Here is a 115343-nt window from a genome sequence, read left to right as displayed (position 1 = left end):
TTCTCGCCCGACTGGCAAGTACACGCCCAAAAAGCCGTAGAGATGGAAACCGCCTTATTTGCTAAATGGGTAGATAATTTGGCGGTGGAGATAGGGTAGGGTTTGTTTAATTATTTTGACATGCTTAGCCTAAAGTTTGCCTACATTGCTGTATGTAATGCTAAGTTTCTGACTTTGTAAATTTACCGCTTATTAGAAGTTGTTGATTAAACCAAGTATATTAAAAATGCTCAACCTTCTTAAGCAAAATATTGCCAAACATGTTGCTCTTTCCGACGGCGAATTGGATGAGTTTTGCCATTTGTTTCATATCAAAACCGTTAAAAAGAAAGAGTTTTTATTGAGGGAGGGTGAAGTTTGCAAATTCGAAGGATTTGTTGCAAAAGGCCTTTTTCGCTTATATCACGTCGACCAAAACGGCTTAGAGCAAGTACTTTATTTCGCTATGGAAAATTGGTGGATCACGGATATTGATAGTTTTACCAATGAAAAACCGTCGCAACTTTTTATAGAGGCGCTGGAAGATAGCGAAGTGCTTCTCATCTCCAAAAAGGATAAAGAGTTTGCCTATACAAACTTACCGAAAATAGAAAAGCTATTCAGGGTGATGACCCAAAAAACCCACGTTGCTTTACAGCGAAGAATGATAGATAATTTGGGTAAAACCGCAGACCAGCGCTACCTGGACTTTATCGGAAAATATCCCGAACTATACCAGCGTCTCTCTAATCTCCAGATAGCCGCTTATTTAGGTATCAGCCATGAATTCTTAAGTAAGATCAGGAAAAAAATAGTGGGTCACCAATAAAGTCTCCCGCATTTATTGAACTTGTTCAATCTTTTTGTGCATCGAACCTGAGCATCTTTGTCTCATCATTTATCTTAATAAAGATGAGGCAAATTATTTCGACCGTATTATTAACAACTTTAATTTTATTCAAAATGGATGTACAGGCACAAAGCTTCAAAGTTATTGAAGCAAACAATCTCAAGCTGGAAGTTTACAACGCAGCAGAAACCAGTTTTGGTGTTGCTTCGGTAATTGTATCCGGAAAAAACGATGCAGTTCTGATCGACGCGCAATTTACCCTCGCAGATGCTGAAAAAGTAGCCCGGGAAATTAAGAACTCCGGAAAAAAATTGACGGCAATTTATGTTTCTTACGGCGACCCCGATTTTTACTTCGGATTGGAGGTTTTTAAAAAGTACTTCCCGGAAGTTACTGCTTACGCCTCGCCCGCAACTGTAGAACATATTAAGGTAACGGCCCAAAAGAAATTAGATGTTTGGGGTGGGCAATTGGGTAATAAGGTCACCTCAAACGTTATATTACCACAGGTGTTAAAAGGTAACACTATTGAACTGGAAGGCCAGAAATTAGAAATCGTAGGTTTGGAGGAATTTCCGGCTAAAACTTTTGTTTGGATACCTTCCATTAAAGCAGTGGTAGGAGGCATCAGCGTATTTGGAACCACCTTCAACCTTTGGATGGCAGATGCGCAAACACCGGAGGCCCGTAAACAATGGATAGCGGTATTAGACAAAATCGAATCTCTGCAACCAACAATTGTAGTACCGGCTCATGCCAATTCGGTAAGCCCGTTTGACCTCAGTGCGGTAAAACATACAAAAAGCTACATTCAGTTCTATGAAGAAGCTTTGAAAACAAACAAAACTTCGGAAGCTCTTATTGCCGCTTTAAAAGCAAAATACCCTGCCCTTACTTTTGAGACTGCCTTACAAATTGGCGCTAAAGTAAACACAGGCGAAATGAAATGGTAAAATTGAATTTCTGTTAAACCAAGGCGATGCTGCTTGCGTTGCCTGCTTGTTCTTTAAATCAAAAGAAAGATGACGAATTTAGAAATTGTTAGAAGCACTTACGAAGGTAAGACCTCGGAAGAAAACGGTAAAAACCTTGCCAAATACGTAGCTGAAGATATCAGTTGGACTGAAGCTAAAGGCTTCCCGTACGGCGGGACTTATATCGGCCTGGATAGTATTACCAAAAATGTGTTCAGCCGCTTGGGTAGCGAATGGATCTATTACAAATTTACGCCGGAAGATTATGTGGCCAGCGATGATAAAGTAGTGGCCTATGGCACCTACACGGGCACCTATAAAATCACCGGCAAACCGTTTGAAGCAAGGGTAGCCCACCTGTGGAAGTTAAATGATGGAAAAATTATAAGTTTTGAACAATTTGTAGATAGCCAACCTGTAATTAACGCCATGTAATACCAAGTATGGCCGTAAGCAAAGATCTTAAAACCCAATCCCGGTGGGAATACAGATTTAAGATGGCCCAGCTTTTTCGCGCCGCCAGATTTCAAAGCATAGGGCTATAAAAAACAAAACCCCGGTAGCGCATCGCATTACCGGGGTTCTTTATTCATAACAACGGATTACATACCGCCGCCGCTCATGGCTTTCAGGTCGTCCATGGTGATCCTTTCGAAATCGCCGGGGATACCAAATGTGCCTGCTGGAGCTTTTTGCTCAACAATGCTTTTGATAGTAACCTCGCTTGACTGGCCATCCTGGAAACTGGTGTACTGGATAGGCACGCCACCCGCGCCCTGGTAATACTTAGCGATAGCGGTTGTTGGTAAAGAGATATCGTTAGTTATCCAGATGTCGTAAGTTTTGCTTGTTTTAGTATCAGTAGCAACTACTTTTTTGCAGTTAAAGCCATTGATCACCTTGGTTTCGGTACCTGGTGCAAATGTTAGCACAGGCATTTTAGCCTTGGCTTCTTCAATTTCGGCCGGAGATAAAACAGCTGCTTTTTTGATAGACGCGATAGAAACATCAACCAAAATGGCCATAAAGGTGGCTTTAGCATCAGATATTACTTTGATACTTGCGGGGCCGGCTGTGAAAGCCAACGCGGCAGAATCTGGCCTGAAGTAGCTTTTAGCCTCGGTAGCCTGGCCCATCATGCTGGTGCTAATGGTTGCAACACCCTCTGTGTAGGCTTTTTGAGCGTTCGCGTTAATGGCTGTTGCAGTAAGGGCAAGGCCCATGGCAACCGTAAATAGTTTAATCTTCATAGTGTTAGTTTAATGAATACAATTTAGTGTGTAATTAACTGAGATGCAAATTATTTATAAAATATAGAAATTATTATGGTTTAGATGCGATAATGATGGATTTGTTACGCTTTAATATTTTACAATGTACAGTAATATTTTTTAGTTTATCAATATACTTATCAGAATTGCTTCCGTCTACAATCAGCGTATGGTCGTTTACTGTACCGGTATCTATAAAAGCATTTCCGCTAATGTACAGGTAATCTATATCCAATTGCCGGGGGATAGACTGTGCCGGCGCCGTTTGGTTTAACAGCAACACCCGTTTATCAAAAAACTGCAGCAGGTTTTGCTGCTTGATGAGGTAGGGCAAGCGGATGTTATCTGCTAAATGAATAACCTTATAATTTATTACGCGCATACTATCCAGCCCCGGCTGGATGGTGTACTGATAGGTTTTATCGGTATCGCTCAGGTCGGTAAGTACCACGCCGCTACCACCGTTCTTGAACACGATGCCGGTATGTTTACGCAGGCTAAGAAAAGTGATGGACCGCGCTTCATCGCTGTTGAATTTCTTATAACTGATGCTGATGCAAAAAAGCAGCGTGGCTATCAGCGATGTTTTGAGTAGCCATGTCTTCTTTTTATCATAAATAAAATAGAAAAGGCCTATAATAATAATGTATAGCAGCAAATGCTCCGCGTGGGTTAACCAGATCTTACTGATGCTTGCATATGGGGCCTGCTCTATATAAGCAAGCGCTTTGTTCATCAGCAGGATGCTGTGTTCCAAAATATGACCTAACCATTGGGATAGGTATGGTATCTGTGGCAGCACAAGCAATAATAAACCGGTGTACATAATTACGGCTGCCGGCACAATGATGAGCAGGTTGCTTATTAAAAAATAAAGCGGGAACTGGTGGAAATAAAACGCGCTCAGCGGAAAGGTGATTACCTGCGCAGAGATGGACACAGAGCAGGCCGTCCATAAATAATTAGCCGCGCGATTTTTAAATTCCACCCACTCGTATACTATCGGTTGAAAAACAATCAATCCGGCAACGGCGAGGTAGGAGAGCTGGAAACCAACATCCATAAGCAAAAAAGGGTCGTAAAGCAGTAGCACAAAGGCCGAGAACGCCAGCAGGTTGAGGCTGTTGATATACCTTACAAAAGCCTGCCCGCAGATCACCATACTGATCATTAAAGCCGCCCTGTTTACCGCAGGCGAGAAACCCGTGAGGAGGGCATAACTCCATATAAGCACAATAATAACAAGCACTTTGATCACCTTCCCTTTGGAGCGCCCCTTGCGGAAACTCAGTGCCCAACCCAGCAACACAAAAATAATAGCCACATGCCCGCCCGAAACCGACAGGATATGAATGGTGCCTGTTTTAGAGTAAGCCTGCAATACATCGTTACTCAAATCGGCCTTGTACCCCAATATTAGGGTGGATGCTACCGCGATGGCGGTGGTATCCTGCATATTGGCCTTTAACTTCTTCACCAGGTTTTGGCGCGTTTGCAGGGCGTAGGCTATCACCGGGTTGCCCTGTCCGGCTTTAATGATATGGTATTGCCTTGGGTACAAAAACACCTGGTGGTATACATTTTTATTAGCCAGGTAGCGCTTGTAATTAAACTCGCCGGGGTTATACGGCGGTTCAACCGGGGAATAGCTGGCGGGTATCAGTAATTCTTCACCGTAGAATAAGTTGGTGGCCAGCTCATCTTTTATCGCGATGAGCAGGGTACCGCTGGCGCTCGTTGCCTTGCCCTTTTGGATGGTTTGTACCACATCCGCGGTGAACCTCACGATATCCCCCTTAACCTTTGGTTCGGAATTGATATGCACCACCAGGTATTTGGCAGATGTTTTAGAAAAATGGTCGGTATTGTTTAACTGGTAATGCTGCACGGTCACCAGCCAGCCGGCAAGTAAAAGGATAGGGGCGATAAGCAACCCGCCCAGCCAGCTTTTTTTATAAATGCCCAGTTTAGCGTAACCAATATTTAACGCGATAAATAACAGGCTTAACGCAAGTAAAGGGATAATTAAAGCTACTGCGCCCGTGCCAGGATAATTAAGCCCCAGCCCAATGCCCGCCATAAACGGAAGTAATAAAACTACAATGGTAATTTCGCCTTTGTGCGTAGCTATCATACAGGTTTTCCCGGCTCTGCATCAAACAGAACAATAAGGTTTAAGGAAATAAAAGTAGCTTATCTGCGGCAGATTTTTATATCTCGTCGCGCACTTCCAGCAGGAATTTTTTGAGGTTCTCCAGCGAATCTATCACGCGCTGGTTGTCGCGACTATCGCCAATGTTGCTTTTCAGGTAGTCCTTAGCGCCTTGCAGGGTATAGCCCTTATCGCGGATGAGGTTAAAAATGATCTTAAAGTTCTCCAGGTCCTCCGGTGTAAAGTAACGGTTGCCCTTTTTATTCTTTTTGGGCTGCAGTACATCAAACTCCTTCTCGTAAAACCGTATCAGCGACTGATTAACATCAAACATGGCCGACACCTCGCCCATGGTATAGTACATTTTGCTGATCTCGCGTTCTTTGTAAGGCATACGCAAAGGTAGGTTTTTAGTCGGAAAGTCCGCAAGTTCGGAAAGTCGGATTTGGGTTATTTTTTAAGTTTTAATAGTGATTTTGTGTCTTCATAATACTTCTTTATCTCATCCCAAGGGCGGGCCGAAACGAACTTACGCATTTGTTATCAACTATAAAACTTGGGCATTGCCTTCGGCCCGGGCTGTCTGCTCATACTGCACAGGCATTAGCCACAGGCCGGTATCCGCGCCCATCCCTAATGCAGGCCTATTCCACTTAAAAAATGCATCACCCGCTCAATTCTTTCTTCCACCGTGGTATCGCCCCGTATCTCCAGTACTTTTGCATCAACCCGGCTTAGCCAATCCTCGTGGGCTTTAATATTGCGCCCGCTGAAGGTAACGTCGTCGTATTTCTCGGCCCAGGCTACAAACTCCCGGTGCTGTTGTGCGCGTGCAGGGTTGGTATAAATAATGTCGCCATAGCGTTCCAGTTCCCGGGCTGTCAGGCGCCTCATGCGCAGATCATGCGGGATGTAGAGGAACACTACTACATCAAACATTTCTTCCCAGTCGGCACCCCATTTAATTACCGAGCCGGCCTGTACCCAGCTATTGTGCTTAGCCATATCAGCTTTGATGCTTGCGTTACGTAGTTCCGGCTCCCGCTTGGTGGTATAAGGCGGGTCGGTAAGCACCCAAAAGTATTCGTCGGTATCAAAAAAAGGGATGTGGAGACGTTCTGCCAGCGCGCGGCCCAGGGTAGTGGAGCCCGCGCAGGACGCGCCCATGATCTGTATTTTCATAAAGGATTTGAAAGGGGCGAATTTAGCAATTTACCTAATTGTCTGAACCATGATGCGCCTGATTTAAGGATTGCTTGATTTGAAAAGGTTTTCCCTACCGTCAGCAGAGGAGCTTCGGGCGAAAAGGGGCAGAACGCGGTGGGCCGTGGGCGGGAGGGGCATAGTGAATGTTTGCTGAAGCGTGGGCAAGAGCGGCGAAGCGCAGGGCAAATTTTCACAGCCCGTGGTTCTGTGCGTTTTGCAGGGCAAAGGCCCGTGCGGCAAAGAAGCCTTTCTGCTGAAAGCATTTTTGCTTCTTTTGATGCTTCAAAAGAAGTAGCCCCTGCGGCAATGAGCAGACGATGATTTCATTTAAGCATAATGCATCAGCAAATGGGGGGTATAGATGCATCGCTATCGCACAGCATAACAAAGGGCTATATAATCAAATTCGAGTTCCGACAAATTCGGAGTAATTTCTACCTTTGTCCCCATTATGACAGCTACCCAAATCCGCCAGGCATTTCTTGATTTTTTTGCCTCCAAGGGGCACGTTATTGTGCCCAGCGCGCCTATTGTAATCAAAAACGACCCCACCCTCATGTTCACCAACGCGGGGATGAACCAGTTTAAAGATATATTTTTGGGCGAAGCACCTGCTAAAGCGCCGCGCGTAACTGATACCCAGCGCTGCCTGCGCGTAAGCGGCAAGCATAACGATTTGGAGGAAGTAGGGATTGATACCTATCACCATACCATGTTCGAGATGCTGGGCAACTGGAGCTTTGGCGACTACTTCAAAAAAGACGCCATTGCCTGGAGCTGGGAACTGCTTACCGAAGTTTACAAACTGGACAAGGACCGACTGTACGTAACCTACTTTGAAGGCGACGAAAAGGAAGGCCTGGAAAAAGATACCGAAACCTACGAACTGTGGAAACAATATGTAGATGAAAGCCACATCCTCCCCGGCAACAAAAAGGATAACTTTTGGGAAATGGGCGAAACCGGCCCCTGCGGCCCCTGCTCGGAAGTGCACTTCGACAGTCGCCCGGATAACGAGCGTGCCGAAGTAAGCGGTGCAGCCCTTGTTAACGCCGATCACGACCAGGTGATCGAGATCTGGAACAACGTTTTCATGCAGTTCAATCGCGTAAAAGATGGTTCGCTGCATCCGCTGCCTAACAAACATGTGGACACCGGGATGGGCTTTGAGCGTTTGGTGCGGGTGCTGCAAGGCAAAACAAGTAACTACGATACCGACGTTTTCCAGCCGATGATCCAGTTCATTGCGGAGAAATCGAACAAGACATATAACAGCGCCGCCAAACCCGGCGATACTGATTGGGCCGATGCCGTAGCCATGCGCGTACTGGCCGACCATATCCGCGCCATTAGCTTTGCTATTGCCGATGGGCAACTACCTGCAAGCAATAAAGCAGGTTATGTTATCCGCAGGATCTTACGCCGTGCGGTGCGTTACAGTTATCAGACTTTGGGCTTTAAAGAGCCATTCTTTAACGAGTTGGTGCCTTTGTTGGCAGAGCAATTTAAAGGTGTATTTGACGAATTGTACTCACAAAAGAATTTTGTGCAGAAAGTTATTTTGGAGGAAGAGGTAGCGTTTTTACGGACGCTGGCCGCCGGAATAAGAATATTTAATGAGTACACCGTAAAATTGGTTGAAACCGACGGAACCGATAATATTGCTGCAATTAATGGTGACAATAAAATCAGCCCTTTAACCAATAAGCAACTTCAAAATATTAATTCGATTGGAAACAGGCAGATAACAGGAGAGATAGCTTTCGAACTTTCAGATACCTATGGCTTCCCAATCGATTTAACTGAGTTGATGGCCAGAGAAAAAGGATGGACAGTAGATACAGAAGGATTTAACGTTGCACTTCAACTTCAAAAAGAACGTTCCCGCGCAGCGACAACAGTGGACACAGGTGATTGGATTTTCGTTTTTCGATCTGATCAAGAAGAAAACGAAGAGCCGGAAATAATAGAGTTTACAGGTTACGATGACACCAAAACTATTGCCCATGTGGTCAAATACCGTAATGTTAACACTAAGGGTAAGGAGCAATTTCAAATCGTTTTAGATAGAACACCTTTTTATGCCGAAAGCGGCGGCCAGGTAGGTGATAAGGGCGAATTGGTTTTTCCCAATGGGGAGATTATCGAAGTTACGGATACTAAAAAAGAGAACGGTTTGATTGTGCATTTCGTCGATAAATTACCGGCCACGCTGGGAGATGCCTTAACTGCCATGGTTGACCCGGAGAAACGCAACAGCACAAACAATAACCATAGCGCCACGCACCTGCTGCATGCCGCCATGAAACAGGTATTGGGTACACACGTAAACCAAAAAGGCTCTTTAGTTAATGCCGATTACCTGCGTTTCGATTTTTCGCACTTCGCTAAAGTGACGGAAGAGGAACTGGCACGCATAGAAGCTATTGTAAACGAAAAGATTCGCCAGAATATCTATTTGCAGGAAGAACGCAGTGTACCTTATCAACAAGCCATCAGCAGCGGCGTAACCGCCCTGTTCGGCGAAAAGTATGGTGATTTTGTACGGGTGATCACCTTTGATGCATCGTTCAGTAAAGAGCTTTGCGGTGGCACGCACGTAAAAGCAACCGGGCAGATCGGCTACTTTAAAATTGTATCAGAAAGTGCCGTAGCAGCTGGTGTTCGCCGTATCGAGGCCATTACCGGCATCGCGGCAGAAAACTACATCAACGAGCAAACCAAACTGGTACAGCAGGTAAAAGAACTGCTGAAGAACCCTAAGGATATCGGGAAAAGCATCGAAAGCCTGCTGGAGGAAAACAATCGACTCAAAAAAGAGATCGAGAAATCGGTATTGGAGAAATCATCCGGCTTAAAAGATGAATTGGCAAAAAAGGCAGAGAATATCAACGGTATCAATTTCATCGCCCAAAGGGTGGAGCTGCCTAATGCTGATGCGGTGAAGAACCTGGCCTATAACTTAAAGGATATCGTTTCCGACCTGTTCCTGGTGCTGGCTGCCGAAATAAACGGCAAACCCAACATCACCGTAATGATAGCGGAGAATTTGGTAAAAGATAAAGGCCTGCATGCGGGTAACATTGTAAAAGAATTGGCCAAAGAAGTAAAAGGCGGCGGCGGTGGCCAGCCCTTCTACGCCACAGCCGGCGGCAGCGATGTTAGCGGGATAGATAATGCACTGGCGAAGGCGAAAACGTTTATTGTATAGGTGAACGCTTTTCTAATCCGTTTTGTCATTTCGATGAGCAGCGGGGAGAAAAGAGCGGGGCGCGAAGAGAAAACTTGTTAGATGAACAGTAGCGACATTACATAGTCATCACTTAGCATGCCTAACAAGATTTCTCGTCGCTGCGCTTCCCTCGAAAAGACAAAATAATAACAGTAAAAAAAGAGAGCCCTTCGAGTGATCGAAGGGCTCTCTTTTTGTATGTAGTATTGCTACTTAGTGTTTGCCGTGACCTTTGCCATTTCCACCACCATGGCCCTTGCCTTTGCCACCACCACCGCCATTTCCATGGCCGGGGTTACCCTTGTTAACGTACACATTTTTGCGTACATAGTTTTTGTTATGCGCGGCGTAAGAATTACCACGAACAATCACCTGTTTGTTAGAACCTTTGTATTTGGCGTAACGGGTACGGTCGGTAGTAAAGTAGCGGTAAGCCTGGGGGCGGTTCACAACTACTTTGTAGCCGTTATTAATATTGTAGCTGCTGTATCGTGGTGGCAAAGCGTTTCTAAAAACCCATTGGCCGCCATCCATATAAACGTACTGGTGTTTAGGCACGTAGTAATAGCTTTCTACATCGGGCAAATAAACGTATTGCGCGGTAGCATATTCGGCCGGTGGTGTCCAGGTGCCAATATTTACATTAAGGCTTACCTGTGCTTTGGTTTGGGTAACAGATGCGGCAAGGAAAAAACAACTTGCCAGCATCCCTAAAATAATTTTTTTCATGATATCGTAAAGTGTAAGTGTCCGTATATTTAGATACGTTATGATACAGACAGAATAAAAGGCAAATGGTTTAAGAAATTTATGATATTCCCAATTAAAGGCTGGCTTTATTGTTAAAGTAAAAATATTATCTTCAATAGATAATCATTGCTATTTTTAGCATTTTAGCATGGTTTATTACGATACAGGTAATACATTTGAAAAAATACCCCAAAAAATATAAATAACATTATATTTGGAAGGTTCAAACCAATGCTGTACAGCAGCTGAATTATAATATGGCAGTTCTAACAGGCGGCGTGAGTGATAAATATGAGTTAGTTGTAGGATTAGAGATACACGCGCAATTATCCACTTTAAGTAAGGCATTCTCTTCGGATTCGGCGGCTTTTGGCGCCGGGCCAAATGAGCATGTGAGTCCGGTTTCGCTTGGGCACCCGGGCACATTACCGCGCATCAACAAAAAAATGGTGGAATACGCCGTTAAAATGGGCTTGGCATGTAATTGCAGTATCAACCTTACAAATACCTTTGCGCGTAAAAACTATTTCTACGCCGATCTGCCCAAAGGTTTCCAAACCACGCAGGATCAGCGTCCCATTTGCATAGGCGGGCACGTTACCGTAAAACTTGCGAATCATACTACCAAAGATATCGCCATCCATCATATCCACATGGAAGATGATGCCGGCAAAAGCTCGCACGATCAGCACGACGAGTATTCCCTTATCGACCTGAACAGGGCAGGGGTACCGCTGATAGAAATAGTTTCGCAGCCCGATCTGCGCAGCGCTGAAGAAGCGGGCCAGTTTTTAACAGAAGTACGCCGCCTTTTACGTTACCTGGAGATCTGCGATGGCAATATGGAAGAGGGCAGTATGCGCTGCGATGCCAATATCTCGGTACGCTTACACGGTGCGGCCGAATACGGCAACCGCTGCGAGGTGAAGAACTTAAATTCCATCCGCAATGTGCAGCGCGCTATCGAGCATGAATTTGCGCGGCAGGTGGAAGTGATAGAAGCCGGCGGCCATATAGATCAAAATACACTAAACTTTAATGCTGATACTGGCGAAACATCGGTTCTTCGTTCCAAAGAAATGGCTAATGATTACCGCTATTTCCCGGAGCCCGACCTGCTCCCCGTGCAACTTACCGATACCTATTTAGAGGATATCCGCAAGCAAATGCCGGCCTTACCTAAAGAGCTGTTTGCCAAATACACTACCGAATTTGGATTGTCGGATTACGATGCCGGCGTTATCACAGCCGATAAGCAATTTGCCGCCTACTTTGAAGAGATCGTTAAACATACCAGCCACTATAAATCTGCCGCCAACTGGCTGATGGGTGCGGTTAGTTCTTATATTAACGATCATAGCGTCCACATTACAGATCTTGCGCTAAAACCTGCTACGCTTGCCGGGCTCATCAAATTGGTGGATGATGGCAAGGTGAACAACTCGGTAGCATCACATAAAATATTTCCTGAAATGCTGAAAGGAAATGATAAAACTGCCGACCAAATAGCCAAAGAGCTTAATTTGCTTATCAGCGATGATTCTTCCCAGCTGGATGAATTTATACACGCAGCACTGGCCAAATTCCCGGATAAGGTGATAGAATACCAAAAGGGAAAAAAGGGCGTTTTAGGCTTGTTTATGGGCGAGATAATGAAAATTTCCAAAGGGAAGATCGACCCTAAAAAAACCAATCAGCTTTTAATAAAAGAATTAGAATCTAAATAGAAAAATGAAGATCCGTCTGCTTACCTGTATTATTTTTTCGTTAGCTGTTTTTTTTACTTCCTGTAAGGATAGCGATAGTTTCACTATCTCGGGCACCCTGGCCAATACCGGTAAAATAGGCAAAGTTACCCTGCTGCTTGCAGATAGCACCGGCGCAAGCCCTATAGATTCGGTTGAGGTAAGCGGCGGCAAATTTACATTTAAACACAAGGCGCCTTATGCAAGCCTGTACAAACTGAGGATAGCCGGCCGCGTATTTGATTTTGTGGCGCAAAATGGCGACGATATTAAGTTTAACACCGACCTGAACGATGTGGCGCATAACTACGAGATCTCAGGTTCTGAGCCATCTGAACGTATAAAGGAGTTTAACAGGATCAGTAATATTTATGGCGAGAAGAACGGCAAGCTTTCTGACGAGTACATCGCTAAATCTGAAGCGCTCGGCCACGAGTCTGATTCGCTGCTAAAAGTTTACATGCCCGTTTTTCAGAAAAACCTTGCTGATTATAGCCAGGAAGTGCTGAAATTTATGGATAAGAACAAACATTCCTTAGCCGGTTTTTACGCTGCTACTTCGCTCGATCCGATAAAGTATGAGCAACAGCTGGTTGCTTACTCGGATGAAATTAAGGATGATTTTAAAGATAACCCGGATGTGGCCAGGTTTAAACATCAGATGGAAATAGCCAAACCTGTATCGGTAGGGCACAAAGCTCCTGAGTTTGCCATAGCCTCGATAGACGGCAAAGAGGTGAAATTATCTGATTATAAAGGTAAATACGTGATGCTTGATTTTTGGGCGTCGTGGTGTATGCCTTGCCGTAAGGAAAACCCAAATGTGGTGAAGCAATACGCTAAATTCCGTAACAAAGGGTTTAATATCCTTGGGATATCGTTGGATGTGGAGAAGAAAGCCTGGGCTTCGGCCATAAAAAGCGACAACCTTACGTGGGCGCATGTATCTGATCTTCAGAATTTTGAAGGGACAACAGAGCGCCTGTACCGCGTGCAAGCTATCCCCTCAAACTTTATTATCGACCCACAAGGAAACATCGCCGCCAAGAACATAACCGGCGCCGATTTGGAAGCTTTTTTAAACAAGACATTTAATTAGCCTAAACAATACGTTAAATTTTTACAGTAGTTAACAATTTGTTAATATGTATTTAACCGTATGCTTGCATTAACAGCATACATTTATACAAAAATTTAACCTGCCCATGAGCACCGTAAAACAAAAGATCTTAATTGTTGACGACGAACCCGATATTTTAGAGCTGATAGAATATAACCTCAAAAAAGAAGGTTACCAGGTTTACTCCGCCCGCAACGGACAGGAAGCCGTAGCCGAAGCCAAAAAAACACTTCCCGATCTTATTGTACTGGATATTATGATGCCAAAGATGGACGGCATCGAAGCATGCCGTATTATGCGCACCATGCCCGAGTTTAAAAATACCTTTATGGTTTTTTTAACTGCCCGGAGCGAAGAATATTCGGAAATCGCCGGTTTTAACGTAGGTGCTGATGATTACATAGCAAAACCTATTAAGCCGCGGGCGCTGGTGAGCCGCATTAACGCTATCCTGCGCCGTAATGCACCACCCGAAGAAGTTACCGATAACAAATTAGAAATTGGCGACCTGGTGATCGATCGCGAAGCCTACCTGGTTTATCAAAAAGGCGTAAAAGTAATATTGGCCAAAAAGGAATTTGAACTGCTTTACCTGCTGGCCTCAAAACCCGGCAAGGTTTACACCCGCGAAGTGATCCTGAAAAATATCTGGGAAGATTCGGTGGTGGTAACCAACCGTACCATTGATGTACACATCCGCAAACTGCGCGAAAAACTTGGTGATGAAGTTGTAGCCACCGTAAAAGGCGTAGGTTACAAGTTTGAAGCCAGGTAGATGAAATAAAAACAGGCCCCGAAATTTCGGGGCCTGTTTTGTTATTACACTTGCCAATGCTCAAATTCGGCAGATATTAACAATAAGCTTAGGCTTTTGCCGCGGCTTTTTTGCGGGTAGCGGTAGTTGCTGCCTTCTTAACCGATGCAGCACCTGTTTTTGCAGCGCTTGTTGTGGCTTTAGCTTTATAAGTTGCACTGGTTTTGGTAGCCGCTACCGACTTTTTAGCATCTGCAACGGTTGCTTTCGCTTTGTTAGCGATGGTTTTGACTTTATCATCCGCTTTCGCTTTAATTTCAGCGGCGGTTTCTTTGGCTGTTGCTGTTACCGCTTTTGCTTTATCGGTCGCTTTAGCTTTTACTTCGGCTGTTTCTTTTTTGGCTTTTGCGGCGGTATCGTTCACTTTTTTGCTTATCACTGCTTTAGTTTCGGTTGCTTTTTTAGCAACCGTGCTTTTTGCTGCAGACGCTTTTTTGGTGGCGTTTGCCTTTTTTGCGGTAACAGATTCTTTAATATCATCTATCTTGTCTTCCGCTTTTTCTTTCAGGTCTTCGGCGGTGTCTTTGGTGCCTTCCCAAAATTCTTCAATCGTTTCTTTTATTTTTTCAAAAAAACCCTTTTCCTCGGGCTGCGTGCTTTCTGTGCTCATGGTATTTTTAATTTAGGTACATGGTTAATGTTGTTTTTCAAGGGTAATAACAGCAGCAGATATAATTTGTTTTTAGCCCGGATATTCTGTTCTCAGATACATAGGCCGGATTAAATTAATAAACCGTATTTTTGCCGGCTATATTAAAATATGAAATTTCCAAAATTTGCCGACCTGATCCTGTTTGAGAACGATGATATAATTGTGGTGAACAAACCGCCGTTTATCAGTTCGCTGGATGAGCGCGAGGGCGGCGAGATAAATATGCTTCGCCTGGCAAGGCAATATACCGATGATGCCCAGATATGTCACCGCCTTGATAAAGAGACCTCCGGGGCACTTATTATAGCTAAAAACCCGGAAGCATACCGCGCGGTAAGTATGCAATTTGAAAGGCGGAAAGTAAAAAAAGTTTACCACGCTGTAATAGATGGTACACATGTGTTTGAGGAGTTGTTTATAGATCTGCCTATCCTCAATGTGGGTAAAGGTACCGTAACCATCAGCCGCCAGGAAGGCAAGCGCGCCGAAACCTGGTTTCAATCATTAAAATACTATAAACACTATACTTTGGTAGAGTGCCGCCCGGTAACGGGCCGTATGCACCAGATCCGTATCCATTTGGCCACGCAACGGGCATCCATAGCCGGCGACGAGATGTACAAAGGCCAGCCGGTTTTCCTCTCTAAACTTAAACGCAAATACCAGTTAGGTAAGGATCAGGAAGAACTGCCTATAATGAAGCGTTTTGCCCTGCATGCTTACGAGGTAACCTTTAAACTGGTGAACGAAGAAGAAGTAACCATCCACGCGCCTTATCCAAAAGATTTTGAAACGCTTTTGAAACTGCTGGATAAGTTTGATAGCTAATAAGCTAACTGATATAATACGTCAGTTTTGAACAGGATGCCTTCTGTTTAAAAAAAGACAATAATTAACGCACAAAAAAAGCCGATACATTAATTTAATGTATCGGCTTTAATATTATTAAAGCTAAAATTTAGCTGATTATTTGCTTGGTGGAGTTGTATCTCTCAGGAATGTTGCGCTTGCAGGCGGAGTTGTATCCTTAAACGTTTTGAAAGACGGCGGAGTAGTGTCTTTTTTCGATTTTGAAATAGCACCAATTGTACCTTTTGGTTTAACAGAATGGTCTTTTTGGCAAGAGTAGATGCTCATAGCAACAACGGCCATAGCAACAAAAGGTATAATTTTTTTCATGTGTATATTTAGTAGGTTTTTATATTGTTCCTTTAAAAATTATGTAAAGATATAAAATATTTTTATAACCAAGTATTAATACGTGGTTTTTAAAAAAAAGTTTCAAAAAAAAGTTTTTTTTGAAAACGGTCAAGTATAATTTTCTATAATTTGTTTTTATCAAAGGCAACCGTAAATTTATAGAAAATATACTTCATGCGTAGAACGCTTATTATTCTTATAAGTTTTACATTTTCATTTTTTTTAACTCTGCAGGCACAAGTGCCTAAAAGTGCTGTTGTGCCCTTTCGCCAGTCAAAAATAAATCAAGATACATTAGCCAATATCCTGGAGCAGAAAGACGATTTTACAAGGCAAAAGAGGTTGGTTGTTTTTATAAAAAATTATATACAAGCCTCTGCAGAGGATAAGCTTTTGGCTGTGCAAGATACTTTTAACCAGGTGTTTACAAAATATAGCATGGTTGATAGAGACGCATTCTCTAATTTTATGGCAAGTTTTGCGTTGTACAAAAAGCACAATTTAAAAGATGCCGAAGTATACATGAACAAGGCCATTCAGTTGGCCGAAAAAAAGAACGACGCCTATCTTTTGTTTCAGTTTTACACGCATTTGGGCTTCATTCAAACCGACCAGGGCAACTTTATCGGGGCTGTTTTTAACTACCGCCTCGCCAAAAAAGAAGTGGCAAAACTGAAGGATAAGCTGCCGGATAATCGCCCGCAGGCATCTTTAAACATTAACATTTCTGATCTTTATTACAAATCGGGCTTTTATATCCAGTCTTTAAACTACCTCGACAAGGCTTTGGCTCTGATAAGTAATGACGAAAAGAACATGAATTTGCTCTCGAGCGTTATATATTATAATAAATCTGAAAATTATTTCAGGCAAAATAATATTGATTCGCTGAAAGCTTATCATGCAAAACTGAACGATCCGCGAAACAAGAATTACAAAATATTCAATTACAGGCAGCGCACCGCTTATTATATTACGCTGCTGAAGCACGATTACCCATTGGCCATTAAACAAATAATTGCCATGGAAAAAAGCCCTAAATACATTTACAACGACCTGGAGGAGCAGCGCCTTGCCGATGCTTATTTTATGAACGGGCAGCTGGACTCTGCAAAAAAGAAGATAGATGCGCAGTTAACCATTGCCGCAGCAAATAACCACCCCGAAATTAAGTACCACTTTTACGATGTGCTGGCACAAATAGCGCAGCAAAAGGGCGATAACAAACTGGCATCATATAATTATATGCTGGCACTAAAGGAGTCGCAGGAGAATAACCTGCGCTTAACCCAGGTAGGGGATATCTCCTCGCAAATAAAAATAGACGAGGCCGAAAACTCTTATACACAACGCACAGCCATTTACGAAAAAGAGCGGCTTTGGCTAATATTTATGGTGATAGTAGCCGCTTTAATAATTGTGGCTATCGCGCTGATCTATCGTAACGTAAAGCAAAAACGCCATTACGAGCAGCTTTTATTTGCTACCAAAAAGGCCGAGCTTGCTTTTATCAATTCGCACGAGGTACGCAAACACCTTACCAACATCCTGGGTATTATGGATATAATACAGCATAGTGATAATAACAAAGAGGAATATAAGCAATGCGAAGAGTACCTGCTTAGTTCTGCCAAACGCCTTGATGAGGCTATTAAGAACATTTCCGAAAAAATTAACGAATAGCTTTAATCCCTCTGGTAAACCAGGAAATGCTGTATCGGCATAAATTCGCGGCGCTGCACCAGTGGAAACCGTTTGCTTTCATTTCTTTATTTACCTGGGCTACGCTCATTTTATGCAGTACTTTTATTGGTACCCCGGGGTCTTCGGCGCGGTACTCCAGTAACAATAGCTTTCCTTTTGGTTTTAGCGATAGGCGTATAGCCTGTAGCATCTCCTGCGGGTAAAGCAACTCATGGTATACATCTACCATTATAGCCAGGTCGATAGCATTGGCAGGTAAGTTTGTGGAGCGTTCTCCGCCCTTTATAACAGTAACATTATTTTGTTGTAGTTGCCGGCTCTTGTTTATCAGGTATTTAATGGCGTCATCCTGTATCTCTACGGCGTAGATCTTTCCCTGGGCCAATTTAGGCGCTATCCTGAAGGTATAATAACCCGTGCCTGCGCCTATATCGGCAACTATGCTATTTTTGCTAATGGGTAGCTTAGATATAGCAAGCTCAGCGTTCTCTTCCCGTTGTCGGCTATCGCGCTCCAGCCCTGCGGCGCCGTCAAAACTCATTACCTGCGCAATCTCCCGGCCAAGATAAAATTTACCCTCACCGCCCGCAGAGGCCGATTTATAAGTGTAAACCTTACCTGTTTGCTGCGCGGATAATTTAAAGCATACTGCTAAGGCATAAAGTAATAACCAGGCATGTTTTACATTGAGCATATTTACTTAACGTAAAACAGCCCTGCTAAGTTTTATTGTACAGGTGGATGATGGAAAGGTTGTCGGCTTAAGATTTAGGTTGTGCGTTTGCTTACAGGTTTATCAAATTGGTCTCCCTTGCAATAATATCGGCTATGCTGGTTTCTGATAGTATTTTTAGCGAAGCATCGCGTACTTCAATAAAAACATCACGGATACCGCAGGTAGTTTCCTGGTGGCATTCGTCGCAACGGTGGTAAAAGTTTAAGCTGGCGCAAGGCACCATAGCTATTGGTCCATCGGTAATACGCATAATGCTTACCAAAAATATCTCCTTTGGATCCTTATTTAAGCTGTAACCACCGCCTGCGCCCTTTTTACTGTATAAAAAACCCGCGTTGCGAAGGTCTAAAAGGATCTGTTCCAGAAATTTCTTCGGAATTTTCTCTACTTCGGCAATTTTAGATATCTGCATAGGCGGTTTATCCATGTTTTTGCCCATGGCTACCAGCGCTTTTATAGCGTATTTAGTTTTTTTGGATAGCATTTTAAAAATTAAGCTGCAAAGTTACGTAAACAAAATTTGTTAAGCTAACAGGCGAAAATTAAGTAAAAAATTATGATTTATCTGAGTGGCCCAAATTTTTCCCGGGACTGACTGTATCCCTCACCAATTGTTTCAATTCTTTTATCTCCGGGAAACGCCCCTGTTGTTTTCTGTCAAAGATCTCGGCATCGTTTACTCTTATCGTATAACGCCCGCTGGTTTCGCTTGGTTGCAGCGTTACACCATAAAGTTCATCACTAAATGTTGTAAGCAGTTCCTGGGCCATGTATGCGGCGCGCAGCAGCCAGTTGCATTTGGGGCAATATTCTATAATAACCGTAGGTTTCATCGGTTATAAAAGTAACAACTTATTTATAAACAAAGCGATATAAATAAGGTGCTTTATGTGCACCGCCGCTATATTTTTTTGCAACCCGCTCCAGTATACCCAGGCCAAGCATTTTCCGCTGAAATGCGGGCCGAAGCAAACTTTTGCCTAATATAGTTTCGTAGAGGCTTTGCAGATCGCCCATGGTAAAATCCTCGGGCAGTAGGTTAAAGCCGATCAGTTTATCATCCAGCATTATCCTTAGCGAATCAAGCGCTTTGTTTACAATGGCGGTATGATCTTGTATCAGTGGCGGCAAGGCATTAAGGTGATACCAGCCGCAGCTGTCAAATATTTTATCGGGGGTGGGTGTAACCTTAGTAAAATCTACCAGCGCAAAATAGCCCACGCTGATAAAGCGCTGCAGCAGCCAGTGGTCGGCATCGGGTTCGGTTCCGTTTGCAGCCATAAAGGAGGCGAATGGGGTAGGGTCGTGCCGGGCCAGGTCGCCAAATACATGGAATTGCTCTAAAAAAATATCGGTTAAACCTGTTCGCTCGGATGCTACGCGTTTTGCAGCATCGTTAAGGTTCTCGTTTTGGCGGATAAAACCACCGGGCAGCGCATAAAGCCCGGTTTTACTGTATTGCATCAGCAGCACCTTCAGTTGTTTATCGTGAAAGCCGAATATTACCGCGTCCACGGCGAGGTGAGGAATAAATCCTTCTCCCGTCGGGTGGTCTTCTTTTGATGTGGGTTGATCGCTCATTATTTTGCCCGCCGTAAACAAATAAATTTGATAATGCCAATATTACAAATTATTATTGTAACATAATGATACAATAGTCAACTGCTTAAAAATGATGCTTATTGTTCATGTAAATCCAACCAAAATAAACCAAATTCGAATGAAAAAATTAACACTTTTTGTGCTTGTACAAATGGCCGTTACCGTGGCTGTGGCACAAACACTAATTAAAACCGACAAAGGGCAGGTTGAAGGCGTTACCGAAAAATCTGGTGTTATCAGCTTTAAAGGTATCCCGTTTGCGCAACCACCGATAGGTGATCTGCGCTGGAAAGATCCGCAGCCGGCAAACAGCTGGGGCGGCATACGCAAATGCGATGCCTTTGGCTATAACCCTATGCAAAAAAAGGTGTTTGGCGATATGGGCTTCCGTTCGCCGGGCATGAGCGAAGATTGCCTGTACCTTAATGTATGGGTGCCTGCCAAAAAAACGAAGGAAAAAATGCCGGTGTTGGTTTATTTCTATGGCGGCGGCTTTGTGGCCGGCGATGGCTCAGAAGCGCGGTACGATGGTGAGAGTATGGCTAAGCGTGGTATTATAGCACTTACGGTTAATTACCGCCTGGGGGTATTCGGCTTTATGGCGCACCCGGAATTGAGTAAAGAATCTCCGCACAAATCATCAGGTAATTATGCGCTGATGGATCAGAACGCGGCGTTGCGCTGGGTGCAAGCCAATATAGCTGCTTTTGGCGGCGACCCAAAACGGGTTACCATTGCCGGCGAATCGGCAGGTTCTATAGCGGTATCGGCACAAATGGTTTCGCCACTATCAAAAGGATTAATAGCCGGCGCAATAGGAGAGAGCGGTGCCATGATAAAACCAACACTTGCCGCCATCCCACTGGCCGAGGCTGAAGGCAACGGCACAAAATTCGCCGAAAAGGTTGGTGCGGCCAATTTAGCTGCTTTACGCGCTATACCTGCCGGCGAACTATTGGAGCAGGCATCCAAACAAGGTATGCCGCCACTATCATCAGGTAATATCGACGGATATTTTCTCACCAAAAAGCCTGCCGATGTTTTTGCTGCCGGCGAGCAGGCAAAAGTGCCGCTGCTGGTTGGCTGGAACTCTGCCGAGATACCCTTCCAGGCGGTGATGTACGGGCTGCCGCCAACGCCCGAGAATTATGCTAAACAACTGAAAATGTTTTATGCCGATAAAGCCGACGAAGTACTTAAACTGTACCCCGGTGCAACACAGGAAGAGGTGCTGAAATCGGCCACGGAATTGGCCAGCGACCGGTTTATATCCTACAGTACCTGGAAATGGGCCGACCTGCACACCCAAACCAGCGGCAAACCGGTTTATCGTTACCTGTTCTCGAAACCAAGGCCGGCCATGACGGCCAAAATGGGTAACGCCAGGGCGGGCCTTGCAGGTGGTATTATTAAAGACGATGGCACCAAGCCCGCCGCAAAAGCACCCGAAGTATATGTTGGGGCTGCGCACGCGTCAGAAATTGAATATGCAATGGGCAACCTTGCTACCAACCTAACCTACGCCTGGACACCTAAGGACTACAAAGTATCCGCCACCATGGAAGCTTACTTTGCCAACTTTATTAAAACCGGCAACCCTAATGGTGCAGCTGTGCCAAAATGGACCGGCAATACAAAGGGCAGCCCGGTATCGTTCATCAACATCAATGTGAAAACGGTGTTAGAAAAAGAAAGCCCACAGCTTAGGGGCCGGTACCTGTTCCTTGATAAGGAGTACACCAAGTAATTAGTGTAAATATATGGTGGAAGCCGCTCTTACTTTGGTAGGAGCGGCTCACTGTTTTATAGAATGGTCACCTTTTGCAGATCGGTGCGTGGCGGGCCTGTAAGTACTTTGCCATCAATATCAAACCTGCCGCCATGGCAAGGGCAATCCCAACTGGTTTCGGCAGGGTTAAAGCACACGATACATTTGGCATGGGTGCAAACCGGGTTTAGAGCGGTTACCTTACCTTCGGCATCTTTGTAAACAGCCAGTTTTTCACCCTGGTACTTTACAATACTGCCGGTACCTGCTTCTATCTCCTTTAGGGAGTCGATACTGTCCGCGGTTAACCTGTCGGCAATAAACCGATAGGCCACATCGGCGTTCTCTTTCACAAACTCCATAAAGCCTGCTACAGGTTTTATCCGCGACGGGCTAAATAATGCAAAATATTCGTTTTCCTTACCAAGGATAGCATCACTAATCATCTTACCGGAGATGGTACCAAACGTCATTCCATTACCATTGAATCCCGTTGCAATGTACATATTATCGTACCCGGCAGGCAATTTCCCAATGTAAGGCAGGCCATCAGCGGGTACATAATATTGCGACGACCATTTAAAGCTAACTTCGGCCACATCATAATACTGGCGGACGTATTGCTCCAGGGTTTCATAAGCGGCCTCTGGGTCATCGTGTCCGGTTTTGTGGTCTTCGCCGCCTACGATCATATATTTTTTACCGTCGATGATATGCGAACGGAAATAATGATAGGGGTCTTTACTGTCGTAAGAAAGCGCATCAGTGTAGGCGTTTTCATTGCCGAGCCTAAGTCCTAAAACATAACTACGGTAGGGCGCACATTTAAAGTTTAATACATTGATACCCGGAGGCAGGTGCGTAGCATATACCAGGTTTTTTGCTTTGATTTTTATCGTATCACCCTGCGCAGAATGCACACCATCTTCGTAGGAACTGTCACGGATAAAGGTGTTTTCCAATATTACACCGCCGGCTCCCACAAAGGCTTCCGCAAGTTTAAATATATATTTAAGCGGATGGAACTGCCCTTGTTCTTTAAATACGATTGATTTTATAAAAGGAACATTTAAGCCATTCTTTGTAGCTTCTTCAACTTTTATACCTGCACGTTGAGATGCTGACATGATCTCGCCCAGCATTTTTACCTCTTCGTCAGTTTCGGCATACAGGTAGCCGTCTTTATACTCCAGGTCGCAGTCTATATTATACTGCTTAACGTTGTCGGTAATTAATGCAAACGCCTCTTTACCGCATTTTGCTAATAGTTTCGCGCCGTCTTCGCCGAAATCGCTGTCTACTTCGGCGTAGGTGGCATCAAAAAACGTATTAAGATGGGCGGATGTGCCGCCGGTGGTGCCGTAGCCAATGGTATATGCCTCGGCAAGTACACACTGTTTGCCTTGTTTTTGCAACATTAGCGCTGTAGTTAAGCCGGTTATGCCGCCGCCAACTATTAAGGCATCGTAAATATTGGCCTCTTCAAAAATATCGGCTGCATTATTCAATGTGTACGGCCCTTTTTGCCAAGGACTTAGTAATTGGCTGTCGCGAAGGGTTTGGTTACGGGGTAGGGCGTTGTTTTTTTCCATAGCTGTATCAGGTTAATAAAAAAGCCTTCCCAATAATGTTGAGAAGGCCTTATATCAGGCATCAATTGTTAAACAAATGTGATGCCACCCTGATAACTAAGGGTTAAAATATTTATTTAATAGGATTACAAGTGGATCACTTCGCCGTAAGCATCAGCGGCTGCTTCCATTACAGCCTCGCTCATGGTAGGGTGAGGGTGTACCGATTTGATGATCTCGTGACCGGTACTTTCCAACTTGCGTGCGGTAACTACCTCGGCTATCATTTCGGTAACGTTGGCACCCAGCATGTGCGCGCCTAAAAACTCGCCGTATTTGGCATCGAAGATGAGTTTTACAAAACCATCTTTAGCGCCGGCGGCACTTGCCTTGCCCGATGCCGAGAATGGGAACTTACCCACTTTAATTTCGTAACCGGCTTCCTTGGCTGCTTTCTCGGTATAACCAACCGAAGCAACTTCCGGCCAGCAATAGGTACAACCCGGTATGTTGTTATAGTTTAATGGCTCTGGGTGCTGGCCTGCAATTTTTTCAACGCAGATGATACCCTCGGCAGATGCTACGTGAGCCAATGCCTGGCCTTTAACAATATCGCCGATAGCGTAAACGCCTTCTACATTGGTTTGGTAGTAGTCGTCAACCAGTACCTTGCCTTTATCAGTTTTTACACCATTCTCTTCCAGGCCGATGCCTTCTATATTGGTAGAGATACCTATGGCAGATAATACAACATCAGCCTCTAATACGATGTTGCCTGATGCGGTTTTAACATTTACCCTGCAGCCTTCGCCGTTGGTATCAACAGATTCAACGGTAGAGCTGGTCATGATGTTGATGCCTTGTTTTTTCAGGATCCTGAACAGGCCTTTTGAGATTTCTTCATCCTCCAGTGGGACGATGTTATCTAAAAACTCCACTACGGTAACCTTGGTGCCGATAGCGTTGTAAAAGTAAGCAAACTCGATACCGATAGCACCCGAACCTACTACAACCATTGATTTTGGCTGTTGGGGCAATATCATGGCCTGGCGGTAGCCAATAACCTTTTTGCCATCCTGTTTAAGGTTTGGTAACTCGCGCGAGCGGCCGCCTGTTGCTATAATAATATGTTTCGCGGTAAAATCTTTTGTGCTGCCGTCTGCTATCTTAACTGCAACGGTACCTTTGCTTTTAAGCGAACCGTAACCTATAATAACGTCGATCTTGTTTTTCTTCATTAAAAACTGTACGCCTTTGCTCATGCCATCGGCAACGCCGCGGCTGCGTTTTATTACAGCTTCAAAATCAACCTCGCCACCGCTGGTTTTTATGCCATAATCTGCAGCGTGGTTTAAATAATCAAAAACCTGCGCGCTTTTTAGCAGCGCTTTGGTAGGGATACACCCCCAGTTAAGGCAAATACCACCTAATGATTCTTTCTCAACTATGGCAGTTTTTAAACCCAGCTGTGATGCACGTATCGCGGCCACATAGCCGCCCGGCCCCGAACCAATTACAATTAAATCGTAGTCCATATAGTTATATATCTTTTTTGATTTTGAATGCCAAAGCTAAATAAAAAGCGGGGAATTGAAAAAAAACGGCGTTTTTAGGATTTTATAATGATAAAGGACATCCACACCCTAAAAACCAATTCCCAAAAGTTGTGCAACGGTCTGAATAATGTAAATATTATAGCAAAAATTCACCAATTTTTCATTATTAGCTGCTTAGCGTGTAAAATGTTGAAAAATATATAATTATTGTTAACACTAACTTAACATTGGCAATGAGTCTATTACCTATCTTTGTCCCAAATTTAAATCACTTAACAGTTAAAATTAAAAAAACAAGCGTATGAGGAAGCATTTACTTCTATTAATTATCGGCCTGTTTACTGCAGTTGTAGGCTTTGCACAGCAAACAACAAGTAGTATATCAGGAACCGTAGTTGACGAGAAGGGTTTATCGTTGCCGGGTGTTACAATCACCGCGGTACATACCCCAACCGGTACCAACTACTCAACAGTATCCCGCGTGGATGGCCGTTACAACTTGCCCAACTTACGTATTGGCGGGCCATACACGGTAACCTTTTCTTTCATTGGTTTTACTTCTAAGGTTGAAAATGATGTTACCTTATCATTGGGCCAGGAGTTTAGAATTGATACCAAATTGTTGCCAACCAGCACTTCGTTAAGCGAAGTAAGGATCACAAGCACACAAAACAAGGTTATCAACAATTCACGTACAGGTTCACAGGAGATCATCACCCGTAACCAGATCGACCGTTTACCAACTATCAACAGGTCTATCCAGGATTACACCAAGTTAACTCCATCTGCAAACGGTAGCAGCTTTGGCGGCCGTAACGGTAACGGTAACAACGTAACCGTGGATGGTGCTTTGTTTAACAACTCATTTGGTTTATCTGGTACATTAGGTGGCCAGGCCAACTCACAGCCTATATCTTTAGATGCGATAGAGCAGATACAGGTAGCTGTGAATCCGTTTGATGTTACCCAGGGCCGTTTCGCAGGTTCGAGTGTTAACACCGTAACCAAATCTGGTACAAACGAATTTAAAGGTACCGTTTACCTTTACAAACGTACTGCCGGTTTAGTAGGTTTACACACCCTTACTTCCGATGTTGCTAAACCAACTGTAAATTACACACAGCGCGGTATCAGCTTAGGTGGCCCTATCGTTAAAAATAAATTATTCTTATTTGTTTCGGGCGAACAAGAGCGCATCAGCGACCCTGCAACTGCTTACACTGCATTACGTACAGGCCAAACTGCAGGCGGTACTATTTCACAGGCAACTTACGATCAATTGAACGATTTGAAGAGCTTCCTGCAAACTACCTACGGTTATAATGCAGGAGAGTTTGAAAACTATCAGCTGCGTACACGCTCTGATAAAGTTACAGCAAAATTAGACTGGAACATCAACAAGAACAACACCTTATCGTTAAAGTATTTCTACCTGAAATCTTTACGTGACGTACCTCCAAGCAGCTCTGGTGCTCAAGGCACACGTACCGCTGGCTTTGCTGGTTTGCCGTTCTTCTCATCTTACTATACCATCAACAACAACTTTAACATTGGTATTGCCGAGTTAAATACCCGTATCAGCAGCAAATTCGCTAACAAATTAACTGTTGGTTACCAGGCGCTGCGCGATTTTCGTTCTTCACCGGGTGGTGGTTCTTTCCCGCTTGTTGATATCCTGAACGCAGCGGGTACAGGTACTTTAACCTCATTTGGTTACGAGCCTTTTACTGCCAACAACGTGCTTAACACTAATACTTTCCAGGCAAGCGATAACTTTACCTGGTTTGCCGGTAAACACGAGGTTAATATTGGTGTAACCACCGAATTTAACAGCTACACAAACGGTTTTGCGCCTAACTACAATGGTTTGTACCGTTTTAACAGCATAGACGATTTTAAAACAGGTAAACCTGCTGTTCGTTATGCTTTACAATACTCTGCATTGCCTGATGGTTCTTTCCCGTTTGCTGTTACTAAAGCTTACACCATTGGCTTCTACTTACAGGATAAATGGCAAGCAACAGACAACTTTAAGTTGACTTACGGCGTACGTTTGGATATGCCGGGTTACAACACCGACAGCCAGTTTAACGCAAGCGCTGCTGCTTTAACCGGTTTCCGCGATGGTTACAAAGTTAACACTGCGCAATTCCCTAAAGCAGCTTTGCAGATATCTCCACGCGTTGGTTTCAACTGGAATGTTAACGGCGAAGGCTTAACACAGGTACGTGGTGGTGCAGGTATATTCCAGGGCCCGGTTCCTTACGTATATATATCTAACCAGGCAAGTAACAATGGTGTGCAATTTGGTTCGTACACATTGGTGCCTGGCGCTGGTGGTGTATTGCCAACCGACCCACGTTTGATCTTCAAACCGGATGTTAATGCAAACAGACCTACAACTGCTGCTGCTAATGTTAATTACAACTTAGCTATCACCGACAAAAATTTCAAATTCCCATCGAACTTTAGGATCAATATTGGTGTTGACCAGAAATTGCCATTGGGTATTTTGGGTACCATCGAAGGTAGCTATTCTAAAGATATCAACGCTATCCTTTATCAAAACATTGCATTGCCAACTACAGGTACTGCATTTGCAGGCAGCGATAACCGTACGCGTTACAGTAATACTACTGTTTATCCATCTATTACAGTAGGTGGTGTAAGTGGTAATACAGCTGCATTGCCAAACATTACCGATGCGATATTGTTGAAAAACACCAGCAAAGGTTATGCTTACACTATCACCGGCCAATTACAGCGTACTTTTAAAGACCTGTACTTCATGGTAGCTTATACTTACTCTGATTCCCGTTCGGTTAACGATGGTGGTTCTATTGCTCAATCAACATGGAGGGACCGTTCAGTATCCGGCGACCCGAATGCTGATGTTGCTTCTTACACCAATTTCCGCCAGCCAAACCGTGTTATTGCTGCATTCTCTTACAAGAAAGCATACTTAGGCCACTTATCTACTTCAGTAGGTTTAACTTACGAAGCTGCTAACGCTGGTTCTACATCTTATGCATATAGTGGTGACGTAAACGGTGACGGACAGACAAGCAACGATTTATTGTACGTACCTAAAGATGCAAGCGACATTATATTAGTTGCTGATAACGCTGCAGATTTACGTACAGGTACTAAAACACTCCTTAACCCGGGTGGTTCTGTTACCGGTGGTGCATTATTCGCACAGTTAAATAACTACATTAACCAGGATCCTTACCTAAGCAAACGTAAAGGTAAATATGCCGAACGTAACGGTTTGGTATTGCCATACTTCCACTTAGTGAACTTTAACTTTACCCAGGACCTATACCAAACTACAGGTAAAATCAAAAATACCTTACAGTTTGAATTTAACATCATCAACTTAGGTAACTTCCTTTACCGCAATTGGGGTAACTATAAATTTGCTAACAGGACATTGTTATTATCATATAAAGGTGTTTACAACAATACTGCGAATGCGGCCGACCCTAACAACGGTAAACCAACTTATTCGTTCCCTTACCTTGATAATACTAATCAAGTGCCGCTTACCTCTACATGGGGTAACGGTGTGTCACAAGCTTCACGCTGGCAAGCTCAGTTTGGTTTAAGATACATCTTCAACTAAGCGACGCTTAACTATAACAATAAAACCCCCGGTAGCAATACCGGGGGTTTTTTGTTTATAATATTTTGGTGCTCATTTGTTACTATTGCCATAAAACACAAAGCCCCGATATTGTTAATACCGGGGGCTCTGTTATTAGCAAAGGGCGTGTGCCTTAGTTATAAATAAACTCGCCGTATGGCGACGAAACCGTAACCTGTTTTTTATCCGCAGCTTCCACACGCCCTACTATTTGCGCAGGCACGCCAAAGCTTTCGGATATTTTAATGATATCGGCGGCAAGTTCCTCTGGCACGTAAAGTTCCATGCGGTGGCCCATGTTAAATACCTTGTACATTTCCTGCCAGCTGGTGTTGCTTTCCTCTTGTATCAGTTTAAACAGCGGTGGAATAGGGAACAGGTTATCTTTAATAATATGCAGGTTATCTACAAAGTGCAGCACCTTGGTTTGCGCGCCGCCGCTGCAATGCACCATGCCGTTGATCTGGCTGCGGTAGCTATCTAATATGGTTTTGATGATAGGGGCGTAGGTGCGGGTAGCAGAAAGTACCAGCTTACCGGCGGTAATGGTTTTGCCGTTGCCTATTTCAATCTCGTCGGTTAGTTTTTTACTGCCCGAGAACACCAGGTCGTACGGTACGGCCGGGTCAAAGCTTTCCGGGAATTTATCGGCTATAGTTTTGTTGAATACATCGTGGCGGGCAGATGTTAAGCCGTTGGAGCCCATGCCGCCATTGTATTCCTTTTCGTAAGTTGCTTGCCCGTATGACGCCAGGCCCACGATAACGTCGCCGGGTTGGATGCGGTGGTTGGAAATTACATCCTCGCGTTTCATACGGCAGGTAACGGTGCTGTCTACTATGATGGTACGCACCAGGTCGCCCACATCGGCTGTTTCGCCACCGGTAGAGTAAATGCCTATACCGGCATCGCGCAGTTCGGCTAAAATTTCTTCGGTGCCATTAATAATAGCGGCGATAACTTCGCCCGGTATCAAATTTTTATTGCGGCCGATGGTTGATGACAGCAGGATATTATCTACCGCGCCCACGCAAAGCAGGTCGTCGAGGTTCATGATGATGGCATCCTGGGCAATACCGCGCCATACCGAGATGTCCCCGGTTTCTTTCCAATAAGTATACGCTAATGACGATTTAGTACCCGCGCCATCTGCATGCATAATATTGCAGTACTCAGCGTCGTTGGTTAATATATCAGGAACAATTTTGCAGAATGCTTTCGGGAAAATGCCCTTATCAATGTTTTTAATGGCATTATGTACATCATCTTTTGATGCAGACACGCCCCGTTGATCATATCTTTGCGGAGAAATCATGGGCAAATATACTGCTTAATACCCTTTTGCGGGGTAAAATTGTTAATTTGCTACATCTGCCATATCTATGTTAAAATCCTTAGTGCTCAAACTCAACCGCCTGCGCTTAACGCTCAACGGGCAACGTAATTTTTTAATTTATTGCAGCGTAGCCGTGGGGCTGTTTGGCGGTTTGGCTGCTGTTGCCTTAAAGTTCCTGGTGCATTTTATGGAGGAGTTGAGTCGTAAAATATCATCCCACCTGCCATACCATATTATATATGTGTTTTTGCCGGCCCTGGGCATATTGCTCACGGTATCGTGGCAGCACTTGATCAACCGCGATAAAATGCAAAAGGGGATAGGCAGCATCCTTGCCAACATTAAACGGAACCGATCTAACATCAGGGTAAATAATATTTATTCGAATTTAATAACCAGTTCGCTCACGGTTGGCTTTGGTGGCTCATCAGGTTTAGAGGCACCTATTGTTTGTACAGGCGCGGCCCTTGGCTCCAACCTGGGCCGTTTTTTTAAGCTGAGCCCTTACGAAAAAAACGTACTGATAGCTGCCGGCTCATCGGCTGGTATTGCGGCAGTGTTTAACAGCCCCATAGCGGGGGTGCTTTTCTCGCTGGAGATACTGATAGGAGAGATCACCATACCAACGTTTATACCGTTGCTTATTGCTTCGGCTACGGGCGTGGTAGTTTCCAAGGTGCTATACTCCGGCCAGCTTTTTCATTTGGTTACCGAGGGATGGGTGATAACCGCATTGCCTTTTTATATTGTTTTAGGGCTACTTTGCGGTTGGGTATCTATCTATATTGCCAAAGTTGGCGGTGCGCTGGAAAAAGGCATTTTTGTAAAGCAGAACCGATACGTACGCGCATTGAGCGGCGGCCTACTGCTCGGGCTCATCATTATGGTGTTCCCGGCACTGTTTGGCGAAGGGTATCATCATTTGCAGGAGATCCTTAACGGCAACGTCTCTGTATTAAAAGAAGAAACCTTTTTTGGTGCCTGGTTATCCGAGCCCCTGGTGATGCTGTTATTCATTGCCTCCCTGGTGCTGATGAAAATAGTTGCCGCGGGGATCACTATCGGCAGTGGTGGCAATGGCGGTACTTTTGCACCCACTATGTTCACCGGCGCATTTTTGGGGCTGTTTGTGGCATTTGGCGTAAACCAAACCGGGCTGATCCACTTAAATACCAGCAATTTTATAGCGGTAGGTATGGCCGGGGCCTTAGCCGGTGTGCTGCATGCGCCGCTCACCGCCATATTTTTGATAGCCGAAATAACGGGCGGCTATGTGCTGTTTATCCCGCTCATGATCGTTTCAGCTATATCTTATTTGATCGCCAAGCTATCCAACCCACATAACATGTATTGGCACCACCTGGTGCACGAGAGTAATATTCATCCCGGGCAGGATCAAACGATGCTTAATAACATTACGCTGGACAGTATCGTCAACAAAAAATTTATAGCAATTGACAGCCACACCCCGCTGACCCAACTTTACAAGATATTAGCTACTACCGATGCAAATATTTTCCCGGTAATAACCGCTGCGGGCGAGCTGGAAGGTGTGATATGGATAGATGAGATACGCCGGCAAATATATGGCGGCGACACCGACGATGTTACCGTAGCCGATATTATGGTAACGCCGCCGGCTATAATTCAAAGCAGCGATACGGTAAGCAGGGTGATGGATCTGTTTGATAAGCTCGACGTTTGGCAGCTGCCTGTGGTAGATGCCGGAAGATTTACCGGTTTTGTATCCAAATCGGCCTTACTGGCCAAATACCGGCAAATTATTATTAAGCAGCACAGCGACACGGATTTATTTGCGCGCGATTAATTGTTTATTAATACCCATGCGCTATCTTAGGGCATTAAATGAAAATAGGATTCCGGATCTTTTTGATACTCACCTTGCTGTTTAGCTTTGTGATAGGTATGCCTAAACCTGCTGTTGAAGTAGAGACCGCGCTGGCACTAAACTTTACAAATGGCGCTGCCGATGCTTTAAGCAGTGTATTGATATTTCTACTGCTGGTGTCGCATGTACTGATGCTTTTCCTGTTGTTTATGAGGCAATCTGTTCAGTACCGTTATTTTCTTATCTGTTTCCCTATCGTGTTCTGGCTGTTCTACATAGCAAATACAATTACCGAGCATTTGGCCCAGCCGGATATGTTCCTCTCGCACATTCCTTATCTATTGTGTTACGTATTATGTGTGGTACAATACCATTCCATTTTAAAAGTAGATCCGGCGTTTGCCCTCGGCCTGCCACCAGAAAAAGAGCCAGAAGAGTCCTTGCCGCGCCAGCGTTTTGATACCAACGAGCCTATGTAATAAAAAAGCCCTAAACCCCGGTTTATAACCAAAAGCTTAGGGCTTGTCATTTATGTATCGCTACTGCTACTTGGTAAACAGCAACTCCCTGAATTTCGGCAACGGCCATAAGGCATCATCAACCACCTGCTCCAGCTTATCTACGTGGTAGCGTATAGGTGCAAAGTAGCTTTTTACCTTTTCGTCATAGCTAATGGCGCGGTCGCGGATATCTTCAATCGCGTTTGCTTTTTTACGCTCGGCTATCATTTCATCTACATTGGTTTTGATGAAATTAACGTGCTCGGCTATTTTGTTGATGATATCCAGTTGCGCAGCATAAGTGCTTTTATCCAGGCCAATCTCTTTTAGTCCCTGAACGTTACTTACGAGTTTGCTTTGGTAGGTAATAGCAGCCGGGATAATGGTGTTCATCACCAGTTCGCCAATTACACGCGCCTCTATCTGTAGTTTCTTATAAAAGCTGTCTAATAGTATCTCATGGCGGGCATGTGCTTCGCGACGGCTAAAAACACCGGTTTCGGCAAATAGCTCGGCTGCCTTTTCTGTTAACAAGGCATCCAATGCCTTTGGCGTGGTTTTAATATTAGCCAAACCACGCATAGCAGCCTCCTTTTCCCACTCTTCGCTGTAGCCGTTGCCTTCGAAGCGGATATTGCGCGATTCTTTGATGTATTTTTTGATGATCATCATCAGTGCTACATCTTTTTTCTCGCCTTTTTTGATCAGCTTATCTACATCAACCTTAAATTTCTTCAGCTGGTCTGCTACGATGAGGTTAAGGATGGTCATCGGGCTTGCCGAATTGGCCGACGAGCCCACCGCGCGCAGTTCAAACTTATTACCGGTGAAGGCAAAAGGAGAGGTACGGTTACGGTCGGTATTGTCCTTTAATATCTGTGGTATTTTGGGTATACCCTGCCATAGCGAATTTTCATCCTTTATTTTCTTGCTGAGGCGCGAAGTATCTATCTCATCCAGCACCTCGTTGAGCTGGCTGCCCAAAAATATAGAGATGATGGCCGGTGGCGCTTCATTCGCTCCCAAACGGTGATCGTTGTTTACCGATGCGATGGATGCTCTCAGCAGGTCGGCATGTTCGTGAACCGCTTTAATGGTGTTCACAAAGAAAGCCAGGAACTGCAGGTTGTTTTTTGGTGTTTTGCCTGGCGATAGCAGGTTTTTACCTGTATTGGTGATCAGGCTCCAGTTATTGTGCTTGCCCGAGCCGTTGATACCGGCGTAGGGTTTCTCGTGCAGCAGTACCTTAAAATTATGGCGGCCTGCAACGCGGTCCATAATATCCATTAATAATTGGTTATGATCTATGGCGAGGTTTATTTCCTCGTAAACCGGCGCGCATTCAAACTGCGACGGAGCAACCTCGTTATGGCGCGTTTTCAAAGGAATCCCTAATTGCAGGGCCTCGGTCTCCATATCCTGCATAAAAGCATATACCCGGCTCGGTATCGAACCAAAGTAATGATCTTCAAGCTGCTGGTTTTTTGCCGATATGTGGCCAAACAGGGTGCGGCCTGTTAAAAACAGATCGGGGCGGGCATTAAATAAGGCGGTATCTACCAAAAAATATTCCTGCTCTATCCCCAGGGATGCATTTACCTTCTCAATACTCTTATCAAAATAATGGCATACATCTACGGCTGCCTTATCTAAAACGCTCAGCGCTTTTAACAAGGGTACTTTATAATCCAGCGCCTCGCCGGTGTACGATACAAATACAGTAGGAATACACAAGGTACGGCCGATAACAAAGGCAGGGGAGGATGGGTCCCAGGCCGTATAGCCACGCGCCTCGAAAGTGTTGCGGATGCCGCCGCTCGGGAAGCTTGAGGCATCGGGCTCCTGTTGCGCAAGCGCGTCGCCGCTGAAGCGTTCTATAGCGCCCCCATCAGCGGTGGGTTCAAAAAACGCGTCGTGTTTTTCGGCCGTGCTGCCGGTTAGTGGCTGAAACCAGTGGGTGTAATGTGTGGCGCCTTTACCCATTGCCCAACTGCGCATGGCAGCGGCAACCTGCTCGGCCAGGTCGCGCGGAATGGTTTCGCCGTTATCTATAGAATTAACAATACCTGTATAAGCTTCTGAAGAAAGATACTCCTTCATTTTATGTTTATCAAAAACATTGGCCCCAAAATAATCGGATATTTTGTTAGACGGTGTTTTTACTTCGGGTATTTCCCGGTTAAGCACTACCCTGAGGGCCTGGAAACGAATATTGGGCATAACGTTATATTATTGGTTACCCCAAAAATAGAAAATCATTTAAAATAACAGCTATAATGCCTGCCTAATATCAGCATCAAAAGCCCGGGTACAATAGTATAGCGCAGGCGTTATTTAATGCTAATTCATTAATAGAATATGTAATTTATTAATAATTATGCATGCATAGCATACGTTTTGGATTAAATTATGTTTAAATCTTTGTAAATATTACGAAAACTTTAAAATAAGTATCTCTATTAAAGTCGTAATTGCAATATTTATAAATATTGACTGTTTATTTTTGGTTTTGAAAATAAAAACAACAATTATTTATGTTAATAATTGAAAATTCTGCCATTATTATTGAAATTATATCATTTATAATTTGTTTTTATTAAAATTCATTCATATTTTCATAAAAAATTAGTAATTAATACAAATTCTATAGAGATTATTATAATTAAGTAACAAGATGGAATTTTTATTGAGAAAAGGTTTTTAATTGCCCTAATTATAGATGCAGAAGCTTTACATACTCAAGATATTTAAGAACAACACAACAACAATTAACAAAAACAATTAATTTAATTCCTTATCATGAAAAAAAAACTTTTACTCTTATCATTTTTCGCAGCAGCAGCTACTTTTACCGCCAGCGCGCAGGACGCTCCTAAAGCAGATCCGCCTTTAGTGATCTTCGGTTCGGTAGATACTTACTACAAAAACGATTTCTCGGGCTTTAAATCACAAACTGGTAGCTCAAATATCGGTACCAGTTTTGCAAGCGATCAAAACTCGATCTCTATCGGTATGATCGACCTGGGCCTGAAGAAAAAAGTGGGTAAGGCAGCATTTGTTGGTGAGATGAGCTTTGGCCCCCGCGGACAGGCACAATCTATCCCTAACGGTTCAAGCGGCGATTCGTACCACATCCAAAACTTATACGTATCGTACGATCTGAGCGATAAGTTTACAGTTACAGGTGGTTACATGGCAACTTTTGTGGGTTACGAAGTAATATCTCCGGTAGGTAACTTTAACTACTCAACTTCTTACCTGTTCACCAACGGCCCATTCCAAAATGCAGGTTTAAAAGGTACTTACACCTTTTCTGATAAAGCAAGCTTAATGGTTGGCGTTTTCAACGATGGCTGGAATGCTTACTCATCAACAAAAGATGTTTCAACTTTAGGCGCACAGCTTTTTGTAAGCCCTGCAAAAGGCTGGACAGCTTACATCAACCTGGTTAGCGGTAAATTCTCTGGTACCGAAATTGATCTGACAACTGCTTACCAAATTACCGATGCCTTTAAATTAGGTTTGAACGCTGCAGACTTTAATGCTCCAAATGGTCCGGGTGGCTTTACAGGTGTTGCATTGTATCCGCAAATAGCCGCAAGCTCAACCGTATCATTCGGTTTAAGAGGCGAATATTTTAAATGGAAAGATACCGGTGCCGGCACCTCAAGTGTTAAAGCATTCACTTTAACTTCAAACATCAAAGCAGGCCCGTTAACTATCATCCCGGAAGTAAGGCTTGACAGCTGGAAAGATGAGGTGTTTGTTGACAGCAACATGTTGCCAACTAAAAAAGCCTCTCAGTTTGTTTTAGCAGCTGTGTACTCTTTCTAAAAAATCAATAATTAATTTCTTGTAAGCCATCCATATTTGTTTATGGATGGCTTATCTTTATTATATGAAAAAATTATTCTTCAGTATCGTTTGTATCCTATTGATAAATACGGCCCGTGCGCAAAAAGATGTGTTGCAGTTTGACGAGGATAACAAATATGTTTATTATCAGGTGGTTGATAAAAAAGGCTTTAGTGCCGATACCCTGTACAACCGGGGGCTTGTTTTTATGAAAAGCCAGGGCCTAAAGGGAGATGGCGACGCAAAAGCAGGCATCATTACTGCAAAACCTAAATTGGTGCTTTATGCCAATTCGTTGGTTTCAAAAAAAGAAGCGGGAGAGGTAAGTTATATTTTAAATGTTGAGACCAAAGACCAAAAGTACCGCTACAAATTTGCCGGCTTTGTATTTAAACCGTACAAAATAAACCGCTACGGCAGTATGGCCACACAACCCGGCGTGGAAATACCGTTGGAAAAACTGTGGACCAAATACAGCGCCAAAGAAACCGATGCTTTACTTGACCAGGTAGGGGCCTTTTGCAAAACCACCGCAGCAAGGCTGCTGCAACAAATGGATAAGGTACCTGTGTTACGCAGCGAGGACGCCGTAAAGAAGGTAGCTACTGATAAATGGTAGGAGCAAGGCGCTTGTTTTTGGCGAAATATAATTCTTAATAATACCTACCGGGCGGTATAAAATTCGTAATTAACAATATAATCGAATGATTATTTCGTAATAATTGCAAATTGTACAACATTTTGTATTGCAATAACGTTATATAGACAAATTTAATTCTAAACGTTATGCTAAACACAAAATTTGATTTGTACAAGACCGAGTGGCTCGACCTTGTATTCGATGACCGCAACAAGGCTTACGGCGCTTACGACCTGCGGGCACATTACGCCGGTACACTTAATAAGGCAATGGCTATTGCTTTTACGGTGGTAATTACCGGGGCGGTGGCTTTAAGCTTTGCTTTTAAGACTGAGCCCAAGGAATATGTAGATAAAATAGTAGATGTCTATGTCCCTCCAATAAAAGTTGAGCCTGTAAAACCCAGTAAGCCGGAACAGCAGAAAGCCGCTGCCCCGGATAAGCCTCAACCGCAAGTGAACACAATTAAGGATTTACCACCCGTTGTAACGCCTGATGATAAGCCTACGGAAGAACCTCCAACAATTGCCCAGTTGCAAACTGCAGCGGCAGGTACTGAAACTGTTAAAGGTGTTGATCCCGGGGAGGGTGGCAATATACCTGAGCCGAAAGGCGGTGGTGGAGGCGGAACTGCCCCAAAAGCTAATGGCGATGAAATTATAGATTTTAGGGGAGTGGAAGTAAACCCCGAGCCTTATGGAGGGATGGCCGCATTCGGAAAATTTTTAGGTAAAGCTTTAAGGTTCCCGCCACAAGCGCAGGATGCAGGTGTATCAGGCCGGGTGTTGATGAGTTTTGTGATCGAGAAGAATGGCGAGATCTCCAATATAACAGTAGATAAAGGTGCTGGTTACGGTTTCGATCAGGAGGCTGTGCGCGTTCTAAAACTGGCCAAAGCCTGGAAACCGGGTATGCAAAACGGCCAGCCGGTTAGGGTAAGGTACAGTATCCCTATCAACTTTCAATTGCCTGCAGAGTAGTTTTTGAGATAAAAGGTTAAAGGTAGAGGAGGCCCGCAGGAAATATTGAATTTCTCTGCGGGCTTTTGTTTTATATTTATCTCGCAGGCAAAGTGTAAATCAACCACAGGATTAACAATCAAAAGTTAAACATTTTTCTGGACGATACAGCGGGTTAAGTGTCCCAAGCTGTTCCAAAAAAGTGTCCCACCTCTTTCCATAAGATTTTAGTATTTTTCATTAATTGATTGTTAATGAGGCAAATATTGGTTTTACTTAAAGAAGAGGGATGTCCCAAAGTGTTTCACTTATTTTGATTAAATAATTGATAATCAGGTATTAATAAAAACGGGCTGTCCCACAAATGAATTGGGACAGTTTGGGGGAACCTTTTACCTTTCTCCTTTACGCTTTCAGCTCTTTTTGTTAATTTCGCGCATCCTTTCAACATAAACAATTAAACATTGGAGAACCAGGAATTAACTACCGTTGAGACCGCCAAAGACCTTGGCCTTTTACCCGAAGAATTTGCAAGAATAAACGAAATAATGGGCCGCGTACCCAACTTTACCGAGCTGTCTATCTTCGCGGTAATGTGGAGCGAGCATTGCTCTTACAAAAACTCTATCACCTGGCTAAAAACATTGCCAAAGGATAGCCCGCGTATGCTGGCCAAAGCAGGCGAAGAAAACGCAGGTTTGGTAGATCTTGGTGACGGCATCGGCTGTGCCTTTAAAATAGAATCACATAACCACCCGTCGGCATTGGAACCCTACCAGGGCGCTGCAACAGGCGTGGGCGGTATCAACCGCGATATATTTACAATGGGTGCAAGGCCAATTGCTCAAATGAACTCTTTACGTTTTGGCGACCTGAGCCTGGATAAAACCAAATGGCTGGTAAAAGGCGTGGTAAAAGGTATCAGCCACTACGGTAACGCCTTTGGTATCCCAACCGTTGGCGGTGAGCTTTTCTTTGATGAGTGTTATAACATCAACCCCTTGGTGAATGCTTTCTCGGCAGGTATTGTAAAGGCGGGTGAAACCGTTTCTGCAACATCTTACGGTGTGGGCAACCCGGTTTATATTGTGGGTTCTGCTACAGGTAAAGACGGCATCCACGGCGCGGCGTTCGCGTCAAAAGATATTACCGAAGATTCGGTAAACGATTTACCGGCTGTACAGGTAGGCGACCCTTTCCAGGAAAAGTTACTGCTGGAAGCTACTTTAGAAGTTATAAAGACCGGTGCCGTTGTGGGTATGCAGGATATGGGCGCGGCAGGTATTATCTGCTCCAACTCAGAAATGAGCGCCAAAGGCGAGCATGGCATGATCATCCACCTGGATCGCGTACCTATGCGCCAGGAAAATATGAAACCATACGAGATCCTGCTGTCCGAGTCACAGGAGCGGATGCTTATTGTGGTTGAAAAAGGCAAAGAAGCGCTTGTAGAAGCTGTTTTTGATAAATGGGACCTCAACTGCGCCATCATTGGCGAGGTTACCGACACCCAGCGCCTGGAGTATTTTATGAACGGTGAAAAAGTGGCCGATGTACCTGCGGATGATTTAGTACTTGGCGGCGGTGCACCCATCTACGAACGCGAATACCGTGAACCTGCTTACTTTGCCGAGAACCAGAAATTTAAAATAGAAGACGTTGCCGAGCCTGAAAATTTGGTTGATGTTGCCGAGCATTTGATAGCTCACCCGAACATTGCCTCTAAGCGTTGGGTAACCGACCAGTACGATTCGATGATCGGCACCGCTACCATGACCACCAATCGCCCAAGCGATGCGGCAGTTGTGGCTGTTAAAGAAACCGGTAAGGCCATTGTGCTTACCTGCGATTGCAACTCGCGCTATGTATACGCCGACCCGCAGAAAGGTACCGCCATTGCTGTTGCCGAAGCTGCACGTAACATTACCTGCGCTGGCGGCGAGCCGGTTGCTATTACCAACTGCTTAAACTTTGGTAACCCCTACAAGCCCGAAGTTTACTGGCAGTTTGTAGGCGCTATAAAAGGTATGGGCGAAGCCTGCCGCAAATTTGAAACCCCGGTAACCGGCGGTAACGTAAGCTTTTACAACCAATCATCAGATGAAGGCCCGGTATTCCCGACGCCAACTATTGGTATGCTTGGCGTAATGGACGATCAGAGCAACCTGATGACCCTCGATTTTAAACAACCCGGCGACCTGATCTACCTGATAGGCGAATCGCAAAACGATATTGCATCATCACAATACCTGGCATCTTATCATAAAATATCTAAAGCACCTGCACCATATTTTGATATCGATAAAGAATACGACATGCACCAGGTGGTTAAGGAACTGATCAAACATAAAGTAGTTCAGTCTGCTCATGACGTGGCTGATGGCGGCCTTTATGTTGCCTTGGTTGAATCTTGTTTACCAAACGGTTTAGGCTTTGATATCGAAACCGATAGCAGTATCCGCAAAGATGCCTTTTTATTCGGCGAGGCACAGGGCAGGGTAGTGGTAAGTATTGCGCCTGACGATCAGGAACGCTTTATAGAAATGATGGCCACCAGCGAAGTAGAGTTTAGCTTGCTGGGTACCGTTAACGGCATTGGCAACACCACAATTGATGACGAGCTGTTCGGCAATATCACCGATATTAAAATGGTACACAGCAATGTACTGCATGTAAGCCTTGGAGAAGCATAATGCTGAAGCTGAATAAGATTCATCACGTTGCCATTATCTGCTCGGACTACGAAAAATCGAAGCACTTCTACACCGAAGTGCTCGGCTTAAAAGTCGCACTGGAAACTTACCGCGAGGAACGCCGCTCTTACAAGCTCGACCTGGAAGTAGGGGGGCAATACCAGATAGAATTGTTCTCCTTTCCAGGCCCCCCGGGGAGGCCATCGCGCCCTGAAGCAGCAGGCCTAAGGCATTTGGCTTTCGAGGTAGATAATATTGAGGAGGCGGTGTTCCATATCAATGAATATGGTGTGGTAACCGAGCCTATCCGTATAGATGAAACAACAGGAAAGCGCTTTACCTTTTTTGCAGATCCGGATGGCTTGCCGCTGGAGTTGTACGAACGATAAGGAATTATCCAAATAGATTTTGTAGAGACGCGATACTTCGCGTCTCTTTTTGTTTTAGACGAAGCCTATTACCACCGCGTTATTGACGATATGGTAAAGCAGGAGACAGGTAAACCATCTGGTCATTCCCCCTCCCTTTTCTTTATAACCACAAAACCCAACAACAATAATAATTTAATCAATATTTATTTCTCCACCTCAATATTTATTCAATAAAAGTTATTTAAATTCATAGGAAAATAACACACCTATTCCATGAACTACATTACCAGCCTTTTCCGTTCGCGAAGAGGCCCTGCCGTTGTTGCAGCTTCACTTTTACTTGTAGCTTTAACCATTTATTTAGTCCGCGCGCGCGGCCACAAAAATAACGGGCCCGATTTTAGCCGTTATATCGAGTCGTACACCACCGGGGTTATCTCCAAACAAAGCACCATTCGTATAAAACTTGCCGGCGAGGTGGAGGTTACCCATGCGCAGGGAGAGGAACTGGGCGACAAAATATTTGATTTCTCCCCTTCTATAAAAGGAAAGGCATATTGGCTGGATGAGCGCACGATAGAGTTCCGCCCCGAGGGCAAGCTGGACCCGGATAAAAAGTACGATGTCGATTTTAACCTTGGCAAAGTAATAAAAGTGGACGGCGAGTTCGAGCATTTTAAGTTCGATCTCCAAACCATTAAGCCCGATTTCAGCGTAACGTTTGCCGGCCTCACCAGCGCTACCAACAGCTCTGCCGATTTGATGAAACTGGCCGGCTGTGTACAAACCGCCGATGCCGAGAACCAGGAAAAAATAGAGAAGATCCTGACGGCTAATTATGATAGCCCGGTAATTGTAACCTGGCAACACAACCCGGTTACCAAACTACACCGGTTTACCATCACCGGCATAAAGCGTGCGGCTATCTCGGCTCCCATTAAGGTAAACTGGGACGGCAGCGGGCTTGATATAGAGAAAAGCGGCAACCAAAGCTTTGATGTGCCTGCCATTGGCGATTTTAAAGTACTGGATATTAAAGCAGTTCAGGATAACGACCAGTATGTGGCAGTTCAATTTTCGGACCCGATAATGGTTGGGCAGGAGCTGAATGGACTGATAACCGTGGGCAGCCTTACCGATGCCGCTTACACTATAGAAGGCAGCGTGGTAAAGGTTTACGCGCCCGAAAGGCTGGAGGGCAACTTTGGCGTGGTAGTGAACGAGGGCGTGGAAAGCGTGTTCCATAAAAAAATAAACAAAGCCTATACCGCCAATGTGTTCTTTGAGAACCGCCTGCCTGCGGTAACTATTCCGGGCAAAGGCGTTATTCTTCCCGACTCGGGCAAACTAATGATGCCCTTCGAGGCCGTGAACCTGAAGGCGGTAGACGTGAGGATCATAAAAATTTATGCTAACAACGTGCCCCAGTACTTCCAGGGCAATGGTTTTGATGGTGGCAATGAGCTGAGGCAGGTGGGTAAACCTGTGTTAGAGAAAACGATAAACCTGGCAACCGATAAAGGCCTCAACCTGCATAAAAAGAACCGCTTTATGCTGGATGTGGATAAACTTTTCCGTGCCGAGCCGGGTGCTATTTACCGGGTGGTTATCGGTTTCAGGCAGGAATATTCGCTGTACAATTGTACCACCGGTGGCGGCGTTGTAAAAAGCGGCGACGACGAAGACAACGATTATTACGGCGACGAGTACGGCGGCGGCAACACCGGCGGTGTAAGTGATGAAGACGACGATTTTTGGTCGAGATATGATAATTACTATCCCGAAGGATATGAATGGAGTAAGCGCGAAGATCCTTGCAACAACTCCTATTTTAGTAAAGACCGCTGGGCCACGCGTAATATCATTGCATCAAATATTGGTTTAATCGTAAAACGCGGGAACGATAACCACATCACCATCGCGGTGACCAATATCTTAACCGCCGAACCGATGAAAGGCGTTGACCTGGAACTGTTGGATTACCAGAAACAGGTGATATGCAAAGTAACATCCGATGGCGACGGTATGGCCAAACTGGATATGAAGCGCAAGCCTTACCTGCTGGTTGCCAAACACGGTAAAGAGCGCGGGTATTTAAAACTGGACGATGGTAGTTCGCTACCTCTCTCCCGCTTCAACGTAGGCGGCGAGCAGGTACAGAACGGGCTGAAAGGCTTCCTATACGGCGAGCGCGGCGTATGGCGCCCCGGCGATTCTATCTTCACCACCTTTATTTTAGAGGACAAACTAAAAACTCTTCCTGCCGATCACCCGGTAGAGTTTGAGTTGTATAACCCTAACGGCCAACTGTATAAAAAGCTTACCCGCACCAGCTCGGTAGATGGCTTTTACAGCTTTCATACTGCTACCGAGACCTCCTCGCCTACAGGCAACTGGTCGGCTAAGATCAAGGTTGGCGGCGCAACGTTTGAGAAGAAGATCAAGGTGGAAACCATTATGCCTAACAGGCTGAAGTTGAAGCTTGATTTCGGCGCTGCGACAGAACTTACCAAAGGTAGTGGCGCAAATGGCAAACTGAGCGCGCAATGGCTCTTTGGCGGTGCGGCGCAGAATTTAAAAGCTAAGGTAGATGCATTTCTATCCTCGAAAAAAACAAGCTTCGAAGGTTTTGAGGGGTATGAATTTGACGATCCTATCCTCGCCTTCAACACTCAAACCCAAACCGTTTTTGATGGACGATTGAATGAGAACGGCGTAGCCGATGTAAACACAGATATCAACGTAGAAAAACAAGCGCCAGGGCAACTCCGCGCCAACTTCGTAGTAAAAGTGTTTGAGCCCGGTGGTAACTTCAGCTTGCAACAGGCCGCTATGGATTATAACGTTTACCCGGGCTATGTGGGCCTTAAAACGCCAAAAGGCAGCGAACTATCGGGCATGCTGGTGACGGATAAGGACCAGGTGATAGACATTGCCGCTGTAGACACCAAAGGAAAACTCTTCAGCGGTACACGCACCGTGGAATTGGAGCTTTATAAGATCCAATGGCGCTGGTGGTGGGACGAAAGCGGCGACGAGATGAGCAACTTTACCCAGGACAAGTACAACAAGCTGATAAAAACCGGTAGGGTTACGCTGAATAACGGACGCGGCAAATATACCCTCCGTATACCAAAGGCAGATTGGGGCCGTTACCTCATCCGCATAAAAGACCCGGAGACAGGGCACTCCACCGGCAAGATCATGTATGTGGATTGGCCAAACTGGTCGGAACGCTTGCAGAACACCGCGCCTACTGAGGCAGCGATGCTTTCCTTTACATCCGACAAAACCAACTACAAAGTTGGCGAGGATGCTACCCTTACGATCCCAACCGGTGGCGACGGGCACGCACTCATCAGTTTTGAAAATGGCAGCAAGGTGTTAAAAACCACCTGGATAGATACAAAAAAGGGCGAAACCCGTTACACGTTTAAGGTTGACGAAACCATGGCCCCCAACGTGTTTGTGAACGTAACGCTGTTGCAGCGCCATTCGCAAACTAAAAACGACCTGCCGATACGCATGTACGGCGCCATCCCAATTAATGTAGATAACCCTGAAACCATCCTGAAACCGGTGATCACGATGCCGGATAAGATCCGCCCCGAAACGCAATCGGCCATAACAGTTTCCGAGGCGAATGGTAAGGCCATGACCTATACCATCGCCATTGTAGACGAGGGCTTGCTCGATATCACCAACTATAAAACCCCGGATCCGCACGAAGCGTTCTACGCACACGAGGCGCTGGGGGTGAAAACCTGGGATCTGTTCGATTACGTGATCGGCGCATTCGGCGGCGGTTTGGAACGCATCCTCAGCATTGGTGGCGACGGTACCGGCGGCGTTAACAAGAACGTAACCGTAAACCGTTTTAAACCGGTAGTAAAATTCCTGGGTCCATTCCGCTTGGAGAAAGGTGCAAGCCAGACCACCAAATTCACCTTACCACAGTATGTAGGTTCGGTAAAAGCTATGGTTATAGCCGGGCACGACGGTGCGTATGGTACCGCAGAAAAAGCAGTTGCAGTTAAAAAGCCACTGATGATACTGGCCACTTTGCCGAGGGTTTTAGGGCCATCAGAAAAAGTGCAGCTGCCGGTAACAGTCTTCGCGATGGAGAACAATATCAAATCGGTAACGGTGCAGGTGCAATCAAACGCGTTCAGCAACCTTGGCGGTAACAATACCCGCACAGTTACATTCAGCAAACCGGGCGACCAGCTGGTTACCTTCGATCTGGATGTTAAGGATTTTGTTGGCGTTGGCAAAGTGAAGATCACCGCGAAATCGGGCGGCGAAAGCACGGCTTATGATGTAGAGCTGAACGTACGCAACCCTAATCCACCGGTAAGCCGGGTTACCGAAAAGGAACTAAAGCCGGGTGAAACCTGGGTTGCGCCATATGCAGCCGTTGGAATAAATGGTACCAATAAAGCCAGCCTTGAGGTGGCCAGCATCCCGCCGCTCAACCTTGGCAAACGCCTGGATTACCTCATCAGCTATCCACACGGCTGCGTGGAGCAAACCACTTCATCGGGCTTCCCGCAGCTGTATTTGAGCCAATTGCTCGACCTTTCTTCGCGCCAAAAGGCAGAAAGCGACCGTAATATTAAACTGACCATCAACCGTCTGAACGGTTTCCGGGCACCGGGCGGCGGCTTAACCTACTGGCCGGGCCAGGGCGATGCCGACGAATGGGGAACCAATTACGCAGGGCATTTCCTGTTGGCAGCACAGGCAAAAGGCTACAGCCTGCCCGCCGGCTTAATAAACGAGTGGAAACGTTACCAAAAACAAAAGGCAGTGAACTGGTCGCCCGACCCGCGCACCAATATTCACGGTTACTATTACTATACGGATCTGGTGCAGGCTTACCGCCTGTTCCTGCTGGCCCTCTCCGGCTCGCCTGAATTAGGCGCTATGAACAGGTTAAAAGAGTACCAGTACCTGAGCGTAGAAGCCCGCTGGCGACTGGCCGCCGCTTACAAACTGGCCGGGCAGCCCGAAGTTGGCTTGCGGATGATCAGCGGTCTGCCTACCGATATTGCTCCTTATAACGCCATGTACGGCACTTACGGCTCTGATATGCGCGATGAGGCCATGATACTGGAAACGCTCACCCTGTTAAACCAGCGCCAGAAAGCTGCAGGGGTATTGCGCTCGGTGGCGTCGAGGCTTTCGGTGGATAGCTGGTATAGCACGCAGACCACCGCCTATTCACTTGTCGCGATAGCGGAATATTGCGGCACCAATAAATCGGGCAGTAAGCTGTTGTTCAACTTCCAGGCCAATAACGATAAAGGGAACATTAACTCCGCTTCGTATATCTGGGCTTCGCCAATAGCCGCAAATGGTGGCAAGGTTACCATGAAAAATACAGGTACCAACCAACTTTATGTAAGGTTGATTCAGCAAGGGCAGCCATCATCGGGCCAGGATGTTAAAACCTATGTTAACCCTGATATCTTACAGATGCGCGTAGGCTATTTCAGTCTCGGTGGCAAACCTATCGACCCGACAAAACTGAAACAGGGAAGCGATTTTGTTGCACAGGTAAACATTAAAAACCCGGGCAAACGAGGCCGGTACGATAACATGGCGCTTACGCAGATCTTCCCATCGGGATGGGAGATCCTGAATACCCGTATGTTGAATAACGACGAGGCCTTTAAATCCTCCGCATCCGACTACCGCGACATCCGCGATGATAGGGTGAACACCTACTTCAGCCTAAGCGAAAACACCGAGGTTACTTATTACGTGATGCTCAACGCGGCCTACGCCGGTAAATATTACCTGCCCGCCGCCTACTGCGAAGCCATGTATAACCACGATATAAACGCACTGATAAAAGGCCAATGGGTTGAGGTGGTAAAGTAAATAAAAACGCAATGTCATTCCGAGGGAAGCGCAGCGACGAGGAATCTTGTTAGATAAGCAAAGCGGCATGCAAGGTGTCGAGCTTTGCATCAACAACAAGATTTCTCTCTCGCTGTCGCTCGGTCGAAATGACAACGGGTAAATTTATGGCTTGCCGCAAATCACCCATAACAATGGCGTAATAGCCCATTTGTTGCGATGCAGTCACGCCATATATTTGCAATAAACTGCATCTGATGATGATTTTAAAAGACAACGCCCTAAGCGCCACCGTTGAAATAAGCGCACCGATTGAAAAAGTGTGGGAGATATGGCATAACCCTGCCGATATCCTGCATTGGAACAGTTTTTCTCCCGATTGGCATACCTCGCATGCGGAAAATGATCCGCGGCCCGGCGGCAGGTTTTTGTTTGTGATGGGTTTAAAGGATGGTAGCTTCAGCTTTAATTTCGAAGGCACTTATGATGAAGTTATTCCGCAGCAACTCCTCGCCTATACGCTGGATGATGGGCGCAGGTCTATCATAAAATTCAGTGGCAGCAACCCGGTAACCATTACCGAAAGCTTCGAACCACAGGGATCTGACCCGATCGAAAACCAGCAAATCGCCTGCCAGGCGGTATTGAATAATTTGAAGGCATACGTAGAAGGAAAATGAAATTTTCATTCACAAAAGAAGCGGCACAATTAATTGCGCCGCTTCTTTTGTGAATTGCAGGTTCTTATTTCGCAGGCGTAATCACAATATTCCTGTAGTCAATCGGCCCGTGGTCGCCTTGTATCATTAATGGTCCGGGTTCACCTTCGCGGCTGTTGATGGCGCCACCGGTAATGCCCGGTATCTCTGCCCTGCTTATTACTTCGGTGCCGTTAGCCACAATGGTAACCAGGCGGCCAACCAGCGTAATATCGTAAGACTGCCATTCGCCGGGATTTTTTGCCATCATTTTTGTTGGAGGTAAAAAGCCATAAACAGAACTGAACTGGTTGTTGATAGGCTCGGGCTCGCCGCTTTTGGTATCAATAACCTGTACTTCGTAGCGGCCACGTAAGTAAACGCCGCTGTTGCTGCCTTGTTTGTAACGGAACTCGATATGGAGTTTAAAATCGCCAAAGGTTTTGTCGGTAAGCAAGTTGGCGCCCGACTTAAGGCTGCGTAAAACGCCTTTTTCAACGATCCACTGGTTTGGCCTTCCGTCTGTGTGCCAGCCCTTTGTATCTTTGCCGTTGAAAAGGACAATAGGTTTGCCCCAAACCGGTGCTTTGGTAGGCAACATACGCGGTGCGCGTACGCCGGTAAAGCTGTAGCTTTTGCCATCGGTATACACCATGGTGCCTTTTATTACATCGCCACCAACTTCAAATTCAAAATCCATATTGCGGTTGCCCTCTTCCCATTGCGGGGGGATAGAGAAGCTAAATTTGCCGTCTTTAGGTTTCACTTCAGATATAGGGCGTGCACTACCGAATGCATATGTAAAACGCCCGATGAGGGTGTGCGTGCCCGATTTTTGCACCTCCAGCCACGATGGCTGGGTTTTGCCGTCCTTCTCCATTGTCAGGTCCCAGCGGCCAATTACATCAGGGTCTTTTTTCAATTCGTGATCCTGTGCCGAAACCTTTAAAGTTGAACAAAGCAGCAGCGCCAAAACAGCCTGTGCGCCTAAAAATCGAAGAATACGTTGGGGTGAGATTTTCATATTGGTTTATAATTAGATGGCTAAAGCTACAAAGTTAATTGAGAATAAGAAAGAACTGATAGTCTCCTCTCTCAACATTATCTTTGGTACAAAGCAATCTCCCGGCAAACAGAGCCACCTTGCAAATCCGCTTGTCCCACGTAGAGATTGCTTCGTTCCTTACAGCAATGACGAGGGAAACTGTAGAGACGCAAAATATTGCGTCTCTACAGTTTCTATTCGTGAAATTCGTTTTTGTTTATTTTACTGCTTTATCCAGGCATTCCTGCAAAACCCTGGCAAATTGCTTATCATTCGGAGGGGCGAAGATGGTATTATGCTCGCCGGGGATATCATGCACGTTAACGCCTTTAAGGGCAAATGGGAGCCAGCCTAAATTTTTAAAATCATCCATATAGAATGTCTTTTTCTTAGCACGGAAGAGTTCTATCTTGATATCAACAGGCGTTAACAAATAGTTGCGTTGCGCCATTTCGCTTTTTTCGTGGATATCATCGGTGTAAGCGGCAAAACCTTCTTTCTTCTTTACTTTATTTGGGAATGCTTTTTTGTAAACTTTCGCTATCCGCCTACCAATTTCGCGGCTTTTATATTCAATGGTACGTTTAGGATCTTCAATGAAAAGGATGGGCGTATAAGCCACCTGTTTTACAAAGAACCAGGCGTCTTTTATAGTGCGTTTTAATGGCGGCGTATGCACCTTGGTTTGGTCGGCATAGGTATCAAACATGGCCAGCATTTTTACATCCTTACCCAAAGCCAGCATTTGTTTGGCCATTTCGTAAGCTATCATTCCACCTAAGGAGTATCCGGCAATGGCGTAAGGGCCAACCGGGTCGTGGTTAATGATCTCTTCCACGTAATTTGCGGCAATTTCTTCCATTACGTCCAAAGGTTCATCTATACCGTTAATGCCTTTTGCCTGCAGGCCGTAAACCGGTTGCTCATCATCCATATTCATGGCCAGTGCGTTGAAGAGCAATACGTTTAAGCCGGCGCCATGTACTATATATAAAGGCATTTTGCTGCCTTTAGGTTTGATAGGAACCAGCGAATCCCAGGTGATCAATTCGGAATTAACATCCAGCCTTGCAGCCAGCTTTTCTACCGTAGAGTGCTCAAATAAAGTTGCCAGCGGCAGGCGTTTACCCGTTTTTTCTTCCAGTTTGGCCATTATTTTAACCGCTACCAGCGAGCGGCCACCAAGTTGGAAGAAGTTATCTACCATGCTGATCTTATCCAGCCCCATCATTTCCTGCCAGATATCGGCTACCAGTTTTTCATTACTGGTACGGGGGGCAACGTAAGCGTCGGAACGGATGATGTGGCTATAATCCGGCTTTGGGAGGGCCTTGCGGTCTATTTTACCGTTGGGGGTAGACGGAATTACATCCAGCAGCACAAAGTCATCCGGTACCATATATTCGGGTAATTCGGCAAGCAAGGCGTTTTGCCAGGCATCAAGCTGTTGCGCTGAAGCGTACCCGGTTTCGCCTGATTTTAACAGCAGGTAGGCTACCAGTCGCGGGTAACCGGGAGTATCCTCACGGGCTATTACCACGGCTTCTTTTATATCTTCCTGTTTACCCAGGTGAAATTCAATCTCGCCCAGTTCTATACGGTAGCCGCGCACTTTTACCTGGTGATCTATACGGCCGAGGCAAACCACTTCGCCATCGGGCCTTAGTTTACCTAAGTCGCCGGTGCGGTATATCTTATCACCCGGGATATTTGAGAACGGGTTATCTATAAATTTTTCGGCGGTGAGTTCTTCGCGGTTCAAATAACCCCAGGATACACCGTCGCCTCCGATCAGTATCTCGCCAATATCGCCATTGGTTAAGCTATTCATGGCTTCGTCAACAATGTAAATCTGGGTATTATCTACCGGCCAGCCAATGGTTACGTCTTCGGCATCGGTTACACGCTTTATTATCGAGTAAATGGTTGTTTCGGTTGGGCCGTACAAGTTCCAAACTTCGCTGCTGCGTGCTATCAGTTTCGCTGCGAGGTCCTTTGCTAAAGCTTCGCCGCCGGTGAATACTTTTAACGGTAGTTTTTCATCCCAATCTACCTCCAGCATCATGCGCCAGGTGTAAGGGGTGGCCTGCAATATGGTGATGCCCTGGTTACGTACAATATCCAGCACTGCGCGGCCGTCCTTCGCGGTTAACGAATCGGCCAGCACCAGCTCCGCACCAACGCTTAGCGGCAGGTAAATATCTAACCCGGCTATATCAAACGATATGGTTGCTACGGCCAGTGTTTTATCGGCAGATGTAATGCCCGGTTTTTTTTGGCAGCTCAATATAAAATTCACCAGGCTGTGGTGCGCAATTTGCACGCCTTTGGGTTTACCGGTAGAGCCTGATGTATAGAGTATGTAAGCAAGGTTGGCACCGGTAACGCCCGTATTCGGTTGTTCGGGTACGAGTTCTGCCGACTCTGCAAGCGCCTGCTCAATTAGCACTTCGGTGGTATTTGCCGCGTAATGCCCGGCGTATTTTGCCGATGTGATCAATATTTTTGCGCTGGAATCTTCCAGCATAAATTCTATACGGTCTTTCGGGTATTCAGGATCGAGCGGGACGTAAGCCGCGCCCGATTTCATGATGGCCAGCAACGAAATGATCATTTCGGGCGTGCGATCTAATGCAAGCCCAATAATGTCGCCCTTTTTTATCCCTTTCTGAACCAATAGAGCAGCTATCCTGTTGGCAGTATTGGCCACCTCGGTGTAGGTTAAAGAACGATCATGAAAGCTAATGGCAATTTTATCGGGATATGCCTGCGCGCTCTCATTAAAAAGATCGAACAAAGCCTTCTCTTTTGGGTAATCTACCTTGGTGTTGTTAAGTATTGTTGCTTCCATATATTCAATTAGCTAAGCAGGGGGACCTTTGCTAAAACCTATTTTTTATTTGTTATTATTCAAAGTGTGTTAGATACACAAGTATATACGTGTTAATTGCTGGTTGGATTATGCGGTGTGTGAATAAATTTCTTATTCGCGCCCTTCAATTTAAACAACAATGCCAGCATTGCGAAAAATATGAGAGGTAACTTTAATACCGCCCCTAATAGTTTGCTGTTGAAAAACTGGCCAGGTACAGCTACCAATATCCCAATATAGCAAAGCGCGGTTGCTGTAAGCCACATTTGCCACGATGGGCCAATTCCCGGCGTTAGCAGTGATATGAACAGCATGAAAGGCATCAGGCCCAGCATCAGTATCCTTGGCAGTATGGCTGTTTGATAGATCTCGTTAAAGTAATCAAAGTTACCACGTGCAAACAATTCGGTAAAGCCCGTCATCCCATAGGTTTTCAGCAGGCTAAACTGCGCCGAAAGCCAGCGGCGGCGTTGTTTTTTAAATACTTCGGGGTTGCTTACTTTTTCATCATATATCAAAGCCGCATCGGCATACGCAACGTGGATGTTTTGGCGGGTAAGCACCAGGCCCATCTCTTTATCAAAACCACCTACCGCATCTATCTGAGCCATTGTATCCTTAAATAACTTGTACTCAAGCGCCATGCCAGAACCAATTATAGCTGCCGACAGGTTAAAAACCTGCTGTGCCTTGCGGAAAATGTGATTGTTTACCTCCTCACTTATGGCATCCAGTATTGCAACCGGGGTTTCGGTGTTTTTAGCAACGCGATGGCCCTGTATCACCCTTTTGCCGGCGTGCAGGTAATTATTTATATGGCGCAGGTAATCGGGGGCGGCAATGTTGTCAATATCAAACACTACGGCTGCGTCAAAATCTTCGAACGTATTGGCGATTGCGGCGTGCAGCGCCTTTGATTTAGTACTGCTTTCAAACACTACCTCAACTACCTGTAAAGGCATTTCTTTTAGCTTTACGATAGTCTCCGGCTGCATCGAATCGGCTATTACGCACACGTGGAATTTATCCTTAGGATAATCTATGGTAAGGGCCTGCGCGGCCGAATCAAGAATGATAGCATCTTCTTTATACGAGCAAATGTAGATCACAAATTTGCTGTAGGCGGAAGCAACAGGCGGGGCCTTTTTAACAATAAGCTTGCCCACTACCGAAAATACAAACAGGTACAGGCTATAAACGCCCAGGTATATAAATACAAGGGTAAAAATGATAGAGAAGATAAGTTTTATGATGTCCATTTTTAAGCCTGTTTAATTATCTGTAAATTTAAGTAACCGTTTTGCCTTTTTCGGCCAATGCCCCGGTTAATAGTTCTTTAATATCGGCAATTCTGTGTTCCCAGGTGTTATTGGCTGCAATACTTATACGTTGCTTTACTTTTTCGGTTGCTTGTGCATCCACTAAAGCTGCATTTAATGCTGCGGAAAATTCTTCGGCAGTGTTGCAATAGGGCACAAGCCCGGCTGTGAAGTTTTGCAGATCGTCGTTAAAATCGGTAGACACCACCGGCTTGCCGGCACCCAGGTATTCAAATAGCTTCAGCGGGAAGATATTGTTGCTCACATCGTCTTTTTTAAAGGGGATGATACAAACATCAAAGCCTTTTAACACTGCCGGCATTTGCACGTAAGCAACCGGGCCGGGCAGGTGCAGGTTAGGCGCGGTAAAGTCGCCCTCGCGGATATAATCTTTGTCTACCGGGCCTACAAATACAAAGCTTTTATCCGGGTTATCGGCAATTACCCTTTTTATCAGCGCATAATCTATGCGGCGTTCTATGGCGCCAAAATAACCTACCACAGGTTTTTTTATTCCTGCTAAGATATCTGCTAACGGCAGGGCAGGGTCAAGTGCTTTTTGGCTATGTGTAAGATTAGCCGCATTGGCCACAAAGTAGGAGTTGCGGTTGAGGAATGATTTTTTGTTACGCAGTTCGCGACTGGTGCAGATGATCATATCTAGGCTTTTTGCCAGGATCTCCTCGTTGTGCACGCCATGTTTAAGCTGGTACTCTTCAATTATCGGGTCTACGCAATGGTAAACGCTTAAGGCAGGTTTAGGTTCCAGCACCTGGTGCAGTTGCGGGTACGAAAAATTGTACGAATTGATATAGATATAATCTTTGATACCCTGCTGCTTAAATACCTTTTTTAAGCGGGATGCCACCATCCACTCGTTAAACCTTACGGCAAGTCGATAGGCTTTACCTTCGGGCAGCATATTGATGGAAGGTACCGGCGGACAAATAACGATCTTAAAATTCGGCAGGTCCGACTGTATGAAGCTGTTTTTGGAATTGAAAAAATGCGGCTTACGCACTTGGTAGGCTTTGGTATCCTTAAACTTAAAGTAATCTTTCCAGGTGAAGGGCCTGTCTACAAAGTACACATAGTTATCCTTTGCCAACAGCCGCGCCATGGTGTATATGGTAGATTCCAAACGCCCGTCGAACTGCATCTGCGAAAAAACAACGATATGTTTGCCGGTTAAACTCACGTGCTTTGCGATCTCCTTTTTGCTAACAGGTTACTTACCATTTCTTTAAGCTGGCCATAGCCGAGGCTGAACAGATCGTTGAGGGTAAAATCAAGGTGTTTCTTCAGCATGAAATAACCAAACAAAACCCCCGAGTAATAAGTGAATAACGATGCAATAGCCACCCCATACAGATTATGGAAAATGGCTATCCCGGCAAAGTCGGCCACAATATTGATGGTTAGCATTAAAAACACCTTCGTCATGTTAAGGTGCGGCTTGTTCAAAATATCCAGCGTGATCCCAAAAAACCTGTCGATCGGCATAATGATCACATAACACATAAAAATGCGGAAGATGTTAAAGGCGTCGGAATCGACGTATTTATTACCGAACAGCAGGTGGATAACCAGCCCGCCCAAAATGCAACCGCCCACGGCCACGGGTAAAAGCAATACAGTTAAAAGCCCGCCATAGCGCTTCATTATTTCGGCTACCGCGGGTTTATCGTTTCGTTGCGCTGCAGCTGATAATTCAGGCAGGGCGGTAGAAACAAAGCTGCGCATAGGGATCTCAAAGATCTCCATCAAACGCTGGGGGATATAATAGATCCCTACATAAGCCGTAGGGAACATTATTTTGATAATAAAAGTATCTGAGCTGCGCAAAAGGGTAGAGCCCAGCGAAGTGCCCACGCTATACTTGCCAAAGTGTGCCAGCTCTTTCATAGAGGCTATACTTTTGTGCTTTATGGTATGCATTTTAGACCAGCCCATAAGCAGGCAGACCAGGCTTGTGAAAATATTGGTGCCCAGGTAACTGTAAATTACAGTTTCGAAGTTGATGTTTTTTAAATAAATTGCTATTAACACCAATACCAGGAAGCCACCCTGGTTAATGATCTGAATGATGAACATCTTATCAAAACGTTCCTCGGCCTGCAATATCCAGCCGGCGATAGCGGATGGGAGGGTACATATGTAGATGATGCCGAACCATTTAAGCGTATCCTCCAAATCGTTATTGCCGCTTTTTACAAAAAAGTAAAGCAAAAGATCGATAAAAGCCAGCCCGAAAGTCAGTATAAAGCCAACTGACCATGCCGAGCCTGCAACGTTTTTTGCGCGATCGGCGGGTGCACCGGCGTAAAATTTCACCAGTGAAGTTTGCAGGAAACCCGTGCGAAACATATCTGCCAGCAGAAAGGTTTGCAGGAAAAAGATGTAGTTACCAAAATCAACCTCGGGCAGCTGGTGCGCAAGGATAGATAGCACCAGCATGCCAATCAAAGGCATTGCTGCGCTGCTTGCCAAATTGATGGTATGCTTGTTTATGATCTTTTTAAAAAACGACATAAAGACTGATCGGCTTAAACTTTTTCCCAGTTCCCGGTTTCGAAATTGTATTTTTTTATCACTTTGGCGGGGTTACCTACCGCCACACTATATTCGGGGATATCTTTTGTTACCACGCTACCTGCGCCAATTACTGCATGTTTGCCAATGGTAACGCCCGCTGTAATTACGCTGTTTGCGCCTATCCACACGTTATCCATCACGGTAATTTGTTTGGTAATAACCTTCTGCACACGCGGTGGTAGTGTAATATCCTCGTATCCATGATTCAGGCCGGATAGTACGATGTTTTGCGCCATCATTACGTAGTTGCCCAGCGTTACCGGGCCAATAATAGTATTTGATATGCCCACCCCAACATGGTGGCCTATAATGATATCGCCTACGCCATTGTTTAGCGCGGCAAAATCCTCAATAATACTGTACTCGCCTATGGCAAAGTTATTAAACGGGAAAACATCCATCCGGGCGTAAAAACCAATAATGCTGCGCTTACCGTGTTTATGGTAAAATGGGTTTAAAAACCATCGCACCCAAAGCCTTGGCCTGGAATGGCCCGACCTAACAATAAGCCAATGCACAAATTTTTTTATACGGGGGTGAGATTTTATTACGGTAAGTAACGACATCTTATAAAAAAAACTAATTATGCTTTCAATCCTTCAATACTGGTATCGCCTTGTGCTTTCCTTTCTGCAATATCCAACCGCAGCGTTACATTAAGTAATGCACTTGCAAGATAGAACAAAATGTTGGAAGGGTACTGCACCAGCGCCTGTTGCGGGTAATTACCAATATTATAAATAAATATGGCCAATACCATTGCTAAACAGTATGTTTTTAATTCGGGGTTCTTGATCAGGAAATAATGGTTGATCCCCGTGTATAAAATTACAAACATTAACGTGCAAAACAATAGCAGCCCTATCCAGCCCATTTCTACCGCTACACGTACATAACCGCTATCGGGCGGGAACTTAGCAAGCATAGAGTTTGGCGCAAACCTGCGCCCCCAAATACCTACGGAACCCAGGCCGCCACCAATAGGGTGCGACAATATATACGGTTTTATACGTTTCTGGTTTTCGGCCCTTACATTAAAAGATGCATCTGCGCCGGGGTTAAAGGCCGATTGAAAACGTTTTATAGTTGGGTTTGAGGTTGGCATGAATATTAAGATGACCAACACAAATCCTGCCGCAAGCACAGCAGCAATTATTTTTTTATTGAACTTGAGTATGGCAAGCAAAGCCAACGCGGCCGGCAGCAGTACATAAGCACCCCTGGTGCCGCTGTAGAGCATGGTAAGCAGGTAAAATGGTATCAAACAGCCCAAAATAATTTTTTTTGTTTTGCTGATATTGAGCATAAAAAAACAAATGCACATAGTTGCTGCCACAACCATATTGTAGGAAAAAGTAACCGGATCGGGGAAAATTGCCACCTTACGCAAATGCCCGTTGATGTATAAAAAGCTTAAACGCAGCGGATCTGAGTAATACCACTTGCGCTCAAACTCCATTAAACCAAAGTTTTCCTGCTGAAAACCCGACATGGCCGCGAGTAAACATAAAAATAGCCATAGCTTAAACAAAAACCTGATGTACGCAATGTTATTTATCTGGTACAAAAACACAAAGTACATCAGCATAATAAAGCCCACGGTGCGCACCGTGTACACCCAGGCCAGTATAGAAGGGGAGGCAGGGTTTACGGCTTCCAGGAAGTTGTAGCCAAGCCAGGTAATTACCAGGTAGGTGATGGGGTTTTTAAAATAATCCCAGTTGCTGTCAAATTTCTTTTTAACAAAAAAACCAAAGATTAGCATATAGGTAATACCATCCAGCACAATACCGGTAGGGGTATCGTTGGGTAAAAACTCCGAGGCATAATTAAGCATGAACGCTACGATCATCAGCACCGCTATGCCAAATTGCGGGTAGGCTATAATGCCATAAACAACCGGTATGCCTATGATAACCGCTAACAGCCCGGCAACGCCTATAATCCCCATTTTTGCAACTACTACGCTGATAAATACAGCAACAGGCAGCAACAGCCAGATCATAGTTGTTGTGGTTAAATTGCTGGGTTGCAATTTTCTGCGTAGATAGCCTTTTAGCCCGTTATTTTGTACCTGGTTATCAAGCATATGTTGCCCGGTTATGCGAGGATCAATATTTTTACCGCCCAAAAAAATACGCCCGCAAATACAAATGCTATCGCTGCTTTACGTGTTTTTTTTTCGAGCGGGGAGAGCCCTTCGTAAGGGTCGGCTTTGCTTTTTGTGTTTGGGGTTATTTTCATATCAGCAAGGCTAATGTGTACGTAAATAAAAAGCAATTAGGCAAAAATCGCCTAACCTTCTGGTATGCTGGCTTTGTTTAATATCCAGCCGGCAAATTTTTCATTAAGGTTGCGCAAATAATTTAAATCATTTCTTTGCGATTTTTTTACGCCTTTATTGGCTTCAAAAACAGCTATGGTTTTATTGGCAAACAAGATCCATTCCTTTGATTTATTTAAGCTTGAAAGGGCAGGGGTTTCAATAATAATAATGTCGTATTTGGTTTTCAGCTCGTTAAAACGGCTGCGGATAAATTTCTCGTCGCTTACTTCAAGCAGGGTTACATCCCCGCCGTGGTTGCCCAAAACAGTTGTGGCGCCCGAAAAAGCCTCATAATTATCCGGATTGTTCTTAAAATAATCCTCAATATAAAGGCGTGGCTGCGTGGTGTTGGTGATGGTTGGGTTGCCAAAGTTGCCGTCAATAAGCAGCACTTTTTTATTGATCATGGCGTACGAATAGGCCAGGCTTATAGCCAGTACTGTTTTACCCTCGTGGTGCGCGAGGCTGGTAATGGCCAGCACTTTCTCGCCCTTTAGTTCCTGGTCAACCTCAAACCTTATCGATCTGATGAGCTCTTTAAAGTGCTTCATCTTTTCGCGGTGTTCCACATCCCATAGCTTTTTAAGGTCGAGCGTGCCACCCGTTACCGCGTTTAGGTATCCAAGCGAAGGCAGGTTAGTTTGGTTTACCAGTTCGGCAGGCTGTTTAACGGTATCATCAAAAAAGTAAATAACAAATAACGTGATAATGCAAAACGCAAAGGCCGCAAAACCGCTGAGTATGATCAGCAGCATTTTCTTGGATGGCTCGGCTGCATCCGGGGTAGCGTAATCAACCTGCCTGAGTTTTATCGAGAAGGTGGACTTCAGGTTGGTTTCGTTGTACTTATTCAACACATCCAGGTATTCTTTACTGGCTATATCCAGTTCAAAATTGTAGGTTTTAACGGTTGCATCAAACGGTACCAGGCGGTTAAACTTGGCGTTGAGTTGGTTTAAAGCCGAATTGATGGCCACAATACTGTATTTAGCCAGGTCGCGCGATACCTCGAGCGTTAATTTCTGGGTAACCAATGCATCCTTGCCCGTAAGCGGGTTGGTGATGTATTTATCAGACGTGAGGTTTATCTGTTGAGTTAACTGCTTGGTCAGCGAGTCTATCTGTGCCTTGTACTGGGGCGCAAAATTGCTGCGTACGTATTTATCGGTAAGCAGGTGCAGTTGCTCCTGTGTGCCCACTACGGCTGTATTATACTTATTTAAAGTAGCCTCGATGTAATTGCGATCTTTTGGGTCGAATTTATTATCGATATTATTTAACGCGCCGTTGTAAGAAGCCACATCTTTTTCGGCTTGCTGCTTACGGTCGTTATAAATCATTATCTGGTCGAATATGCCCTTTGATTGCTCTTCCAGGTTTAATACCCCGTTGGCAATTTTGTATTGCTGCAATTGGGCTGTTTTACGGTTCAGCGCTTCGCGTTTTTCATCCATCAGGTTCGCCAGGAAGGTAACCGCGTCGGTTTCGTTTTGCTTGATGGTATGAGTATAATAGTTGATAAATTCGCGACACAGCACATTTACCACAAATGCAGATAGCTGAGGATTTGGCGACTCACAACTTACCGAGATAAAATCACTATCCTCATCACGTACGATCAGCAGGTCTTCGCGCAGGCTCCGCTCATCGTACTTCATGGAGCGCATTAACTCGTTCAGTCCATTTTCATCCTTGTTATAATAGTCCAAAGGCTCCATGCGCTGAAACTTGCCCTTAAATAATTCAATGGCATGTTTCTTTGCGCCGGCATTCATGCTGAGGAACAGTTTGCTGTAGGGCTTAAATGGAGTAGGGCTGGTAAGATCGTGCAGTATTAGCTGGTATGATACCTGGTTAATGAGCTTTTTCAGCTTCATTATCTCAATCAGGTTGCTAAAGCTTTGGTTTATTTGCTGCGCCTGGGCAGCGCTGTTGCTCTCTTTATCAAGCAAATGCCGCGATTCGTCAATTATACCCGTTGCTATCTGCGATTTTGAAACATATTTATCAGCCAGATTTTTTACAAGGAAATAGGAGATGATGATAGTAACCAGCGGAATAATGATCAGCAGATTTTTATGTTTCCATAAAACTTTCAAAAAACTTACAAGCTCCATTTTTTATTTAACCTCTTCTAATTTAACGCCCAAAACCTCCTCAAGGTTGGTTTTTGCTGTTAACATCGCCAACTCGGCCGTTACTTTAAACCCACCCTGCTGATAAAGGCTTGTTAGTGCCTCGTTATAAATCTGAAACGTTGTTTCGCCTTTTTGAAACGAATACTTTAGCTGTTTAACTGCAGTTTGGCCATCAATGATAGCGCCGGAGCGTAAACGCAGGTCGGCCTGCGCGGCCAGGTATTGAAAATATAAACGTTTTACATTGGCTTCGATACTTAGGTTGTATTCCTGCTGCTGAAACTCGGCTATTCTAACGCTTTCCTTTGCACCGCGCGAGGCAAAGGGCTTTGCCAGAAACTGGCCCAGATTTACAGAAATGCTTAACTGATACCCATTAAAAATAGTAGGCTGTATTAAGTTAAGCGAGCTTTTTGGGCTGTAGATGTAAGATGCAGTAAAAGCATCCAGCCACGATACATTTGCCTGGTGGTATGCAGCTTTTGCAAGGTTAACCTGCGCCTGGCGTAGTTTTATCTCGGGGTAGTTCTTTTTTGCTGTGGCAATAAGTTTTTCTAAGAAGGGGTAGGATATATCCGGTATCAATGATTCTTGAGCGCGCAAACTATTGGTAAGCAGAAAGCTAACCAGTAAAAGGCCCAACAGTTTAAACTTGATATTCATAAATTAAACTTTCTCTTTTTGAAATAAAGCAGGAACGGTGCCTATTATAATTTTAACATCCAGCCAAAAGGAGTACTTCTGCGCGTAAAAGTTGTCTAATTTTTTTCTTTCCCGTTCGCTCATGTCTTCTTTGCCGCGTTTGCTTATTTGCCACAAACCGGTTAGGCCGGCAGGGCCCAAAAAGCGCATCGACCACTCGTTGGAAGTAAGCATCTCGGCTTCGTAAACAGGTAAGGGCCTGTTGCCGACTACAGACATATCGCCTCTTAAAATATTAAACAGCTGCGGTAACTCATCCAGGCTGCTGTTACGTAAAAAATTACCGAGCTTGGTAACACGCGGGTCGTTCTTTATTTTAACAAAGGCCGATTTGGTAGTACCCTCTTCCTCTGCGGCATATTGGTTGTTGGTAACGGCCATTTGCGCTAATAACTGGTCGGCATCGGTACGCATCGAACGGAATTTATAAAAATCAAATACCTTATAGCCGGTACCTACGCGCTTGCTCTTATAAAATATAGGCCCCTTCGAATCAAACTTAATGGCTATGGCAACCACCAGCATTACCGGTGAAAGACAGATAAGCATCATACCGGCGATGAAAAGATCCAGAAAACGCTTGCCCGGCGGCATTTTATAAGTGGTATCAACCTCTTTAGAAAGTTCCAGCAGGCGTGGTTTTATCAGTTTAAACCTTACTAAAAAGTTAAGGCGCTCGCGCAGGTCGGATGTGGAAAACGGGTAAGTATAAAAATCATGAAGCTTTAGCTTCATGGCTGTTTTAACCAGGTTTTTATCATTGCGCGTAGATAGCATTACAATGATAAGCCCGTTCATTAAAAAGTTTTGGCGTAATTTTCCTACCAGCTCAAAGCATTTTTCCTCTTTATCAACTTCTACCAAAATAATATCCGGGATAGTTAGGATAGATTGGTTACCGAGGTAGTTTTCCAGGTCGTTAAGGGTATCATTAAAGGCGATCCGGAAGTTGTCGCCCAGATCATTGGCGATCAGATCCTTAAGTTCAAGTCCTGAATATGCGATCCTGATTTGGGAGCCCGAATTTTCGTTCCAATCAGTTGCTGTCTGATGCGTCATAAACTAATAGGGCTTGGTTAATGGCTGATTTTAAGGTTGTTGGATTGAAGGGCTTGTGGATGTATGCCTCCACTTTAAACGGCATGTTGGCTACTTGCTCTTCCAGATCGTATGCTGCCGATAACATGATAACAGGTATATTGCGGTAAAAGCCGCTTATTTTTACATTTTTAATAAACGATTGACCATCAAAATAAGGCATTTGCAGGTCGGAGATGATCAATTTAGGTAAATTTCCGTCTTCCAGCCAGCTAAAGGCCTCAATACCATTGTTTTTAACAACGATCTCATAGTCTTTACTTAATATAAAGCTGAGTAGTTTTAATATACTCAAATCGTCATCAACAATTAGTAGTGTTTTCTTCATGCCGATATATCGTTGTTTATGCTATAAATATGGTGCTTTTAAATCAAAAAACGCTAAAAAAATTATCTTAATAATGAACTTTAAGTATTAAATTCATTATCAAATATTTATAAACAACCGGTAGTTGTGACTGCCGAACCTGATGATTTTATTAAAAGTAGAGTAAATTATTCATTACTGAATTTTATTTCAACCGTTAAACTTCAAAATGTTGACAAATAATACCGATGTTAATTACTTAATGCAATAACTTAGCCAGTATTCACACGCAGCCGGTTTTATGCCATTACCATATACGCTAAACTACTTTATAGGGATTGATCTAGGTACAGGAAGTACAAAAGCCGTAGCCGTTGATGAGGCTGGAAATACGCTTTGCACTGCGCAATACCACTACAAAACGCAAAGCCCGCAGCCTGGTTTTAGCGAACAGGATGCCGATTTGATATGGAATGCCTTTAAAAAATGCGTAAATGATATTACCGGCTGCTTTGACCGTGCCCCACTGGCAATAAGCTTTAGCTCTGCCATGCACAGCATTATGCCTGTGAATGAACAAGGAGTCGCTTTATCCAATGCTATGCTTTGGGCCGATTCGAGAAGTGGGGATATTGCCCGGGCGTTACGTGCTTCCGCCGAAGGCGAGCATATTTACCACAATACGGGGACTGCTGTCTACGCTATGTCGCCCCTGTGCAAAATTATCTGGCTACGGCAAAATGCCCCTGCGTTGTTTCAAAGCGCGTATAAATTTATTTCAATTAAAGAATACGTATGGTATAAACTATTCGGCGTGTTTGAGGTTGACCATTCCATAGCCTCTGCTACCGGGTTGTTTGATATTTTGCAATTGGAATGGTTCGATGGCTCGTTAAGCTTAGCCGGTATAACCCCCGGAAAATTATCCAGCCCTGTAAATACCGGCCATACCCGTTTCATTGAAAATGAAAACTCTTTATTGCCCGGCGTTACAGCGCAAACCGCCTTTGTGATCGGCGCAAGTGATGGCTGCTGCGCAAACCTTGGCGGCAACGCTATCCGCCCGGGTATAGCTGCGCTTACCATTGGCACCAGCGGAGCCGTTAGGGTCGGGAGCAAGCAACCTGCTTATAATTATCGCGCCATGACGTTTAATTACAGGCTAAACCGCGATACCTTCATCTGTGGAGGCGCGGTAAACAACGGAGGTGCGGCGGCAGATTGGCTTATTAAAGACTTTTTAAAACTCAATATCGATAGTGAAAGTTACGGGGCTGTGTTCCGCCAGATAGATACCGTTAGTGCAGGAAGTGATGGCTTGATATTTTTACCCTATTTGTATGCCGAACGCGCCCCGGTTTGGGATGCCAAAAGTTCGGGTGCTTTTTTAGGGATCACGTTTAAACACCAGCAGCAGCATTTTTTAAGGGCCGCGCTTGAAGGGATCTGCTTTGCACTTTACAACGTGCTTAATGCCGTTGAAGAATCATCCGCTGTGCCTGTTGAAGAAATTGTTGTGAGCGGAGGGTTTATATCATCGCCTGTTTGGGTACAGATGCTGGCTGATATTACCGGCAAGAGGCTGGTTTTATTACAGGGAGGCGATTCATCGGCCATGGGGGCCATTTATTTGGCGATGGAAACTTTAGGGATGAACGTACAGGAAATGTTAGACAGGGAAACTGCAAAAAGTACCGTTGTGCAGCCTGATACAGTACGCCATCAAACTTATAGCCGCATATTTCCTATCTACAAAAAGCTTTATACCGATCTGCAGGAAAGTATGCACCAGATGCATGCGCTTAACTTATAATATCATTACCCCGGGCTTGTTCACTACCGGGAGTTTGATAAAGTTGCCATCTACTATACTTTCGGGCAAAAAGATGAATTTTTTATCGAAGATGTCCTTACCGATATAATAGCTGAGCCAGTATTCGTTATTCAACCCAAACGTAGCTTCATCTATCGGCTCTATCAGCTTAAACGATTTTGGAGGGATTACCGGGAACGCATGCCGCAATACTGAAGTTTTTACCTGCTCGCCGTCCTTTTCTCCGTAGCCTTTTGAGGTGATGAGCACAGTTTCCAGCGGCACATCCTTCAGGTTGATGAGGTAAACATACCATATTTTGCTTTCTACGGTCTCGCTTTCTAAAGCAACCGCAACGGCTATGTCTTTTACAACATTAGGGTGGAGGTCTTTTATCATTGTTTTTTGTTGTAAAGTTGGAACGTTGTAAGGTTGAAATGTTGCTTTTCGTTATATAACCTTTCAACTTTCCAACCCTAAAACCTTTCAACAAATTACTTCTTCTTCGCCACGGCTTTCTTTTTCGCCGGTGCTTTCTTAGCAGGCGCAGCAGCTTTTGCCGGTGCCGATTTGCCAAAACGACCTTTTTTAGCATCCTTTGGCATGGCATCAGCCAGGGCCTTGCATTGCTCGTAAGTTAGCGTAAGCGGGTCGGTAATATCTTTTGGTATCTTAACGTTAAGCTTGCCAAATTCAATATAAGGCCCCCAGCGACCGTTTAAAACTTTTACGGTTTCGTCTTCGGGGAAACTCTTTATCAGGCGCTCGGCGTCTTTTTTACGCTTAGCTTCAATTAGCTCAATCGCCTGCTCCTCGGTAACATCCAGCGGGTCAATTTCTTTCGGTAACGATACAAAAGCGCTGTTGTGGCTAATGTACGGGCCAAAACGACCGATGGCCACTTTCATTATTTTGCCTTCGTATTCGCCAACTACCTTTGGCAGTTTAAAAAGTTCCAGCGCTTCTTCCAGCGAGATGGTCTCGATGCTTTGACCAGTACGGAGGCTTGCATACAATGGCTTTTCTTCGCCCTCTTCGGTAGCTGTTTCGCCAACCTGTACAAAAGGGCCGTAGCGGCCAATACGTACCGACATTTTTTTACCGCTCTCCGGGTGTACCCCCAGTTCGCGCTCGCCGGTAGCTTTATCGGCGGTTTCTATGGTGCTTTGTACGTCTTTATGGAACGGGTCGTAAAAGGTGCGGATCATTTTGGTCCAGTCCTGCAGGCCCTGGGCAATCTCGTCGAACTGTTTTTCAACGCTTGCGGTAAAGTTGAAATCAACAATGCCCTGGAAATGCTGCACCAAAAAGTCGTTAACCACGGCACCAATATCGGTTGGGAACAGCTTGCCGCGTTCGGCACCGGTGTTCTCGCTTTTTTCTTCTTTGGTAATGTTTTCGTTCTTCAAGGTCATTACCCTAAAGTTGCGCACACGGCCTTCACGCTCTTCCTTAACCACGTAACCGCGGTTTTGGATGGTAGAAATAGTAGGGGCGTAGGTAGACGGGCGACCGATACCCAACTCTTCCAGCTTCTTCACTAAACTTGCCTCAGTATAACGGGCAGGCGGGCGGCTGAAACGTTCGGTGGCGGTCATCTCCTGCAGATCTAAAAGCTGGCCTTTGGTTAATGGCGGGAGGATAGCGTTCTCGCCGTCGGCAGTTTGGTTATCTTCTTCATCGTCGTTACTTTCCAGGTATACTTTTAAAAAGCCGTCGAACTTCATTACCTCGCCGTTAGCGGTTAGGTCTTCTTTACGTGTTGATATACTGATCTTTGCAACGGTTTTCTCAAACTGTGCTTCACTCATTTGCGAAGCGATGGCACGTTTCCAGATCAGCTCATACAGGCGTTTCTCATTCGATTCGCCGTTGATGGTATGGTTATTAAAATACGTAGGGCGGATAGCTTCGTGAGCCTCCTGCGCGCTTGCATTCTTGGTTTTGTATTTGCGGCTTTGGTGATATTTATCGCCCCATGCCGATACGATCTCGCTTGCTGCTGCTGCAATAGCGGTGTCCGACAGATTCACGGAGTCGGTACGCATATAGGTGATATGCCCCGATTCGTACAGGCGCTGTGCTACCTGCATAGTACGCGCAACCGAATAGCCCAGCTTACGACTGGCTTCCTGCTGCAGGGTAGAGGTGGTGAACGGCGCAGCAGGCGAACGTTTGGTTGGCCGGGTATCAAGCGATTTTATCTCGAAGATAGCTTTTACGCAATCCTGTAAAAACTTCTCGGCATCGTCCTGTTTGGCAAAGCGCTCGGCAAGCTCGGCTTTAAAGGCATTTCTGCCTTTATCAAAAATGGCAACTATTTTAAATGCAGCATCCGATTTAAACTTGTTTACCTCGCGTTCTCTATCAACAATTAAACGTACGGCAACAGATTGTACACGCCCTGCAGAAAGGGATGGTTTTACCTTTTTCCACAACACGGGCGATAGTTCGAAACCCACCAGCCTGTCTAAAACGCGGCGGGCCTGCTGGGCGTTCACCAAATTATAGTCTATTTTACGCGGATTTTCGATAGCACGTAAAATAGCGGGTTTGGTTATCTCGTGGAAAACAATGCGTTTGGTAGTGGCATCCTTAAGGTTTAATGTATCAAATAAGTGCCAGGAAATAGCTTCCCCCTCACGGTCCTCATCGGACGCGAGCCACACCATATCTGCTTCTTTAGCTAATTTCTTTAATTCGCTCACTACCTGTTTCTTATCGGCAGGTACTTCGTATTTTTGTTCGAAGTTATTGTTGATATCAATGGCATCTTCAGACTTCACCAGGTCGCGGATATGGCCGTAACTGGATTTTACGGTAAAATCCTTTCCCAGGTATCCTTCGATGGTTTTGGCTTTCGCCGGTGATTCAACTATGAGTAAATTTTTAGCCATTTAATTAGGGTTGTTTTTGCAAAGAAAACATAAAATGCGGTAGAAACGCAAATTGTTTTTATAAGTGTGTTGTTGAATCTTAGATATTAAGATTATGTTTTGGATATTTTAGGCAGCGTAGCCAGCCTGATTTTGGATAGGAAGCCAAGTGCTTTTTTATATAATTGTTTGCTTTTTTTTAAGCGGGACAGGAAGTAATGCTTAAGTTAAAATAAGAAAGAGCACATCAATATTTAACTCATTTTGGGCGTTCCCTTCGGGCCGGGCTATGCGTTTCAACTCCTCATTCCGTCCCCACTGATAGAAGTGGGGACTTCATTCCGGGGTTTCCACTTCTATCCCTAACGCAAGCTGCAGCTCTTCCTATAACAAGAATCCGCCGCCTAATAGGTCGTTTCCTTCGTAAAAAACCGCCGACTGGCCCGGGGCAATGCCTGATACCATGTGATCGAACGATACTTTCATGTGGTCGCCTATCTGTACGATCTTGCTTTCGGTACCCGCGTCCTTATAACGGATCTTGGTAACGGCTTCAATAGGCTCTGGGATGCTTTCGTACTTCACCAGGTTAAGGTTGCGTACCCATGCTTCTTTCTTTTCAAGTTCTTCTATCGTGCCTAAAACTACGGTATTGGTGGTCGGCTCTATTTTGGTTACAAACATAGGTTTCCCCAAAGCAATGCCCAGGCCTTTACGCTGGCCAATAGTATAAAAAGGATAGCCCTGGTGTTTGCCTACAATAGTGCCGTCTGTCAGCACAAAATTGCCCGGGCCAACACGTTCGTCCAGGTCCTCCACTTTATGCCTTAAAAACGAGCGATAGTCGTTATCGGGCACAAAACAGATCTCGTAGCTCTCGCTTTTGCCGGCAAGTTCCAATTGCCCCATGTCAACGGCCATCTGGCGGATCTCGGGTTTAGAAAAACTACCTAAAGGAAATTGCGTACGTGCCAGGTTTTTTTGAGAAACGCCCCAAAGTACGTAACTCTGATCTTTATTTTCGTCTTTACCTTTTGATATCACGTAACGGCCGCTATCCTGCTGGCGGATGTTGGCGTAGTGCCCGGTGGCGATGAATTCGCAATCGAGTTTATCGGCACGCTTTAACAAGGCTTCCCATTTAATGTGGGTGTTGCACAGCACGCAGGGGTTTGGGGTGCGGCCGGCCAGGTACTCGTCCACAAAGTTATCGATCACAAAATCGCCAAACTCGTTGCGGATATCCAGTATATAATGGGGGAAACCATAGCCAACAGCCAGGGCGCGTGCATCGTTAATGCTATCCAGGCTGCAGCAGCCTGTTTCTTTTGAACTACCGCCCGATGAAGCATAATCCCATGTTTTCATGGTAAGGCCTATTACTTCGTAGCCCTGTTCGTGCAGCATCACTGCCGCTACCGAACTATCGACCCCGCCGCTCATGGCCACTAATATTCTTCCGTGCTTGCTCATATTGGGCGCAAAGATAAGGGTTTACAGCAGATTATGGGTCAGGGGAGGGTAAAATGGTGAGTTGTAAATGGTAAATGGGGACAAAGAGTGGTGAACTCCGCGCTTACCACAATTATAGCCGCCTCGGCCCTCTAATTAACTAACCTCGAACTTCTGGTGAGCACTTAGGCCGTTACCGGCTCCTCCTTACGATGCTTCACTATGCGTTCGCGGTGTTGCTCGCCCCATTCTTTCAATGCTTCGATGATAGGGCTTACCGAGCTGCTGTAGGGCGTCAGCTCGTAAATTACGGTTACAGGTACCGTGTGGTACACTTTGCGCACCACAAACTCGTTCAGCTCCAGTTCTCGCAGTTCTTTAGATAATACCTTGGGCGTAATATCCACCAGCTCTTTCTGGATCTCGTTAAAGCGGCGGGGGCCTTCGCGCAGGGCTATGATGAGCGGCAGCTTCCATTTGCCATTTAAAACATACAACGCATCCTTAACCGAACTCATGGCCGATTTACATGCTTCTGTGCCGTTTCTTTTAGTTTGTTGCATACTACAAAGGTGCTAACTATCCCAAAGGATACCGCTATCCTTTGGGATAGTAGTATCTTTTTCATAGCTAATGTACATAGGTTTGCCTAACATTTAAAACATAAGCAAATGAAAATATTACATCTTATTTCGAGCCCCCGCGGCGCCGAATCCATCAGTACCAAACTGGGAAATGCCATAGCCGGGAAATTGCAGGCTGCCAACCCAGGCAATACTATCGTAACGCATAACCTGGCCACCACGCCTTTCCCACACCTCGAAGAAGTGCAAATTACCTCGTTTTTCACGCCGGCAGAAAAGCAAACGCCCGAGTTGGCCGAAGCCATCAAACATTCTGACGAGGCTATTGCCGAATTGATGGATGCCGATGCCATCGTTATCGATGCGCCGGTGTACAACTTCCAGATCCCATCTACCCTTAAAACATGGATAGACCATATCTGCCGCGCCAACAAAACTTTCAGTTATTCTGAAAACGGCCCGCAAGGACTGGTGAAAGGCAAAAAAGTTTACGTGGCCATATCTTCCGGCGGCATCTATTCAGATGGCCCGATGAAAGCGTTCGACTTTATTGAACCCTACCTTCGTGGCCTGCTGGGTTTCCTGGGCATGACAGACCTCACCGTTTACCGCGCCGAGGGCCTCAAAGTACCCGGTATAGGAGAGCACGCGCTCGAGAACGCGATCGATAGTATTGCGGTGTAAGTAAACTACACAAAGCAGAAAAACGTCATGTTGAACTTGTATCAACACCCCGCACGGCAGGTTACAAACTATGCAATCGCAAACTTTTATGATGGGGTGCTGAAAAGATTTCAGCATGACGTGTTTATTATTGGAAAATCCCCGGCGGTGTTGTCTCAACACCGCCTATTTATACTTATCAAATATCGGCGAATCCGCAGGCGTCCATAAACAGGCTTTTTGGCCGCAGCTTTTGAGTGCGTTGTTTGCCCATGTGTTACAGGTATAAAACAGGTTGTATTTGCGGTTGGCTTCGTAAAAAGCGTCGGCGGTGCCATAGTTGGCATTGGTTTTTATATTGATAAAATGCCCGGCGCTGTCGGTTTTAAAGCTTTTGGTGATGAAGGTGATGAGGCGGGCATATTGCTCTTTACTGATAGTGATCTTTTTACACGAGGAGCTTTCTTTCAGTTCTTTATGATAAGTGGCATGTATAGCCGAAGTGCTTAAAGCAAAGGCTGCTTTAAAAGCCACGCTGAATTTTAGCTCGGCCCAGGTTGGTGTGTTGAGATAGAAGCCTTTATCGCCCCAGCCCATGCCCACAAAGCTGGCTGCGGTATCTTTACCAACGGTGTTCTCAAATTTGAGTTCCTTGCTCCAATCCATCTGCTCGTTTTTTACGGGCACCACAATATCGGTATGCACGCCATTGGTTAAAATATAGATAGTTACGTCCTTGCTGGTTCCCGGTTCTGCCGAAACGGTAATTTTTGATAAGCCCCATGCAGCTAAAAGATATAAGGCCACAAAGGCTATAAAGCCTAATACTACGCGAAGGGTTATTTTCAGGAATTTTTTCATGACGAACTGTGATGCCAGGGTTAACGGTTGGCACAATATGCATAAATAATATTACAAGTTAATCCTATCTTTATGTTCCAATTTTAAACACCCGTTACCAAGTAATTAATATGGCCGCCAACGAAAACAGCATCACCCTGCATATCACCCTCGAAAAACCACCCCTGAACCTCACGTATTCCTTACAAAAAGGGTCGGGTTCGCATTACGAACCCGTGCAGGTGCAGCCATCCAAAGGAGATGACCTTCAGTTTAATTTAGCCGTTGAAATTAAAGGAACCCCCGAAACTCATGATATGCCCGATTTTCGCGGCCCGTTTGTACAGGGGCCTGTCGGTGGCAGGTTTATATATTTGGATATAGGCTCCTACGCAGGTGGCGGCGGCTGGAGTGGCCGACTTAAAATACCACTAACGGGGATAACATGGGCACAAGTGGCAACTGGAATGGAATTGCAAACTACGGTACCCGGCACTGGGAAAAATGGGCTGCCGAATTGTGCTACGGTGAAGCCGTTTGTTGGGTGGAGATTGAAATAAGCGACTTGAAAAAGTCCTCGGACCTTTTTCGTATAAATGGCAAAAAATCTTTATGAGTTATGAAATCTTTAAACTCAGGATTATTGAATCGTTGGATTACATCCTTCATAAATTCCTCAATATTTGGTTCAGAATTTTTCTTTCTATAATTGCCATTTACTCCAGACAATTTACCGTTGACAGTATCTTTAAAGCTCTTAACTCCCTGCGATGGAGAAATTTCAATCGAAATTTTTTCTAATATGCTTCGCCAATCTCTGTTATCAAATGGAACTACAAAATTAGTGTGGAGTACCCACCAATGGGTATTTATATTATTAAGTGTATATAAATAATAATTGCTGTAATATGGATAAGGGTCTTTTAAAAACTCGTGACCATCAAATTGGTGATAAGAATGTGCGTCGTGAGTACTTCCAGACCTTATTACAGTTCCTTCATCTTCCACACAAAACGAGATGCTTCCAGGTAAATTTAGCGTCATGTAGCTTGCTACTTTTACAGGATCTAATTTAGTTTTTTCGACAATTATTTTTTGTAGTACTGCCAAATTACTATTTTCTGTAAAAAGCTCTTGAACCCAATCCTTTGGCATTAAAATCGATTCAATTTCAAAAATAGCCGTGCTTAATCTGATACTAGCGGCTATATCAGAAACACCACATCTTTCACAGATTTGCGAAATCAAATAGTTACAATCGGAATTCTTTTTGTAGAGCGAATATATCCAATCGAATGGCATTAGTAACTCCGAAGCAAATCTATTGGCTTCTCTTTCTAATTCCCAATACTGATTATCAAGTTGATTTGGATTTTCGTCAATATCATCGACGAAATTTCCCAAATGCCAAGGGATGACGATGTGCCCCAGTTCATGTGCCAATGTGAATTTTTGCCTTCTTGTTGTAGAGTTTACATTAACAATGACTGAGGGAGTTTTATTCGGTGTTTTTAAATATAGGCAGATACCGTCTACACCTTCGACAGGAATTGAAATATATGTGATTTTGGCATATTGCTTTACTAACTCTTCTAAATCAAATGGTACGGAAAGAGAATGTTTTTTGATTATTCTTCGAGCCATTTTAACTTCCGGAGACAACACTAAACCCATAGCCCTTGGTTTTCAAGCCATTTTTGTACTTCTTTGGTTTTTTTCGGATCGTCTGAACGTGCTGCCATGCTCATTTGATCTTTTACGATAGATACTATGTTTTTACCAAATTTATGAGCGGTAATAATGCTAGCTAAGTAAGTTTCATCTTGAACAAATAAAGCGTACTCATTTTTTTTCATGCCAAGGTATTCATGTAACGTAATATTAAAATCGCCATCATGCCACGTGTCGATATAATCGTTAACGTCTGATGTCAATGCATCACCGTTAATACAATCTATAATAAAATTAGACATCTATTTTCCTCCCTTTTACTGCGTCTTTGATTAGTACCCCATATGCATTCAATACGCCCAAGTGTCGCCCTCTGTTGTTGTATATTTCAATTTCTCCGTGAAAAGAGTCCCATTCGTACAGTCTCGTGTTATCCTGGGATTTCCATCGCTTCCTTCCGTATCCGGCTCCGATAGGAATACATTCATCTAAAAAAGACGGTTTGGGAATAGGTTTACCTGCCACAGTACTATTTTTTAAAAATACAAATTACTTTTTTTTCTCGTGATATACAAAATTATTTCCTCACCTGCCCATTCCCCTTCACAATCCATTTATAACTCGTCAATTCTTCCAAACCCATCGGGCCGCGGGCATGTAGTTTTTGCGTGCTGATGCCAATTTCGGCACCAAGACCGAATTGGGCACCGTCGGTAAAGGCGGTGGAGGTGTTTACGTATACTGCTGCGGCATCTACCCGGTTCAGGAACGTTGCGATATTAGCCTCGTTCTCAGATATAATGGCTTCGCTGTGTTTGGAACTGTTGACGGCGATATGCTCCAAAGCCTCCTGCAATGTATCAACGGTTTTAACAGACATCTTCATCGATAGAAATTCGGTACCAAAATGTTCCGGCTGCGCAACGTGTAAGAGGTTGGCAGGGTAGGTGTCTTTCAATACTGCGTACGATGGTTCATCGGCAAAAACTTCCACTTCCTTTTCGGCAAGCGGTTTGGCTAATGCAGGGAGATCAGCGAGGCGGGTGGAGTTGATGATCAAGCAATCCAGCGCGTTGCAAACGCTTACGCGGCGTGTTTTGGCGTTATCAACAATTGCGGTGGCTTTCTCCAGGTCGCCGCTTTCATCTAAATAAGTGTGTACAATGCCTGCACCGGTCTCTATCACGGGCACTTTGCTGCTGTTACGCACATAGTTTATTAACGACTGGCTACCTCTTGGTATCAGTACATCTACGTAGCCTACAGCGTTTAAAAGTGCCTCGGTAGCCTCACGTTCTACAGGCAGCAAGGTAGCGGCATTTATATCAATATTATGCGCCGTAAGTACGCTGTGGATAACGCTAATAATGGCACGGTTTGAAAAATCGGCATCGCTGCCGCCTTTTAAGATACTGATGTTGCCGGTTTTAAAGCACAGCGCAAATACATCAAAGGTAACATTTGGGCGGGCCTCATAAATAACGCCTACCACACCAAGCGGTACGCGCAATTTGGTGATGTGCAGCCCGTTGGGCAGAATCTTATCAGATAACACAGTGCCAAGGGGGCTTGCAAGCCCGGCTACGTTCTTGATATCGTTGGCAATATCCTGAATGCGGGCGGCAGTTAGGGTAAGGCGGTCGTATTTTGGGTCGGCGGGGTCCATGCGGTCCAGGTCCTTTTTGTTTTCCTGTAGCAGGTACGCGGTTTGTTCTACGGCGGCTTTGGCCACATCCAGCAAAACGGCATCAATGGCAGCAGGGGCGAGGCTGAGGTTTCGGCCGGCCTGTACGGCGTTTTCAAAATATCGTGTGTATCCCATGGTTATCCCTGTAAGTAAAGATAGTCGTAATGTACCAGCGCGCGCTGGTTTTTTTTGCCGGTGAATTCGCGGGCCTTCTCAGAGCCGTATTCGGCCAGGCCGAGTCCTATCAGTTTGTTGTTCTCATCTACTATTTTAATGATCTCGCCCTTCTTAAAATCCGACAGTACCTTAATAATACCCACCGGTAACAGGCTGGATGCCTTGCTGGAAACCAGCACCGTTTTAGCCCCCTCGTTCACCTGCACCATACCCGTAGCGGCGGTTTCAGAATGGGCTATCCATTTCTTTTTGCCCGATGCTTTTTTGGTTGGCACAAAGCGGGTGTGTACGGCCTTGTTATCCAATACATCAAGCAGGATATTATCTGTAGTGCCATTGGCAATGTGCACGGCAATACCCAATTGTGCCGTTTTTTGTGCGATGGTTGATTTGGTGATCATCCCGCCGCGTCCAAATTGCGAGCGGCCGGTGCTTACGAAGGACGAAAAATCAATACCCTCGCCGGTAACGTCCTCAATAACCGAGGAGCCGGGTAGTTTTGGGTCGCCGTTGTAGATGCCATTTACATTACTGAGTACGATGAGGGCCTCTGCATTTAGCATGGAAGCGATGAGCCCGGCCAGTTCGTCGTTATCGGTAAACATCAGTTCGGTTACTGATACCACGTCGTTCTCGTTAATAACCGGGATCACCTGGTGCTGCAGCAAGATCTCCAGGCAGTTGCGCATGTTAAGATAGTGCAGCCTGTCGCGGAAATCTTCCTTGGTAACCAAAACCTGCGAGCAAAGGATATCGAATTTTTCGAATAAATGAGAGTAGGTGTTGATGAGCTTCACCTGCCCTATAGAGGCCAGTAACTGGCGGGTGGCAACGGCATCGTACTTATCGGTAACGCTGATAAGGCTGCGGCCTGATGCAACAGCACCCGAGGAAACAAGGATAACCTCCTTGCCCTGTTTTTTAATGGCGGCTATCTGGTCAACCAAATGGGCTATCCGTTCGGTATCCGGCAGCCCGTTTGGCCTGGTAATAACGTTGGAACCTATCTTGATAATAACCCGCCGGTAATTGAATGACATTAATGTAGATTAAATTAGTCGTCAATAATAGGGAATTGCTGTGTAAAAGCGGCGTTTTTGAGGATTATTTTGAAAATAATACGTTTTTTTTTGGATGCTATAAAAGTTTTAATATTTTTGTCGACATATTCTATAGACAATGTATTACTTAGTTAAATCTTCGTCAGCTCAAGCCTTTCAAATGCAGTGCCTAACTGTATGCTGTTGTTGTTAATTATCTGACAAGCAACCTATCACAATCCATTTTTTAATTTCTTTCAACCTAATTACATGAAAATTTCTACAAATTTTATAAAACTTATTGTGCTTTTTTTAGTGCTGGTGCCCACGGTGGGGCTGGCGCAATTAAACGGCAGCTACATTTTAAGCGGTAAAGTAAATGATGACCACGGGCTACCGCTGGTGGGCACAACCGTTACCATTAAAGGCACTACAAATGCCGCAGTGACCGATAGCACCGGTAAATTTAGCTTAACTACCAGTGCTAAGTTGCCGTTTACATTGGTTTTTAGCGCCGTTGGCTACCAGCCGCAGGAATTTTATATTAAAAATGCCAACAGCGCGGTTAATATCCAGCTTACATCGCAATCGTTACTGATAAACGAAGTTGTAGTTACTGCATCCCGCAGGGAAGAAAAACTGTTGCGCTCGCCGGTGGCTATTGAAAAGCTAAGCATCAACGCTTTGAAACAGTCGCCCGGCCCAAGCTTTTACGATGCGCTGGAGAACGTAAAAGGTGTACAGATGACCACTACCAGTATTACCTTAAAAGTGCCTAACACACGCGGTTTCAATAGTCCCAATAACTTCAGGTTTATGCAACTGGCAGATGGCGTGGATATGCAATCGGCTACATTGGGCGTACCGCTTGGTAATGCCATTGGGCCAACCGAACTGGATATTGCCAGCATAGAAATCACCCCGGGTGCCGCCGCTGCTTTGTACGGTACCAATGCTATTAACGGGTTATCTAACCTGTTCACTAAAGACCCGTTTAAATACCAGGGCCTCAGTTTTTATCACCGCAGCGGTATTAACCACGTAGGCGATAACCTTGGTTCGAGCGCGCTAACCGAAGATGCCTTCAGGTTTGCAAAAGCTTTCAATAATAAATTTGCGTTTAAACTAAACGCGAGTTATTTAAAAGGTAAGGACTGGCAATCGAACACCCGCCTGGATCAAAACCCTACCAACCTGAAAACGGCTAACCCGGCTTACCCCGAACTCACCGGCACCAGTAATGCTGCTTACGATGGCTGGAATAAATATGGCGATGATGCTCTTGCCGGCAGTAATACAGTATCTATAAAAGGCATTGTGGTTGATGGTGTTGCCCGCCCTAACTTAACCGTTGCACGTACCGGTTATAACGAAATTGACTTGGTGAAACCGGATGTAACCAACTTAAAACTGGATGGTACACTGGCCTATAAGCTTACTCCTAACACTACTTTATCCTACACTTACCGTTATGGTAAAATGGACGGCGTTTTCCAGCGAGGTAACAAAATATCTTTGAATGGCGCCACAGTACAAAACCACAAAGTGGAATTGAAAGGCAAGGATTTCCTGGTGCGCGCTTACGAGTCGATAGAAAATACCGGCAATTCTTTTAATGTAAAACCACTTGCCGATAACCTAGACCTGAACCATGCCAGCAATTCTGCCTGGGGTACTACTTATAAAAACGCGCTTACCGCTTATGCTAACGCCAATGGGGGGCTTAAATCCACCAATTTGGCCGCCGCTGAGCAAGCCGCACGTACCGCCGCGGATGCAGGCAGGGTAGAGCCCGGTACGCCGGAGTTTGATGCCCTGCGTAAAACTATCATCGGTATCAATAACTGGGATTTTAAATCGAGCCTGATACCTAATGCCCCGGCTACCGGTGGTGCAGCTTTGGTACAAAAGAGCAATATGTTCAACGGGGAGGCCCAATGGGATCTGACCAGCAAAGTTAAGTTTGTAGATCTGTTGGTTGGCGGCGATGTGCGTGTATACCAGATCATTCCGGATGGTAACAATTTTGTGGATTTTAGCCGCAGTATAGCCGATCGGAATACGCCTTTAGCTGATGGTAGTTTTGGCGAAAACGTTATCTACAAAAAATACGGTGCTTTCACCCAGGTTACCAAAACCTTTTTCGATGAGAAGTTAAAACTGTTCGGTTCGGTACGCTGGGATTATAACCCGTATTTCGATCCTAAGTTCACGCCACGATTGGCAGCGGTTTATTCGCCTAATCAGAATCATAACTTCAGGTTTACCTTTCAGAATGGCTACCGTTTCCCTTCATTATTTGAGGCGTTATCATACGTAAACAATGGCCGCGTGAAACGTGTAGGCAGTTTGCCATTCATCAACGAAGGTTTGGGTTATTTGAATAACAGCTACACACAGCAATCGGTTACTGCTTTTAACGCTGCGGTAAAAGCTGCATCTACCACGGGCGATGACGCTACGGCTTTGGCCAACCGCAACTTATTGCAAGTAGCCGACTTGCCAAAGGCACGCCCCGAGCAAATTACATCATTTGAGGTAGGCTACAAAGGCATATTACTTGATAACAAGGTTTTCCTTGATGTAGATGCCTACGCTAATCGTTACAACGGCTTTTTAGGCCAGGTGCAGGTGTTTGTGCCCAATGGTACTACAGTAGGCTCAGACGCAGCCGTGCTGGCCATGCTGGATATTAACCGCGATCCTACAACGGCTACCGCTACTAATGCTGCCAGCCAGGGACAAGCCCGTTACCGCGTTTACACCAACGCCAAGAATATCTACAACAACTACGGGTCATCTTTAGGGCTAACCTATAATTTTTACAAACGCTACACTGTATCGGGTAACGCCAGCTTTAACAAATTGAAAGCACAGCAAACGTCAGATATTTTTGTTACGGGTTTTAACACGCCAAAATGGTCGGGGAACTTTTCCTTCGGTAACCGCGAGGTAGTGAAGAATGTAGGTTTCAATATCGTTTACAAATGGCAGCAGGCCTTCCTGTGGGAGAGCCCGCTGGTAACCGGAACCGTGCCTTCTATCCACACGTTTGATGCACAGGTTACGTTACGCGTTCCTGAGTATTATGCTACGTTCAAAATTGGTGCAACTGATATTTTCAACAAGCGCTATATCCAATACGCAGGTGGCCCAACTATTGGCGGCATTTATTATGCCTCAGTTACCCTGGATGGTTTGCTGAGCGGAAGCGGAAAGAATTAGCTTATGGTTCATGGATGATAGTTCATGGACGAAGAGCAAATACAGTGTTTTTTTAGGTTTAATTTAGTTTTTAAAAAGCGGGCAAGCGAGTTGCCCGCTTTTTTTAATCCCAACCGTCGTTTCTGCTTGTTCCCGTTGCCTTTGGTGCCGGGATCTCTTTGAGTTTAATTATAGATCCGTTCTGATGATCTATCTTCATCTCATAAGTACCTTCGTCTCCCACACTTACTGCTAATGCCCCTAAAAGACCAAAAGCAGCGCTGGCTACCATCACGCTGGTAGGGTTGGGTGGTGTTTTGGCCATACCGGTAAAAATAAACTCATCGTTTACTTTAGCAAGAGGATAAAAACCATATGCGGTAGCGATGTAAGGCGCTCCTTTGTAAACAATTGCATACGTCTTTTTCAGCTTAACATCTCTCAGTTTGCCCTTGTCGTCGGGCGCTTTTACGTTGCCTTCAAAAAGATAATCATTTGCAACGGTCACTCCTCCTTTATCCGGTACCTGTTTTTTAAATGAATTGTAAGTTAAATACAAGCCATCGGCATAAGTGGTGGTGTTATATACCTTCAAAGCCCTTTTTTCGACGCTGTCGATATGGGCAATATCGTTGTAATTGTACATCACAACGTCATTTGCCGGAGCAATCACAAGGCTCGATTGTATGAATGCAGTTAACTGCTGGCTCCCGGCACGCAAAGTTTTATTGGTAACATCTATCGATGACCGTAAATGGATAAGCGTATCGATAGCGTTTATTTTTTGATAAGCAGTTCCTTTTTTGGCATACATCTCGGCTTTTATGGCGCAGTAACCGTGTTCGCCTAAGGCTCCTGTTGTTTCGGCAAAATTGAATTGCCTTACCTGGAGCAGTAACTCGCCATTGCTTGCGGCAGAGTCAACCAGTGAACCCAGGATCCGTTTAAGCTCCGCCGCAAAGGGGGCTTGCAAAACAACTTTTCCATTGCGGTTAAAGGCACCCGTTTGTACAAAACCAAAACTGTTGGTATCTGTCCGCGTATCTGCGAGATCTATAGAATTGTATAAGCTATGGCTTGTTTTAGTTTCCGATAAAGTGATTTCGAAATTAACCTTGTTTTGAGCGTATGTGTTTACGCAAAAAAACACAAGGAAGGTGGGGAGGAGTTTTCTTCTATACATTGTGATAGTGTTCAGGCAAATTTAAATGTTCAAATTAATATAAACTATTAAAAACAACAAACCCCGTACGAGTTGCACCTCGCACAGGGTTTTTCTGCTCACTTAAACAGAATATAATTGGTCAATTATATTTAATCTACGGCCTGCCTTAGCATCAGGGCGCCTACGGTTACGTTGGTGCGGCTATCAATAATGATAGCGCCACCGTTGGCTTTGTTGAGCTGGTAAGGGTCGAAGGCTAATGGCTCGGCGGTTTTGATTACGATGCGGCCGATGTCGTTCAGTTTAAAATCCTCGATGTAATCTTTCTCGAGCGTATTGATATTCACTTTATAAAGCACCTCGCTGATCTTGCAGCGGATAGTTTTAGTGTTGTGCTGCACCAGGTAGGTGAGCGAAGGATCCAGCGGGCGGGTATCCATCCAGCACAGGTCGGCCTCTATCAGGTTTGATAGCTGCGGCTGACCGGCGCTGTTCACGATGATGTCACCACGGCTGATATCGATATTATCCGCCAAATGCACCGTTACGGACATGCCGGCTATGGCCTCCTGCGGCGCCTTATCGTAAAATTCAATTTTGGAGATGGTAGAGCTAAACCCGGAAGGCAGTATCGTTACCTTATCATTCACCCTGAACGAACCGCTGGAAACACGACCGGCATAGCCGCGGTAATCGTGCAGTTCATCGGTTTGTGGGCGCACTACCCATTGTACCGGCAGGCGGGCATGGGCAGAGGTATCATCTACCTCCAGTTCTACATTTTCTAAATGTGTCAGCAGGCTGTCGCCGGTGTACCAGCTTATTTTTGCGGACGGGTAAACAATGTTATCGCCCTTTAAGGCGCTCACCGGGATATAGGTAACATTTTTTAGACCCACTTTGCCCGCTAATACTTTGTAATCAGCTACGATTCTGTTGAAAACATCTTCGCTGTAATCCACCATATCCATCTTGTTCACAGCAACCACTACCTGTTGGATCTGTAATAGCGACACTAAAAAAGAATGACGGGTGGTTTGCTCGATAACACCTTTGCGGGCATCTATCAGGATGATGGCCAGGCCAGCGTTGCTGGCACCAGTAACCATGTTGCGGGTGTACTGAATGTGCCCCGGAGCATCGGCAATGATGAATTTGCGTTTATCTGTTTCAAAGTATTTGTAGGCCACATCAATGGTGATGCCCTGTTCGCGCTCAGCCTTAAGTCCATCGGTTAGGATGGCGAGGTCGATGCTGCCATCGTCGTTTTTGCGGTTGGATGCGTGGAGAGCTTCCAACTGATCTACCAGTATCGCTTCGCTATCGTACAGCAGGCGCCCTATTAATGTGCTTTTGCCATCATCAACGCTGCCTGCAGTTATAAATTTTAGTATATCCATTTTCTATATTTCGGATGTCGGATTTTCAATTTCGGATTTTTGTTTGCTGGCGGTGGGGACACCGCCAGTAGGGGTAAAGAATAAAAAACACTTCCCCCAAGGCGGTGTCCCCACCGCCGACTGTTAATCCTTAAAAATATCCCCCTTTTTTCCTGTCCTCCATGGCGGCTTCGCTTACCTTATCGTCCATGCGGGCACCGCGTTCGCTTATTTTGGATGATGCTATCTCGTGGATAATATCGTCTATCTCGAAAGCGTATGATTCTACAGCCGCGGTACAGGTCATGTCGCCAACGGTACGGAAACGTACGTTCTTGTTCTCTATCTTATCATCTGCATCCATATTTAAGAACGGGGATGCGGCCATCAGTTGCCCGTTACGGGTGATACAATCGCGCTGATGCGCAAAGTAGATGGTCGGCAGGGCGATGTTTTCGCGGCGGATGTAGTTCCACACGTCAAGCTCCGTCCAGTTGCTTATCGGGAACACGCGCACGTTCTCACCTTTGTGGATCTTGCCGTTGTAAATGTTCCACAGCTCGGGGCGCTGGCGTTTCGGGTCCCATTGGCCAAATTCATCACGTACGGAAAAGATGCGTTCTTTGGCGCGGGCTTTTTCCTCATCACGGCGGGCACCGCCAATACAGGCATCAAACTGGTGTTTGGCAATGGTATCCAACAAGGTAACGGTTTGCAGGGCGTTACGACTGGCGTTTTTGCCTTTCTGCTCTATCACTTTACCTTCATCAATACTATCCTGCACATGGCCTACAATGAGTTTTTCGCCAATGCGGGCAATCATATCATCGCGGTAGGTGATGGTTTCTTCAAAATTATGCCCGGTATCTATATGCACCAGCGGAAAAGGGAATTTTCCCGGGCGAAATGCTTTCAACGCCAAATGCACCAGGGTAATAGAATCCTTCCCACCCGAAAATAACAGCGCGGGTTTTTCAAACTGCCCGGCTACTTCGCGCAAAATATATATGGCCTCTGCCTCTAACTCGTCCAGGTAATCTAACCGGTATTTGCTCATTCTTTTAAATCATTTAGTTCAACTGCATGTAAGCCACATTCTTTTTTGCTTTGGTCCTCCCACCACCAGCGCCCGGCCCTGAAATCTTCGCCGGGTTGTACGGCGCGGGTACATGGTGCGCAGCCAATGCTGGGGAAACCTCTGTCGTGCAGTGTATTGTACGGTATATTGTATTGTTTGATGTATGCTTTTACGTCATCGAGCGTCCAGCCGAAAATAGGGTGGTACTTAAACAAGTTATTGCCGTTATCCCATTCCACATCACTCATATCCTCACGATTGGCGGATTGATCGGCACGGATGCCGGTTACCCATAGCTTGTTACCCGCAACGGCACGGTGCAATGGTTCTATCTTACGGATACCGCAGCACTGTTTGCGGTTCTCTACCGATTCGTAGAAGCTGTTGGGACCCTTGGCATTCACCATAGCTTCCAAAGCGGTATGCTCGGGATAGTAAGCGTGAATGGGTTTGCCGTAGATCTCCATGGTGCGGTTCCAAACATAATACGTTTCGGGGAACAAACGGCCGGTCTCCAGCGTGAAAACTTTGATGGGGATATCATTGGCAAAGATCATATGCGTGATCACCTGGTCTTCCCAGCCAAAACTGGTAGAAAAAACGATCTCGCCCGGGAACTCCGCCGCCAAAGCCTGTAAAGCTTCCACAGGTTGGTTGCCCGCTATTAATTGCGATATGTAAAAAGTATCTGCCACTATATTAATTTGAGTGCAAAATTGATGATGCTTCTGAAGCTTATGAGGATAACGATAACAGCTACCGAGAACATAATGGCTTTTGCAGATATTTTATTAGAAATACGCGCAGCTATAGGCGATGCTAAAGCGCTGCCGATAACCAGACCCGCTACGGCTTCCCAATGCTTGCCATTAAGCATGGTAATAAATGTTAATGAACTGGTAAGTGCAATAAAGAAACGGGATAGTTTTACAGTACCCAATGAGAAACGGGGATGGCGGCCACCGGCTATCAGCGTTGATAATACGATTGAACCCCAGCCGCCACCACCAACTGCATCAATAAAACCGCCACCAAGGCCCAAAAGGCTGATGTTTTTTATTTTGCCGGAAGTACGCTTACGGTTAAGATTAATGGCTTTTGTTAAAATTACAAAACCCAATATTAGTGTGTATAACGATACGAGTGGTTTGGTGTATTGCGCGTAGTGCTCTAAAGACGATAACAGATATGCCCCGGTTACCGCACCAATTATACCTGGAACAAGCAATAACTTAAACAGTTTCCAGTTTACGTTGCCCATGCGGTAGTGCATCCAGCCGGCTATACCATTGCTCATAATTTCCGATAAGTGAACACCCATACTTGCCGAAGCAGGAGGGATGCCCATGGATAAGGAAAATGTAGTAGAGGTAACTCCGTACGACATGCCGATTGCACCGTCTATCATTGCAAAAACAAACCCAGCGGCTAAAAAGTAATAGAAAACCGGGTTGATATTTGCCACAAAGGCCTGGAAGCCTGGTTCTTTTGACCACAAGGCTGTGATGGTAATAGCAAGGAAGGCAACAAACGTACCCCAAACAGCCAGCTTTAAATTGTTGTTGCTTGGTGGTTTTTCTCCGCCTATTAACACTGCGGTAACCCTGTTTAGTTCCTGAACTTTATAAGCAAAATCGCCCGAGAGGCTATTCCTGATCTCGCTCATTTGCTGCAAAGTGGTATCCAGTTCGGCAGGTAAGGCCTCGTTTAAAACTTCTTTTAACCGTTTAGCAACCGTAGGCGATTTACCATTTGTGGAGATCCCTATCTTCAGATCGCCTTTTTGTACGATGGAGCCGAGGTAAAAATCGCAAAGATCGGGTTTATCCGCTACGTTAACCAGCAGCTTACGGTCATGTGCCGACTGGCGGATATACCTGTTTAGTTCGGCATCGTTTGTTGCCGCCATGGCCAGGTCTGCGCCATCAAGGTCGGTATCTGCAAATGCTTTTTGGATGATGGTAAGCTTTGGGTTACCTGCAGCCAGCTCTTCTATTTGGGGGAGAAATGTTTTAGAAATAACGGTTATAGCTGCATTGGGGCTGTTCTGCAGCATAGCCGTTAGCTTTTCCAAGCCAACATTACCGCCGCCAACCAGCACCGTATGCAGGTTCTCCAGCTTCAAAAATACCGGGAACAATTGGTTGCCCTGTGGTTTTGGAGGTGGCACCTCTGTTAAATTCTTATTCCTGGGCAACAATGTCATAAAACTCCCTGATAGGCTGAAACTTCGGATGTAAAGATACTACCTCGCCAAATACAATTAAAGCCGGAGAAGTAATTCCATTCTCTTCGGCAACTTCGGCAATGGTGCTTACCACGCCAACCACAACTTTTTCGTTATCGGTGCTGCCACTTTGTATTACGGCAACAGGCAGCCTGTGTTTGCCTTCGCTTTTAAATATTTCTGCAATTTCGGCCAGTTTGTGTATACCCATCAGCACTACAACGGTAGCTTTGGTCTTAGCAGCTTCGTACAGGTCGGCAGAAACCTTACCATCGCTGGTGGTGCCGGTAACTACCCAAAAACTCTCGCTTAAACCGCGGTGAGTAACCGGGATGCCCTGTAAACCGGGCACGCCTATAGAGCTGGAAATGCCAGGGATAACCTGCGCCGGGATACTGTAATCGGCAGCATGGTCCAATTCCTCGTAACCACGACCGAATACAAACGGATCGCCGCCTTTTAAACGTACCACGTGGCCGTAATTCAGCGCGTAATCAATCATTAATTTGTTGATGTTCTCCTGCGAGAAGGAATGGTCGCCGCTGCGCTTGCCAACATACACTTTGGTAGCGTGTTCCGGGGCAAATTCTAATAATTCTTCGTTCACTAAAGCATCGTACAAAACCACATCGGCGGTTTGTAAGGCTTTGATGCCTTTTATGGTGATGAGTTCGGCATCGCCGGGGCCCGCACCAACAAGGGTAATGCGTGGTTCTTTAACTGCAGTTCTGGTTTGAGTTTGTATCATGATTGTAACACCGCCTCTCTTTTATCTTTAACCGTTTGCAAAAATGCTGTGGCCTGTTGTTTATAGGCCGTTGCAAATGCTTGGGATGGTTCGTTTTTATTTATCTGTAGTACCAGGTCGTTAAATGTGCCGTCGAAGGCTATTTCGCCCGTCGCTATATAGTTGTTATCAAATTCTTTTATTACGCCCGATTGGGTACTGCTGTTTACACCTTTATCAAGCAATAAAGCCTTGGCCGCGCTGATCATGGTGTTATAGGAGTGATAGATGGCATCGCTCCACAAACCTTTTGCGTAAGCGCCGTTTGCCCAGCCCAATTTTTCTTCGCTTTCGAATAGGAGCGTAGCAACCAGATCGATGATCACCCCCGCGCACTCACCCACGCCAATAGCGCTTACGTAAGTTTCCTGGTGGCCCCAGTCTACAAACTCATCGTCAGTTAGGGTTGTCAGATCCGCAAGCGGTTTCAACATCCGGTAGAAGTAGTCCTTTCCTTGCCTGTCGTAATAGGCGTGGTAGGTTTCATCCTGTAGCGACAAGTTCTTGTAATCATTCAATATCAGCCTTAAAACGTCGGTAGCTCTTTTTGATGGTACTTTTATCACGCGCTCGGCAGCACGGCCTACGCCGTTGCCTACAGTGCCGCCGCCGAGCATAACCTGTACAGATGGTAATACTTTTGCACCCGCTTTTAGCGAACTGCCATGAAAGCCAATGTGTGCCAAACCATGCTGACCGCAGCTATTCATACAGCCACTTATTTTTATCTTGATCTCGCGGTTGTAAATCAGGTCCTCATATTCATTATAGATCACATCTTCCAGCACCTTGGCCATCGTCATGCTGTTGCTGATGCCCAGGTTGCAAGTATCGGTACCCGGGCAGGTAGTTACATCGGCTATGCTATCAAAACCCGGCGCTGCAAAGTCTAAAACATTTAAGCCTTCGTATAATGCGGGTAAAGCTTCCTTGCGGATGAATTTTAAAAGTAAACCCTGGTTTTGCGTGATGCGGATCTCATCGCCAACGTAAGGGCGGATGGCCGCAACAAGTTTACGCGCAACATCGGTAGGGATATCGCCAACCGGTACTTTAATAAACACGCCAAAGAAACCTTCTTGTTTCTGTTCGAAAACATTTGTGGCCAACCACTGCTCATAGCGGAATGGGTTGGTAATATCTATCGCCGGATACTCAGTTACCTCCGGCAAAGCGGGAGTGGGAACAGTATCGCGGTTGATAGGATAGGTTTTTACTTTGATGGCCGTGCGCTCTTCTTTAGCAAGGCGAAGCACTTCCGCTAAACCTATCTTCTGGATCAAATATTTTAGGCGGGCTTTGTTGCGGTTGTTGCGCTCGCCATAACGGTCGAACACGCGGATGATAGCCTCGGTATATGGTATCAACTGATCTTCCGGCAGGAAATCTTCAACCTGGCTGGCTAATAGTGGCTGTGCGCCAAGTCCGCCGCCAAGCATTACTTTAAAGCCGCGTTCGCCATTTTCATTTAGTTTAGGGATAAAACCCAGATCGTGAATATAAGAGAAAGCGGTATCCTCATCGCTTGAGGAGAAGGAGATCTTAAACTTACGGCCCATTTCCTGGCAGATGGGATTCCTTAAAAAATACTCAAACGTAGCCTGCGCGTAAGGTGAAACATCAAAAGGCTCCTTAGGGTCGATGCCCGAAGTAGGGGATGAGGTTACGTTCCTAACGGTATTACCGCATGCTTCGCGAAGCGTGATATCGTCGCGCTCCAATTCGGCCCAAAGCTGTGGGGTGCGGTCAAGACTTACGTAATGGATCTGGATATCCTGGCGGGTGGTGAGGTGCAGGTTGCCGCTTCCGTATTCATCGGAGATATCGGCTATCTTTAATAATTGCTTAAAAGTAACCTTACCAAAGGGCAATTTAATACGCACCATCTGCACGCCGGGCTGCCTTTGGCCGTAAACACCACGTGCTAAACGCAAGCTGCGGAACTTTTCATCATGTATCTTACCCTCACGGAACGCGCGGATCTTCCTTTCCAGGTCGATAATGTCTTGTTCAACTATCGGGTTCTCCAGTTCGGTCCTGAAGCTCTGCATATCAGTATCTAATTTAGTTAAGTATAAAAAAGCCCCTTCGCTGTGGCTGAAGAGGCATATATTTCTATTCTACATACTTACAACCACGGCCTATCGCTTCGCATACAGCAATACATCAGGGTGGTTTTGTGTGTAAAATTTGTTTTCATTTATTATTATACCCCAAATATATACATACTATAGGGGAATAGTAGAATTTATTTTAAAAAAATATGGATGCGATGTTTGGATGACGCGGCAGTAGAGGATAGAAACAAAAAAAGCACCGCCTTTCGGCAGTGCTTTCAACATATCTCAGGCAAAGTTTAAGTAGTATAGCCCAGTATTTTCAATACCTGCTTACTGTTCTGCTCTTCGCCAAATACTTCAAAGTTGAAGGTTTCATCCCTGTTTCTGCGGATGATAACATGCTTAGGGGATGGTAACAGACAATGGTGGATACCACCGTAACCGCTCAAAACTTCCTGGTAAGCGCCTGTATTGAAGAAACCGAGGTATTGCACCTTACGGGTCTTCGGCATAAACACGCTGTTCATGTGGGCCTCCTGGTTGTAGTAATCCTGCCCGTCGCAGGTGATGCCGCCAAGGTTTACGCGCTCGTATTCGTTGTCCCAGTTGTTTATCGGCAGCAGGATGTATTTTTGGTTCAATGCCCAAACATCCGGCAAATTGGTAATAAAGCTGCCATCCAGCATCAGCCAGCGCTCGCGGTCATTTTGTTGCTTACGGCCGAGGACCTTATATAATATGCCCGAAGCTTCGGCCACGGTGTATTTGCCAAATTCGGTAATGATATCCGGCTCCATGGTATCATGCTCGGCGCAGATCTCTTTAATACGGCTCACGATCTCGTTGATCATGTACTCGTAATCAAAATCAAACACCAGTGAATCTTTAAAAGGCATACCGCCACCGATATCCAGCGTATCCAGCGCAGGGTTCACCTTTTTAAATTTGCAGTAAAGCGTAACGTATTTCTCCAGTTCATTCCAGTAATACGGTGTATCAGAGATACCCGAGTTGATGAAGAAATGCAGCAGTTTTACCTGGAAGTTAGGGTTATCCTCTATCTTATTATGATAAAAGTCAATCACATCCTCCATACGCACACCAAGGCGCGAAGTATAGAACTGCGAATCGGGCTGCTCTTCTGCCGCTATACGGATGCCGAGGTTGCACGGGGTTTCCATTTCTATCTCATCGTCGTACAGGTTAAATTCTTCCTTATTATCCAATACCGGGATGATATTTTTAAACCCATCGTGAAGCATATCAATGATATACGTTTTGTACTGGAAGGTTTTAAAGCCATTACAGATCACGGTAACATCTTTGTTCAATGCACCTTTTTTCTCCAGGGCATCTATCATCGGCATGTCAAAGGCCGAGGATGTTTCCAGGTGGATCTCATTCTTCAGCGCTTCCTCTACAATGTGTCTGAAGTGCGAACTTTTGGTGCAATAGCAATATTTATAGCTGCCGCGATAATTATTTTTGATAATGGCCTGCTGAAATAACAGCTTTGCCTGCTGTATCTTTTTGGTGATCATGGGCAGATAAGTGAAGCGTAGGGGGGTGCCATACGTTTCTATCATCTCCATTAAATTAAGGTCCTGAAAGTAAAGTTCATCGTCGATGATCTCGAAACCATCCTGCGGGAACCCAACGCTTAAGTCAAGAAATTCCTGGTAACTCTGCATTTATTAAAATTTTGGCAAAAATGTAATTTTTAAACGGATTTTTTGCGAAAATGTTGGGGTAATTTATAGGCGGATTGTAATTTGTTTGTGTAGGTTAAGTTAAGGTTAAGCCAATATTGCCCCACCTATCAGGGTGTCCAGTTTTTGTTTTATGGACGGATTGGACACACATAGACACCCCTGAACGCACCTGGACACCCTTGTTTTAGGCTCACAAAAATGTACGAAAACTTCCGTGTTTTTACGAAAAAAAGGAAGAAAGACATAAGTCAAAGGAAGCGTGTGCAGTGATAAGTATATCTATCAAAAATTATATTATGCTAACCGAAGAAGAGAAAAATAGCATCCTGAATACTTATAAATGGATAAAGGTACCAAAGTTTGCAGATGATGATACTTTATCATGGGAAGAACGGTATAAGCGCTTAAATGAGCATCATATTGCAGAAACCACGTTCCTGGTAAACAAAATAAGAGCGCTTATTACAGAGATGTAAAGTGATTCTGTTTCCCCGGTGTCGGCGGGCTTAATGACAATGTTAAACATGTACATAGAGCTAAAAGGCACCTTAACACGGTTTACGATATACATACCAAACGGAATTTTCCCTTCGCTGTGCTTTGCGCAAAGCTGTTTGTGCCAAAAAACAATAGTGCCACGGAAAATACCAATGCTGAAAATTTTGTTGCTGTTTTCATAACATGTGTAAGTTTTGATTTTACTTGAAACGATAAAATTTCTTATGAATATTGGCGTGAGGGGTATTTAACAAAGTTTAACAGAAGAGGGTGAGAATACGGATGGATAACGTGATAGTTAAGCTGAAAGCTTAACTTATTATAGGTCGACGTTGGAAACTTCGACCAGTAGTAGATGCTGTAATGGTTAAGCTGAAAGCTTAACTCATTTTAGGTCGAAGTTAGAAACTTCGACCAGTAGGGGGGTGAAGGCTTGTGTGTATTTAAAGAAAAAGTGCATCAATTATAATATTTAACGTACTTTTAAATTTTTACCGTTTGAAATGTCTATCCCTTTAAGAAATATACATATTACTAATTTTAAGTCTCTAAAAGATTGCAAAATAAAGGCTTGCAAGCGCATTAATTTATTTATCGGTAAACCAAACGTAGGGAAATCAAATATATTGGAAGCGCTTTCTATTTTTTCATTGCCTTTTCTTGCAGAGAGTAAAATTAGATCTATAAAAAATTTGGTACGGGCACAAAGCGAACCGGAATTGTTTTATAAGGGTAATTTCGCCGAAACCGCCCACATAGTGGCAGACGGGTGTCACGCAAAACTGCACTACCATCGTGTTTTGGGCTTGAGTGTTTTATTAGATATGCCTGGTGTTTCTCAAAACTATCTTATCGATGAACATTTAAATTTACGAACTATAAAAAAAGAGAATGGCAAGTCTTTTATTAGAAAATATTCGTTTTCTAATAACGTCGATTTCAAACGGGGGCACGCACGTTATTTGATTCCGCCTTACGGACCAAACTTATTGACCGTTATCGAACAAGATGAGGCGTTATTGAGTGAAATATCGTCGTGGTTTGAAGAGTACGGTCTCTCGTTAGTATTTGATAAAGCCAGCCAAACCTTAAAGATATTACAGTCCGAAAAGGGTAAGAATGAAATTTTCTTAGTGCCTTACAATTCTATCGCCGACACTTTGCAACGCATGATATTTTTCAAAACAGCAATTGCAAGTAATACCAATTCGGTGTTGTTGTTTGAAGAGCCCGAAGCTCACTCGTTTCCGCCATTTATTTCTAAGATTACTCAGGAAATGATATTTAAAACCGATAATCAATATTTCATCGCTACGCACAGCCCTTTTTTACTTAACGACTTTTTAGAGAATGCCCGAGGTGAATTAGCTGTATACATGGTAGACTATGCTAAGCATGAAACTAAAGTTAAGTTATTAACCGACGATCAATTGCATCAAATCTACCAAAATGGAGTAGACTTATTTACTAATAGCGAAAGTTATATTTAATGGATTCGTCAATCATCCCAGAGTGTTTTGTCGATACGAACATGATTGAAACACTTGTTCCACCAAAAGGGCAATACAATCATCAAAAAGGTTGTGGCACAGTGGCAAAAGTAATGCAGGAAAAGTTTGGCAATTCGTTTGCTTTAGGAATTATTGACAAAGACAAGCGAGATATCGATTACCTTAAAATGTTCGATATTGTTTGTAATAAAGGAAGCCTTATTATGCACAAACACAAAACGCTTCACCATTACATGATTCAGATAAGCCCTGCAGTTGAGCAATTTATGTTGAATTGCGCAAATCTTACTGGCTTATCTTTGTCGGATTATCAACTCCCACAAGATCTAAGCGGGCTGAGGAAAAGTACAAAATCCACTACCAGTAAAAATGATGTTCGCTTCAAAAACCTCTTCAAAGCTTTACTGGCCAATGACTCTGAGGATTTGAAAAGACTTCAAAGGTGGGTTGTGTATTTAAAAACCAATGTCTACGAAGTAAGTTTGGGTGATTTGGACCTGTTGTAAATGTAAAGACCACTACACCTCCCCCAAATGCACCTCCGCCATCATACACCTTGCACTACCACCACCGTTAGTTTCAATCGTATTAATATCCGCATAAACCAATTTACCAAAGGCAGATAATTCAGTCCGCTGCGCATCCGTAAGCGAGTTATAAGCCGCTTGCGACATCACAATCAACGTTTCGCCATCTGCGTTGTTCACCTCCAGCATATTACCGGCAAAATGGTTCATCTGTTCAAAGCTGATATCGATAATTTGCTTGCCGGTTGTTTTTAGCGATTGGATAACTGTTTCTTTTTCTTTTGGATCGGTTATGCTATCCAAGCAGATCACCGCGAACAGGCTGCCAATACACATCAGCACATTGGTATGGTAAATGGCTTTACCATTCTGGTCGAAGGCATCAAAGGTAACGGCTTTGTAGCCGGTGTAATCGCAAAAGGCTTTCAATACTTCTGCATCGGTGCGGGGCGAGAGGCAGGCGTAGGCGATTTTGTTATCCCTATCCAGCACCATGCTGCCGGTGCCTTCTAAAAACTGGTTTTTAGCTTCAAAACGGCTCAGATCAATGAGGTGGTTGGCCTTGAAATTATCTTCCAATTGACGTATGATGTCCTCGCGGCGTTCCAGTCGGCGGTTTTCTGCCTGCATAGGGTAGAGGAAGATATCGCTGGTATCATGAAAGCTCACCCAGTTATTGGGGAAGATGGAATCGGGCGTATGGGGCTCGGGGGTATCATCTATCACGGTTACGTTTACGCCGTTTTGGCGCAGTACAGCTACAAAACCGTCAAATTCCTGTAGGGCTTTTTGCTGCACGGCCTGCTGGTCGGCCTGTTGTATTTGGAAAGCGTTGCTCTCCGCCGTTTGCGCGTTGAACCCGAAGTTTACCGGGCGGATCATTAAAATATTGTTGGTAGATTGCATGTCAGAATCAGAATTTACAGAATGATGGAATTTTCAGAATGTAAAAAAATGCAATATATGGATTACCGATAAACAAAAATCCTGTTCATCCTTAAATCCTATAAATTTTGATTCTGACAATTAATCCGCCCTGTAATCCAATATATCGCCGGGTTTGCAGTTTAATTCTTTGCAAAGTGCTTCCAGTGTATCAAAACGCACGCCTTTTACTTTTCCGGTTTTTAAGAGGGAGAGGTTGGTCATGCTGATGTCCAGGCGCTCGGCAAGCTCCTTTAAAGACATTTTATTCTTCGCCATCTCCACATCAAGGTTTACGATGATAGCCATTATACAAACTCTCCGATCTCTTTCTTTAATTCGAACCCATGTTTAAATATATCGGCCAGGATATATAGCATAGCACCTAATATGAGCCCGGTGAAGCTTTGTTCCCATACCATATTCATCAGGCTCATTTCCTTTACGTTGGTTTTTAAAATTACCGCCGTGCTGATGCCCAACAATATACTGAGTACAGTAGTCAGTGCAAAGCACAGTGCCGTTATTTTAAGGCGGCGCACATTCTCATAAGTAAAAGGCGCATTGTGCTTAATGGTATTAAAAAACTTACGCAACTGGTAAATAATGCTCATTACCAATGCCTCAAACGCGAACAGGAAAAAATAGGCTGTCGCTACATGGCTCAAAGTATTGTTGAGATGCATTTTTATCGTTGCCTGATCGGGCGTGAGGGTAATGTTGCTCACATCCGGTGTAAGTGCCGTTAACGGGCTGGATTTGGTTATCTGCGGATACTTTACCGGGTTGCTAAACTCGGTGTAATGGTCGGTGCTTATCTTCCAGGTGAGTACGCAAAAGGCAAATACCGCCAATACCATATTGCCGTACCAAAATACATTAAGCAAAACCCTAATAGTTGTTAAAAGCCACGATGCAGTTTTCATGTTCGTATTGATTTAATAATACAAATATATAAACTATATTTATAAAACAAAAATTATTTTATGTTTTACGTAAAATATTATCTGTTTATTAGCTTAATAGAATTTAGGTTTAATCCTGGTTCAGACAACACTATCGCGCTGCAATGGCATGCTCATGCAATGGAAGCCGCCACGGGCGCGCGATAACTCGGCCGAAGGCATCAGTATCAGGGTATCCGTCATGCTTTGCGGATCAAGTTCGTCGTCCTCAAATTTCTGCAGCAAATCCTTCACCTTTATAATACTGAAACCGCTTTGCTTAAAGGCCTCTACGGTTTTGTCGTTACGGTCGTAGCCCAACACAACCCCCTCTTTCAGTGCAAGCAGGTTGCAACTGTCGGTCCACTGTTCGCGGGCATCGTAGGGGAACTCATTATTGCCCGAGTAAATAAAGCGCGTTGGTTCATTGCAATGCAGGTCTTTCTGGCTAATGTTATCCAGCAAAGCCTCCAGCGTGGCAAAGCTTTTTGGCTTTTTACCCTTGCGGAACTGTACTATCTCGGGCTTATCCTTGTTCTTTTTATCAGCAAACCAGCCAACAGCATCGGCATCCTCCTGTGCGGTTTCGGTTACGGTGAGCGAGCGCAGCAGCACCCAAACATTGCGTTTTACCTGCGTAAATACGGTATCTATGTGCATATAATCGCGCTTATGCGGAATTTTTATGATGGTTACCTTTTCCACTACATCGTTCTCGAACAGTAGTTTAATGGCCTCGTTGGCGCCGCTAACCGAGGTGCGTTCGCTCCAGCCGATGAGCAGGTGGTTGGGGGCAACCATCATTACGTCGCCGCCCTCCAGCGTGGTTTTGCTTTCCTGTTCCTCGCCGGGGCGCAGAAAGTGCTGCACGGTATCGGGGATCTCTAAAATATTATCGCGGTAGCCTTCAAACAAAGGGTGATTGAAAAAGATGTAACGCACCAGCAGCGTTTCGCGGGCGCGGGCCTTTTTGGCGGGTTTGTTCAGCAGCATGTGGTTGTTAATGGCAATGCCGATATCCCTTGAAAATATCATATTGGGGATAGGGGCGAAGATCATCTGCTCATCATTCAGCGAGCCCGAAATAAAGATCTTGGCCAGCTCAACCGGGTCTATATCTATCAGCTGCAATTGCAGGCGGTAGGTTACGCCCTCTATGGCGCAAACAGCGGCCACCAATTTTTTACGAACGTCCTTTTGTTCGAGTATATCACTCAGCAGGGTTTGGATCTCTACCACTTTGGTAGAATTGTGAAAACCGGCATTATCCGGTTTGAAGAAGTCGCGTTTATTGGCCGGGTTGTTTATTTCGGCAAGTTTGCCTTTTATTTTGGAGGGATCGAGGAAGTACATCAGTAGTTTAATGTAGTAGTCGTACTCGCCGCCGCGCATGGTATCCAGGTGTACTATGTCTTCAAAAAGCCAATCCTGCGCTTTAGAAGGCACCACTTTACCCAGGCCGCTATCCGGACTGTGGACAAGCAGAACACGCAGGTTACCGATTTCTGAAGTTACATCGAGCTTAAAATTTGGATTAAGAGGTGTCATAGAAGGTTATAAGAGTAACAAAGCTAAGTTGAATTGTTGATAGTTCATAGTAGCCTCACCCTGCCCTCTCCAAAGAAGAGGGTTCTTGAAGTCCTCTCCTTTGGAGAGGATTATTTCATGAGGGCTTCGCCGTTTAGGTGAGGCTCACGAGAGAGCTGGGTCAGGCCTCTTAAAAAAACTATGAACCATGAACCATCATCCATGAACTATTCTTAATTTTGCCCGATGGATTTTATTATCGAGGCCGTTGTTAAAGCCATAAAGGATTTATACCAAACCGATATCGCTGCAAAGGATATCAATTTACAGGAAACCCGTAAAGAATTTGAGGGCCAGGTAACGCTGGTTACCTTCCCATATACCAAACTGTCACGCAAGGGCCCCGAGCAAACGGGTGGTGAAATAGGCGAATATCTGCAGGCGAACGTTCCCGAGATCTCTGCCTTCAACGTAATTAAAGGCTTTTTAAATATCTCCTTTGCCGATAGCTTTTGGCTGGGTAAATTGAATGATGAGATCTTACAGGATGATTTCGCGATAGCAAAACCAAATGGTAAAAAGGTAATGGTGGAGTACTCCTCGCCAAATACCAATAAGCCGCTGCATTTGGGGCACATCCGTAATAACCTTTTAGGTTTTTCGGTAGCGCAGATACTGGATGCTGCGGGTTACGAAGTGATCAAAACCAACCTGGTGAACGACAGGGGCATCCACATCTGCAAAAGTATGCTGGCCTGGAAAGAGTTCGGCGAGGGCGAAACGCCCGAAAGCTCGGGACTGAAAGGCGACCATCTTGCCGGAAAATATTACGTTTGGTTTGATAAGGCTTACAAACAACAAATATTGGAGCTGGTAGAAGAAGGGCAAACCGAAGACGAGGCTAAAAAGAACGCCCCGCTGATAAAAGAAGCTCAACTGATGCTCCAAAAATGGGAAGCAGGTGATGAGGAAACCATCAACCTGTGGAAAACCATGAACGGTTGGGTATACGCAGGCTTTGCCGAAACGTACAAAACCCTGGGCGTTAAGTTTGATAAATTTTATTACGAAAGCAATACCTACTTATTAGGTAAGGATACTATTGAGGAAGGCCTTGCCAAAGGCGTTTTCTTTAAAAAAGAAGATGGCTCGGTGTGGATAGATCTGACGGAAGATGGCCTGGACCAGAAACTGGTGCTGCGTGCGGATGGTACCTCGGTGTACATTACGCAAGACCTTGGTACGGCAGAATTAAAGTATGACGACTATCAAATGGACGAATCCATTTATGTGGTAGGTAACGAGCAGGATTACCACTTCAAAGTGCTCTTCCTCATCCTGCAAAAGCTGGGCAAGGAATGGGCGAGGGGCTTGTACCATTTAAGCTACGGGATGGTGGATCTGCCATCGGGCAAGATGAAATCGCGCGAGGGTACTGTAGTTGATGCCGACGACCTGATGGCCGATATGTTTAAAACCGCAGCCGAAACCACCGAAGCCATGGGCAAGGTAGATGGCTTTAGCGAAGAAGATAAAAACAAGCTGTACCGTACCATTGGTATGGGTGCATTAAAATACTTCCTGCTAAAGGTTGACCCAAAGAAACGCCTGTTATTCGATCCAAATGAGTCGGTAGATTTCCAGGGACATACCGGGCCATTCATCCAGTATACGCACGCCCGTATCAAATCGGTGTTGAGCAAGGCTAACTATTCGCCGCAAACCACAACCACCGATGTTACGGTGTTGGGCGGCGTGGAGCGCGACTTAATTGTACTGCTTACCAAGTTCGCCGAAACGATAGCCGAGGCCGCAACCGGCCACAGCCCGGCGCTTGTAGCTAACTACGTGTATGAACTGGCCAAATTGTACAATAAATTCTATCACGAAAGCCCCATTATGCAAGCCGAAACCGAAAGTCTGAAACAGTTCCGCCTACAATTATCTGCGGCCTCTGCAAAAGTGATCAGTAAGGGTATGAGCTTGTTGGGCATTGATGTGCCGGAGCGTATGTAGTTTGCAGTCAACAGTGGGCAGTTAGCATTTTTTACCTGTCAACCGCCCACTGCAAACTAATAAAATTATATACGGTTACTGCTAACTGCAAACCGCCCACTGCAAACTGAATTACCGCCAGTGCCCTCTTCTCCAAACATAACCCCGGTTACTATGTACCCATGCGCCTTGTACATAAACACGCTGGGCACGTGGGCGGGCGTAATAGCCGTTGCGATAAATATAGCGGTTACCACGCCAAACCCACTCGCCGGGCACCCAATAGGCATTTGCGTATGGTGCAACCGGGCGTACGTAAACAGGCTCGACCGGTTGTTCGGTAACGTAATTGTCTGTTGCGCATGATGACAGGAACACCGAGCCTGCTAAGGCACACATGATCCCTAACTTTGATATTGTTTTCATCTGTAGTGTATTTGATAAAATATTTTGACAGATGAAAAAGGGAAAGGTTTAGGCGGATAGGCCGAGCCTTTCCACCGCGTCATTGCGAGGCACGAAGCAATCTCCCTATAAGCAGGTCCGCTATGCAGATCGCTTGTCCTACGTAGAGATTGCTTCGTGCCTCGCAATGACGGTATTTATTAAGTTAATCTGGCTAAGCAAATTTTTTCGCCACCACCAAATCCTTACTCCCCGCTGTATACTGGTAAAACCCGGTGCCCGATTTTACGCCTAATTGCCCCGCCATTACCATGTTAACCAGCAACGGGCAGGGCGCGTACTTAGGGTTACCAAAGCCTTTGTGCAATACATTCAGTATCGCCAGGCAAACATCAAGCCCTATAAAATCTGCTAACTGTAAAGGCCCCATGGGGTGGGCCATACCCAGTTTCATTACGGTATCAATTTCGTTTACGCCGGCCACGCCTTCAAATAAAGTGTAAATGGCTTCGTTTATCATGGGCATTAATATGCGGTTAGCCACAAAGCCCGGGTAGTCGTTCACTTCCACCGGCGATCTGCCTAATGTTGTGGCCAGATCCATGATGGTTTTCGTCACTTCATCGGTAGTTGAATATCCACGGATCACCTCTACCAGCTTCATTACCGGTACAGGGTTCATAAAGTGCATACCTATAACTTTATCCGGCCGGTTTGTGGCAGCGGCTATCTCGGTAATGGAGATGGAGGAGGTGTTGGATGCCAGTATCGCTTCGGGTTTGCAAACCTCGCTTAGCTGTTTAAAAAGTTTGAGTTTTATTTCGCGGTTTTCGGTAGCGGCTTCCACCACCAGGTCGGCATCAGATGCGCCTTCGTAGGCATCGGTGTAGGTTTTTATGTTGGCGAGGGTGGCGGCTTTGGCGGCCTCGTCTATAGTGCCTTTTTTTACTTGCCTGTCCAGATTGGTGGCAATGGTTTGCATAGCTTTTTGCAGGGCATCGTTGCTGATATCTACCAGCGAAACACTAAACCCGTTTTGCGCAAAGGTGTGGGCAATACCATTACCCATGGTGCCCGAGCCTATTACTGTAATATTTTTCATCTTAGGTAAAATTATGATTACGGGGCTATATTAAGCAATAATTCAGTTTGATTTACAGTTAATATTCCATAATTTAACACCTGCACAATTTCTTGGCTCACGCTACCCGTTTTATTAATATCGCAATGAAATACCTTAAAATATTATCCGTCGCGCTTGGCTTGTCAGCTATAATACATACCGCAAGTGCGCAATTTATCCACCAGCGCGATTTTAAGCCCATCACCACAATCGATTATACCAATGTCGACGGCACGCCGTACCTGTATGATACCTGGCAGCAGGGCATGGTAAAACTTGCTAACGGTGTAAGCAGCAAAGACAAGATGCCGCTTAAATATAACCTTGTAGACGATTTGGTATCGTTTAAAGATAAGGAATCGGGAGAGGAGATGGCGTTTGTGGTGCCGGTACAGGAATTTACCCTTAACCTTACAACCGATGATGAGCTGTTTGTAAGGCATTTTCGCAGCGGTTATAAAGGCATTGAGGGCAGTACACCCGCTTCTTTTTTTGAAGTGCTGAGCGATGGTAAAATCCAACTGATCAAAAAGTTCAATAAGGTGGTTTTCGAAACTCAAAATATCGGGTCGGCATCAAAAACAAGGAGCTTTTTGGATAAAACTAAGTACTACATTGTTAATAACGGTAAAGCACTGCAGGTGAAGAATGACAAGAAGTCGTTGCTGGCCGCCCTGGGCGATAAGCAGGCGCAAATGGAAGACTATATCAAAACCAACAAAGTAAACTTCAAGAGCGATACGCAACTGGGCAAACTGGTAGATTATTACAACTCCTTATAAAGCTGTGCTTTTCTTTTTTTAACTGAATATTTAATATCATTTCCGTCATGACCCATCTCAAATTATTGTTCACCGTGCTTAGCTTATCAGCATTTATTACCACTGCTGATGCGCAATTTGTGCAACACCGCGATTACAGGCCCGTACCTACGCTTGATTACGCCGAACTGAAAGGTACCCCGTATTTATATGAAGATTGGCAGCAGGGTAGTGTTAAACTTGCCAATGGCGTAAGCAGTAAAGATAAAATGCTGGTGAGGTACAACCTGGTAAATGATATGTTGTCGTTTAAAGACAACGCCAGTGGCGAAGAAATGGCCTTTGTTGTGCCGGTTGAAGAATTTACAATTAACGATAATAGTGGAGATAGGCCGGTTGTAAGGCTTTTTCGCAGTTACCAGGGCATTGCAGGCAGCACGCCTTCCGGTTTTTTCGAGGTATTGAGCGATGGCAAGGTGCAGCTTATTAAAAAACAAAGCAAACTCATTACCGAAAGTATACACATCGGCGCATCCGGAATGACCCGAAGTTTCAACGATAAAACAAAGTATTACCTGGTGAATAATGGTAACGCCGTGTCCGTTAAAAACGACAAAAAATCGATACTGGCTGTACTGGGCGATAAACAGGCCCAGTTAGAAGGTTACATCAATGCTAATAATATCAATTTTAAAAACGACAGGCAATTGGGCAAACTGGTAGATTATTACAACACTTTATAAGGCAGCCCGATAATATGCTGGATGCTGAAGAAATAAGTTTTTACCTCTCGGTTTTTAAAGGTCTCGACTTAAAGGATATCTTTGACATTTTAAAGATAGCGCATGTTAAGAAACTGGCGGCCGGCGATGTCTACATCGAACAAGGTGCCACCCATCAAAAATTAGGCTACATCCGCAAGGGGCTCATCCGCGCCTATCATTTAAGAGAAAACGGCGACGACCTCACCCTGCTGCTGCAATGGGAGGGCAAGTTCATCGCCTCGCACGATACCATTATCCATCAACGCCCCTCGCGCTTTATTTACCAGGCGCTGGAAGATACCGTGTTAATGGAGGTAGACTACAATAAAGCCCTCCCCATCCTGAATAATAACCCAAGGCTCTCCTCTACACAAGCAACTTTTTTGCGCAACATGCTGGCCGAATCGATGGACCGGGTAGAGTCGTTTGTGCTTTTATCTCCCGAGGAACGTTACCTGCAGCTGGTACGCGAAAAGCCAAATATCGTAAACCGGGTACCCGATAAGTACCTGGCTACGTTGCTGGGTATCACCCCGGTATCGTTAAGCCGCATCCGCAAGCGCATTTCTTCGCAGGGCAGGCGTTAATTATCTTTTGTTAATTTTTTTGGGCTGGGCCAGCGCTACCTTTGATATATTAATAAAGTTGACATGGAAAAAATGCTGCAGGCGCTGGTAACGATATTCAGTATTACGGCTATCCGCTATTTTATACTGGCGGGCGTGCCGTTCTTTTTATTTTACAAGCTGATAGCCAAATGGTATGCTAAAGGCAAAATTCAAAACCGCAATGCAAGCGTTAAAGATTTTATGCGCGAGATATTGCATTCCATGCAAACTTCAGCAGTTTTTGCGGTGATAGCTTACGTCATATTATATACGCCGCTAAAAAATTACACGCAGCTCTACGATTCTTTTACTGATTTCCCGCCGTGGTACCTGCCGGTAAGCCTGGTGCTGAGCCTGGTGATACACGATACTTATTTTTACTGGATGCATCGCCTGCTGCACCACAAAAAACTGTTTAATTATGCGCATGTGCTGCATCACAAAAGCACCAATCCTTCGCCATGGGCATCCTATTCCTTCCACTTTTTTGAGGCATGGGCCGAGGGGGCTGTGCTGCTGGTCATCGTGATGATCATGCCGATCCATCCCATTGTGGTAGTTTGGTTTACTATAGTTGGCTTTGTAATTAACGTTTACGGGCACCTGGGGTACGAGGTAGCGCCGAAATGGTTAAGAGGTTCCTTTTTATTCCAAGTCATTAATACCTCGGTGCACCATAATATTCATCACAGTAAATTCCGGGGCAATTATGGTTTGTACTTTAGGGTGTGGGACAGGCTGATGGGCACCGAACACCCCGATTATGTAAAGGAATACGACCGCCTGCAGGAAAGCCGTTTCGGGAAAAAGCCGGCTAAGACAACTAAGCCTGAAACCTTAGAAACTGAGGTATCCGCCAGCCTCAGCAACGCTTAGCGGCGTAATTTCCGCTAAAACGGGTACCCGGCCCAATAGGGGGATTTGGGTGTAATTCAGAATATATTCTTCCGATGAAGCTTCCGTATCGCCATTAAAAATTATACCCTTTATTGGGATACCGCGTTGTTTCAGCACCTCTGCGGATAACAGCGTGTGGTTGATGCTACCCAGATAGTTTTGCGATACCAGTATCACTTCGGCATCCAACTGCCTTATTAGATCGATCATTAGGAAGTGATCATTAAGCGGTACCATTAACCCGCCCGCGCCTTCAATGATGAGTTGGTTATTGGTTTTTGGGGTAATGATGGAATGTTCATCAATCACGATACCATCCAGCTTTGCCGATTTATGGGGCGAATAGGGCTGCTTCAGGCGATATGATTCCCAATGAAAAACGGTTTTGGTATTTGATACCAGGCTTTGCACCTTCATCGTATCGGAGTTATCCAGGTCGCCGGATTGGATGGGTTTCCAGTAATCGGCTTTCAGCTTTTCTACCACAATAGCGGCTACCAGCGTTTTGCCGATGCCGGTACCAATGCCGGTTATAAATAAAGGTTTATTAAGCATGAATGATGGTGTTTAGGGTTGAAGTAAGCAGGCCGATCTCCTGCGCGCTGTTGAATGCATGCAGGCATATACGGATGCGTTCGGTACCTACTGCCACCGTAGGGCTCAATATCGGGCGAACATCCAGTCCGGCTTCCTGTAAAAGCTGCGCAGCTTGTTTGGCTTTTTGGTTACTGTTTAACACCAGGCATTGTACGGCACTATCGCTTTTAAGCAAAGGGAAGTGGTTATTCGGTGTAACACCCTGTTTAAAAAGGGCTATATTTTGATGCAGCGCCGTTATTTCTTGTTCGGTATTAGCCAATAGCTCATAAGCCATTTTTACCGATGCCAGTTGGTGAAAGGATGCCGCTGTAGTATAAACGAACGATCGGGCAAAGTTAATGAGGTATTGGCGCAGTAAGCTGCTGCCTAAAACTATAGCCCCATGGCATCCCAAAGCCTTGCCGAAGGTAACGATACGCGCGAAGACCCTGTTTTGCAAACCTAACCCGGGGATCAGTCCCGCGGGGCATAGGCCAACCGCATGGGCTTCATCCACTATTAAATTTGCGCCGTATTGCTCCGCTAACTGTAATATTGCCAAAATAGGAGGGGTGTCGCCATCCATGGAGTATACGCTTTCTATCACTACATAGCAATTGCCTTTAGCCTGCTTTAGCTTGCCCTCCAGGCTCTTCAGGTTGTTATGCTTAAAAGTATAGCGGTTGGCGTGGCTTAATCGCGCACCGTCGATAATAGAGGCATGTATCAGCTCGTCGCAAATAATGGTATCACCTTTTTGCGGGAGGGAGGAGAATAAACCCACGTTGGCATCATAGCCCGAATTAAAGATCAACCCTGCTTCGGCCTGGTGAAATTGCGCTATTTGCTGCTCCAATTCTTCGGCATACCGCAAATTGCCCGATAGCAGGCGCGAACCCGTAGAACCATTTAAACTATCGGGGTAACGGGCTATTTCATTGGCGATGCTGGTTTTAAATGCTGCCGAGCGGGCAAAGCCAAGGTAATCGTTGCTGCAGAAGTCAACCAGGGTGTTTTCCGACTTTAGTGAACGGTAAATGCCCGCAGTTTTCCTGTCGTCCAGCCTGTTTATGATAAATATTTCTGCTGATCCCAATTCCCGTTTAAATTTCGGCTAAAATAAAAAAAGCGGCCCATCGCCGCTTCTTTTATTTTTCTACAAAAAAATTATTTCTGAGGTGGGGCACCGCCGCCACCGCCGTTTTGCATGCGGGCGCGTCTTTCGTCCATTTCTTTCTGCCATGCAGCAGCTTGCTCAGCTGTTAACAAAGCTTTCACCTTATCGTTAGTAGCCTGCATCAGCGGGCGGAATGTAGACCTATCGGCACCTGCGGTACGCAAGCTATCCATCTGTTTGGTTTGCGCTTCGTAAACGGCGGTGATTTTAGTCACCTGGTCGTCGGTTAATTTTAACGATTCTTTCATCGCTTTAACCCTGTCGGCCGCTGTCATTCTCATACCACCACCCTGTGCGCGGCTTACTGTTGCAATCCCAATCAGGAAGCAGCAGATCAACATAATTTTTTTCATTTTTAAATTTTTAGTTTTTAATTGATGTTTTGATAAAGATAGTAACCAATAGTTTAACGAAAAGGTGTGTAACTTAATTGTTGCTTCGGGGAGGAGGTGTTTTAAAGTTGGAAGGTTGGACGTTAGGAGGAATTGTAAAAGGTGTGGAGACAATGATGTACAGTAAGGCCTTATATTGAAAAAGGTTGGAACCTTACAACGTTCCAACCTTTCAACTTTTTCCTAAACTTAATTACTTCCCTTCAACCCGGCTATGGAGCGCTGCATCTGGGCCATCATGGTGGTGAGGCTTTCCATGGTAGGCTCGGGAGTTGGCATTGGCATGTGGGTAGAGATATATGCTTTGGCTTTCCATATCTCTAATACGTCTTCGCCGTTGATATCGTAGGGTTCGTAAACGGGGTTATCAGATATCAGCTTTAATTTTTTATTCTCTTTAAATTTATTACCGGCACGTTTGTAAACCACGCCATCGCTTTTTGATACAATAACGTAGGTTTCGCCTGCTTTTACGTCGGCCCAGTTTTCCTGGTATTCGCCTATGATGATAGTGCCCGATTGCAGCGGCAGCATCGAATCGCCTTTGATCTCGAAACCGCGGAATGTGCCTTGCTTAAACATGGGCAGGTACAATTTTGGCAAAGCGGCCACATATTCGGTATCGGCGTAGCCGTTTAAATAGCCGGCAGCGGCCTTTGTAGGCACCAATTCTATGTTCTCGTTATCTTCTTTATCTACCGAAATACTAAGTACGCGCAGGTTGGCCGGGTTACCTTTTGGCTTGGGTGCCCACTTCTCATCAATTGTTTCGTTGATAAAATCATCAATTGATACATCAAAAAACAATGCTAAAGTTTTTAGTAGCTCATATTTGGGCTCCGCACGCTCTTCTTCGTATGCGCCTACTAATGAACGTTTTATACCTACCTGATCTGCAAACTGTTGTTGGGTTAACCCCTTCTTTTTGCGTAAAAACTTAATATTTTGTGAAATATTTGCCATAAAATTTGGAATTGCTAAATTTATTAGTAATTTTATGCTCATAAAGTTAGTAATTATTTTTTAACCGGCAAATTTTTTTATCAAATGAAGAGGTTCGTTTATATCATCACCGACAGGAACAGGAAAAATTTACATGTAGGCATGTGCACAGACCTGTTAAAAACGCTAAAATTTTACGGCGAAATGCCAACGTTATTTTTCGATAGCGCGCAGCAGTTAAACCGCCTGGTTTATTTTGAAGAGATAAATACAGAGGAGCAGGCCATGGAGCGCTTTAAACAGGTAAGCACCTTTACCCGCCCGCAAAAAGAAAAAATGATACGCCCGGTTAACCCGGATTGGGTTGACCTTACTATAGGATTGAACTACGAAAGCAGCCAAAAAATAAGGCCATCCGTTTTTGCCGGACGGCCTTCTATACAACCTGCGCGCAGGGCTGTTACTTTTTAATGAATTTTAAGGCACCCGAATTCATGCAAAAACGTTTGCCGCCACGGTCTGCAGGGCCGTCGTCAAACACATGGCCCAGGTGCAGCCCGGTACTTTTTTCGATAACCTCGTCGCGGCTCATGCCGTAGCTGTTATCGGTTACAATTTCAACTTTACCTGCATCCACTGCTTTTACAAAGCTTGGCCAGCCGGTTCCGCTGTCGAATTTATCGGCAGAGCTAAATAATACATCGCCGGTAGCGGCACTTACGTAAACCCCTTTTTCGTGGTTATCGTAATAATCGTTCTTATAAGGCGGCTCGGTGCCGCTCTCTACCATAATATGGTATTGGTTTGGCGTTAATACTTTTTTCCATTCTGCCGCCGGTTTGCTTTTTGGGCGGTTTGCCTGTTGTTTCTTGGTTTGCCCGTTGATGTTTTGGCAACTGATGATGCCGAATATACTTACTATCAGTATCGCTAAGATCGATTTTTTCATTGTTATGTTTTCTGATGCTGTTAAGCTGTTTAATAGTACTATGTTAACGTAATCTACGAAATATAGTGCCAAAGCGATTGTCATCTCTTGGTCGTAATAACAAAGCGTTCCTTACAGGCTTTTTTGTGTTTTTCTTAAAATAAAAAGGATCAAAGCATTTTACGCCCTGATCCTTTAAATTCTGTATAAAACCTGCTTGCCAACAGGTTTCTGGATTAATGCTGCTTATAGTCTCAAATCTATCCTACTACCATCCTGGTGTAAAGTTGAAACCGAACACCGGCTTTTTAACATCTTTGCGGTTGAAAGGGAAGGCATAGTATGGCTCTAATACAAATGCACCAAATACGTTTATCCTTAATGATATACCCGCGCTAAAGGCCGGCACACGCGATACCGTGTAATAGGTGGTGGTTTGCCCGGTAGTTGGGTCGGTAATTGGTGTGGTTGATAAAATATCAGGCTCTGTTTTAAACAGGGTGATCTTATCGCCTTTGTTCCAGGCTAAACCGGCATCAAAAAACAAGTTCAGATCGGAAAAAAGGAATTTTGAGGGTATTACCGATAATTTCTCCGGCCCGGTAAACGGCAGGCGGATCTCGAAGTTCGCCACCGCGATACGGCTACCGTTAAGCTGGTTGCTGTTCCACAAGCTGGTGTTGGTTGTAGTAGTTACGTTATCGCTGTAAAGATCGTAACCGCGCACCAGCCATGGGTAACTCACCGAAAGGGGGTAGAAATTGGTAGCATCATCGCCAAAACGACCGGTACCATAAAACCTTGCGGCAAAAGTAACGGGTTGTATCCGCACATATTTGCGCAGATCGATATTTGGCGAGTAATATTTGTAGGTACCAAAGTTATAATCCATACCCAGTTTAAAGCGGTAACCACCAAGCGGGGCGGCGATACCGAAGTAAGAATCGTCGCCGGTGAGGGATGTACCTATGGTATAAGTGCTGAAAGGGCGGTAATCATACCCGGTTTCCGCCAGGTATTGTTCGCGGGTTATTTTGTGTTTTTTAAAGTCGATAGGCTGGTAATAAGTACCTGTAGCATCGGTAAAGGGGAGGATGTAAGTACTATAGCGATCGATGCGGAAGCTGCTGCGCGCCGCGCTAGCGCCAATTTCATACCGTAATTGCTTGGATATAGGGTACTGCACAAAGCCCTGCACCGCATCCTGGAAAATGCGGATAATATCGGTATGCTGGTCTAATACATTTGTTTGTTGCCCCTGGTAATCAATGGTTGTAGCAGTAATGCCATAATTACCAAACTGGTAGGGGATATGCGATAAGCCGAAGCCCCAGTTCCAGCGGCCTTCCTGGTTAATATAAATGCCCTGCGCGCCAAAGTCATACACTTCGCCATTTACCGATGCGCTCGCGTAGATCTGATTGCGGCCCAAAATATCACTAAATACGCCTACAATACCACTGGATAAACCGGTGCCATAAGTGCCGATCTGCGCGCCTACGCCGTTACTGGCCAATGCATCCAGTTTAAACTTTGGTTTGTAGGCAACACTGCGGATAGAATCGGAGTGTAGTTTAGGGTACGCTAAAAAGTTATTTAAGTTGGCGTTTATCAGGTCGACACCAACTGCGCGGGTTGGCGGCAGCATGGCAACATCAAAATTCGTGGCGCCGCCATCAACCACAAGCGGCGTAAATTCAGAAGCTTTGGCATTGTAGATAGTGTACTTTTGCGAGCGATAGTATGAGTAGATGATATCGTCGTTTGCCGAGATGCTGAGCGCCGGCGAAAACTCGGTGATACCGCAAATGCCGGTGAACAGATCTGTCATTTGCTCTACCTTGCCCGATGCTAAGGTGTATCGATACAGGTTACGGAAACCATCTCGATTGCTGAGGAAGTATACCTGCGTACCATCTGCCGAATATAGCGGGTTTAGGTTATTGGCATGGTTGAATATTTTGATATCGGTGATTTTACCGGTAGCAATGTCCAGTTCGGCCAGGTTGAAGGTGATCTCCTGCGACAGTACCTGGTCGTAAGTGCCGCGGTCGCTGGAGTAAATGATCTTTTTACCATCTCGCGAAAAGTTTGGCTGGTAATCGGAGTATTTATCGTTGGTGAGCTGTTTTACTGTTTTAGAATCAAAGTTATACAGGTACAGATCGCCCTGCCCTTCGGATAATGCCTGGAATGCTACGTTTTTGCCGTCGGGCGACCAGGTTAAGTTACCAAATTGCTCGGCCTTGCCCATCGAAACATCATTCAGCACGGTACCATCGGGCACCGCAACAACCAGCATCCGGTTGCGGCCTTTGCTGAATACGCTGAAGGCAAACTTCTTGCTATCCGGCGACCACGCGCCCGCCGACTCGATAAAGTTGAATTCATCTACGTGCGAATTGGCCGTTTTACTGGTGAGCCGTTTAATTATCCGCCCCGTTCGGGCATCGGAGAGGTAGAGATCGATACTAAACAAATTCTTGGAAGACAGGAAAGCGATGTACCGCCCATCGGGACTAACGGATGGCGCAACCGTCATGTCGCCGCCAATTTTATCGTCGATCACTTTAAGGCCCACCGGTTTTTGAACCGTATCCTTTAAAAAGGGCTTATAGGTGTTTTCTATCGAATTTTTCCACAGGCGCGACAGTGTTTTATCATCATAACCAAAGGTGCGCCTGATACCGTACTGCAGGCCAAAACGCGCTGTGTTTTTAAAGAACGGAACGATAATCGTATCGCCATAGGTAGAACCCAGGAACGACCAGAACGCCTCGCCATAACGGTAAGGGAAGTATTTATTGCCGTTGGTTAAGGCTTCCACCGTTGGGATATCATGATTTAAATAGGCATCGCGCATCCACATGGCCGTGTAGGCATCTTTTTTACCCAGCGAGAGGTATTCTGCCATACCTTCCACCATCCAAAGTGGAATGTTGCCGATGTTTTCGAAGTTAGACGAATCGCGGCCCAGCAGCATATGATACTGGAAAGCGTGCACCAACTCGTGGCCCAACACGTGGCGGGTGGTTTGGTTGGTTTCCATCACCGGCATTACCACACGGTTTTTCAATCCCTCGGTAATACCGCCCGTCCCCACGCTTATCTCACCATCGATAGCGGTTGTCTGCTGAAAATCGGGGTGATTGGCGTACAGGATAATGGGGTTGGGCTTGGCGAAAGTATCGCGAAACACTTGTTGATGAAGCGTATACCATAGCTCGGCTTCCTGCGCAAAGCGTTTCATCATACTATCGTTTTTGATGTAATAGTAGATCTCGAAATGCGGGGTTTTATAAACCTTAAAATCCAGTTTTTTATACCGTACCTTGTTTTGCCCAAAGTACTGTGCTTTGGCTTGCGGGCTAAACAACAGCGCTGCTGCCAGCAAAAACAAAACAAAAGGAAGCTTTATAGAGAATGAGTAACGTTTATTCATAATTTGGTTTAAGAATATGGCGTAATTTAATTAAAACCCAGCTTAAAGGCAAACGCAGAAATTTACTATTTATTAGGCGTAGGCGGAATATTTTCGGGGTTTTCCTCTGTAACAGGCGCTGGCACAATACTGGAGGTATCTACCTGCATATTCGTGCTGTCGGTTTCGGTAGTATCCCTGCTGTATTGCTGTGGTGTTGGGCAGTTATACTCCTTGGTGATCTTTACCCATGGTTTTGGGAACGGCCCGTAGGTGTAGCCCGAATTAGGATCGGCATACACCTTTTCCATAAACTCCCCAAAAATTGGCAGCGCCGTGTGCGAGCCTTCCCCGGTTTCGGATGTGGTGAAGTGCACGCTCCGATCATCAGCACCTACCCAAATACCCGTTACCAGGTCCTTGGTGATACCCATATACCAGCCGTCGACATAATCGCTCGAGGTACCTGTTTTGCCGCCTATCTGGTTATTCTTCTTCCAAAGGCTTGGGTATTCCCATAATGCCTGCGACGTGCCACCCGGTTCTTCCATACCACCGCGGAACATATAAAGCATCAGCCAGGCGGTTTCCTCGCTTAAAACCTGCTCGGTTTTAAGCGTAAACTCCTGTATAATATCGCCTTTCTGGTCGGTTATTTTAGTTACCAGCAGTGGGTCTACCTTTTGGCCTTTGTTTAGGAAAGTGCTGTAAGCCCTTACCATTTCAAATACCGAAACATCGTTAGAACCCAATGAGACTGATGGTACCGATTTCAATGGACTTTCGATACCTATTTTATGTGCGTAATCCACAATTTTATCCCAGCCCACATGCTCGGTTACCTGCGCGGTTATCGAATTTACCGATTTACCCATTGCCCAGCGCAACGACATCTCGCGGCCCGAAAAGTTGAAATCGGCATTGTTTGGTTCCCACACATCATCCTTGCCGTTATCTTTAAATTTAATGCTCACCCGTTTATCGGTAAACTTATCGCAAGGGGTAAAGCCGTTATCGAGCGCGGTAACGTAAGCGAATGGCTTAAAGGTAGAGCCTGCCTGGCGTTTAGACTGGTTTACGTGGTCGTAATTAAAGTATTTATGATCTATACCGCCAATCCAAACTTTGATCTTACCTGTTGATGGCTCCATGGTCATCATCCCGGTATTCAGGATCCTGGTGTAGTATTTTATCGAATCAACACTGCTGAAGGTGGTGTCCTGGTCGCCCTTCCAGGTGAAAACGCTCATGCGTTTCTTTTTTTCGAAGTAGGCGTTTATCTGCGTGGTATCGCCGTTATACTTTTTAACCAGCAGCTTGTATATCGGCAGTCGTTGTTCGGCTTTCAGCAAAAAGTCTTTTATTTCTACGCCTTTGCTGTCGCGCCATGGGTTTTTATCACCCCATAAATTATTAAAGCGCCTTTGCAGCATCCGCATTTTATCGGCAACGGCCTCTTCGGCGTATTGCTGCAGTTTGCTATCGATAGTGGTGTAGATCTTGAGGCCGTCCTCGTACAGGTCGTACCCGTTATCTTTACACCATTTATCCAGCCAGCGCTCTACCGCGTGGCGGATGTAAGAATCGCCCTGGCCGGTTTTATCTACATAGCTGCCATCTAATACGATAGGCAGTTTGCTGCTGGTATCGTAACCAACCTTGTTTAAGTAATTGTATTTCAGCATTTGTGCAAGCACCACATTGCGGCGCTCCAGCGCGCGCTGCGGATAAACCCGCGGGTTATAGGTAGAGGTTGCCTTAAGCATACCTATTAACGTAGCAGCCTCGGCAGGGGTAACCTGGTTGGGCATTTTGTTGAAATACTTTAAAGTGGCTGTTTTGATACCATAAGAGTTATTGCCGAAGGGAACCGTATTGAGGTAAAGTGTGAGGATCTGCTGTTTGGTATATTGATGCTCTATTTTATAAGCTGTTAGCCATTCTTTACATTTAAAAACAAGCGTTTTTACTCCCGGGATGTACTTTACCAGGCCCTGCGATTTGCGCTTGCGCGTGTTAAACAGGTTTTTTGCCAATTGCTGGGTAATGGTACTCGCACCACGGCGGTCGCCTTTAGCGGTTGATACCAGGCCACTTGCAAAACCAATAAAGTCTACACCGCCATGCTTATAAAAACGAACATCCTCGGTAGCCACCAGCGCATTGATGAGGTTGGGCGATATGTCTTTATATTCTACGGGAGAGCGGTTTTCTTTATAAAAACGGCCGATAAGTTTACCATCCGCCGTGTACACCTCGGATGCAAACTGCTGGGTTGGGGTTTTAATATCCTTCATATCGGGCGAATAGCCAAACAGCCAAAGAAAATTCAATTCAATGGCACAGAAAAAGAGGATAACAAAGTAAACAAAGATGGTAAGATATCTCAGGTATCGGTTTCTTATACTTCTGAACATTGGGTAAAGATGGAAATTTATGCAACTATTACCATAGCCGCGGCACAAAAAATTAACAACGCAATTTTATTAACTAAATTTTAATTTAATACGTTGCATGTTCATTTATTTTCTGAGCGGAGACAAATAATTACGAAGCGCTGCCTTTATCCATTTCACGGCACACTTTTTCCAGCTCTTTTAACCTTTGAATTTGCCCGGGGCGGGGGTTGATAAAAGTGCGCACGCTTTTTACGAGGTCAAAAGCATCCTGATAAGTTGCACCAGCTTTGATAAGGTAGGCGATAGCCATGGTAGGGCCGCGGCCCAATCCCTGCCTGCAGTGTACGTATACGATGCCCCCGGCTTTTATTTCGGTCTCCATAAAGGTGGCACCCTTCAAAAGTGTATCCAGATCGGGTGGTGTATTATCTACCGTAGGTAGGTGGAGATATTTAAAGCCTCCGTACTGCGCTTCGGTGTAAACCGAGTGGATGCGCATATTTACAATTGCCGTTACCCCAAGGGCTTTTAGTTTTTTGAGGCCAATTAAATTATACTGGCTCCCGAGGAAGAGGTGGGCCGTGATCTGGCTGCGTTTAATGTTGGGGATGCCATACACATAACGGTGCGTTATATCTGCCATCTTCTGTAAAAAGATGTACACAACAAGGGCCGAGCTTTTTATTTTGCTAAACATTGTTTTTATTTTGGCACCAAAACGTTAAGTGCTTTTGGTATTATACTTATTTCGATCTTTTTGGCTTCGTCTTCGCAGTCGTCGCAAATGTATTTTACATTATCGCTCAGCTCTATCACAACTTCTTTGCACCGCCAGTGCTTTAAAACGTCGGATGTTGTATGGAATAATGTACTGCCTGCAACCTGCAACATCGACAGCGGATCGGCGCTTTTAAGTAAGATCACGTCCAATTCGCCATCATACACGCTTATTCCCGGCAGGAACGACATATCGCCGATCCCGATGTTCCCTGCATTGGTTACCGTTAACGAAACACCTTCTTCTGTAACCAGCTCCCCATCTATAGTTAATTGATAACTTAAGGGTTTCGCGGCAATAGTGGTTTTAAGTGCAGTTATGCCGTATGCTACTTGCCCCAGTTTACTTTTGAGGCCGGGATCAGCATCCAGTATCATATCGGCCATGATGCCAAGATTTATTCGAAGCAGGAAAGGTGTGCCGTTAGCTATGCCCATATCCATCTGCATTACTTTGGCGTTTCCCGCCACAATGAGTTCTATCGCTTCGGGCGAATCCTGAGGTATACCCAGTTCTTTAGATAGGATGTTGGCCGTACCGCCGGGTATAACGGCCAACGGGGTTTTACTGCCGTAAAGTGCCGCAGCTACTTTGGTGATACTTCCGTCGCCGCCGTAAATAACTACCAGATCCGTTTTACCAATAAGCTGTTTTGCTGTATTATAAGTGTCTTCTTCTTTACGGGTAACGGTAATATCCCAATCGATATCAGACCCGTTAAGCGCATTGTGCAGGTAGCTTAGGATAGGCTCCTCTTTACCCGAACCCGGATTGATAATAAAGTGAATGTTCTTGAATTTCATTTGTTATGGCTTGGCAAATACCATTCCAGTATCGTATAGAATACAGGGGTGAGGCATAATTATTTAAAATAAAGTTTCAATATATTTTGAAAGTTCAATACAAATATTCTACATTTGTCCATGCAATAAGCACAACAATAAAAACATAGAAATCATGAACTACTTTATTTTAACCTATGCCGTTTACCTCACCGTTAGTATTTTATTAACCATTTGGGTAGCTAAAGTTTTATTTAACAACGGACGCATTTTTTTGGTGGATATTTTTCATGGCAATGCGCCGCTGGCCGATAGCGTGAACAAACTGCTGGTAGTGGGCTTTTACCTGATCAATATCGGCTACATGTGTTTGGTGCTGAAAGAGACCCACACCATCAAAAGTACACAGGAAGTAATTGAGGTATTGAGTTATAAAATAGGCACCATCATCCTCATCCTTGGTGCTATGCATTTTTTTAACATAGTGGTGTTTTTTAAACTAAGAAACAAGGCGCAACTGCTAAAAGGAGAGAATGCTAACGTTGTATTTGTACAACCTAAATAACCCAGGCCATGAAAGCGCTCCAAAACCACCTGATACTTTACGATGCCGATTGCCCTATGTGCAAAGCCTATACCAAAGCGTTTACCCGCAGCGGGATGCTGGGCGATGAGGGAAGGGCCAGTTACCAGGATATGCCCGTAGCGGTTTGTCCGCTGGTTGACAGGCAGCGCGCCGTTAACGAAATAGCTCTGGTAGATACCCAAACCGGCGAGGTGAGTTATGGTGTGGAAAGCCTCTTTAAAGTGATAGGCAACAGCTTCCCGGTGTTTAAACCGCTGTTTGGATTCGGGCCGTTTGTTTGGCTGATGAAAAAGGTGTACGCCTTTATATCTTACAACCGCAGGGTAATTATCCCTGCGGCTCATGATGTGCAGGGCATACAGCCCAGCTTCAGGTTAGGTTACAGGCTTATCTATTTAGTGTTCACCTGGCTGGTAGTAGGCAGTATCCTTACAGTTTATGCGCATCATTTAACCCCGCTTGTTCCACTGGGCGATCCGCTGCGCGAATATTATATCTGCGGTGGGCAGGTGCTGTTCCAGGGGATAGTGATCAGCCTGTACAGCCCGGCCAAACGCTGGGAGTATTTGGGTAATATGATGACGATATCTTTAGCGGGCGCGTTATTGCTGCTGCCTGTATTGCTGCTCGCCAAATTTGTTGCCCTAACGCCTATAATATGTACCTTATGCTTTTTGGCAGTGGCCGGACTGATGTTTTTAGAGCACATCCGCCGCACCAAACTAATGCAGCTGGGCTGGCTGCTCACCATGAGCTGGGTAGTTTACAGGCTGCTGCTTTTAATCGTTATTTTAAACTAAACGTATCATGAAATACCATAAAATAGTACTCGCAGGCGGTAATGGCTACTTAGGTACCGTACTGGCTGCTTACTATAAAAATCTCGCCGAAGAAATTATCCTGCTGAGCCGCAGGCCCGCAGTAGCCGATGGCAACATCAAAACCCTTATCTGGGATGGCAAAACTGAAGGTGATTGGGTAGCAGCCCTCAACGGTGCCGATATGCTGGTAAACCTCTGCGGCAAAAACGTGAACTGCCGTTACACCGAAGAGAATAAACGGGAGATCATCAATTCAAGGGTAATACCCACGACTTTATTAGGGAAGGTGATCAATAAATTGGCTAATCCTCCAAAACTTTGGATCAACCTGGCATCTGCCACCATTTACCGCCATGCCGAAGACCATGCGCAGGACGAAGCCACCGGCGAAATTGGCTACGGTTTTTCTATTGATGTATGCACCCAATGGGAGCAAAGCTTTTTTGATGCCGATACACCAAATACCCGCAAAATAGCCCTCCGCCATGGCATCGCCCTTGGGCGCAGCGACAGCGTTTTCCCGCGCCTGCTTAACCTGGTTAAACTGGGCATGGGCGGAAAACAAGGCGACGGCGAGCAATATATTGCCTGGATCCACGAGCACGATACCGCCCGCATCACCGAATTTTTGATGGAGCATACCGAATTGGACGGCGTTATCAATGCCGCAGCTCCTGAGGCGGCAAAGAACAAAGACCTGATGCACATCATTCGCAAAGCTTATGGCATTCCATTTGGCTTGCCCGCACCGCAATGGCTGCTGGAGATAGGCGCGAAGGTGATCGGTACCGAAACTGAGCTGATATTGAAAAGCCGCTGGGTAACGCCCAAACGCTTGCTGGATGCCGGGTTTGTGTTCCAGTTCCCCAAGGCAGAACATGCCATACACGATATTTTAAGTTTGAGGGTTTAAACCATGGCTATTATTAAATTAACCACTAAAATAAACGCGCCGGTTGAGGTGTGTTTTGATCTTTCACGCAGTATCGACCTGCACGTAAATTCTATGGAGCATACCAAAGAAAAAGCCATAGCCGGAAAAACCTCCGGCCTTATCGGGCTCAACGATTGGGTGACCTGGCAGGCCAATCACTTCGGCCTTAAATTAAATATGACTATCCGCATCAGCGAGTTTGCCGGCAATGATTACTTTATAGATGAAATTGTAAAAGGCCCGTTCAAGATGATGCGCCACCTGCATCAATTCAAACAAGTTGGCAGCTTTACAGTAATGGAGGATGAGTTTATCTTTAAATCACCGTTTGGTTATTTGGGTAAACTGGTTGATAAGCTGTTTTTGGAAAAGTATATGACCAATTTGCTGCTGAAGCGAAATGAAGTTATAAAATATGCAGCTGAGCAAGAGGCCAAGTTTTTAGCAAAGAAGAGGGTGGCAGTGTAAGATGATCGGACAAGCTTTCCCTGTACCATATTTGCCTCACGTCATCATAAGGGTAATAGCCCATGACTGGACAGGCGGTTAATTCATAAGACGTTCCGCTGGAACGAAAAGGATTTTCGGCATTCTCTACCCATAAAACATCCCGAAGGGATGAAGAAAAGCGAAATCGTTCCAGAGGAACGTCTTATGGGTAGAAAAAAGCGACAATTTTTACGTTCCAGCGGAACGTTTTATGGAATCTGCCTATTGATGGGCTATTACTCTTGCGAGGAAGCGAAGCGACGAAGCAATCCTCGGCAAGCAGAGCGGATTTGCATAGCGACTCTGCTTGCCGAGGATTGCTCCCGATTTTATCGGGACAGGCTACGCTATCGCTCGCAATTGTAAGGGTTTAGTAATTCGATGACAGATTAGCGGTTTTAATTTTTGTTGTTTAGGGTGCACATTTCAATAGGTTTTTTACCATTAATACCTTGATGAGGCCTTTCCCAGTTGTAATAAGCGAGGTATTGTAAAAGTTCATCTTCAAGTTCTTCGAGGC

The 115343-nt window shown here is 45.1% G+C and carries 98 protein-coding genes (1 of these 98 running past the window's edge); 38 read left to right on the top strand and 60 right to left on the bottom strand.

Annotated features, from left to right (window positions below):
• The 4 genes from IDJ77_RS00490 to IDJ77_RS00475 all read left to right on the top strand — a co-directional run.
• Positions 1 to 99 carry the 3' portion of a hypothetical protein gene (locus IDJ77_RS00490; protein WP_191186960.1) on the top strand. Its footprint begins 507 nt before the window's first position, so 99 of the gene's 606 nt are visible here — the last part of the coding sequence; its start codon lies beyond the left edge, outside the window; the stop codon is at positions 97 to 99.
• A gap of 127 nt (positions 100 to 226) precedes the next feature.
• Positions 227 to 808: a Crp/Fnr family transcriptional regulator gene (locus tag IDJ77_RS00485; RefSeq protein ID WP_191186959.1), complete on the top strand. Its 582-nt coding sequence runs from the start codon at positions 227 to 229 to the stop codon at positions 806 to 808.
• Between the two features lie 134 nt (positions 809 to 942).
• Positions 943 to 1782, top strand: coding sequence for an MBL fold metallo-hydrolase (locus tag IDJ77_RS00480; protein WP_224750915.1), 840 nt, complete (start codon positions 943 to 945; stop codon positions 1780 to 1782).
• Positions 1783 to 1851: 69 nt separating this feature from the next.
• The gene (locus IDJ77_RS00475) at positions 1852 to 2238 is read left to right on the top strand and encodes a nuclear transport factor 2 family protein (protein ID WP_191186957.1); all 387 of its coding nucleotides are present in this window, start codon (positions 1852 to 1854) and stop codon (positions 2236 to 2238) included.
• 167 nt (positions 2239 to 2405) lie between these two features.
• On the opposite strand, the gene IDJ77_RS00470 is transcribed toward IDJ77_RS00475, so the two are convergent.
• The 4 genes from IDJ77_RS00470 to IDJ77_RS00455 all read right to left on the bottom strand — a co-directional run bounded on the left by IDJ77_RS00470 (position 2406) and on the right by IDJ77_RS00455 (position 6408).
• On the bottom strand, positions 2406 to 3053 hold the full coding sequence (locus IDJ77_RS00470; RefSeq protein WP_191186956.1) for a hypothetical protein: 648 nt from the start codon (positions 3051 to 3053) through the stop codon (positions 2406 to 2408).
• Positions 3054 to 3126: 73 nt separating this feature from the next.
• Positions 3127 to 5208, bottom strand: a complete 2082-nt coding sequence (locus IDJ77_RS00465) for a ComEC/Rec2 family competence protein (RefSeq protein ID WP_191186955.1) — start codon at positions 5206 to 5208, stop codon at positions 3127 to 3129.
• Positions 5209 to 5284: 76 nt separating this feature from the next.
• Positions 5285 to 5620 carry a MerR family transcriptional regulator gene (locus IDJ77_RS00460; protein ID WP_191186954.1) on the bottom strand — a complete coding sequence of 112 codons (336 nt, stop codon included), beginning with the start codon at positions 5618 to 5620 and terminating at the stop codon, positions 5285 to 5287.
• A 239-nt stretch (positions 5621 to 5859) separates the two neighbouring features.
• A complete protein-coding gene (locus IDJ77_RS00455; RefSeq protein ID WP_191186953.1) occupies positions 5860 to 6408 on the bottom strand; it encodes an AAA family ATPase in 549 nt (182 codons plus the stop codon).
• 475 nt (positions 6409 to 6883) lie between these two features.
• Here IDJ77_RS00455 and alaS point away from each other — a divergent pair, with 475 nt between their 5' ends.
• The gene (gene alaS, locus IDJ77_RS00450; RefSeq protein WP_191186952.1) at positions 6884 to 9643 is read left to right on the top strand and encodes an alanine--tRNA ligase; all 2760 of its coding nucleotides are present in this window, start codon (positions 6884 to 6886) and stop codon (positions 9641 to 9643) included.
• Between the two features lie 234 nt (positions 9644 to 9877).
• Here alaS and IDJ77_RS00445 read toward each other — a convergent pair whose 3' ends face one another.
• Complete coding sequence (locus tag IDJ77_RS00445; RefSeq protein WP_191186951.1) at positions 9878 to 10393, bottom strand: hypothetical protein; 516 nt, start codon at positions 10391 to 10393, stop codon at positions 9878 to 9880.
• Between the two features lie 278 nt (positions 10394 to 10671).
• On the opposite strand from IDJ77_RS00445, the gene gatB reads away from it, so the two are divergent.
• The 3 genes from gatB (at position 10672) to IDJ77_RS00430 (ending at position 14054) form a co-directional block, all read left to right on the top strand.
• Positions 10672 to 12141, top strand: coding sequence for an Asp-tRNA(Asn)/Glu-tRNA(Gln) amidotransferase subunit GatB (gatB, locus tag IDJ77_RS00440; protein WP_191186950.1), 1470 nt, complete (start codon positions 10672 to 10674; stop codon positions 12139 to 12141).
• A gap of 4 nt (positions 12142 to 12145) precedes the next feature.
• Positions 12146 to 13258 (top strand): TlpA disulfide reductase family protein, encoded by a 1113-nt coding sequence (locus tag IDJ77_RS00435; RefSeq protein ID WP_191186949.1) that lies wholly within the window; start codon positions 12146 to 12148, stop codon positions 13256 to 13258.
• 106 nt (positions 13259 to 13364) lie between these two features.
• Positions 13365 to 14054, top strand: coding sequence for a response regulator transcription factor (locus IDJ77_RS00430; protein ID WP_191186948.1), 690 nt, complete (start codon positions 13365 to 13367; stop codon positions 14052 to 14054).
• A gap of 88 nt (positions 14055 to 14142) precedes the next feature.
• Here IDJ77_RS00430 and IDJ77_RS00425 read toward each other — a convergent pair whose 3' ends face one another.
• A complete protein-coding gene (locus tag IDJ77_RS00425) occupies positions 14143 to 14703 on the bottom strand; it encodes a hypothetical protein (protein ID WP_191186947.1) in 561 nt (186 codons plus the stop codon).
• Between the two features lie 150 nt (positions 14704 to 14853).
• Here IDJ77_RS00425 and IDJ77_RS00420 point away from each other — a divergent pair, with 150 nt between their 5' ends.
• Positions 14854 to 15573 carry an RluA family pseudouridine synthase gene (locus IDJ77_RS00420; RefSeq protein WP_191186946.1) on the top strand — a complete coding sequence of 240 codons (720 nt, stop codon included), beginning with the start codon at positions 14854 to 14856 and terminating at the stop codon, positions 15571 to 15573.
• A 138-nt stretch (positions 15574 to 15711) separates the two neighbouring features.
• Here the strand turns inward: IDJ77_RS00420 and IDJ77_RS00415 are convergent, their stop codons facing one another.
• Positions 15712 to 15924, bottom strand: coding sequence for a hypothetical protein (locus IDJ77_RS00415; protein WP_191186945.1), 213 nt, complete (start codon positions 15922 to 15924; stop codon positions 15712 to 15714).
• A gap of 261 nt (positions 15925 to 16185) precedes the next feature.
• On the opposite strand from IDJ77_RS00415, the gene IDJ77_RS00410 reads away from it, so the two are divergent.
• Positions 16186 to 17628: a tetratricopeptide repeat protein gene (locus tag IDJ77_RS00410; protein ID WP_191186944.1), complete on the top strand. Its 1443-nt coding sequence runs from the start codon at positions 16186 to 16188 to the stop codon at positions 17626 to 17628.
• Here IDJ77_RS00410 and IDJ77_RS00405 read toward each other — a convergent pair.
• The 4 genes from IDJ77_RS00405 to IDJ77_RS00390 form a co-directional block, all read right to left on the bottom strand.
• The gene (locus IDJ77_RS00405; protein ID WP_224750914.1) at positions 17618 to 18343 is read right to left on the bottom strand and encodes a class I SAM-dependent methyltransferase; all 726 of its coding nucleotides are present in this window, start codon (positions 18341 to 18343) and stop codon (positions 17618 to 17620) included. The genes IDJ77_RS00410 and IDJ77_RS00405 overlap by 11 nt on opposite strands.
• Positions 18344 to 18434: 91 nt before the next feature.
• The gene (locus tag IDJ77_RS00400) at positions 18435 to 18869 is read right to left on the bottom strand and encodes an RrF2 family transcriptional regulator (protein WP_128534764.1); all 435 of its coding nucleotides are present in this window, start codon (positions 18867 to 18869) and stop codon (positions 18435 to 18437) included.
• Between the two features lie 70 nt (positions 18870 to 18939).
• Positions 18940 to 19218, bottom strand: coding sequence for a SelT/SelW/SelH family protein (locus IDJ77_RS00395; RefSeq protein ID WP_191186943.1), 279 nt, complete (start codon positions 19216 to 19218; stop codon positions 18940 to 18942).
• 19 nt (positions 19219 to 19237) lie between these two features.
• The gene (locus tag IDJ77_RS00390) at positions 19238 to 19966 is read right to left on the bottom strand and encodes an NrtR DNA-binding winged helix domain-containing protein (RefSeq protein ID WP_191186942.1); all 729 of its coding nucleotides are present in this window, start codon (positions 19964 to 19966) and stop codon (positions 19238 to 19240) included.
• A 139-nt stretch (positions 19967 to 20105) separates the two neighbouring features.
• On the opposite strand from IDJ77_RS00390, the gene IDJ77_RS00385 reads away from it, so the two are divergent.
• On the top strand, positions 20106 to 21734 hold the full coding sequence (locus tag IDJ77_RS00385; RefSeq protein ID WP_191186941.1) for a carboxylesterase/lipase family protein: 1629 nt from the start codon (positions 20106 to 20108) through the stop codon (positions 21732 to 21734).
• A 56-nt stretch (positions 21735 to 21790) separates the two neighbouring features.
• Here IDJ77_RS00385 and IDJ77_RS00380 read toward each other — a convergent pair whose 3' ends face one another.
• Positions 21791 to 23347: an FAD-dependent oxidoreductase gene (locus IDJ77_RS00380; protein ID WP_191186940.1), complete on the bottom strand. Its 1557-nt coding sequence runs from the start codon at positions 23345 to 23347 to the stop codon at positions 21791 to 21793.
• A gap of 125 nt (positions 23348 to 23472) precedes the next feature.
• Positions 23473 to 24861, bottom strand: coding sequence for a dihydrolipoyl dehydrogenase (gene lpdA / locus IDJ77_RS00375; RefSeq protein ID WP_191186939.1), 1389 nt, complete (start codon positions 24859 to 24861; stop codon positions 23473 to 23475).
• Between the two features lie 322 nt (positions 24862 to 25183).
• Between lpdA and IDJ77_RS00370 the strand changes: the two genes are divergently transcribed.
• Positions 25184 to 28507, top strand: a complete 3324-nt coding sequence (locus IDJ77_RS00370) for a TonB-dependent receptor (protein ID WP_191186938.1) — start codon at positions 25184 to 25186, stop codon at positions 28505 to 28507.
• Between the two features lie 154 nt (positions 28508 to 28661).
• Here the strand turns inward: IDJ77_RS00370 and IDJ77_RS00365 are convergent, their stop codons facing one another.
• Positions 28662 to 29843, bottom strand: coding sequence for an AIR synthase related protein (locus IDJ77_RS00365; RefSeq protein WP_191186937.1), 1182 nt, complete (start codon positions 29841 to 29843; stop codon positions 28662 to 28664).
• Between the two features lie 67 nt (positions 29844 to 29910).
• Here IDJ77_RS00365 and IDJ77_RS00360 point away from each other — a divergent pair, with 67 nt between their 5' ends.
• Entirely contained in the window at positions 29911 to 31692 is a 1782-nt protein-coding gene (locus IDJ77_RS00360) for a chloride channel protein (RefSeq protein ID WP_191186936.1), read from the top strand.
• A 38-nt stretch (positions 31693 to 31730) separates the two neighbouring features.
• Positions 31731 to 32192 (top strand): hypothetical protein, encoded by a 462-nt coding sequence (locus IDJ77_RS00355; RefSeq protein WP_191186935.1) that lies wholly within the window; start codon positions 31731 to 31733, stop codon positions 32190 to 32192.
• 66 nt (positions 32193 to 32258) lie between these two features.
• Here the strand turns inward: IDJ77_RS00355 and IDJ77_RS00350 are convergent, their stop codons facing one another.
• Complete coding sequence (locus IDJ77_RS00350) at positions 32259 to 34433, bottom strand: glutamine synthetase III family protein (protein WP_191186934.1); 2175 nt, start codon at positions 34431 to 34433, stop codon at positions 32259 to 32261.
• 579 nt (positions 34434 to 35012) lie between these two features.
• On the opposite strand from IDJ77_RS00350, the gene IDJ77_RS00345 reads away from it, so the two are divergent.
• The 7 genes from IDJ77_RS00345 to IDJ77_RS00315 all read left to right on the top strand — a co-directional run bounded on the left by IDJ77_RS00345 (position 35013) and on the right by IDJ77_RS00315 (position 47276).
• Complete coding sequence (locus tag IDJ77_RS00345) at positions 35013 to 36047, top strand: porin (RefSeq protein WP_191186933.1); 1035 nt, start codon at positions 35013 to 35015, stop codon at positions 36045 to 36047.
• Positions 36048 to 36111: 64 nt separating this feature from the next.
• Complete coding sequence (locus tag IDJ77_RS00340; protein WP_191186932.1) at positions 36112 to 36687, top strand: DUF4468 domain-containing protein; 576 nt, start codon at positions 36112 to 36114, stop codon at positions 36685 to 36687.
• A 167-nt stretch (positions 36688 to 36854) separates the two neighbouring features.
• Complete coding sequence (locus IDJ77_RS00335; protein ID WP_191186931.1) at positions 36855 to 37688, top strand: energy transducer TonB; 834 nt, start codon at positions 36855 to 36857, stop codon at positions 37686 to 37688.
• Between the two features lie 443 nt (positions 37689 to 38131).
• Complete coding sequence (gene purL, locus IDJ77_RS00330) at positions 38132 to 40360, top strand: phosphoribosylformylglycinamidine synthase subunit PurL (RefSeq protein ID WP_191186930.1); 2229 nt, start codon at positions 38132 to 38134, stop codon at positions 40358 to 40360.
• Positions 40360 to 40749, top strand: coding sequence for an SMU1112c/YaeR family gloxylase I-like metalloprotein (gene gloA2, locus IDJ77_RS00325; RefSeq protein WP_191186929.1), 390 nt, complete (start codon positions 40360 to 40362; stop codon positions 40747 to 40749). The genes purL and gloA2 overlap by 1 nt, the downstream gene beginning before the upstream one ends.
• A 255-nt stretch (positions 40750 to 41004) precedes the next feature.
• Complete coding sequence (locus IDJ77_RS00320; RefSeq protein ID WP_191186928.1) at positions 41005 to 46617, top strand: alpha-2-macroglobulin family protein; 5613 nt, start codon at positions 41005 to 41007, stop codon at positions 46615 to 46617.
• A 236-nt stretch (positions 46618 to 46853) separates the two neighbouring features.
• Entirely contained in the window at positions 46854 to 47276 is a 423-nt protein-coding gene (locus IDJ77_RS00315; protein WP_224750913.1) for an SRPBCC domain-containing protein, read from the top strand.
• Positions 47277 to 47340: 64 nt separating this feature from the next.
• On the opposite strand, the gene IDJ77_RS00310 is transcribed toward IDJ77_RS00315, so the two are convergent.
• The 12 genes from IDJ77_RS00310 to IDJ77_RS00255 form a co-directional block, all read right to left on the bottom strand.
• Positions 47341 to 48318, bottom strand: coding sequence for a 3-keto-disaccharide hydrolase (locus IDJ77_RS00310; RefSeq protein ID WP_191186927.1), 978 nt, complete (start codon positions 48316 to 48318; stop codon positions 47341 to 47343).
• A gap of 238 nt (positions 48319 to 48556) precedes the next feature.
• The gene (locus IDJ77_RS00305; RefSeq protein ID WP_191186926.1) at positions 48557 to 51190 is read right to left on the bottom strand and encodes a non-ribosomal peptide synthetase; all 2634 of its coding nucleotides are present in this window, start codon (positions 51188 to 51190) and stop codon (positions 48557 to 48559) included.
• Positions 51191 to 51282: 92 nt separating this feature from the next.
• Entirely contained in the window at positions 51283 to 52470 is a 1188-nt protein-coding gene (locus tag IDJ77_RS00300; RefSeq protein WP_191186925.1) for a glycosyltransferase, read from the bottom strand.
• Between the two features lie 28 nt (positions 52471 to 52498).
• Positions 52499 to 53728 carry a glycosyltransferase gene (locus tag IDJ77_RS27915; RefSeq protein WP_317174294.1) on the bottom strand — a complete coding sequence of 410 codons (1230 nt, stop codon included), beginning with the start codon at positions 53726 to 53728 and terminating at the stop codon, positions 52499 to 52501.
• On the bottom strand, positions 53725 to 55062 hold the full coding sequence (locus IDJ77_RS00290; RefSeq protein WP_191186924.1) for a lipopolysaccharide biosynthesis protein: 1338 nt from the start codon (positions 55060 to 55062) through the stop codon (positions 53725 to 53727). The genes IDJ77_RS27915 and IDJ77_RS00290 overlap by 4 nt, the downstream gene beginning before the upstream one ends.
• A 14-nt stretch (positions 55063 to 55076) precedes the next feature.
• Positions 55077 to 55691: an acyltransferase gene (locus IDJ77_RS27910; protein ID WP_191186923.1), complete on the bottom strand. Its 615-nt coding sequence runs from the start codon at positions 55689 to 55691 to the stop codon at positions 55077 to 55079.
• 17 nt (positions 55692 to 55708) lie between these two features.
• Entirely contained in the window at positions 55709 to 57214 is a 1506-nt protein-coding gene (locus IDJ77_RS00280) for an O-antigen ligase family protein (protein WP_191186922.1), read from the bottom strand.
• Between the two features lie 11 nt (positions 57215 to 57225).
• A complete protein-coding gene (locus IDJ77_RS00275) occupies positions 57226 to 57369 on the bottom strand; it encodes a hypothetical protein (RefSeq protein ID WP_191186921.1) in 144 nt (47 codons plus the stop codon).
• Positions 57370 to 57420: 51 nt separating this feature from the next.
• Complete coding sequence (locus tag IDJ77_RS00270; protein ID WP_191186920.1) at positions 57421 to 59568, bottom strand: exopolysaccharide transport family protein; 2148 nt, start codon at positions 59566 to 59568, stop codon at positions 57421 to 57423.
• Between the two features lie 3 nt (positions 59569 to 59571).
• Complete coding sequence (locus IDJ77_RS00265; protein WP_191186919.1) at positions 59572 to 60252, bottom strand: TolC family protein; 681 nt, start codon at positions 60250 to 60252, stop codon at positions 59572 to 59574.
• A gap of 3 nt (positions 60253 to 60255) precedes the next feature.
• Positions 60256 to 61350: a sugar transferase gene (locus IDJ77_RS00260; RefSeq protein ID WP_191186918.1), complete on the bottom strand. Its 1095-nt coding sequence runs from the start codon at positions 61348 to 61350 to the stop codon at positions 60256 to 60258.
• Complete coding sequence (locus tag IDJ77_RS00255) at positions 61328 to 61717, bottom strand: response regulator (RefSeq protein ID WP_191186917.1); 390 nt, start codon at positions 61715 to 61717, stop codon at positions 61328 to 61330. The genes IDJ77_RS00260 and IDJ77_RS00255 overlap by 23 nt, the downstream gene beginning before the upstream one ends.
• Positions 61718 to 61997: 280 nt before the next feature.
• Here IDJ77_RS00255 and IDJ77_RS00250 point away from each other — a divergent pair, with 280 nt between their 5' ends.
• Positions 61998 to 63509 carry a gluconokinase gene (locus IDJ77_RS00250; protein ID WP_191186916.1) on the top strand — a complete coding sequence of 504 codons (1512 nt, stop codon included), beginning with the start codon at positions 61998 to 62000 and terminating at the stop codon, positions 63507 to 63509.
• Here the strand turns inward: IDJ77_RS00250 and IDJ77_RS00245 are convergent.
• The 4 genes from IDJ77_RS00245 to IDJ77_RS00230 all read right to left on the bottom strand — a co-directional run bounded on the left by IDJ77_RS00245 (position 63504) and on the right by IDJ77_RS00230 (position 68400).
• On the bottom strand, positions 63504 to 63908 hold the full coding sequence (locus IDJ77_RS00245; RefSeq protein WP_191186915.1) for a hypothetical protein: 405 nt from the start codon (positions 63906 to 63908) through the stop codon (positions 63504 to 63506). The two genes, IDJ77_RS00250 and IDJ77_RS00245, sit on opposite strands and share 6 nt — an antisense overlap.
• Positions 63909 to 64003: 95 nt before the next feature.
• On the bottom strand, positions 64004 to 66406 hold the full coding sequence (gene topA, locus IDJ77_RS00240) for a type I DNA topoisomerase (RefSeq protein WP_191186914.1): 2403 nt from the start codon (positions 66404 to 66406) through the stop codon (positions 64004 to 64006).
• 363 nt (positions 66407 to 66769) lie between these two features.
• A complete protein-coding gene (gene mnmA, locus IDJ77_RS00235) occupies positions 66770 to 67858 on the bottom strand; it encodes a tRNA 2-thiouridine(34) synthase MnmA (protein WP_191186913.1) in 1089 nt (362 codons plus the stop codon).
• Positions 67859 to 68022: 164 nt separating this feature from the next.
• On the bottom strand, positions 68023 to 68400 hold the full coding sequence (locus tag IDJ77_RS00230) for a winged helix-turn-helix transcriptional regulator (RefSeq protein ID WP_191186912.1): 378 nt from the start codon (positions 68398 to 68400) through the stop codon (positions 68023 to 68025).
• Positions 68401 to 68508: 108 nt separating this feature from the next.
• Between IDJ77_RS00230 and IDJ77_RS00225 the strand changes: the two genes are divergently transcribed.
• On the top strand, positions 68509 to 69105 hold the full coding sequence (locus tag IDJ77_RS00225) for an FMN-dependent NADH-azoreductase (protein ID WP_191186911.1): 597 nt from the start codon (positions 68509 to 68511) through the stop codon (positions 69103 to 69105).
• 165 nt (positions 69106 to 69270) lie between these two features.
• Here the strand turns inward: IDJ77_RS00225 and IDJ77_RS00220 are convergent, their stop codons facing one another.
• Positions 69271 to 69945, bottom strand: a complete 675-nt coding sequence (locus IDJ77_RS00220; RefSeq protein ID WP_191186910.1) for a TIGR02117 family protein — start codon at positions 69943 to 69945, stop codon at positions 69271 to 69273.
• 110 nt (positions 69946 to 70055) lie between these two features.
• On the opposite strand from IDJ77_RS00220, the gene IDJ77_RS00215 reads away from it, so the two are divergent.
• The gene (locus IDJ77_RS00215; RefSeq protein WP_191186909.1) at positions 70056 to 70484 is read left to right on the top strand and encodes a DUF5990 family protein; all 429 of its coding nucleotides are present in this window, start codon (positions 70056 to 70058) and stop codon (positions 70482 to 70484) included.
• Here IDJ77_RS00215 and IDJ77_RS00210 read toward each other — a convergent pair.
• The 5 genes from IDJ77_RS00210 to proB are packed head-to-tail and all read right to left on the bottom strand — an operon-like array spanning position 70447 to position 74499.
• Entirely contained in the window at positions 70447 to 71598 is a 1152-nt protein-coding gene (locus IDJ77_RS00210; protein ID WP_191186908.1) for an ImmA/IrrE family metallo-endopeptidase, read from the bottom strand. The two genes, IDJ77_RS00215 and IDJ77_RS00210, sit on opposite strands and share 38 nt — an antisense overlap.
• Positions 71589 to 71897, bottom strand: a complete 309-nt coding sequence (locus tag IDJ77_RS00205; protein ID WP_191186907.1) for a hypothetical protein — start codon at positions 71895 to 71897, stop codon at positions 71589 to 71591. Before IDJ77_RS00205 ends, IDJ77_RS00210 begins: the two co-directional genes overlap by 10 nt.
• The gene (locus IDJ77_RS27970; RefSeq protein ID WP_191186906.1) at positions 71890 to 72120 is read right to left on the bottom strand and encodes a colicin E3/pyocin S6 family cytotoxin; all 231 of its coding nucleotides are present in this window, start codon (positions 72118 to 72120) and stop codon (positions 71890 to 71892) included. Before IDJ77_RS27970 ends, IDJ77_RS00205 begins: the two co-directional genes overlap by 8 nt.
• A 52-nt stretch (positions 72121 to 72172) precedes the next feature.
• Complete coding sequence (locus IDJ77_RS00195; protein WP_191186905.1) at positions 72173 to 73417, bottom strand: glutamate-5-semialdehyde dehydrogenase; 1245 nt, start codon at positions 73415 to 73417, stop codon at positions 72173 to 72175.
• 2 nt (positions 73418 to 73419) lie between these two features.
• Positions 73420 to 74499, bottom strand: a complete 1080-nt coding sequence (gene proB / locus IDJ77_RS00190) for a glutamate 5-kinase (RefSeq protein ID WP_191186904.1) — start codon at positions 74497 to 74499, stop codon at positions 73420 to 73422.
• Positions 74500 to 74769: 270 nt separating this feature from the next.
• Here proB and IDJ77_RS00185 point away from each other — a divergent pair, with 270 nt between their 5' ends.
• Positions 74770 to 77724 carry a TonB-dependent receptor gene (locus IDJ77_RS00185; RefSeq protein WP_191186903.1) on the top strand — a complete coding sequence of 985 codons (2955 nt, stop codon included), beginning with the start codon at positions 74770 to 74772 and terminating at the stop codon, positions 77722 to 77724.
• 103 nt (positions 77725 to 77827) lie between these two features.
• On the opposite strand, the gene IDJ77_RS00180 is transcribed toward IDJ77_RS00185, so the two are convergent.
• The 8 genes from IDJ77_RS00180 to IDJ77_RS00145 all read right to left on the bottom strand — a co-directional run bounded on the left by IDJ77_RS00180 (position 77828) and on the right by IDJ77_RS00145 (position 88090).
• On the bottom strand, positions 77828 to 78886 hold the full coding sequence (locus IDJ77_RS00180; RefSeq protein ID WP_191186902.1) for a hypothetical protein: 1059 nt from the start codon (positions 78884 to 78886) through the stop codon (positions 77828 to 77830).
• Between the two features lie 131 nt (positions 78887 to 79017).
• Positions 79018 to 80268 carry a sulfate adenylyltransferase subunit 1 gene (locus tag IDJ77_RS00175; protein WP_191186901.1) on the bottom strand — a complete coding sequence of 417 codons (1251 nt, stop codon included), beginning with the start codon at positions 80266 to 80268 and terminating at the stop codon, positions 79018 to 79020.
• A 130-nt stretch (positions 80269 to 80398) separates the two neighbouring features.
• Positions 80399 to 81304, bottom strand: coding sequence for a sulfate adenylyltransferase subunit CysD (cysD, locus tag IDJ77_RS00170; protein ID WP_191186900.1), 906 nt, complete (start codon positions 81302 to 81304; stop codon positions 80399 to 80401).
• On the bottom strand, positions 81301 to 82020 hold the full coding sequence (locus IDJ77_RS00165) for a phosphoadenylyl-sulfate reductase (RefSeq protein ID WP_317174293.1): 720 nt from the start codon (positions 82018 to 82020) through the stop codon (positions 81301 to 81303). The genes cysD and IDJ77_RS00165 overlap by 4 nt, the downstream gene beginning before the upstream one ends.
• Positions 82020 to 83531: a TSUP family transporter gene (locus tag IDJ77_RS00160; RefSeq protein WP_191186899.1), complete on the bottom strand. Its 1512-nt coding sequence runs from the start codon at positions 83529 to 83531 to the stop codon at positions 82020 to 82022. The genes IDJ77_RS00165 and IDJ77_RS00160 overlap by 1 nt, the downstream gene beginning before the upstream one ends.
• Positions 83509 to 84300 carry a uroporphyrinogen-III C-methyltransferase gene (gene cobA / locus IDJ77_RS00155; protein ID WP_191186898.1) on the bottom strand — a complete coding sequence of 264 codons (792 nt, stop codon included), beginning with the start codon at positions 84298 to 84300 and terminating at the stop codon, positions 83509 to 83511. Before cobA ends, IDJ77_RS00160 begins: the two co-directional genes overlap by 23 nt.
• Positions 84297 to 86390 carry a HEPN domain-containing protein gene (locus tag IDJ77_RS00150; RefSeq protein WP_191186897.1) on the bottom strand — a complete coding sequence of 698 codons (2094 nt, stop codon included), beginning with the start codon at positions 86388 to 86390 and terminating at the stop codon, positions 84297 to 84299. The genes cobA and IDJ77_RS00150 overlap by 4 nt, the downstream gene beginning before the upstream one ends.
• A gap of 305 nt (positions 86391 to 86695) precedes the next feature.
• The gene (locus tag IDJ77_RS00145) at positions 86696 to 88090 is read right to left on the bottom strand and encodes an arginine decarboxylase (protein WP_191186896.1); all 1395 of its coding nucleotides are present in this window, start codon (positions 88088 to 88090) and stop codon (positions 86696 to 86698) included.
• A gap of 317 nt (positions 88091 to 88407) precedes the next feature.
• On the opposite strand from IDJ77_RS00145, the gene IDJ77_RS00140 reads away from it, so the two are divergent.
• The 3 genes from IDJ77_RS00140 (at position 88408) to IDJ77_RS00130 (ending at position 90626) form a co-directional block, all read left to right on the top strand.
• Positions 88408 to 88587, top strand: coding sequence for a hypothetical protein (locus IDJ77_RS00140; RefSeq protein WP_191186895.1), 180 nt, complete (start codon positions 88408 to 88410; stop codon positions 88585 to 88587).
• A 525-nt stretch (positions 88588 to 89112) separates the two neighbouring features.
• Positions 89113 to 90099 carry an AAA family ATPase gene (locus tag IDJ77_RS00135; protein WP_191186894.1) on the top strand — a complete coding sequence of 329 codons (987 nt, stop codon included), beginning with the start codon at positions 89113 to 89115 and terminating at the stop codon, positions 90097 to 90099.
• A gap of 41 nt (positions 90100 to 90140) precedes the next feature.
• Entirely contained in the window at positions 90141 to 90626 is a 486-nt protein-coding gene (locus IDJ77_RS00130; protein WP_191186893.1) for a hypothetical protein, read from the top strand.
• Positions 90627 to 90638: 12 nt separating this feature from the next.
• Here IDJ77_RS00130 and ctlX read toward each other — a convergent pair whose 3' ends face one another.
• The 4 genes from ctlX to IDJ77_RS00110 all read right to left on the bottom strand — a co-directional run bounded on the left by ctlX (position 90639) and on the right by IDJ77_RS00110 (position 94063).
• Positions 90639 to 91553: a citrulline utilization hydrolase CtlX gene (ctlX, locus tag IDJ77_RS00125; protein ID WP_191186892.1), complete on the bottom strand. Its 915-nt coding sequence runs from the start codon at positions 91551 to 91553 to the stop codon at positions 90639 to 90641.
• Positions 91554 to 91673: 120 nt separating this feature from the next.
• On the bottom strand, positions 91674 to 91880 hold the full coding sequence (locus IDJ77_RS00120; protein ID WP_191186891.1) for a helix-turn-helix domain-containing protein: 207 nt from the start codon (positions 91878 to 91880) through the stop codon (positions 91674 to 91676).
• Complete coding sequence (locus IDJ77_RS00115; RefSeq protein ID WP_191186890.1) at positions 91880 to 92497, bottom strand: DUF2975 domain-containing protein; 618 nt, start codon at positions 92495 to 92497, stop codon at positions 91880 to 91882. Before IDJ77_RS00115 ends, IDJ77_RS00120 begins: the two co-directional genes overlap by 1 nt.
• 120 nt (positions 92498 to 92617) lie before the next feature.
• Positions 92618 to 94063 carry an arginine deiminase family protein gene (locus tag IDJ77_RS00110; protein WP_191186889.1) on the bottom strand — a complete coding sequence of 482 codons (1446 nt, stop codon included), beginning with the start codon at positions 94061 to 94063 and terminating at the stop codon, positions 92618 to 92620.
• Positions 94064 to 94288: 225 nt separating this feature from the next.
• On the opposite strand from IDJ77_RS00110, the gene argS reads away from it, so the two are divergent.
• Positions 94289 to 96058 (top strand): arginine--tRNA ligase, encoded by a 1770-nt coding sequence (gene argS / locus IDJ77_RS00105; RefSeq protein ID WP_191186888.1) that lies wholly within the window; start codon positions 94289 to 94291, stop codon positions 96056 to 96058.
• A gap of 111 nt (positions 96059 to 96169) precedes the next feature.
• Here argS and IDJ77_RS00100 read toward each other — a convergent pair whose 3' ends face one another.
• Both IDJ77_RS00100 and IDJ77_RS00095 read right to left on the bottom strand, forming a co-directional pair.
• The gene (locus tag IDJ77_RS00100; protein WP_191186887.1) at positions 96170 to 96463 is read right to left on the bottom strand and encodes a YXWGXW repeat-containing protein; all 294 of its coding nucleotides are present in this window, start codon (positions 96461 to 96463) and stop codon (positions 96170 to 96172) included.
• A gap of 193 nt (positions 96464 to 96656) precedes the next feature.
• Positions 96657 to 97544, bottom strand: coding sequence for a 3-hydroxybutyryl-CoA dehydrogenase (locus IDJ77_RS00095; RefSeq protein ID WP_191186886.1), 888 nt, complete (start codon positions 97542 to 97544; stop codon positions 96657 to 96659).
• Positions 97545 to 97669: 125 nt separating this feature from the next.
• On the opposite strand from IDJ77_RS00095, the gene IDJ77_RS00090 reads away from it, so the two are divergent.
• The 4 genes from IDJ77_RS00090 to IDJ77_RS00075 all read left to right on the top strand — a co-directional run bounded on the left by IDJ77_RS00090 (position 97670) and on the right by IDJ77_RS00075 (position 100574).
• A complete protein-coding gene (locus IDJ77_RS00090; protein ID WP_191186885.1) occupies positions 97670 to 98347 on the top strand; it encodes a hypothetical protein in 678 nt (225 codons plus the stop codon).
• Positions 98348 to 98394: 47 nt separating this feature from the next.
• On the top strand, positions 98395 to 99069 hold the full coding sequence (locus IDJ77_RS00085; protein WP_191186884.1) for a hypothetical protein: 675 nt from the start codon (positions 98395 to 98397) through the stop codon (positions 99067 to 99069).
• A gap of 14 nt (positions 99070 to 99083) precedes the next feature.
• Entirely contained in the window at positions 99084 to 99677 is a 594-nt protein-coding gene (locus tag IDJ77_RS00080; RefSeq protein WP_191186883.1) for a Crp/Fnr family transcriptional regulator, read from the top strand.
• A gap of 63 nt (positions 99678 to 99740) precedes the next feature.
• A complete protein-coding gene (locus tag IDJ77_RS00075) occupies positions 99741 to 100574 on the top strand; it encodes a sterol desaturase family protein (protein WP_191186882.1) in 834 nt (277 codons plus the stop codon).
• On the opposite strand, the gene bioD is transcribed toward IDJ77_RS00075, so the two are convergent.
• From bioD to IDJ77_RS00055, 4 genes are all read right to left on the bottom strand, one after another.
• Positions 100536 to 101150 carry a dethiobiotin synthase gene (gene bioD, locus IDJ77_RS00070; RefSeq protein WP_191186881.1) on the bottom strand — a complete coding sequence of 205 codons (615 nt, stop codon included), beginning with the start codon at positions 101148 to 101150 and terminating at the stop codon, positions 100536 to 100538. The genes IDJ77_RS00075 and bioD overlap by 39 nt on opposite strands.
• Positions 101143 to 102270 carry an aminotransferase class I/II-fold pyridoxal phosphate-dependent enzyme gene (locus tag IDJ77_RS00065; RefSeq protein WP_191186880.1) on the bottom strand — a complete coding sequence of 376 codons (1128 nt, stop codon included), beginning with the start codon at positions 102268 to 102270 and terminating at the stop codon, positions 101143 to 101145. Before IDJ77_RS00065 ends, bioD begins: the two co-directional genes overlap by 8 nt.
• A gap of 71 nt (positions 102271 to 102341) precedes the next feature.
• Positions 102342 to 102704 (bottom strand): Spy/CpxP family protein refolding chaperone, encoded by a 363-nt coding sequence (locus IDJ77_RS00060; RefSeq protein WP_191186879.1) that lies wholly within the window; start codon positions 102702 to 102704, stop codon positions 102342 to 102344.
• A gap of 228 nt (positions 102705 to 102932) precedes the next feature.
• A complete protein-coding gene (locus tag IDJ77_RS00055; RefSeq protein ID WP_191186878.1) occupies positions 102933 to 103706 on the bottom strand; it encodes an XRE family transcriptional regulator in 774 nt (257 codons plus the stop codon).
• Between the two features lie 84 nt (positions 103707 to 103790).
• Here IDJ77_RS00055 and IDJ77_RS00050 point away from each other — a divergent pair, with 84 nt between their 5' ends.
• Positions 103791 to 104156, top strand: coding sequence for a GIY-YIG nuclease family protein (locus IDJ77_RS00050; protein ID WP_191186877.1), 366 nt, complete (start codon positions 103791 to 103793; stop codon positions 104154 to 104156).
• Here IDJ77_RS00050 and msrB read toward each other — a convergent pair.
• The 5 genes from msrB to IDJ77_RS00025 form a co-directional block, all read right to left on the bottom strand.
• Positions 104146 to 104634, bottom strand: a complete 489-nt coding sequence (gene msrB / locus IDJ77_RS00045; protein WP_191186876.1) for a peptide-methionine (R)-S-oxide reductase MsrB — start codon at positions 104632 to 104634, stop codon at positions 104146 to 104148. The two genes, IDJ77_RS00050 and msrB, sit on opposite strands and share 11 nt — an antisense overlap.
• 247 nt (positions 104635 to 104881) lie before the next feature.
• Positions 104882 to 108055, bottom strand: a complete 3174-nt coding sequence (locus IDJ77_RS00040) for a PD40 domain-containing protein (protein WP_191186875.1) — start codon at positions 108053 to 108055, stop codon at positions 104882 to 104884.
• Positions 108056 to 108120: 65 nt separating this feature from the next.
• The gene (locus IDJ77_RS00035) at positions 108121 to 110451 is read right to left on the bottom strand and encodes a penicillin-binding protein 1A (RefSeq protein WP_191186874.1); all 2331 of its coding nucleotides are present in this window, start codon (positions 110449 to 110451) and stop codon (positions 108121 to 108123) included.
• A gap of 130 nt (positions 110452 to 110581) precedes the next feature.
• Positions 110582 to 111076, bottom strand: coding sequence for a dual specificity protein phosphatase family protein (locus IDJ77_RS00030; protein WP_224750912.1), 495 nt, complete (start codon positions 111074 to 111076; stop codon positions 110582 to 110584).
• Positions 111077 to 111135: 59 nt separating this feature from the next.
• Positions 111136 to 112014 (bottom strand): diacylglycerol/lipid kinase family protein, encoded by an 879-nt coding sequence (locus IDJ77_RS00025; RefSeq protein WP_191186872.1) that lies wholly within the window; start codon positions 112012 to 112014, stop codon positions 111136 to 111138.
• 154 nt (positions 112015 to 112168) lie between these two features.
• Here IDJ77_RS00025 and IDJ77_RS00020 point away from each other — a divergent pair, with 154 nt between their 5' ends.
• The 4 genes from IDJ77_RS00020 to IDJ77_RS00005 are packed head-to-tail and all read left to right on the top strand — an operon-like array spanning position 112169 to position 114802.
• On the top strand, positions 112169 to 112558 hold the full coding sequence (locus IDJ77_RS00020) for a hypothetical protein (protein WP_191186871.1): 390 nt from the start codon (positions 112169 to 112171) through the stop codon (positions 112556 to 112558).
• A gap of 8 nt (positions 112559 to 112566) precedes the next feature.
• Positions 112567 to 113379 (top strand): DUF393 domain-containing protein, encoded by an 813-nt coding sequence (locus tag IDJ77_RS00015; RefSeq protein WP_191186870.1) that lies wholly within the window; start codon positions 112567 to 112569, stop codon positions 113377 to 113379.
• A gap of 7 nt (positions 113380 to 113386) precedes the next feature.
• The gene (locus tag IDJ77_RS00010; RefSeq protein WP_191186869.1) at positions 113387 to 114313 is read left to right on the top strand and encodes a TIGR01777 family oxidoreductase; all 927 of its coding nucleotides are present in this window, start codon (positions 113387 to 113389) and stop codon (positions 114311 to 114313) included.
• 3 nt (positions 114314 to 114316) lie between these two features.
• Positions 114317 to 114802: an SRPBCC family protein gene (locus IDJ77_RS00005; protein ID WP_191186868.1), complete on the top strand. Its 486-nt coding sequence runs from the start codon at positions 114317 to 114319 to the stop codon at positions 114800 to 114802.
• Positions 114803 to 115343: the final 541 nt, after the last annotated feature.

The sequence above is a fragment of the Mucilaginibacter pankratovii genome (assembly GCF_014773265.1).
Taxonomy (GTDB): Bacteria; Bacteroidota; Bacteroidia; order Sphingobacteriales; family Sphingobacteriaceae; genus Mucilaginibacter; species Mucilaginibacter pankratovii.
The sequence above is the reverse complement of the archived record's forward strand: the minus strand, read 5'-3'. Positions and strand labels throughout refer to the sequence as shown.

Excerpts from the sequence above, each read along its gene's own strand:
- IDJ77_RS00150 (WP_191186897.1), bottom strand. The coding sequence starts at position 86,390 with ATGCAGAGCTTCAGGACCGAACTGGAGAACCCGATAGTTGAACAAGAC.
- IDJ77_RS00300 (WP_191186925.1), bottom strand. The coding sequence starts at position 52,470 with ATGGACATCATAAAACTTATCTTCTCTATCATTTTTACCCTTGTATTT.
- IDJ77_RS00480 (WP_224750915.1), top strand. The coding sequence starts at position 943 with ATGGATGTACAGGCACAAAGCTTCAAAGTTATTGAAGCAAACAATCTC.
- IDJ77_RS00445 (WP_191186951.1), bottom strand. The coding sequence starts at position 10,393 with ATGAAAAAAATTATTTTAGGGATGCTGGCAAGTTGTTTTTTCCTTGCC.
- IDJ77_RS00350 (WP_191186934.1), bottom strand. The coding sequence starts at position 34,433 with ATGCCCAATATTCGTTTCCAGGCCCTCAGGGTAGTGCTTAACCGGGAA.
- IDJ77_RS00385 (WP_191186941.1), top strand. The coding sequence starts at position 20,106 with ATGAAAAAATTAACACTTTTTGTGCTTGTACAAATGGCCGTTACCGTG.
- IDJ77_RS00145 (WP_191186896.1), bottom strand. The coding sequence starts at position 88,090 with ATGCAGAGTTACCAGGAATTTCTTGACTTAAGCGTTGGGTTCCCGCAG.
- IDJ77_RS00095 (WP_191186886.1), bottom strand. The coding sequence starts at position 97,544 with ATGAAAAATATTACAGTAATAGGCTCGGGCACCATGGGTAATGGTATT.
- IDJ77_RS00210 (WP_191186908.1), bottom strand. The coding sequence starts at position 71,598 with ATGGGTTTAGTGTTGTCTCCGGAAGTTAAAATGGCTCGAAGAATAATC.
- cobA (WP_191186898.1), bottom strand. The coding sequence starts at position 84,300 with ATGATACAAACTCAAACCAGAACTGCAGTTAAAGAACCACGCATTACC.
- IDJ77_RS00370 (WP_191186938.1), top strand. The coding sequence starts at position 25,184 with ATGAGGAAGCATTTACTTCTATTAATTATCGGCCTGTTTACTGCAGTT.
- IDJ77_RS00305 (WP_191186926.1), bottom strand. The coding sequence starts at position 51,190 with ATGGAAGCAACAATACTTAACAACACCAAGGTAGATTACCCAAAAGAG.
- IDJ77_RS00340 (WP_191186932.1), top strand. The coding sequence starts at position 36,112 with ATGAAAAAATTATTCTTCAGTATCGTTTGTATCCTATTGATAAATACG.
- IDJ77_RS00040 (WP_191186875.1), bottom strand. The coding sequence starts at position 108,055 with ATGAATAAACGTTACTCATTCTCTATAAAGCTTCCTTTTGTTTTGTTT.
- IDJ77_RS00425 (WP_191186947.1), bottom strand. The coding sequence starts at position 14,703 with ATGAGCACAGAAAGCACGCAGCCCGAGGAAAAGGGTTTTTTTGAAAAA.
- gloA2 (WP_191186929.1), top strand. The coding sequence starts at position 40,360 with ATGCTGAAGCTGAATAAGATTCATCACGTTGCCATTATCTGCTCGGAC.
- IDJ77_RS00455 (WP_191186953.1), bottom strand. The coding sequence starts at position 6,408 with ATGAAAATACAGATCATGGGCGCGTCCTGCGCGGGCTCCACTACCCTG.
- IDJ77_RS00400 (WP_128534764.1), bottom strand. The coding sequence starts at position 18,869 with ATGCTATCCAAAAAAACTAAATACGCTATAAAAGCGCTGGTAGCCATG.
- IDJ77_RS00280 (WP_191186922.1), bottom strand. The coding sequence starts at position 57,214 with ATGCTTGATAACCAGGTACAAAATAACGGGCTAAAAGGCTATCTACGC.
- IDJ77_RS00345 (WP_191186933.1), top strand. The coding sequence starts at position 35,013 with ATGAAAAAAAAACTTTTACTCTTATCATTTTTCGCAGCAGCAGCTACT.
- IDJ77_RS00470 (WP_191186956.1), bottom strand. The coding sequence starts at position 3,053 with ATGAAGATTAAACTATTTACGGTTGCCATGGGCCTTGCCCTTACTGCA.
- IDJ77_RS00085 (WP_191186884.1), top strand. The coding sequence starts at position 98,395 with ATGACCCATCTCAAATTATTGTTCACCGTGCTTAGCTTATCAGCATTT.
- IDJ77_RS00195 (WP_191186905.1), bottom strand. The coding sequence starts at position 73,417 with ATGGGATACACACGATATTTTGAAAACGCCGTACAGGCCGGCCGAAAC.
- IDJ77_RS00430 (WP_191186948.1), top strand. The coding sequence starts at position 13,365 with ATGAGCACCGTAAAACAAAAGATCTTAATTGTTGACGACGAACCCGAT.
- IDJ77_RS00080 (WP_191186883.1), top strand. The coding sequence starts at position 99,084 with ATGCTGGATGCTGAAGAAATAAGTTTTTACCTCTCGGTTTTTAAAGGT.
- cysD (WP_191186900.1), bottom strand. The coding sequence starts at position 81,304 with ATGAGCAAATACCGGTTAGATTACCTGGACGAGTTAGAGGCAGAGGCC.
- IDJ77_RS00010 (WP_191186869.1), top strand. The coding sequence starts at position 113,387 with ATGAAATACCATAAAATAGTACTCGCAGGCGGTAATGGCTACTTAGGT.
- IDJ77_RS00355 (WP_191186935.1), top strand. The coding sequence starts at position 31,731 with ATGAAAATAGGATTCCGGATCTTTTTGATACTCACCTTGCTGTTTAGC.
- IDJ77_RS00390 (WP_191186942.1), bottom strand. The coding sequence starts at position 19,966 with ATGAGCGATCAACCCACATCAAAAGAAGACCACCCGACGGGAGAAGGA.
- IDJ77_RS00205 (WP_191186907.1), bottom strand. The coding sequence starts at position 71,897 with ATGTCTAATTTTATTATAGATTGTATTAACGGTGATGCATTGACATCA.
- IDJ77_RS00245 (WP_191186915.1), bottom strand. The coding sequence starts at position 63,908 with ATGATAAAAGACCTCCACCCTAATGTTGTAAAAGACATAGCCGTTGCG.
- IDJ77_RS00120 (WP_191186891.1), bottom strand. The coding sequence starts at position 91,880 with ATGGCTATCATCGTAAACCTTGATGTGGAGATGGCGAAGAATAAAATG.
- IDJ77_RS00420 (WP_191186946.1), top strand. The coding sequence starts at position 14,854 with ATGAAATTTCCAAAATTTGCCGACCTGATCCTGTTTGAGAACGATGAT.
- IDJ77_RS00405 (WP_224750914.1), bottom strand. The coding sequence starts at position 18,343 with ATGCTCAATGTAAAACATGCCTGGTTATTACTTTATGCCTTAGCAGTA.
- IDJ77_RS00035 (WP_191186874.1), bottom strand. The coding sequence starts at position 110,451 with ATGTTCAGAAGTATAAGAAACCGATACCTGAGATATCTTACCATCTTT.
- IDJ77_RS00140 (WP_191186895.1), top strand. The coding sequence starts at position 88,408 with ATGCTAACCGAAGAAGAGAAAAATAGCATCCTGAATACTTATAAATGG.
- IDJ77_RS00175 (WP_191186901.1), bottom strand. The coding sequence starts at position 80,268 with ATGGATATACTAAAATTTATAACTGCAGGCAGCGTTGATGATGGCAAA.
- IDJ77_RS00395 (WP_191186943.1), bottom strand. The coding sequence starts at position 19,218 with ATGAAACCTACGGTTATTATAGAATATTGCCCCAAATGCAACTGGCTG.
- topA (WP_191186914.1), bottom strand. The coding sequence starts at position 66,406 with ATGGCTAAAAATTTACTCATAGTTGAATCACCGGCGAAAGCCAAAACC.
- IDJ77_RS00225 (WP_191186911.1), top strand. The coding sequence starts at position 68,509 with ATGAAAATATTACATCTTATTTCGAGCCCCCGCGGCGCCGAATCCATC.
- IDJ77_RS00030 (WP_224750912.1), bottom strand. The coding sequence starts at position 111,076 with ATGGCAGATATAACGCACCGTTATGTGTATGGCATCCCCAACATTAAA.
- IDJ77_RS00315 (WP_224750913.1), top strand. The coding sequence starts at position 46,854 with ATGATGATTTTAAAAGACAACGCCCTAAGCGCCACCGTTGAAATAAGC.
- IDJ77_RS00215 (WP_191186909.1), top strand. The coding sequence starts at position 70,056 with ATGGCCGCCAACGAAAACAGCATCACCCTGCATATCACCCTCGAAAAA.
- gatB (WP_191186950.1), top strand. The coding sequence starts at position 10,672 with ATGGCAGTTCTAACAGGCGGCGTGAGTGATAAATATGAGTTAGTTGTA.
- IDJ77_RS27910 (WP_191186923.1), bottom strand. The coding sequence starts at position 55,691 with ATGTCGTTACTTACCGTAATAAAATCTCACCCCCGTATAAAAAAATTT.
- IDJ77_RS00060 (WP_191186879.1), bottom strand. The coding sequence starts at position 102,704 with ATGAAAAAAATTATGTTGATCTGCTGCTTCCTGATTGGGATTGCAACA.
- IDJ77_RS00100 (WP_191186887.1), bottom strand. The coding sequence starts at position 96,463 with ATGAAAACAATATCAAAGTTAGGGATCATGTGTGCCTTAGCAGGCTCG.
- IDJ77_RS00135 (WP_191186894.1), top strand. The coding sequence starts at position 89,113 with ATGTCTATCCCTTTAAGAAATATACATATTACTAATTTTAAGTCTCTA.
- IDJ77_RS00260 (WP_191186918.1), bottom strand. The coding sequence starts at position 61,350 with ATGACGCATCAGACAGCAACTGATTGGAACGAAAATTCGGGCTCCCAA.
- IDJ77_RS00380 (WP_191186940.1), bottom strand. The coding sequence starts at position 23,347 with ATGGAAAAAAACAACGCCCTACCCCGTAACCAAACCCTTCGCGACAGC.
- IDJ77_RS00320 (WP_191186928.1), top strand. The coding sequence starts at position 41,005 with ATGAACTACATTACCAGCCTTTTCCGTTCGCGAAGAGGCCCTGCCGTT.
- IDJ77_RS00270 (WP_191186920.1), bottom strand. The coding sequence starts at position 59,568 with ATGGAGCTTGTAAGTTTTTTGAAAGTTTTATGGAAACATAAAAATCTG.
- IDJ77_RS00435 (WP_191186949.1), top strand. The coding sequence starts at position 12,146 with ATGAAGATCCGTCTGCTTACCTGTATTATTTTTTCGTTAGCTGTTTTT.
- argS (WP_191186888.1), top strand. The coding sequence starts at position 94,289 with ATGGATTTTATTATCGAGGCCGTTGTTAAAGCCATAAAGGATTTATAC.
- IDJ77_RS00465 (WP_191186955.1), bottom strand. The coding sequence starts at position 5,208 with ATGATAGCTACGCACAAAGGCGAAATTACCATTGTAGTTTTATTACTT.
- IDJ77_RS00050 (WP_191186877.1), top strand. The coding sequence starts at position 103,791 with ATGAAGAGGTTCGTTTATATCATCACCGACAGGAACAGGAAAAATTTA.
- proB (WP_191186904.1), bottom strand. The coding sequence starts at position 74,499 with ATGTCATTCAATTACCGGCGGGTTATTATCAAGATAGGTTCCAACGTT.
- IDJ77_RS00290 (WP_191186924.1), bottom strand. The coding sequence starts at position 55,062 with ATGTCGTTTTTTAAAAAGATCATAAACAAGCATACCATCAATTTGGCA.
- IDJ77_RS00250 (WP_191186916.1), top strand. The coding sequence starts at position 61,998 with ATGCCATTACCATATACGCTAAACTACTTTATAGGGATTGATCTAGGT.
- alaS (WP_191186952.1), top strand. The coding sequence starts at position 6,884 with ATGACAGCTACCCAAATCCGCCAGGCATTTCTTGATTTTTTTGCCTCC.
- IDJ77_RS00485 (WP_191186959.1), top strand. The coding sequence starts at position 227 with ATGCTCAACCTTCTTAAGCAAAATATTGCCAAACATGTTGCTCTTTCC.
- IDJ77_RS00015 (WP_191186870.1), top strand. The coding sequence starts at position 112,567 with ATGAAAGCGCTCCAAAACCACCTGATACTTTACGATGCCGATTGCCCT.
- IDJ77_RS00160 (WP_191186899.1), bottom strand. The coding sequence starts at position 83,531 with ATGACATTGTTGCCCAGGAATAAGAATTTAACAGAGGTGCCACCTCCA.
- IDJ77_RS00090 (WP_191186885.1), top strand. The coding sequence starts at position 97,670 with ATGAAATACCTTAAAATATTATCCGTCGCGCTTGGCTTGTCAGCTATA.
- IDJ77_RS00180 (WP_191186902.1), bottom strand. The coding sequence starts at position 78,886 with ATGTATAGAAGAAAACTCCTCCCCACCTTCCTTGTGTTTTTTTGCGTA.
- IDJ77_RS00265 (WP_191186919.1), bottom strand. The coding sequence starts at position 60,252 with ATGAATATCAAGTTTAAACTGTTGGGCCTTTTACTGGTTAGCTTTCTG.
- bioD (WP_191186881.1), bottom strand. The coding sequence starts at position 101,150 with ATGCTTAATAAACCTTTATTTATAACCGGCATTGGTACCGGCATCGGC.
- IDJ77_RS00220 (WP_191186910.1), bottom strand. The coding sequence starts at position 69,945 with ATGAAAAAATTCCTGAAAATAACCCTTCGCGTAGTATTAGGCTTTATA.
- ctlX (WP_191186892.1), bottom strand. The coding sequence starts at position 91,553 with ATGCAATCTACCAACAATATTTTAATGATCCGCCCGGTAAACTTCGGG.
- IDJ77_RS00115 (WP_191186890.1), bottom strand. The coding sequence starts at position 92,497 with ATGAAAACTGCATCGTGGCTTTTAACAACTATTAGGGTTTTGCTTAAT.
- IDJ77_RS00130 (WP_191186893.1), top strand. The coding sequence starts at position 90,141 with ATGATTGAAACACTTGTTCCACCAAAAGGGCAATACAATCATCAAAAA.
- IDJ77_RS00025 (WP_191186872.1), bottom strand. The coding sequence starts at position 112,014 with ATGAAATTCAAGAACATTCACTTTATTATCAATCCGGGTTCGGGTAAA.
- IDJ77_RS00275 (WP_191186921.1), bottom strand. The coding sequence starts at position 57,369 with ATGAAAATAACCCCAAACACAAAAAGCAAAGCCGACCCTTACGAAGGG.
- IDJ77_RS00310 (WP_191186927.1), bottom strand. The coding sequence starts at position 48,318 with ATGAAAATCTCACCCCAACGTATTCTTCGATTTTTAGGCGCACAGGCT.
- IDJ77_RS00335 (WP_191186931.1), top strand. The coding sequence starts at position 36,855 with ATGCTAAACACAAAATTTGATTTGTACAAGACCGAGTGGCTCGACCTT.
- IDJ77_RS00255 (WP_191186917.1), bottom strand. The coding sequence starts at position 61,717 with ATGAAGAAAACACTACTAATTGTTGATGACGATTTGAGTATATTAAAA.
- IDJ77_RS00460 (WP_191186954.1), bottom strand. The coding sequence starts at position 5,620 with ATGCCTTACAAAGAACGCGAGATCAGCAAAATGTACTATACCATGGGC.
- IDJ77_RS00075 (WP_191186882.1), top strand. The coding sequence starts at position 99,741 with ATGGAAAAAATGCTGCAGGCGCTGGTAACGATATTCAGTATTACGGCT.
- IDJ77_RS00230 (WP_191186912.1), bottom strand. The coding sequence starts at position 68,400 with ATGCAACAAACTAAAAGAAACGGCACAGAAGCATGTAAATCGGCCATG.
- IDJ77_RS00110 (WP_191186889.1), bottom strand. The coding sequence starts at position 94,063 with ATGACACCTCTTAATCCAAATTTTAAGCTCGATGTAACTTCAGAAATC.
- IDJ77_RS00055 (WP_191186878.1), bottom strand. The coding sequence starts at position 103,706 with ATGGCAAATATTTCACAAAATATTAAGTTTTTACGCAAAAAGAAGGGG.
- IDJ77_RS00185 (WP_191186903.1), top strand. The coding sequence starts at position 74,770 with ATGAAAATTTCTACAAATTTTATAAAACTTATTGTGCTTTTTTTAGTG.
- IDJ77_RS00005 (WP_191186868.1), top strand. The coding sequence starts at position 114,317 with ATGGCTATTATTAAATTAACCACTAAAATAAACGCGCCGGTTGAGGTG.
- IDJ77_RS00365 (WP_191186937.1), bottom strand. The coding sequence starts at position 29,843 with ATGATTTCTCCGCAAAGATATGATCAACGGGGCGTGTCTGCATCAAAA.
- mnmA (WP_191186913.1), bottom strand. The coding sequence starts at position 67,858 with ATGAGCAAGCACGGAAGAATATTAGTGGCCATGAGCGGCGGGGTCGAT.
- IDJ77_RS00360 (WP_191186936.1), top strand. The coding sequence starts at position 29,911 with ATGTTAAAATCCTTAGTGCTCAAACTCAACCGCCTGCGCTTAACGCTC.
- lpdA (WP_191186939.1), bottom strand. The coding sequence starts at position 24,861 with ATGGACTACGATTTAATTGTAATTGGTTCGGGGCCGGGCGGCTATGTG.
- msrB (WP_191186876.1), bottom strand. The coding sequence starts at position 104,634 with ATGAAAAAATCGATCTTAGCGATACTGATAGTAAGTATATTCGGCATC.
- IDJ77_RS00475 (WP_191186957.1), top strand. The coding sequence starts at position 1,852 with ATGACGAATTTAGAAATTGTTAGAAGCACTTACGAAGGTAAGACCTCG.
- IDJ77_RS00020 (WP_191186871.1), top strand. The coding sequence starts at position 112,169 with ATGAACTACTTTATTTTAACCTATGCCGTTTACCTCACCGTTAGTATT.
- IDJ77_RS00415 (WP_191186945.1), bottom strand. The coding sequence starts at position 15,924 with ATGAAAAAAATTATACCTTTTGTTGCTATGGCCGTTGTTGCTATGAGC.